We start from the raw sequence: 107,078 nt of genomic DNA, 5'->3' as shown, positions 1-107,078 counted from the left end.
CCCGCTCCCGCATGCGCGTCCTGCCCGACACCGAAAGCGAGGTGGTCGCCGACACCTTCATCGCACTCAGCGCATAAAGCGAAGGATCAGCCGTTACACCACTTCCAGGGACTTGACCCCCGACAGTCTCGACGACTACGTCGCGTACAGGGAACGCACCCTTGAGTTCGTGCGCGCTCGAAATCGGCGCATCTCGGCGTGGGTGGCGGACAACCGCAGAGGTTAGACCCGGGGAGCTCGATTCTCTGGGGGGTTGGCGACAAGTATGTCGCGAGGCAACGCTGGCACCGAACCCGGTCGCGTCAGTCGCACGCAAGCTGTGCTGTGGCCATGCTCGACCGGAATCTGAGGACTTAGTTGCGGTTCAGGCCGCCCTGTCCTCGTGTGCTCAGTGCACTCTTCCACCAGGACTCTCGTGCGTTCACGTAGTCGTCTTGGGTCTTCTCATCCATCACTTCGAGGATTGACCATTGGAAGTGCTCTTCGATGTGTGCGGCGTCGAGCTTCTTCAGCTCGACGTTGCCTCCATGCCTTGTCCTGGCGTAGTTGGCCCAGCGCGCCCAAAGCATCTGGCTACCATCCGCCTTTCCCACGTACGCTGCGCCATTCGACTTGTCAACAATGAGGTAAATCCCCTTCATGTTGCGAAGCGCAGTGTGCCAACTCTCGTAGCTGCGCGACACGATTTCGTGAAGTTTGTGCCAGCTGACGGTGACGTTCGCGTAGCCGGGGAAGCCGTCGTCCCCGAAGCCTGTCGCTCTGACCTCATCTACCTGGATCTGAGGGAGAATCTTGCTCGCGACTCGAACCTCATTCTGGGCCGAGGGCGGGTTGCTGTATCGAAGGATTACTCGGCCGAAAAGGCCGCGATACTCCCCAACATCAGCGCTCTCGTAAGCTTTGCGGCCGCCCGGTTGCTCGGTTATGCCTGTGATCTGCACGATGCGCGTGAGCAGCCACTGTGTGTCACGAATCTTCGTCATACCGATGACGCGCTGCCCAACCTTGAACGTTGACTGCGGCCTGTAGTACAGCAAGTGCCCGAGGGCATCCTCCGGGTCTCGGCGGTATCGCGCGATCGGATCCGACTGCTCGTCATTGCCCCACCTGAAGGTCAACCGCACTCGGTAGTGATGTCGGTCCAGGTCCTCGGCCGAGAGGTGAAGTACATCGTTGAGGAAGATCGGCGGGTCTTCAGGCATGCGGTGAGGCTACCTCAGTCAAAAGATCGGGTGAGCGCCCACGATTCGACGAAGGGCCGCATGGATTCGCCGGCGCTGCGTGGAGGCGTCCGTTGGCACGGCAGATCTGCTCGGGCGGCGGGATCGCTGCTGGCACGCTTCGTCTCCCACGCACGTTTCCACTTTCTGCGTGTTCGGAGGACACGCGGAACAGAGTCGCGGAGAGAAGCGAATTCGCCGCCTTCCTATACGACCAACTGACCAAAGTCGTGCGTACGACGTACAGTGCTCGGTATGGTCGCCAGAACGAGCCAACCCCGCCCACCGGCCGGGTGTTGTCTCGGAAGGAATCACCATGGAGCACGATCTGACGTGGCCGCTCTATCGTCGCTTGCCGAAGGAGTTCATCTTCTTCGACGTCGCGGAGGTCCTCGAGTTCTTGCGGGAGTGCCCGCCTGACGCACCGATCTGGTTGGTGAACTACCGCCAGATGCGCAACATCACTCAGCGCCCGATGGACGGCATGGGAGGTGGGCTCGGGCCGGACGGCGTCCACTTCTGGTAGCAGACCGTCACGCGCGGGGCGGCGATTCGCCGCCCCGCGTCTCCACTCGGGAGCACGCGGGCAACGCGTAGACACGCGAATGTGCTGTCGTACTAGGTCCGTGAGCCCCGACTGGGGGCTGCCGAGCACCCCTCGACTTCTCGTAGCGTCGAGCCATGACTCACGACAACGGTACCGCCGGAGGATCCGCTCGGCGCGAGTACGAGCGTCGTCGCGCCAAGGACGAGGCTGCGACCCGGGCATCCTGGGGCAATCTCGGCACCATCGCCGTAGCGCTGACGCCGGAGCGTCAGAGCACGCGAGCGTGGAGTTCGGGTGCGATCGGCGAGGAGCGCGTGGCGGCTGCGTTGGACGGGATCGTGGGGCAGAGCATCCGGGTGCTGCATGATCGCAAGATTCCGCGGTCGCGAGCCAACATCGATCACCTTGTCGTCACGCCGGGTGGGGTGTGGGTGATCGACTCGAAGCGGTATCAGGACAGGCGGCCGGAGCTGCGGGTCGAGGGCGGCATTCTGCGGCCGCGGGTGGAGAAGCTGCTCGTGCGGGGGAGCGACAAGACGGCGCTCGTCGAGGGTGTGCTCAAGCAAGTGGCGCACGTGCAGGAGGCGGTGGGAGACGTGCCAGTGCGCGGGGTGCTGTGCTTCGTCGACGCCGACTGGCCGCTCGTCGGCGGGTCGTTCACGGTGCGCGGGGTCGACGTGGTGTGGCCGAAGAAGCTGGTGAAGGAGTTGCGTGCGCCGCAGGACGCGGTGTGCGACGTGGCGGCGACGGTGGACGTGCTGGCGCGGCGGTTTCGGGCGGCGTGAGCGACGGTGCGGGGGCGCGCGCCCCGATAGCCGCCGCCAGGGCTCAGAGCGGGACTGCTTCAGCGAGGGCTGACTCAGCGATCGAAGGCTTGAGCAGCTGAACGGGGAAAATATCGATGTCGTTGCTGCCGAACAGCGCGCGCGTCTCTGCCATGAGTCCTGAAGCGCGCATGAGGATGCTCCCGACCTCCGGATCCATGTCGACGACGATGTCGATGTCGCTTTCCGACACGGCGTCGCCCCGGGCGACCGACCCGAACAGGCGCGGCTGTGTCGCACCATACTTCGCGAGAATACGCTCGAACTCGTTTCGGCGCGTAGCCAGTCGCTCCCGCAGAGCAAGTGTTGCCCGAGTGGGGGCCGTCGTTGACATGGCGCAAGGATACGGGGGAGTTCTCGCGAAACCAGGCGAGTGGACGGCAATGCGGCTGCTTCGCGCGTCCGTAAGTGAAAGTGGCGACCGCCGTTACTTGCACTTAGGCCGCTAAACGCAAATATGGATCACGCTACTAGGGGTTATATCGATTAAGATATACTGGTCTAGAGGAGGTGACGTGGACCTGATCGATGCACTGCGCCGTGCGCGAGTGAGCCGCGGTTGGGATCAGAGCGAGCTCGCCCAACGGCTCGGCACGAGCCAGTCTGCGATCTCCTTCATCGAGGGGAGGCGCCGGTCGCCGCGACTCGACACAGTCGAGAACTGGCTGTCGTCGACCAACCATCGGGTCGTCGTCTACCCAAGCGTCTTTGCCGACGCCACCGAGACCGCGCGCTCCATCGACGACGCGCTCACGGTGGGGGATCGGGATCGCGCCTGGCGTGCGCTGCTCGACTACTCCGACGGCCTTGCGGTGTGCCTGCCCGTGGAATGCGTGCTGCTTGCGGCGTCGGCACCCCCGGTGAGTGCCGAGCCCACGTGGGCGGCCGCCCTCGCGGCCGTGACCGACTGGCGCCTGCGCGACCGTGCACTGCCCGTGCCCGAGTGGGTGGACGAGCCGGAGCGCACCCTGACGAACGCGCAGCCGCTCGTCATCAGCGACTACGACCTGACGCCAGAGTTGGATGACGTGCCGGAGGAGTTCCAGCGGCGCAACCTGCTCGTCGAAGCCGGCGCGCTCCGGAGCGCCTGATGGCGGTGCGGTTGGATCGCGGTGACCTGATCGCCGGGCTCCGAGAGCTCGTCGCGCGGGTCGAGCGCGAGGGACTCACGGGGGTGAGCATCGAGATCATCGGAGGGGCTGCTCTGCGTCTCGCCTACATCGAGCGGGCGACCACGGTGGACATCGATGCGCGGCTGGCACCCAAAGAGCAGCTTGCGCCGATCATCCGGGGAATCGCCGCTGAACGGGCGTGGCCCGAGAACTGGCTGAACAGCGACGCGGAGCAGTTCATCCCGCGCTGGGGGCGCGACGTGCACTGGCGCATGCTGTGGTCAAGCGATGGGGTGACCATCAACGTGGCGAGCCCCGAGGCACTGCTCGCCATGAAGCTGCACGCCGTGCAGCATCGGGGCAACCGTGACATCGGCGACGTCGCGAAGCTCATGACGATCGTCGGCATCGACTCCGTCGACAGCGCCGAAGACCTCTACAGCGAGTTCTATCCAGGCGACGAATTCACCCCGAGAACCTACGAGCGAGTAGAGCGCGTGTTCGCTGTCGGGTTGCCCGAGCGGGAGTTGCCGCCGCCACCGCCGTTCGTGCGCGACGGCCAGCACTGAGCGCAACCGAATCCATCCGGAGCGAGGTCGGCCTGCGGCGTGCTCTGACCCGCGTGCCCGTACCCTGGTGCGGTGGGCAACATCAGCGACAACGGCAGCACGGCTCCCCGACCGAGGAAGAATCGGTCTCTCTTCCAGATCGCCGACGGAGTGCTGCGAGGGTCGACCGCTCCCACCCAGGTGATCTCGGTCGCCGGTGGCCACGATCAGTCGACTCAGCGCCACGTGCGCTTGGTGATTGACCTGTGCCTGCGCGTGGGTGAGGCGATGCTCGCGACGGGCGCCTCGGCGGCCGACGTCGTGGCGATGGTGCTGCGCATCAGCGAGGCGTACGGTGTGGGCGGCATGCACGTGGACATCACGTTCACGTCGATCACCGTCTCGGTGCATCGCGGCATGAACGAGGACCCGGTGTCGGTCATGCGCATCGTGAAGGTGCGCACGACCGACTACACGAGGCTGCAGAACGTGTACTGGCTGATCGATCAGATCACCGGCGACGGAATGCGGCCCACCGTTGAGGTTGCCCGGGAGCGGCTCACCGCGATTCTGTCGAGTCCGCACCCGTATCGACGCTGGGTGGTGACCGCGGGGAAGGCCATTCTGGCGGGCGGCGTCGTCGTACTGTTCGATGTGGGGCTCGTGCTCGTGCTGGTCGCCGCCGTCTCCGCCGTCATCTCGGACCTCATTACGCGCCAGTTGGGCAAGTGGTCGGTGCCCGGCTTCTTCGCCCAGATGGCCGCCGCGGTGGCGACGACGAGCATTGCGGTGTTGCTGTTCTGGTTGCGCTCGGTGGGCATCGAGCTGCCCGGGTCGGAAGCGCCGACAGTCATCGTCATTGCGGGCATCGTCATGCTGCTGTCAGGGCTCGGTCTTACGGCGGCGGCGCGCGACGCGATCGACGGGTACTACGTGACGGCGACGGCGCGCGGCATGGAAGTGTTCATGCTCACTCTGGGACTCGCGGTGGGCATTTCGGCCGTCCTGGGCATCGCCTTGCGGATGGGTATTCCGGTGGCGGTGTCGACGTCTCTCGGCGACAGCATCGGCCTGGTTGCCGGGGTGGTCGGGGCGGCGCTCATCGGCTGCGGTTTCGCGTTGACGTCGTACGTGCGTCTGCGCCTGGTGCCGCTCATGTCTGCGGCGACTGCTCTCGTGTTCGCCGTGTTCCTGCTGGTGTCGCCGTACGTTTCCCAGCCAGGGTTGGCGCCGGGCATCGCCGCGGTGGCGGCGGGCATCATCGGATACCTCACCTACCGCTGGATCAAGGTTCCCGAGGGAGCGACCACGACGGCGGCGATCATCGGCCTGATTCCCGGCCTCGCCGTGTACAGCGCGCTGTACGTCTTGGTGGATTCGACGACCGGGGTGATGGAGGCGCTGCCCGCGGCCGTGGACGCCATCGCGACGGGTATCGGGCTGGCTGCCGGAACGGCGATCGGAGGGTTCGCGGCCCGCCGCACGTTCGGCTTGGACCGTCAGGCGATGATCGCCGGGCGGCGGACGCTCGGGGTGCGGTAGCTGCGGCCCAGTGGCGGTCGAGTTCGTCGGCCGAGATCAGGCCCTTCTGCCCACCCGTGGGGTGAAGACGACCTCAAGGTCGAGCGAGTGTGCCAAGCGCAGCAGCGTGTCGGCGGTCGGATTTCCCGCGCCGGTCTCGATTCGGCTGATCTCTGCCTGCTGGAGTCCGCTGCGTTCAGCCAGGGCGGGCTGACTCAGGCCGTGCGCCGTGCGGGCGGCTTGCAGTTGCGCGCCTAGTGCTGCTCGCGCATCGAGCTCAGTGCCAAAAGTCTCAACGGCTGCGTCGTAGACGCTGCGTGTGTCAGCCGTCCACGACTGTTGAGCGCGGGACGAAAGATCGCGGAATGAGCGAGCCATGGGTGAACCTCCTCCGGAGAGTATGTGATAAAACACATAACGCGTCAAGACCGCTTAGTGATCACGCTTCCACGCAGTCAGGGCTTTGCGCGCCTTGGCGATCTCCTTGTGCTGACGTCGCTTCGACGGGTCTTTGCCCTTGTTGTAGCCGTGGAACAGAAGGACGATCCGATCTCCGTGAAACGTGCAGAAGACGCGAAGGCTCACTTGTCGACCCATCGTCTCGGATTGCGAAGGGGCGACCCCGGCCAACGAGAGAATCGCATCGAGCGAGCGCTGCACCCTGAATTCGTACAGCCCGCCGCCGAGTGGCTTGCCCCACCCGCCGTCAAACGCGTCGATGCCATGGGCCTCGAGTACATGGGTGATCGCCGCGGTGACCACAGCCTGCTCGTAGGCGGGGAGCCTCAGATAGAAGCGCTCGAAGTCGTCACTGAAGTACTCGACTCTCCAGCTCGACATCGCGGCAGAGTACCGGGCGCCCGCAGGGGGTGACGTCGCCTGTCCCCAGCGACGCTAGTCGTTCCCCGCGTCGCCCCACGGCTGCAGTTGCGCGGGTGCCGGCCACGGCAGGCTGCGCTCGAGCATCCCGGCACCGACCGCCGCGGCGGCGCCCCAGTCGTCCTCGACGACCGTGATGCCGGCGGGGCTCAGCTGGCTGATGCGCACGCGCTGCACGCGGCCGTCGTCGAGCACGAGGCCCCACGGCTCGGCGAGCCAGGCGAGGCCGTGCTGCTCGAGCGCCTCCTCGGCGTCAAGCCATTCGACGTCGGCGGCTACGGTGCGGCCGAGCACGTCGACGGCGGTGTAGAGGTCGCCGCTGGGGTGGATCCAGCCGACCAGTTCGCGGTCATCACGGCGGTGCTCGACCCAGTCGGCGGGCAACATTGCGCTGGGCGGGGGCGTGGCGGGCATGCCCCGAGGGTACCGAGCGGCGACCGCCGGTCGGATGCTCAGCGCGAGCTGTTCGCTGTGCGCCCCCGCACGATGCCGATGAACTCGTCGCACAGCGGGTGCGCGTCGCGCGTCGGCCACACGAGCGCGATGCCCGTGTCGGGGGCGCCGCTCAGCGGACGGGCGACGACGTCTTTGCGGGAGTGCGCACGGGCGACCGACTGGGGCAGGACGGCGACGCCGACGTTCGCAGCGACGAGCTCGATCGCCTCGGCGCCCGTGCCGCCCTGGAGGTCGACGGGCAGCACGGTGACGTCGTCGAGCCCGGCGAGGTCGTCGAGGCTGAGCTCGCCGACACCCGCGACGAGCGAGCCCTTGGGGGCGACGACGACGGCCGCCTCGCGGTAGAGCGGGATGGCGTGGTGATCGTCGTCGGGGAGGACGTCGCGCGCGAGCGCCATGTGCACGGTGCCGTCGTCGAGCGCCGCGAGAGCCTCCGCCTGAGTGTGCGGCCGCAGTTCGAGGCGCCCGCGGGGGCGGCGCTCCCGCCACGTGCGCTCCCACTTGCCGGGGGTGACGCCGGGCACGAAGGCGACGATGAGCGGGTCGGGCATGGGCTCAGGCTACCCGCGGTGACGGGGGACTCAGCCGCGAGCATCCCATCATCACTACGCTCGGGTGCATGACCGACGCACCGCGCGAAGACAACCGCCAGCAACCGAAGCCGAAGAAGGAGCAGATGCTGAGCCCCGCGACGGCCGCGAAGAAGCTCGGCGTGTTTCTGCCGGCGATGCCCGAAGACTTCCGCACGCAGCCGGTGTCGCGCTCGACCCTGCGCGAGATGAACGAGACCCCGCCCGAGTGGCTCACGACGCTGCGCCGCGAGGGGCCGCACCCGCGCGATGAGGTCGCCCGTCGCCTCGGCGTGTCGAATTCGGCGCTCGCCCGTGGGGGAGTGAGCGACTCGATGACGACGGAGGAGATTCGCGCGCTGCTCGACGAGCGGCCCGAATGGCTCGTCGTGGAGCGCGAGAAGCACGCTCCCGGCACGGGGCGACCGCCGGGCACCGCGATCGGGGAGCGGCCCGTCTCCGCCGCGCCGGTCGACGTGGACGACGACGAGGACGATCAGGTCTCGTGACGGTGTCCGCCGACGTCAGTCGGCGGTGTCAGTCGTCGGTGTCGGGCATGACGCGCAGCCCGTCGAGCGGGAGCCCGACCGGCGGCTCGCCCTCGACGTAGAACGCGCCAGCGAGGTCGGCCTCGGTGAGGTCGGCGCCCGTGAAGTCGGCGCTGGTGAGCTCGGTGTTGCGCAGGAGCGCCTCGCTCAGGTCGGCGTCGACGAAGATGCTGCCGGTGAGGTCGACGTTCGTCAGATCGGCTTCGCTCAGATTGGCGCCCGTGAGGTCGGCACGCTTGAGCTCACCGTCGAGAAGGTCGGCGTCGGAGAAGTCGGCGCCCGCGAGCGGTAGGCCGCTCAGCTGGGCGCCGCGCAGGTTGAGGCTCGAGAACGGCAGCACGGCGCTATCGGCCATGACCGCTTCGCGCACGAAGAGGGAGTTGCCGAGCGATTCGGCGTTCGATTCGCGCTCGGCGGTGGTCGCCTGGTCGAGGGCGAACACGACGAGGGAGACGACGAGGGCGAGCACGACGCCGCTGATCATTTCGAGCCAGAGGTCGTCGCGGTTGCGGGCGAGGAATCCACGGATACCCGGCCGCGAGTCGGCGGCCGAGGCGGGCGCGGGCGGGGCGGGTTCGGTCACGAGGCCTCCTCGGTGGCGGGGAGCACGCGCGCGAGACTGTCGAGCGCGCCGAGCGGGTCGGCGCCGACGGGGATGAGCACGTGGTCGGTCGTGCCGGCCGAGTCGAGCTCGTCGAGCCGGGCGCGCACCTGCTTCGCGTCGCCGGCGAGGGCGAGCCGCGCGACCCACGCGTCGGGCATGCGCGCGACGAAGTCGTGCCGGTCGGCGCTCGAGGCCCGCAGCGCACGGAGTTCGTCGGCGATGTCGAGCGGGTCGATGTGGGGTGCGACGTCCCTCTCGCCGACCCACTGCAGTGTGGGTCGCGCGGCGGCGAGGGCGGCAGCCGGGTCGTCGTCGACAACGGCGAGGTTGTAGGCGACGAGACGGTGCGGGCGCTGCGCGGCGATGCTCGCGAGTGCGGAGCGCGCGTACTCGGGCGTGGTCGGCTCGGCGAGCACGGTGCCGTCGGCGACCCGCCCGGAGACGGCGAGGGAGCGGGGCCCTCGCACGCCGAGCAGGATCGGCGGCACGGTCACCGGGAGCGCGCTGGGGTCGAGCGCGACCGGGTCGGCGCCGTCCTCGAGTGTCACGGCCTCACCGCGCAGCAGTGCGTTGAGCGACTGCACGTAGGCGTCGAGGAAGGTGAGCGGCTTGGTCGGCCAGATGCCGAGCGAGGCCATCCACGCGGGCACGCCGTGGCCGATGCCGACGTCGAGGCGGCCCGGGTGCAGAGCTTCGAGGGTGGCGATCTCCATGGCGGTGAAGGCGACGTTGCGTGCTGCCGCCGGCAGGATGCCGACCCCGATGCGGATGCTCGTGGTGCAGCCGAGCGCGACCGCGGCCTGCGCGATGCCGCCGCGGTACCCGAGATCTTCGACCACCCAGACCTCGTGGAATCCGAGCTGCTCGGCCCGCTGCACGAAGTCGATCACCTGGCCTGCGGGGGTGTCGCGGGGGAGCATGACGCCGATGCGGGCTGGAGAGGCCATGCCGTCGATGGTAGGTGCTGGTGCGCGCTCCAGGGAGTGCCGTGCCGCGCGGGTCAGATCTCCCGGCGTCGGAAGACGAGCACGGCAGCAGCGATCAGGCCCATGGTGAGCAGCATGCCCGTGCCGACCGGCCACCACAGCGTGGCGTCGAGCTGCTGGGTTCCCGTCGCCACCTCTGTCGTCACCCTGATGAGGCCCGCGGGGGTGTAGTCGGAGAAGTGTGGCACGATGCTGAGGAGCGCGAGCAGGAAGTACACGCCGATGCCCACTCCGGCGGCACCCGCGACGGCGTCGATCGCCGCGGAGGCGAGCAGCGACGCCGCGACGAGCACGGCGGCCAGCACGACCCACACGGCAGTCGCACCGAGGGTGGGGGCGAGGTCGACCGCGCCGAACGTCAGCGAGGTGGCGGCCCACGAAACGAGGGCACCGAGCAGACCGGCGAGGGCGATGAAGCCCAGCAGGGAGGCCGCGTGGGTGAGCACGTAGGTGGTGCGCGACACGGGCTTGACGAGCAGGATCGCGGCGACGCCCGATCGCACCTCGGCGTTGATGGCGCCTGCGGCCATGACGACGACGACGAAGACGACGAGCTGCGTGAGGTCGCTCGCCCATTGTGCTGAGGCGTCGCTCGCGGTCGGGTCGGGCCATGGAATCGCCGCGGCCTCCTCGGCGCCGAGGGCTGCGGCGAGGATCTCCCTCGTGAATCGCACGATCACGGGGCCCGTGGCGGCGAGGAACACGATAACGGTCGGCAGCACCCAGAGGCGCCACGTGCGGGCGATCTCTCGAGCGCGCAGACTGAGCAGTGCCGTGCTCGCGGTCATCGCTGCACTCCCACCATGCCGACGAAGACGTCTTCGAGGCTCGCATCGCGCTGCTCCACGCGGCGCAGCCTGAGACCCAGGGCAGCGACTTCGGCGGGCAGCCGGGTCTGTGCCTCGTCGAGGTCGGTGACGGTGAGGGCGAGCATGCCGGGCGCCGTCTCGTCGATGGTGACGATCCACGGCAGGCCCTCGAGTGCGTCGCGCAGTCGGGCCGGGTCGTCCACGTCGACGTCGATGCGCGCCTGCACACCCCCGAAAGCGGTGCGCACGTGCGCGAGAGACCCCGCGGTGAGCACTCGCCCGTGATCGATGATGGCGACGGTGTCGCACACGCGCTCGACGTCGGGCAGCAGGTGGGTGGAGAAGAGCACGGTCGTGCGGCCTCGCAGCTCGGCGAGGAGGTCGAGGACGACGCGTCGACCGAGCGGATCGAGTGCGGAGGTCGGCTCGTCGAGGACGAGCAGGGCCGGCGAGTTGATGAGCGCCTGGGCGATGCCGAGCCTCTGCCGCATGCCGCGCGAGTAGCCGCCGACGCGCGCGTCGACGCCGCGGAGGCCCGTGAGCTCGAGCAGTTCGTCGATCCGTCGACGCGTCGTACCCGTCGGCAGGCCGAAGAGACGGGCACTGCTCTCGAGCACCTCGCGAGCGGTCATCCAGGAGAAGAAGCCGGGCACGTCGGGGCAGTAGCCGATGCGGGGGCTCACGGAGGCGCTGCCGGGTTCTTGACCGAGCACGCGAACGCCCCCTGAGGTCTGCCGGGCGAGGCCGAGCAGAATGCGCAGGGCGGTGGTCTTGCCGGCCCCGTTCGCGCCGAGGAACCCGTGTACGGAGCCTTCCTCGACGCGCAGGTCGAGCCCGTCGAGCGCCCGATGCCGTCCGTAAGTCTTCACGAGCTGGGTGATCTCGACCGCGGCCGTCATGAGCGGTCGTCCTCGCCGTACAGGCTCTGCACGGTGCGTCGCACGCTGTCGCCCTCCGCGCGGTGGGCGGTGGCGGAGTCGTCGACCGCGGCGGGTCGCCGACCGGCGATGAGGAACACGATGGCGCCGACCATGTTGACGAGCAGGATGATGAGCACCCACGGCCACTTCCGGTCGAAGACGATGCGGTCGCGAGGGGTGCGATAGAGGCGGATGAGCGCGGTGATCTGCAGGGCGAGCTGCACGACGATCGCGACGACGAGGGCGACGAGCGCCGCAGTGGGGAGGCTCGTGAGGTCGGTGTTCACGGGTTCTCCGGGTGGCCGGTGGTGGTGTGGGGCGGGGTGGCGGATGCTCGACTCCACGCTCGGCGGAGCCCGGCGCGCACCGGCGCAACGATGACGGTGAGAGACGCGGCGACGGCGAGCGGGAGGGAGGCGGGCACGAGCAGCCCCCACCGTGCCCGGGGTGCGCGCGCCTGGGCGATGACGGCGGCCACGGTGCCGGCGGAGAGCACGGCGAGGGAGGTGGCGCTCGCGGCCCGCACCAGGGTGTCGTCGACGGTGGATGTCGGTCGTTGTGCCCACAGGGCGGGCAGGGCTCCGAGCGCCAGGACGGCGAGCAGGCTCGCGCGGGAGGTGCGGCTTCGGGTGCGGCCGCCGAGGTCGAATCCGGAGGGCACTCGCCCGGGCAGAGACCGCCAGGAGAGGGCGAGCGCGGTCGCCGCAGCTCCCGCGATGAGGAGCGGAGCACTGCGCGCCACCCGGACATGGCCTGAGGGTATGCGCTCGATCACGTCGTCACTGATGTCGTCGGGCCGCAGCAGGCCGAGGCGCACGGCGACGGCGCCGAGGTTGAGCGTCCACCCGGCCCCGAACAGTCGCGGTACGACCAGGCGCGGGTTCGTAGGGTCCCAGGTGCGGGCGCGAACGTCGGCGTCGATCGGTCCGCGCGTGTCGACGGGCACGCCGAGCACCCGCCACTGCGCGGCGTCGGTGGGGGCATCCCCCTCCAGGGCATCGTGGAGGTGTGCGGCGAAGTCGGCCGGCTCGCCGAGAGCGTCGCGGGGGTCGATGCCCGCGTCGGCGAGTTCGTCGAGCTGCGCGCTGAGCGCCTCCATCGCGCGGCGGCGATCGGCGGTGGGGAGTTCGCGGAGGTGCGTGCGCACGCTGCGCAGGTAGGTGGCGGTCATGGTGCGTCCGTTCCGAGAATCTCTGTCATGGCGCCGCGCAGCTCGACCCAGGCGGTGGCGCCGTCGGCAAGGGAGGTGCGGCCTGCCGCTGTCAGCCGGTAGTACTTGCGGGGCGGGCCACCGGGCGATTCAGCCCAGCGCGTGCCGACGAGATCGGCCTTGGTGAGGCGCGCGAGCAGGGGGTATACGGTGCCGGGAGTCGCGGCGAGGGCCGGATAGGCGCCGAGCCGGTCGATGATCTCGATCGCGTAGCACTCCTCGCGGTCGAGCACGGCCAGGATCGCGAGCTCGATGACGCCCTTGCGCAGCTGCACGGCGCGATCACTAGTGGGCACGACATGCATCCTTGCAGTGCAAGGTAGTTGACGTCAAGCTCGCTGTCTGCTCGGGGCAAGGTGGCCGACGACCGCGCAGGTCGCCGCTAGTCTCCCCTCATGAGCCGCATCATCGCCCCGGTCGCCGCCGTCGTCGTCGGCCTCGCAGTCGTCATCGGCGTCGGGGTGGGGCTTGCGATCCCCGCGGCGGAACGCGCGGTTGTCGCGGCGGTCGAGTGGGCGCTCGACGAGCCCGCTCAGCACGCCGACACCTCCGGGGTTCCGACCGAGCCGGATGAGGATTTCGGCGACGTGCAGGTCTACGACGTGCTCGCTGACGGCACGCTCGAGCCTGCGGTGAGCGGTGTGGCCGCCGAGGTGTGGGAACTGTTCGTGCGCATGGTGGGCACCGACGTGGCGGGCGAGTCGATCATCCAGTACCGCGCCGGAGACGCCCCCGACAGCGACACGCTCGCCTACGTCTACCAGGACGCCGACCCCCAGTACTGGACCCTCGCCGTCAACCTCGCCGTCGCCGACGACCCGCAGCTTCTCGTCGCGACGCTCATCCACGAGTACGCGCACGTGTTCAGCTTCGATGATGGCGAGTTCGTGACGGACGCGGCGTGCCCGACGCTCGCTCTTCTCGAAGGGTGCACGGCCGACGACAGCTACCTCACGGCGTTCTACGACACCTTCTGGGCGGGCTACCCCGACGCTGTCGACGTGGAGAACCTCGACCCCGACCTCGCGTGGCAGTTCTACGAGACCTACGAGGAGGACTTCGTGAGCGACTACGCGGCGACAAACCTGGGGGAGGACCTCGCCGAGTCGTTCATGACCTACGTCATCGAGGATGCCGCCGAGGGACCGACGGTTGCCGCGCAGAAGCTGCGCTTCTTCGACCAGTGCCCGGAGCTCGTGGCGCTGCGCGAGCACATCCGCACCGAGCTCTCGGTCGAGCTCGGGCTCCGCTGAACGCGCTGCGCTGAACGCGCTCCGCTCCCTACGCGAAGAGCTGCCGGTACTCGCCGTACCCTTCGGCCTCGAGCTCGTCGACGGGGATGAAGCGCAGCGCGGCCGAGTTCATGCAGTAGCGCAGGCCGCCGGCCTCGCGCGGTCCGTCGTCGAAGACGTGGCCGAGGTGGCTGTCGGCACCGCTCGAGCGCACCTCGGTGCGCGTCATCCACAGGGTGCGGTCGCTGCGCGTCGTGATAGCGCTCGCGTCGATGGGCTTCGTGAAGCTGGGCCATCCGGTGCCGCTGTCGAACTTGTCGAGCGAGGTGAACAGCGGCTGACCGGAGACGACGTCGACGTAGAGACCGGGCTGCTTGTTGTCGTGGTACTCGTTGCGGAAGGCCGGCTCGGTGCCGTCTTTCTGCGTGACCTTGAACTGGATCGGCGTGAGCCGGCTGACGGCGTCGGCGGTGGCGCGGTACTCCTGCGACATGGGGTCCTCCTGAGGATGCTCGTGCCGCGGGCCGCGGCACCACTCGAGTCAACCGCGCCGGGCTTTGCGTGGTTCCCGCTCCGGCGAAACTCTCAGACTGCGCGTTCCCTCCGAGCCAATGGAGGCAGCCCTGACATGATCGCCGGATGCGTCGACACTCCACCGCCGAGATGGCCCTCACCGCGAGCGGCCCCGCGCGCCTCGTGCTCTCGATCGCCGCGCAGGCGCCGACCGCGATGCTCGACGAGCACCTCGAGGTGACGCAGGACGGCCGACCGGTCGAGGTGACCGAGATCGCCGACCCGCACGGCACGCGCCTGCACCTGCTCGACGTCACGGAAGGCGATGTGCGCGTGAGCTACCGGGCGACCGTCGACGGCCGCGCCGACCCGCTCTCCGTGACGCCGCTCGACGAGGTCGTGTACTTGCGCCCGAGCCGCTACTGCGAGTCTGACTCGCTCGCCCCGACCGCGATTCGCGAGTTCTACGGCCTCAGCCGCACCGACCTGCTGTTCGGCGTCAGCTCATGGGTGGGGGAGCGGCTGCAGTACGTGCCCGGGTCGAGCCTGCCGACCGACGGCGCTGTGCAGACGCTGCTCGCCGGGGAGGGGGTCTGCCGCGACTACGCGCACCTCGTCGTCGCCCTGCTGCGCGCGCTCAACGTGCCCGCGCGCCTCGCCTCCGTCTACGCGCCTGGGCTCTCGCCCATGGACTTCCACGCCGTCGCCGAAGCCGCCATCGACGGGCGCTGGTGCGTCGTCGACGCGACGACCCTCGCGCCCCGATCGTCGCTCGTGCGCATCGCGACCGGGCGGGATGCCTCCGACACGGCGTTCCTCAGCATCCACGGTGCCGCCACCGAGCTCGACGACCTCACCGTCACCGCCGTGGTCGACGTCCTGCCGCGCGACGACGTGACCGAGCTCGTGTCGCTCGGGTAGAACAGCCCTGCACCTTCGTACCCTGGCGGTGTGCCGCACCCGAATTCACGCCAGGCGAAGGCCGCGCGACGCCGCAAGCGCCGCATGGCCGCGGTCGAGCACGACCTGAGCCCCGCGCAGTGGGCGAGCCTGCGCGAGCTGTGGGGCGGCTGCGCCTACTGCGGCGCGACCGACCGCCCTCTGCAGCGCGACTGCGTGCAGCCCATCGCGCGCGGCGGCCGCTACACGCTCGACAACATCGTGCCCGCGTGCGGCCCGTGCAATGCGAGCAAGAGCAACGACGAGGCGACGAGCTGGATGCGCCGCAAGAAGCTTGACGAGCGCGCCTTCCTTACCCGGCTCGTGCAGGTGCGCGCCGCGCTGCTCGAGATCGAGGCGCCAGCACCCTCAGGCGCGCTCGAGCCCTAGCTCGACGAGCCGCACCTCGCCCGCGTAGCGCGCGGCGGGCTCGCGCAGCAGCCCCGCCTTGACGGCGCCGAACGTGACCGTCACGTCGGCGGGCAGCACCGTCGGGTCGGGCACCGAGCCGTCGTCGGCGTGCACGCCGCTCGGCAGGTCGACGGCGACGATCGCCGGGCGGCCGGCACGGGCATCCCTGTTCAGGTTGACGATCGCGGGGTCATCGAGGTGCAGCAGCTCGCGGAGGCGCGCGACTGCTGTGCGCGCATCGCACCGCAGTGCGGGGGAGTCGCCGCCGATGCCGAGGATGCCGTCGAGGATGACGGCCGCATCGTGCGCCGCGTGGTCGAGGCCGTCGTCGAGCTGCACCCATCGCGCTCCGGCCGCGCGGGCCGCCGCGGCTGCCCCCTCATGAACGCGACTACCCGTCTCGATCACGCTCACGCGGGCGCCCTTACCGGCGAGCTCGGCCGCGGCGAACAGTGCGTCGCCGCCGTTGTCTCCAGACCCTGCGAGAACGAGGATGCCCGGCCCCTGCTCGACGGCCCTAGCGCGGTCGCGCAGCACGTCGCGCACGACCTCCGCGAGGGCCGCGGCCGCCCGCCGCATGAGAGGTTCGCCAGCCGCGAGCAGGGGAGCCTCGGCGGCCCGCACCTGCTCGGCGGTCCAGCCGGTGAGGTGCTCGGGGAACGGCTGCGCGCGCATGACGCCGAGGCTACCGGCGTGCGGGCTCACTCGCTTCGAAGTGGCTGATGCTCCCTTGACCCGGGTGCGGGGCAGGGCAAGAGTGGGGGCATGACTCCGACACCTGCGAACCCGCCCACGACCGTCGACCACCTCGCCGACAGCGTCTCCAAGCTCGGCATCGGCACCGCCTACGGCGAGCCGATCGACATCGGCGGCACGAAGGTCACGCCGGTCGCGCTCACCTGGTTCGGCTTCGGAGCGGGCTCCGAGAACGACGAGGGCGAGTCGTCCGCCGGGGGCGGCGGCGGTGGGGCGAGCATCCCGATCGGTGTCTACCAGCCGGGGCCTGACGGGCCTGCCTTCAAGCCGAACCTCATCGCGCTGCTCGCTGTGTCGATCCCCGTGCTCTGGGTCGGAGGGCGAGCGTTCACGAGCATCATCAAGGCGCTCAAGAAGTAGCCTCGCGCAGGGACCTGCCGCGATCAGTACGCTGGAGTGATCATGAGTGATCGTCCGAACACTGATGCCCTCGACACCCAACGCGCGTGGACGGTGGGCGGGGCGCTCGTCCTGCTCGTCGTCGTGCTCGACGCGGGAGCGGGCGGATTCCTGCCGGATGGCGGCCTCGTACGCGCCCTCCTGCTGGCGGCGGCGCTCGTGGTCTTCGCGGTGGGCGTGAGGGGCTCCGGCAGCGTCACGGCGCTCCGCCCCACGGGCACGATCGCGCTCTGCGCTCTCGCCGCGACGCTCGTCGTCGGCTGGGTCGTGAACGCGACCCTCGTGCCCATGGGCGGGCAGCTCGATGCCGTCGTGGTCGTCGGCCAGGTCATCCTGGTTCTGCAGTTCGCCCTCGCGCTCGTCGCCGTCGAGCGCATCGGCCGTCTCGCGGTCGTGCCTCGGCCCTGGAACTGGGCGCCCGCGATCGCGTTCGGCGTCATCGCGTTGCTTTACGCGGCAACAGCGATCGCCGCCGTCCTGTCGCGCCAGGTGCTCGAAGTCTTCGGGTACGTCGCTGTCGCGGTGAACGGCATCGCGTCAGTCGCGGCGCTCGTCGGGCTCGGCGTGCTCGCGATCGTGCTCGGCGATCGCGCAGGGCGCTCGTCGTCCCCGGATGCGCCAACCCCCGAGGTCGACGTCGAGAGGGACTGACCCCACTCATTAGCGGGTATTGCGCACGTGAGCGCTCAGCGCTAACGTACAACCATATGGTTACACGAACGCACGAGCTCAGCGACGCGGACGTCGATGCGATCTTCCACGCCCTCGCCGACCGCACTCGCCGCGACATCGTCGCGCGAGTGATCGAGCGCGAGCAGTCGGTGAGTGCGCTCGCCGAGCGCTACGCCATGAGCTTCGCCGCCGTGCAGAAGCACGTGGCGGTGCTGCAGAAGGCCGCGCTCGTGCGCAAGGAGCGCGACGGTCGGCAGCAAATCGTGCACGCCGAGCTCGAACGACTGCGGCGCGCTCAGCAGCTGCTCGACCGGTACGAGCAGCTGTGGCGCCACCGGGTGGACCGTATTGCGAGCATCCTCGACGAAGAAGGGCCCTGAATCATGACCATCGTGCGTACCGACAAGGACGCCTCTGCGCGCACCATGACGTTCGTCGCCGAATTCGACGCCCCCGTCAACCGGCTGTGGCAGGTCTGGGAGGACCGGCAGAAGCTCGAGCGCTGGTGGGGCCCGCCCGGGTACCCGGTGACGATCAGCGAGTTCGAGTTCGCGCCCGGCGGCCGCGTGCTCTACCGCATGGTCGGCGATGAGGACGGCGAGCGGCTGGACGGGCACCTCGTCTTCCACAGCATCGAGGAACCGCGCGAGATCGTATACACCGACGTGTTCGTGCCGAGCGAAGGCGGGGAGGGCGAGCCCGACAACCGCACGGTCGTGACGTTCGAGTCGACCGAGCACGGCAGCCGCATGACCCTCGTGTGCACGTTCGACAGCGACGAAGCGTTCGAGGGGGCGCGCGAGTTCGGCGCCTTCGAGGGCTTCATCGCCTGCATCTCCCAGATCGACGACCTGCTCTCACCCTCGAAAGGCAACTCATGACCGTCATCGATGTGCAGAAAGACACCACGGCACTCACCCTCACCTTCGTCGCGGAGTTCGACGCTCCCGTCGACCGCGTGTGGCAGCTGTGGGCCGACCCGCGCAAGCTCGAGCGCTGGTGGGGGCCGCCGGAGTGGCCGGCGACCTTCACGCGGCACGAGCTGCACGAGGGCGGCACTGTGAACTACCACATGACCGGCCCGGACGGCACGATCGCGGGCGGCTGGTGGACCGTGACAGCGGTGGATGCTCCGCGCATGCTCGCCTTCGACGACGGTTTCGCAGCCGACGACGGGCAGCCGCACCCGGACATGCCCGTGACGCACGCGGTCGTGACGCTCGAACCGGTGGACGAGCGGCGCACGTGCCAGACCCTCGTATCGACCTTCCCGAGCCTCGAGTCGCTCGAGGAGCTCGCGGCGATGGGCATGGAGGAGGGGATGCGTCAGGCGATGAGCCAGGCCGACGCGATCCTCGCCGAGGGCTGACCGCCGCGAGTTCTCGCCCGTTTCTCGGGTCGTGGTCGATACAGTCGGGGTATTGCTGACTCGGCCGGAGGCCCGCACTCGTGCTCGAAACGCTCGTGACGCTGCTCGTCGGCGTCGTCGTGATCCTCGTGATCATCGCCGCGAACGGCTACTTCGTCGCGCAGGAGTTCGCATACATGTCGGTTGACCGAGTGCGCCTCGCGGCGCGCGCGGCCGACGGTGACAAGGCTGCGGGGCGCGCGCTCGCGGTCACGAAGCGCAACTCCTTCATGCTCTCGGGTGCTCAGCTCGGCATCACGATCACCGGCCTGCTCGTCGGCTATGTCGCCGAGCCGCTCGTCGGCGAGTCCCTCGGGCGCCTGCTGGGCGGCGTCGGCGTGCCGGCCGCCGTGAGCATCACCGTCGGTACGGTGCTCGCCCTCGTCGTCGCGACCGTCGTGCAGATGATCTTCGGCGAGCTCTTCCCCAAGAACCTCGCGATCGCGAATGCCGAGCCCCTCGCACGCTGGCTGGCGCGCTCGACCACGATCTACCTCGCCGTCTTCGGCTGGCTCATCACCGTGTTCGACGCCTCGGCGAACCTGCTGCTCAAGGCGCTGCGCATCGAGCCCGTGCACGATGTCGACTCGAGCGCGACAGCCGTCGACCTGGAGCGCATCATCGGCGACTCCCGCACGAGCGGTGACCTGCCGGAAGAGCTCTCACTCATGCTCGACCGCATCCTCGACTTCCCGCAGCAGGACGTCGAGCACGCGATGATTCCGCGCTCGCAGGTCGACATCGCCCGCCCCGGTACGACGCTCACCGAGATTCGCGAGCTCATGGCGACGGCCCACACCCGCTACCCGGTGATCGGTGACGACGAGCAGCCGCTCGGCGTCATCCACCTCATCGACGTTCTCGAGACGGCCCTCGACGGCGAGACGCCCGTGTCGGAGCTCATGCGCCCCACGATCGTGCTGCCCACCCTCATGCGACTGCCCGACGCCCTCACGCAGCTCACGACGACACGCAATGAGCTCGCCTGCGTGATCGACGAGTACGGCGGCTTCGCGGGCGTCCTCACGCTCGAAGACCTCGCGGAGGAGGTCATCGGCGAGATCACGGACGAGCACGATCAGGATGTCAGCGAGCTCGTGGTGCCCGATGGCGACGACGTGTGGCTCATGGACGGCGACGTGCACGTCGACGAGGTCGAGCGCGCGGTGGGGCACGACCTGCCGCGCGGCGACTACGAGACCATCGCCGGCCTGCTCATCGCGGCGCGAGGCGAGCTTCCCGCGGCTGGCGACACCGTGACCGTCGAGCTGCCGATCGACGGCGCCGATCTCGTGGAAGACCACCCGCCGACTCGCCACCTCGAGGTCGACGTGCTCGAGGTCGACCGCCACGTGCCGAGCGAGGTGCGGGTGCGCCTCATCGAGACACCCGGCCGCCCCGACGACGCGGATGCTCCACCCGCGCCCGACGACGCGGATGACCCGCGCGAGACCGAGGGGGCAGACCGATGAACGGCTGGGTCGTCTTCGCCGCGACGGTCGCGCTCATCGCGCTGAGCGCGTTCTTCGTCGTCATCGAGTTCTCGCTGCTCGGCGCTCGACGCCATCGGCTGGAGGAGCAGGCGACGACGAGCCGGTCGGCTCGCGCGGCGCTCAAGGGCGTCAACGAGCTCACGATGATGCTCGCCGTCGCGCAGCTCGGCATCACGGCGTGCACCTTCGCGCTCGGAGCGGTCACGAAACCCGCCGTCGACGCGTGGCTGGGCCCGCTGTTCACCTCGTGGGGGCTCGTGGAATGGGCATCCGATGCCACCGCGTTCGCCCTCTCCCTGCTGCTCGTGACGTTCCTGCACCTCGTGGTAGGGGAGATGGCGCCGAAGTCATGGGCGATCGCGCACCCCGAGCTGTCGGCGCGCATCATCGGCGTACCCTCGCGATTCTTCGTCAACGTCTTCCGCCCGCTGCTGCGCTGGGTCAATGCGATCGCCAACCGGCTCGTCGCGGCGACGGGCGTCGAGCCTGCCGACCGCGCGGCGGTCGGCGGGCAGGATGCCGACACGATCCGGCATCTTGTGGAGCACTCGGCGAAGGCCGGTGTGCTGGAGCCGGAGTTCCGCCGGCAGATCAGCGGCATCATCGACCTGCAGTCGCTCATGGTCGAGTCGCTCGTCTCGTCGGACGCCCCGCCGACCTCGGTGCCGGCGAGTGCGACCGTCGCCGACGTGCAGGAGGTTGCGATGGCGTCGGGCCACCTGCGCATCCTCCTCGAGGCGGAGAGCGGTGCGCCCGAGGTCGTGCACGTGCGCGACACGCTGCTCGCGTCGGCGGAGTCCCCGGCGGCTGCGACCGCGCGGCCTGCGTACGTGATCGCTGCGGGAACCCCCGTGTACGAGGTGATGTCGGGCATGCGCGAGGCGAGCGTGCAGCTCGCGGTCGTCATGGATGGGCAGAGGATGCTCGGGGTCGTGACCCTCGCAGATGTCCTAAGGCGCGTTCTGCCGCAGTCGGTGTAGCCGCGCGCAGTAGGGCTAGTGCGAGCGCAGCAGCTCGATGAGCTCGTCCTTGCGCAGGTCGCTGTAGCCGCTCAGGTCGAGCTCGCGCGCGCGGTCGCGAAGCTCCCCCACCGTCCACTCCTCGTAGGGCGGCGAGTCGCCTCCGCGCGACCCCACCGTGCTCTCGCCGTCGCGCGCCGCGGCGTTGGAGATGCGAGCCGCCTTCTCCTTGGATGCGCCGTCGTCGCGCAGCTTCTCGTACAGCTCGGGGTTCTTGAGGCTCGGGTTGTCGTTGTTCGCGGGCATGGTCGTACCTCCCTCGGTCGTGCGGTCGGGAGCACCCTAGCGAGAGTCCCGGGTGGGGCACTCAGGTGCGACCATGGAGGCATGACGAAGGAACTGCACATCACCGGAGACACTGACGCCGACCGCCTGCTGTCCACCGAACCGCTCGCGCTCCTGGTCGGCATGCTGCTCGACCAGCAGGTCGCGATGGAGGTCGCCTTCGCGGGGCCCGCGAAGATCCGGGAACGACTCGGCGCGTTCGATGCCCGCGCCATCGCCGAGCACGATCCCGAGCAGTTCGCTGCGCTGTGCGCGCAGACGCCCGCCGTCCACCGGTTCCCGGGCTCGATGGCGGCGCGCATCCAGACGCTGTGCGCCCAGCTCGTAGGCGAGTGGGGCGGCGACGCCGCGGCGATCTGGACGCGCGGCGAGCCCGACGGTGGCGAGGTGCTGAAGCGCCTGAAGGCACTGCCGGGCTTCGGCGAGCAGAAGGCGCGCATCTTCCTCGCCCTGCTCGGCAAGCAGTACGGCCTCGAGGCGCCGGGGTGGCGCGAGGCCTCGGGCGACTACGGAGTCGAGGGCGCGCGCCGCTCGGTCGCCGACATCACGAGCCCGGAGACACTCGCCGAGGTGCGAGAGAACAAGCGCGCCGCGAAGGCTGCGAAGAAGGCCTCGGCGTAGGGCGTCACGGTTCCGGATGCACGAACGCCGGCCGCCCGAGGGCGACCGGCGTTCGTGAGGAGAGGCGTCCTACTCGGTGAGCGAGTCGACGTACTCCTGGTTGTCGGCGATCCACTGGTCCACGAGGGGGCCGTAGTCGTCGGTGTCGTTGTCCACGAAGAGGAGGTTCTCCAGGTCGTAGAGCTGCTCGAGCGACATCTCGAAGTTGCTGAGCCAGTCGGCGACCTGCGGGAAGTCGCTGTCGAAGCCCGTGCGGCTGAAGATGTGCAGACCCTCAGCATCACCCAGAGCACCCTCAGGGTCCTCGAGGTTCTTGATCGGGAACGCACCGTAGGCCCAGTGCGGCTCCCACAGCGTCACGACGACGTTCTCGCCGGCGTTCGTCGCAGCCTCGAGCTCGGTGAGCATCGCGGCGGTCGACGACGTGGTGAACTCCATGCTGTCGAGGCCGTAGTTCGGGATGACGGCGTCCTCCATGGCGGCCGTGAGGCCAGCGCCGGGCTCGATGCCGACGATCTGGTTGCCGAAGGCGTCGGCGTTCTCCGCGAGCTCCGTCAGGGAGTCGATGGGTGCATCTTCGTTCACGGCCACGGTCAGCGCGGCGTTCTCGTTCCACGAGCCGAGGTCGGTCATGTCCTCGCCGAACTCCTCGACGTACTCGGCGTGGGTGCCGGGCAGCCAGACGTCGGTCGTGAAGTCGTAGTCGCCCGTCGAGAGACCCGCGAAGAGCGGGGCGACATCGGCGTACTCGAGGGTCACGTCGTAGCCCTCATCCTCCAGAACGGCCTTCCACAGCTCGGAGGTCGCGATGCCCTCGTCCCAGCCGTTGAAGACGGCGAGGGTGATCGAGCCCTGCGACTCGGGCGAGCCCTCGTCGCCGTTGCTGCCGTTCTCACCGGTCTCGCCGGCGCAACCGGCGAGCACGAGAGCGGCGGCCGCCGAGGCGGCCAGGAGCGCGTTGCGGCGCTTCGTCATAGTGTCTCCTTTCGTGACCTGCGGGGATCTCCCGCGGTCGTTCACGTGGTCGCCCTCGGGTCACCGAGGGCGGCACGCACGCTCGCGCTGGTGCGCGAACGCGGGTCTCTGGGGGTCTCTGGGGTCAGTTACCGCCGGGGGAGCGGCGAGGGCCGGCAGCCATGGCGACCGAGGCCTCGTCGTCGGTCTCCGCGGGCGTCTCGTTGCGGGCACCCGTGCGCTGCCGAGCAGCGTTCGCGGCCCGGAGGCGCGCATACAGCCCCTGCTTGCGCCCGAAGGCGCCGGTGAGCCTGTCGAGCAGGATGGCGAGCACGACGACGGCAAGGCCCGCTTCGGCGCCGAGGGCCGTGTCGAGACGCCCGAGGCTCGCGACGATCTCGCCACCGAGTCCACCCGCGCCGACGAGGCCGGCGATGACGACCATCGACAGCGACAGCATGATGATCTGATTGACCCCGGCCATGATCGTCGGCAGTGCGAGCGGCAACTGGATCTGGCGCAGGATGCGACCGGGCGAGGAGCCGAACGCGCGCCCGGCCTCCACGACCTCCTTGTCGACGCCGCGAATACCGAGCTCGGTCAGTCGCACTCCGGGGGCGAGCGCGAAGATGATCGTCGCGACGATGCCGGGGGCGACGCCGACCCGGAAGAGCAGGAGCGCCGGGATCAGGTAGACGAAGGCGGGCATCGTCTGCAGGAAGTCCAGCACGGGGCGCATGATCGTCGAGAACGTCGTCGTGCGGGCCGCCGCGATGCCGAGCGGCACGCTGATCACCGTCGCGATGAAGGCCGCGACGAGGACGAGTGCGAGCGTGTCCATCGCGTTGACCCACTGGTCGACCGACACGATGAAGAGCAGACCGAGCGTCGACCCGAGAGCGAAGAGCCAGCCGCGCGCGAAGAGCGCGACCACGGCGACGGCGATGATGATGACCCAGAACGGCGGTGTGACGAGCACCCAGCCGATGGCGTCGTACATGCCGAGGAAGATGCTGCGCAGGACGCCGAAGAACGCGGCGAAGTTGTCGACGACGAAGTCGACGCCGCCCTCGATCCAGTCACCGAAGGGAATGCGGAAGAGATCGGTCATGAGCGCACCTCCTTCGCGGTGGTCTGCCCATCGGACGAGTCCTGCAGCGCCTTGTCGACCATCGCGACGGGAAGCGGCGGCTCGAGCACCGCGATCTCCTCCGTAGGAGCCTGGGCGCCGCCCAGGGCGATGAGGAGCGTGATGCGCGGCACGACGCCGAGAAGGCGCCCCTTCTCATCCGTGACGGCGAGCGGCAGGGGCGACTCCACCGAGGGGACGACGAGCTCGAGGAGCGCCGTCGAGGCTTCCACGGCCGAGTAGTCGTCGCTCACGGCGCTCGTCAGATCGGTGGCCCCCGAGCGGACGAGCTGCAGGGCATCCCGATCGGAGATCACACCGAGGAGGCGGCGGTCGCGACCGACGACGAACGCGGCAGAGATCTGCTCGTCCCGCATGGTGCGCAGCGCCGCGCGCGGCCCGGCGCTCGCGAGCGCCACGCCCTTCGCGGGCTCCATGACGCTCGACGCGGTGAGCACGCGGGCTCGGTCGACATCCTGGACGAACTGCTCGACGTAGTCGTTGGCGGGGTCGGTGAGGATGTCCTCCGGCGTGCCGACCTGCACGATGCGGCCGTCCCGCATGACGGCGATGCGGTCGCCGAGGAACATCGCCTCGTTGAGGTCGTGCGTGATGAAGACGATGGTCTTGCCGAGCGTCTCCTGGAGCTCGAGCAGCTGCTCCTGCATCTCGCGGCGGATGAGCGGGTCGAGCGCGCTGAACGCCTCGTCCATGAGCAGGACGTCGGTGTCGGCGACGAGAGCGCGGGCGATGCCGACGCGCTGGCGCATGCCGCCGGAGAGCTCGTCGGGCATCGACTCGGCCCAGTCGCCGAGGCCGACGAGCTCGATCGTCTTGCGTGCAGCCTCAAGGCGCGCCGCGCGCGAGTCGCCGCGGATCTCGAGCGGGTATGCCACGTTCTCGAGCACGGTGCGGTGGGGCAGGAGGGCGAAGTGCTGGAAGACCATCGAGACGCGCTTCTGACGCAGGGTGCGCAGGCGGCGCGCGGGGATGCCCGTGAGGGGCTCCCCGCCGATCTCCACCGCGCCGGCAGTCGGGGTGAGCAGCCCGTTGAGCATGCGGATGAGCGTGGACTTGCCGGAGCCGGAGAGGCCCATGACGACGAAGATCTCGCCGCGCTTGACTTCGAAGCCGGCGTCGATGACGGCGGCGGTCGTGTCGGAGTCCAGGTCGGCGCTCGCGCCGCCATCGCGCAAGTGTCGGAGGGCTTCGGTGCTGCGGCGCCCGAAGATCTTGTACAGACCTTCGGCCTTCAACGCGATCTCGTCAGTCACGGTCTCCTGTGCCTCGCCGCGATGAGCGTGAGGTCTTGGATCAGTAGTCCGAGCGTCGAGAGGCGCGGCGCGATACAGGGTGCACGCGCCGTGCAGGAAAGCCGTCGGTGGCTTCCGCTCTCAAACGCGTGACGTGCGGCTTCGTACTTCGGTGCCGCGCGTGGACGTGGGGGCGGATGGTCCCGAACCGGCCGTGTCGGACGCGACACCGTGGGACAGCGGGGACGCTAACAGGGTGCGAGGGCCTCGTGCGAACTGGCGACGAGGGCCTCGCGGAGGCCCGCATCCGCACCATGATGCGTATCGAGTGGCCGCGAGGGGCAAGAAAATCGCCTCTCGTTGTTATCTGATCGTGATGCTCGCAGGCCACGCACGCACTATCTCCCCCGGACGACGGATGCCCCGTGGCGCCCTTCCCGGCACTCTGGTCGCCATGCGCAACGTCCTGATCTTCCTCACCCTCGCCTTCGGGCTCAGTTGGCTCGTGGCCCTGCCGCTGAGGTTCGGCGACGGCCTCGCGAGTCCGTTCTTCGGGCTCATCGCCCTGCTCATGATGGCGACGCCGGCGATCGCCGCGCTCGTGGTCGTGTTCTTCGTCGAGAAGCCCGCACGGCGGGCCCACGCGCTCGGGTTGTGGCCGATCGGGCGCCCCGGCCGGTTCCTCGGCTATCTCGCTCTCGCGATCGTCGTGCCGGTCGCGCTCATCCTCGTGGCTCTGCCGATCGGCGCGCTCCTGGGCGTGTATCCGGCCGATTTCGTGGGCTTCAGCGGCTTCCAGGCGGTTACGGATGCCCAGCTTGAGGCCACGGGTGCGCCCGCGCTGCCCTTCCCGATCGGCGTGCTCGTCGCCCTGCAGTTCGTCAATGTGCTCATCGGCGCCTTCCTCAACCTCATCCCCGCGATGGGAGAGGAGCTCGGCTGGCGCGGGTGGCTGCTGCCGAAGCTCCTGCCGCTCGGGGTGCTGCCGGCGATTCTGCTCTCCGGCGTCATCTGGGGCCTGTGGCACGCGCCTCTCGTGCTGCTGGGCTACAACTACCCGCTCGCGCCGGGCTGGCTCGGAGTCGTGATGATGTGCGGCATGTGCATCCTCATCGGAGCGGTGTTCAGCTGGTTGCGTCTGCGCTCGGGAAGCGTGTGGGCGCCCGCCCTCGCGCACGGAGCGTTCAATGCCGCCGCCGGTTTCTCGATCGTGTTCGTCGCCGCGGGAGAGGTGATCGACACGACCCAGGCGACCGTTCTGGGCTGGAGCGGGTGGATCGTGCCGCTCGTGCTCGTCGTCGTGCTCGCGCTGACGGGCAAGTTCTCACCGCGCGAGGCGGCCGAGCGGGTCGAGCCCGGTGCTGCGGAGGCGGACGGGAGCCCGCTCACGCGCCGTTAGGGTGGAAGGCGTGTCTAAAGTTCTGACTTCCCTACCCGTCGGCGAACGCGTCGGCATCGCTTTCTCCGGAGGGCTCGATACCTCCGTCGCCGTCGCCTGGATGCGCGACAAGGGCGCGGTGCCCTGCACCTACACGGGCGACCTGGGGCAGTACGACGAGGACGACATCGAGTCGGTGCCGGGCCGCGCGACTGAGTACGGCGCTGAGATCAGCCGCCTCGTGGACTGCAAGGAGGCTCTCGTCGAAGAGGGCTTCGTCGCGATGGCCTGCGGCGCCTTCCACATCCGCTCCGGCGGCCGCGCGTACTTCAACACGACGCCCCTCGGCCGCGCCGTGACCGGCACCATGCTCGTGCAGGCCATGAAGGAGGACGGCGTCGACATCTGGGGCGACGGCAGCACCTACAAGGGCAACGACATCGAGCGCTTCTACCGCTACGGTCTGCTCGCCAACCCGCGCCTGCGCATCTACAAGCCCTGGCTCGACGCCGAGTTCGTCACCGAGCTGGGCGGTCGCACGGAGATGAGCGAGTGGCTCGTCGCGCACGGGTTGCCGTACCGCGACTCTGCCGAGAAGGCGTACTCGACTGACGCGAACATCTGGGGCGCGACGCACGAGGCGAAGACCCTCGAGCACTTGAACGTCTCACTCGAGACGGTCGAGCCGATCATGGGCGTCAAGTTCTGGGACGAGTCGGTCGAGATTCCGACTGAGGACGTCACGATCGAGTTCGCGGAGGGCCGCCCGGTCGCGATCAACGGCGTCGAGTACGGAGACCCCGTGCACCTCGTGATGGAGGCCAACACGATCGGTGGCCGGCACGGCCTGGGCATGAGCGACCAGATCGAGAACCGCATTATCGAGGCGAAGAGCCGCGGCATCTACGAGGCGCCCGCGATGGCGCTGCTGCACCTCGCCTACGAGCGCCTACTCAACGCGATCCACAACGAGGACACCATCGCGAACTACCACGCGGAGGGCCGTCGCCTGGGTCGTCTCATGTACGAGGGGCGCTGGCTCGACCCGCAGTCCCTCATGCTGCGCGAGTCCATCCAGAAGTGGGTCGGCTCGGGCGTCACCGGCACGGTCACGGTGCGCCTGCGTCGCGGTGAGGACTACACGATCCTCGACACCGACGGCCCCGCGCTCTCCTACGCCGGTGAGAAGCTCTCCATGGAGCGCGTCGGCGACGCGGCCTTCGGCCCGACGGATCGCATCGGTCAGCTCACTATGCGCAACCTCGACATCGCCGACTCCCGCGCGCGCCTCGAGCAGTATGCCGCTGCGCGCATGATCGGCGGCGCCACGGCCAAGCTTGTCGGCCGCATCACGGCAGGTCACGCTGACGAGGTCTTCGACCCCGCTGATCCGGATGCCCGCGACGCGTTGAGCGAGGCCTTCGACGCCGCCGGCGGGGGTGCGGCGTTCGACACCGGCACCGACTGAGTAGACGAGGAGTGGCGGCCGCGCCGTGAGCCCCCTCTCGACGCGGCCGCCGGATGCGTCAGCTGCGCAGACTCTCCTCGAAGGAGGCCTGGGCGTCGCTGATGGTCTCGAAAGACCCCAGTTCGGCTCCGCGGCAGCTGACGAGTCGATAGCGCTGACCGTTGTCGCGCTCGATGATCGCGGACGGCTCCTCGCCGCAGTATCCGATGAGGACGAGCGCCGGAGAGTGCGGCACAACCTTCCACTGGACGAGCGGCGTGCGCGCGGTCGTCGTCGACTCGCGCTTGTCGGTGATGGTTGTCATGGCGTTTCCCCCTGCTTCTGCGCGGCGCCCACCTGTCGCGCGGTGGGAACGATGTGCCCACACTGTAGTACCCCCCGAAAGGGGGTAGAAGGGACTTGACGGCGCGTGTGCGACAGAGTACGGCGCAGCCGCGTCGTGAGGCCGAATCGGGCATTCGGCTGTGCCTCAGACGGGGTGTCTTCCCGTAGGCGTCAGTCCGTGCGCGCGGGGCGCTTGGTGCGCGGCTTCCGGGGCCCGCGGTCGGGCTTGAGCTCGATGAGGCGGCCGCTGATGCGCGTCGCCTCGAGCTTCTTGAGCGTGGCGGGCGGCATCGACGCCGGCAGCTCGACGACGGAGAAGTCGAGCTTGATGTCGATCGCGCCGAAGTCTTCGCGGCTGAGGCCGCCCTCGTTGGCGAGCGCTCCGACGATCTGGCGCGGCTCCACCCGGTGGCGTCGGCCGACCTCGATGCGGTAGGGGGCGAGCGCGGGGCCGTTGCCGCGGCGCGGCGGTCGCTCGCCGCGCTCGGCGCGATCCGTGCGGGTGGCGCCCCGGGCATCCCGATCGTCACGCTCCATGCGGGGCGGGCGCATGTCGTCCTCTGTGAGCAGCAGGGAGGTGCCGCCCTGGGCGACGACCGCGAGCGCGGCGGCCACGTCGGCCTCCGGCACGTCGTGGTGCTCGACGTAGTGGCCGATGATGTCGCGGAAGACGCTCATGAGCTCGCCGTTCGTGAGCGCCTCGCTGATGGCCTCGTCGAAGCGGGCGAGGCGCGTGGCGTTGACGTCGTCGACGGTCGGCAGCTGCATCTGCGTGAGCGGCTGCCGCGTCGCACGCTCGATCGCGTCGAGCAGCCGGCGCTCGCGCGGGGTCACGAAGCTGATCGCGGCGCCGCTGCGGCCCGCGCGACCCGTGCGGCCGATGCGGTGCACGTACGACTCCGTGTCGGTGGGAATGTCGAAGTTGACGACATGGCTGATGCGCTCGACGTCGAGGCCGCGCGCCGCGACGTCGGTGGCGACGAGGATGTCGAGGGTGCCCGACTTGAGCTGCTCGACCGTGCGCTCACGCTGCACCTGCTGCACGTCGCCGTTGATCGCCTGGGCCGAGTAGCCGCGAGCGCGCAGCTTCTCGGCGAGCGTCTCGGTCTCGTTCTTGGTGCGGACGAAGATGATCATGCCCTCGAAGTTCTCGACCTCGAGGATGCGCGTGAGGGCGTCGACCTTCTGCTGGTAGGAGACCACGAGGTAGCGCTGGCTCGTGTTGGCCGAGGTCGTCGTCTTCGTCTTGACGGTGATCTCTTGCGGGTTGTTCAGGTGCTGCTGCGAGATGCGGCGGATCGCGGCGGGCATCGTCGCCGAGAAGAGCGCGACCTGCTTGTCGTCGGGCGTGTCGGCGAGGATCGTCTCGACGTCTTCCGCGAAGCCCATCTTGAGCATCTCGTCGGCCTCGTCGAGCACGAGGTACTTGAGGGCCGTGAGGTCGAGCGTGCCCTTGTCGAGGTGGTCCATGATGCGGCCGGGCGTGCCGACGACGATGTGCACGCCGCGGCGCAGGGCCGAGAGCTGCACGCCGTACCCCTGCCCGCCGTAGACGGGCAGCACGTGCACGCCGGGCAGGTGGGCTGCGTACTTCTCGAACGCCTCGCAGACCTGCAGCGCGAGCTCGCGCGTGGGGGCGAGCACGAGGGCCTGCGGCGTCTTCTGCGCCATGTCCAGGCGCGAGAGGATCGGCAGGGCGAAGGCGGCGGTCTTGCCGGTTCCGGTCTGGGCGAGGCCGACGACGTCGCGACCGGCGAGCAGCGGCGGAATGGTCGCCGCCTGAATGGCACTGGGATGCTCGTACCCCACGTCGCGCAGCGCGGCGAGCACGGCGTCGCTGAGGCCGAGCTCGGTGAAGGGAACGGTGGTCGGGGCGGAATCGGCCTCGGTCGTGGCGGAGTTCTCTGGAGGCGTCATACCCCTAACGGTACGCGGTGCCCACCCACGCCCGCGCGGAACGACTTATATTTAGGCCAATATCACTGCTAGACTTATGACATGGCCGAGACTCGCGTGGCGCTGCTCGTCGACATCGTCGACTCGCGTGCGCTCGCGGACCGCGCGCACGCGCAGTCCGCCATCCTCGACGCCTTTCAGGCCGCTGCCCGCGACATTCCCGTCGCGGTGCCGCTGTGGGCCACGGTCGGCGACGAGTTCCAGGCCGTCTTCGCGACGGCCGCCGACGCCGCGCGCGCGACCGCGCTCGTGCGGCTCGCGCTGCCGATCGAGGTCGACTGCCGGTTCGGCCTGGGGGAGGGCGACATGCGCGAGGTCGGCGAGGGTGATCGCGGGCCCATCTACGACGGCTCGGCCTGGTGGCGCGCACGGGAGGCCCTCGAGAAGGTGGAGCGCGACCAGGAGCGCGCGGCACCGTACGCCCGCAGCTGGCTCGTGGGCGACCCTGCCGACGCGGCGCAGGTCGGCGCTCTCAACGCGCACCTGCTGCTGCGCGACCACCTCATCGACACCATGTCTCCTCGCGCACGTCGCCTGGCGGCGGGCACGCTGAGCGGCGCGACGCAGAGCGAGCTCGCCGCGCGCGAGCGCATCAGCCAATCGGCCGTGTCGCAGAACCTCCGGCGCTCGGGCGCAGCCGCGCTCGTCGCCGCCGATCGCGCCCTCGCAGAGGTGCCCGCGTGATCGCCGCACTGCTGCTGCTCGGGGTCGGGGTCGGCGATATCGCGCGCCGCCGCGTTCCGGGCAGCGCGCACGCCGTGGTCGGTGCGCTCGTCGCGGTCGGCCTCATCGTCGCTCCCGGGCTCGCGCTCGGTCTGCCGGTCGCCCTCGTCGTCGCCGCGGCGCTCGTCGCGATCGTCTGGATGCTCGCCCTCCGCATCGACGACGACGCCCGTGCCCCGTGGTGGCCGGTCGCGGTGCTGCTCGCCGCCGTCGCTCTCGGTGCCTGGGCCGGCCCGTGGCCGAGCCTGCCGAACGGGCCGCTCGACGGCTGGGCGGCCTTCGACCTCGACTCCACCGTTGCGCTCGTGATTCTCGCCGTCGCCGTCTCGCTCGTGACGACCGCGAACCTCGTGACGCGCGCCATCCTCGCCGCCGCTCGCGGAGGAGGCGCCGGTGCGCCGGCCGCGGCCTCCGGCTGGCGGCTGCGCCTCGGCAGCCGCACGATCGGCAGCATCGAGCCGCGCACGGCGGCACCCGCCGAGTCGGCGCCGAGCCCCCTGCTCGGCGGCCGCATCATCGGCCCGCTCGAGCGGCTGCTCATCGTCCTCCTCGCGCTCGCGGGCGCCCCGACCCTCATCGCCGCCCTGCTCGCGGCCAAGGGCATCGTGCGGTTCCCCGAGATCTCGGCCGACCGCGGCACGGGCTCCAAAGCCGAGGAGTTCCTCATCGGCAGTCTCACGAGCTGGGGGCTCGCGGGGCTTGGCTTCCTGCTCATCGTCGCCGCGCAGAACGCCTGATATGTCTCGCATTATCAGGGCAGGACTTATTATGGAGTCCTCTAGGTCCTAGAGAGCAGCCAGGAGCGCATGCATCGGCCACGCGGTGGCGCCCCGTACCCTGAAGGCATGGCTTCTGCACGCGGTATCGGCAACAACGGCGCAGCGGTCGAGCGACCGCAGATTCGCCCGAAGGCGGAGGGCTGGCAGCAGAAGCTCGGCCCCGACGGCCGCCCGGCCCTGCAGTTCGCCGAGCCGAAGCGCGGCAAGCCGCCCGTGCACCTCGCCGACCTGAGCGTCGCCGAGCGCGAGAAAGCCGTTGTCGACCTCGGTCTGCCGAAGTTCCGCGCGAAGCAACTGTCGACCCACTACTTCACGCACCACACTTCCGACCCCGAGCGGATGACCGATCTGCCGGCCGCAGGCCGTGAGGAGCTCGTGGCGGGCATCCTGCCCCCGCTCCTGACGGAGGTGCGCCGCCTGCGCACCGACAACGGCGACACCATCAAGTTCCTGTGGAAGCTGCACGACGGCGCGCTCGTCGAGAGCGTGCTCATGCGCTACCCGGGCCGCATCACGCTGTGCGTGTCGAGCCAGGCCGGCTGCGGCATGAACTGCCCGTTCTGCGCGACCGGTCAGGCGGGGCTCACGCGCAACATGTCGGCGGCCGAGATCGTCGACCAGGTGGTGCGCGCCAACGCGGCGATCGCTTCGGGGGAGCTCGGCGGCAAGAAGCGCGGCGAGACGACGCCCGAGCGCGTCAGCAACATCGTCTTCATGGGCATGGGCGAGCCGCTCGCCAACTACAACCGCCTCATGAGCGCGGTGCGCACGATGGTCGCCCCGCAGCCCACAGGGCTCGGGATGTCCGCCCGCAACGTCACCATCAGCACCGTCGGTCTCGTGCCCGCCATTCGCAAGCTCGCCGACGAAGGCCTGCCCGTGACGTTCGCGCTCTCCCTGCACGCGCCCGACGACACGCTGCGCGACGAGCTGATCCCCGTCAACTCGCGCTGGAAGGTCGACGAGGCGCTCGACGCCGCGCGTGAGTACTTCGAGAAAACCGGTCGGCGGGTGTCGATCGAGTACGCGCTCATCAAAGACATGAACGACCACGCGTGGCGCGCCGACCTGCTCGCCGAGAAGCTCAATGAGCGCGGGCGCGGCTGGGTGCACGTCAACCCCATCCCGCTCAACCCGACGCCCGGCTCCATCTGGACGAGCTCGGAGCCCGCCGTCATGCGCGAGTTCGTGCGCCGCATCGACGACGCCGGCATCCCCACGACTCTGCGCGACACCCGCGGCAAGGAGATCGACGGGGCCTGCGGGCAGCTCGCCGCGACCGACGCCTGAACTGTTCACCTCGGGGGCCGCTGGTTCCGACATACTGTCGACTATGACCCTCGACTCCTTCAGCGGCGACATCACTCTCTGGGTGATCATCGGCGTGCTCGCTCTGCTCGTCCTCATCGTGATCGTCGTGATCCTCCGCTCCATCAAGGTGGCGAAGCCCGACGAGGCGATCATCGTCACCTCGCGCCAGCGCACCCCGAAGGAGCGCGAGCAGAACCACGAGAAGGAGAACGTCGGCCAGAAGGTCGTCTTCGGCTCGCGGGTCTTCGTCAAGCCGATCGTCGAGGCCTACTTCAAGCTCAGCCTGCGCTCGCGCCAGCTCAACGTGCAGGCGACCGCGCAGACGCGCGACGCCATTACCATTCGCGTCAACGCTGTCGCCGTCGTCAAGGTCGGCGGCTCCGAGCCCATGGTGCGCGCCGCCGCGCAGCGCTTCCTCAACCAGCAGGACCAGATCGAATCCTCCACCGAAGAGGTGCTGAGCGGCTCGGTGCGCTCGATCGTCGGCCAGCTCACCGTGACCGAGATCATCACCAACCGCTCGGCCCTGCAGGAGCAGGTGCTGGAGGCGGTGCGCGAGGCCCTCGACATCCAGGGGCTGCAGATCGACACGCTGCAGATCAAGGAGATCGACGACGACAACAACTACATCCGCGACCTCGGCCGCGCCGAGGCGGCGCGCGTCAAGCAGGTCGCCGAGATCGCCGAAGCGCAGGCCCAGCAGGCCTCTGAGGAGGCGCGCATCTCGGCCGCGCAGAAGATCGCCGAGAGCCAACGGGCCCTCGACCTGCGCAACGCCGAGATTCAGAAGGAGACCGACAAGGCGCGGGCCGAAGCCGCCGCAGCGGCACCGCTCGCCGAGGCGATCGCGCAGCAGGAGGTCGTGAGCCAGCAGGAGGTCACCGCCCAGAAGCGCGTTGGTCTGCGCAAGCAGGAGCTCGACGCCGAAGTGCGCGCCGTCGCCGACGCCGAGGCCTACGCCGTCGAGAAGCGCGCCGACGCGGCCGCCCTCGCCTCCGTCGCCAACGCGAACGCCGAGAGGGACGCCCGCAAAGCCTCCGCCGAAGCCATCGAGGCCGAGGGTCTCGCCGAGCGCAACCGCCGCCGCAGCGCCGCCGAGGCCGTCGAGGCGGAGGGCATCGCCGAGCGGGCGCGCCGCATCGCCGCCGCCGAAGCACTCGCCGCCGAGGGTGAGGCCGAGGCCTCGGCCATCCGCGTCAAGGGAACCGCCGAGGCCGACTCGACGCGCGCGCAGGCCGAGGCCCTCGCCGAGCGCGCCGAGGCGCTGCTCAAGCAGCGCGTCATCGACCAGCTGCCCGAGATCGTGCGCGCCGCCGCCGAGCCGCTGAGCGCCATCTCGCAGATGACGGTCATCTCCTCCGACGGCACGGGCACCAACCAGCTCGGAGACAACGTCGCCGGCCAGCTCGCGACCTCGACGAAGATCATTAAGGATCTCGTCGGCATCGACATCGGCGAGCTCATCAACGGCAAGGTCGTCGGCGAGGCGACGGGTGCTGCGGTCGCGAAGGGCGCGGCCTCCGGGGCGAAGCGCCCCGGAGCGAAGAGCTAGGGCGCAGGCTCGGCGGGTGGGTCGGCGTCAGCGGCTGGCGCGCCCGCGAGCTCCGCACGAGCGAGCGCGTCGCGCGCGAGCAGTGTCGCCCCGACGACCGCGGCGGGCATGACGACGATCGCACCGCCGGGCACGAGGTAGAGCAGCTGGGTCGCGACGCCGAAGCCGAGCGCGCGCGCCCGCGAGCCGCGGATGAGTCGAGCGCGCGCCGCACCGTCGATGCCGCGCGCCTCGAGCGGCCGCGTCGTGAGCTCGCGCTGGATGAGGTGGCCGCCCAGCAGCACGCCCGTCACGGGACCCGTGACCGCGCCCATGATCGGCAGGAGGCCGGCGAGGAACGTCAGGAGGCCGTAGCTGATCGCACGCAGCACGAGCAGGATGCCCCCGCCGAACGACCTCCAGAACGTCAGCGGCGTCGGCGCGAAGCCACCGAGGTCCTGCTCGGTGCGGCGCCACACGCGCTCGTAGAAGGGGTCGCCGATGAGCAGCGTGAGAGCGGTGAACGTGTAGACGGCGGCGATGATGACGCCCGCCACGAGCAGGATCGCCACGACTGCGCGCAAGGCGTCGCGCCACCCGGCGTCCCACTCCTCGGCGAAGCCCGTGAGCACCGCCGACAGATCCTGCGCATTCAGTCCCATCAGGACGAGCACGGTGGCGATGATCGCGGCCGCGATGACGGCAGGCAGCATGCCGAACAGCATGAGACCCGGCCGCCGCCGCCACGTCGCGAAGCCGCGGAAGACGAGGGAGGCGCCCGCGATGAACTCGCGCACGATGCTTCCGGCACGGGATGCTCCGCGCCCGCCGCCCGCCCGTCTCGCCATGCCCTCCAGAGTAGGGGCGCCGCACTGCGCCCGCTCGGGCGGCCCGCCGTCTACGCTTGGCTCGCGTGAGCCACACGCCCGCCGACCCCGCCGCGCTCGACGCTCTCGAGGTGCTCTCGCAGCTCATCGCGATCGACTCCGTCAACAGCGACCTCGTGCCCGGGGGCGCGGGGGAGTCGGCGATCGCCGACTGGTGCGCCGCGTGGCTCACCGACCACGGTCTCGAGGTGACGCGCCTCGAAGCCCGAGCCGGGCATCCCTCTCTCGTCGCGATCGCGCGCGGCACCGGAGGGGGCGCGACGCTCCTGCTCAACGGCCACCTCGATACCGTCGGTGTCGCCGGCTACGACGGCGACCCGTTCTCGGGCGCGCGCGAGACGGTCGACGGCGCGGAGCGGGTCGTGGGCCGCGGCGCCTTCGATACCAAGAGCGGCGTCGCCGCCGTCATGGTCGCCACCGCGCGCGCCCTCGCCGCTGGCGCTCTGCGCGGGGATGCCGTGCTCACGCTCGTCGCCGACGAGGAGTTCGGCAGCACCGGCACCGTCGAGACCCTCGCCCACCTCGCCGCGATCGGCGTGCGACCGGATGCCGCCATCGTCGTCGAGCCCTCCGCGCTCGAGCTCACCGTCGCGCACCGCGGCTTCGCGTGGTTCACGGTGGAGTTCGCCGGGGTCGCCGCCCACGGCTCGCTGCCCGAGCAGGGTGTCGACGCGATCGCCGCGGCAGGCGCGTTCCTGCGCGGGCTCGACCAGCTGCGGGCCGATCTCGAGAGCACCCCGCCGCATCCGCTGCTCGGGCACGGCACCGTGCGGGTCTCCACGATCTCCGGTGGCACCGATGAAGCCACGGTCGCCGACCGCTGCGTGCTCACCGTCGAGCGCCGCACCCTCCCCGGTGACGACCTCGACGCTGTCGAGCGGCAGCTGCACGACCTCGCCGCGAGCGCAGTCGCGCACGTGCCCGGCGCGGTCGGCGCGGCGCGCCGTCAGGTGGCGCGAGCGGCTTTTGCGGTCGAGCCCGACTCGGCGATCGTCGCCACGGTGGCGGAGCCGGTCGAGCGCGTGCTCGGCCGCCCGGCGCGGTTGCGGGGGGAGCCGTTCTGGACGGATGCGCGCCTCGTGCAGGAGGCAGGCATTCCGTGCGTCGTCATCGGCGCCGACGGCGGGGGAGCGCACGCCGACCTCGAGTGGGCCGACGCCGCCTCCGTGGTCGCCCTCACCGACGTCATCGAGGGGACCATCCGACGGGTCTGCCGCTGACGAGTGCTGCCGCCCAGCTCGGCGCTCAGCCCGGCACGCGGTCGACGACGAGCCCGTCGAAGAGCTTGTCGAACACCGCGAGCCGGTCGAACTGCAGCGCGTAGTCGCGGGCGCGGCGCGACCACTCCCGGCGCTCCTCCGCGGTGAGCTCGAGCACGGCGCGGTCGATCGCGGCCGCGATCGCATCCGGATCATCGACCGGCACGATCATCGCCGTGTCGCCGACCGCCTCGATGATGCCGCCCGTGTCGGCCGTGATGACGGGGCCCGACCCGGCGAGCATCGCCTCCGCGAGCGCGATGCCGAAGGTCTCGACGAACTCCGGGCGCGGCTTGCTCGGCAGCACGTAGGCGGCGCAGCCGGCCATGAGGTACGGCTTCTCGGCGTCGGAGACATCGTTCGCGAAGACGATGCGGTCGGCGACTCCCGAGCGAGCCGCGACCTCGCTCAGCGCCGCCTCCTCGGGCCCGCGGCCCGCGATGACCAGGGTCAGCCCCGCGTGGGCGCGGCTGCGCGCGAAGCCCGCGATGAGGTCGTCGACGCCCTTCGCCTTCGTCAGGCGCGAGAGGAACAGCACGTAGCCGTCGCGCGCGAGGCCGCGAGCGGCCAGCCGACGCTCGAGCTCGCCCTCGTCGAGGTCGAGGTATGCGCTCGTGTCGATCGCGGGGTACGAGATCGTGATGCGCTCGCGGCACTGCTCGGCGAAACTCGTGCCGTGGCGCTCGTCGATGAGAGCCGCCGAGTCGACGATGAGGTCGCGCGTGTACTCCGAGACGGCGACGCACCGATCGCTGCTGAGGTAGCTCGCGAGCACGTGCGCCGCCGCGCCGTACTGGCCAGACTGGACGCAGCTGCACACGACGTTCGTGACATCGCTGCCGACGGCTTCGGCGATCGTCGTCACGTCGACGGGCAGGCCCGTGCTCCAGGCGACGCGCACGGCGTCGGAGACGGCGAGGGTGTGCGGGCTCAGGTACAGCGACATGCACACGGTCGGCACGCCGTCGGTGAAGAGCTCGACGAGCCGCCCCGTGATGCCGGCCAGGTATCGCCCGTCGATGACTTTGTAGTCGCCAACGCCGTCCGGCCGCTCGACGACGATGCCGGGGCTGTAGGGCGTGATGCTCTCGGCCGGCTTGAGCGGCAGACCGCTGCGCTCAAGCTGCTCGAGCGGCCACGTGACGATGCGCACCTCCGTGAAGCCGCGCAGCAGGGCGGCCTCGGCGAGGTTGCGCGCTTCGACCGAGTGGCCGCAGATGACCGGGTCGGCCCGCACGACGATGACGAGGCGGCGCAGCGAATCGCTCATGGAGTGCTCCTTCGAGGGTGGTCGGCGGGCGTCGGTACGTGGGCGGGGTGCGGCAGAGACGGGGGCCGGATGCTCGTGCCCCAGTTGCTCGGAGCATCACCGAGCTCCACCACGAGCTGGCCGCCGCGGTGCAGCTCGTGACCCGTGAGCCAGGGCCGCTCGAGGGTCGCGCCGTCGAGCTGCACGCCCTGCACGTACTGCGGCGGAGCATCCCGATGCGGCTCGCGGAAGCCGCGCGTGACGATCTCGAAGCGAGCGTCACCCAGATCGAGCCGCGACTCCTCGAAGGAGGGGGTGCTGAGCAGCAGCAGGTTCTGGCCGGCGACGGGGAAGAGGCCGAGCGAGGCCCACACGTACCACGAGCTCAGGCCGCCCGAATCGTCGTTGCCGGGCAGGCCGCCGGGCCCGATGCCGAACTGCTGGTGCACCGCAGCGTGCACGATCTCGGCCGCGCGGTCGGGGCGGCCGGCGTAGTGGTACGCCCACGGCGCCTCCATATCGGGCTCGTTGTTGAGTCCCTCGAAGCGCCCGAGAGCGTACCCCGCCGCGAGCTCCGCGAGGCTGGGCGCGAGGCCCGGCTGAGCCGCTGGCGGTGCACCGACGCCGAAGAACCGGTCGAGGAGCGCGACGAAGGCGTCGTCGCCGCCGACGTCGGCGATGCGGGAGGCCATGTCGTGCAGGAGGCGGAACGAGTAGTTCCAGGTCGTGCCCTCGTAGAAGGTCGAGTCGCGCAGCAGCCCCGTGGCGGGGTCGAACGCGGTGCGCCAGCGCTCGGCGAGCGGGGCGAACTCCTCGACGAGCGCGGTGTCGCCGAGGCTCTGCGCGACGCGCGCCGTGCACCAGTAGCCGAACGCGAGGTCGAGCGTGTGGCTCACGGGGTCGACGATGCCGCGCTGCAGGAAGTCCTCCCCGTAGGTGCGGCGCAGGTCGTTGTGCATGTGCACGAGCGCCCAGTCCCAGTCGATGCCGGGCAGGCCCAGCTGGTTCAGGTCGGCGAGGAAGGTGTGCGCGAGCGCGCTCGCCTGCCGGGAGAACCGGTCGCTGCCCTTCGCCATGCGGTAGCCGATCGGGAAGTTGCCCTCCTCGGCGCAGATCGTGAGCATGGCGTTCGCGAGCTCGACGCTGCGCTCGGGGAAGAGGGTCGTGATGAGCGGCAGCTGCGTGCGGTAGATGTCCCACATCGTGCTGATGTCGAAGGCGAAGGGACCGTCGACGGGCCAGAACGGGCTCTCGTTCATCGCGAGGCTCGGCTTGATGAGCGAGTGGTAGAGCGCCGTCGAGAAGACGGTGCGGCGCTCGGCGCTCGGTGTGGCGACCTCGATGCGGCCGAGGTGCTCGCGCCAGGTCTGCTCGGTCGCCTCGTGCCGGTCGGCGAAGCGGGCGGGTCCGTCGCCGCAGTCGGCGCGCAGGTTGCGCTCGGCCTGCTCGACGCCGCGCATCGAGAAGCCGAAGCGCAGCTCGATCGTCTCTCCGTCGCTCACCGGCCCCGCCCACATGAGCCCGAAGGAGCGCAGGGTCGTGGGGCGAATGGAGTCGAAGTCGAGGCGCGTGCCCCCGTGCATGAGCCGCCGGTCGTACCAGAGCAGCTGTCGCCAGTGCCGCGCGTCGCACTCGATGTGCACGGCGAGCGGGGTGCCCTCCACGACGATCTCGCCCTGCGCGACGCCGGGGGCGATGGAGTGCAACTGGGCGCGCAGCGGGATCGTCTCGCCGTGCGGGATGGCGAGCCCTCCGAGCGAGAAGTCGATCACGAGCCGGGCATCCCGGTGCCGGGGAAAGGTGTAGCGGTGCACGGCGCTCTTGGGGCCGACCGTGAGCTCGGTGCGCACGCCCGAGCCGAGCGTGGCGGCGTAGCGACCGGGTGAGGCCTCCTCGTCGCTCAGCGACCACGAGCGGCCGAGCGCGTCGAGCGGCTCGAGCATGGGCGTGACGCGGAAGTAGTTGTAGTACTTGCGAATCGCGCCCGTGCCGCTCTGCTGGAAGTGCGTGAAGCCGCTCGCGAGGGGCTCGTCGTAGAGGCGGGGCGGCCGGCCCTCGGTGCTGAGGTCGTACTGCCCGTAGCCCGTGGGGTATGCGCCCGAGTACGCGCAGGCCGAGACCATGCCGAAGGGGTGCGTCGCCCCCGGGTGGGTGTTGCCGATCTGCGGCTTGGGCGACCACCAGGAGGCCGCGAGGCCTGTGCGCTCGGGCAACTGCGTCTGGGTCGTGCCGATGAACGGGTCGACCCACTCGATCACGATGCCCGCCCCGGTCTCGCCATGGCCTCACGCTACGAGCGCACTGTGTCACCCGGATTACGGGCTCGTGACGAATCGTGCGGCGACCGCGTTCAGGGGATGCTGAGCCAGACGGCTTCCGATGCGCGGCGCCCGCGCCATAGGCTGTTGTCCAGTCGTGCACCGCCGCCACCGTCGCGCCCCTCAGCGCGGCTCGAGGTGCACCGAGCGAACCCACGAGGAGCCTCATGAACAAGTACGCAGTCGTCAACCCCGCGACCGGGGAGACGCTCTCCACGTATCCGACCGCGAGCGACGCCGACATCGTCGCGGCCGTCGACGCCGCTGCCGCCGCCTACCGCGACTGGTCGCGCACGACGACGCCGGATGACCGTTCCGCCCTCATCACGAAGGTGGCCGAGCTGCACCGCGAACGCCGCCAGCACCTCGCCGAGATCATCGTGCGCGAGATGGGCAAGCCGATCGGCGACGCCCTCGGCGAGGTCGACTTCTCCGCTGACATCTACCAGTACTACGCCGACCATGGCCCCGAGCTGCTCGAGGACGAGCCGATCGACCTGGCGGAGGGCAGCGAGGGCTCCGCGGTCATCCGCAAGAGCCCCATGGGCGTGCTCATCGGCATCATGCCGTGGAACTTCCCGTACTACCAGGTCGCTCGCTTCGCGGGCCCGAACCTCATGCTCGGCAACACCATCCTGCTCAAGCACGCCGCGCAGTGCCCCGAGTCGGCTGCGGCGATCCACGAGATCTTCGCCGACGCGGGCTTCCCGGTCGGCGCGTACACGAACATCTATGCGACCAACGAGCAGGTGGCCGACATCATCGCCGACCCGCGCGTGCAGGGCGTCTCGCTCACGGGCTCGGAGCGCGCCGGCGCCGCGGTCGCCGAGCAGGCGGGGCGCCACCTCAAGAAGGTCGTGCTCGAGCTCGGCGGCAGCGACCCCTTCATCGTGCTGAGCACCGACGACCTCGACGCGACCGTGCAGATGGCGGTCGATGCGCGCCTCGACAACAGCGGGCAGTCCTGCAACGGCGCCAAGCGCTTCATCGTCGTCGACGACCTCTACGACGCGTTCCTGGAGAAGTTCACGGCCGCGATGGCGGAGGTCTCGCCGAGCGACCCCATGGGCGAGGGCAGCGGCCCGCTCGGCCCGCTCTCGTCGTCGACGGCCGCGGAGAACCTCGAGGACCAGGTCTCGCGCGCGGTCGTCGGCGGCGCGACGATCGCCACGGGAGGCACCCGCGAGGGCACGTTCTTCTCGCCCACCGTGCTCACGGGCGTCGCTCCCGGCAACGACGCGTACTACGAGGAGTTCTTCGGGCCGGTCGCGCAGGTGTTCCGCGTCGCCGACGAGGACGCCGCGGTCGAGCTCGCGAACGACACGCCCTTCGGCCTCGGCTCGTACCTGTTCACGACCGACGAGCAGCAGGCGGCGCGGGTCGCCGACCGCATCGAGGCGGGCATGGTCTACGTCAACTGCGTGCTCGCCGACAGCGCCGAGCTTCCCTTCGGCGGCATCAAGCGCTCCGGCTCGGGCCGTGAGCTGGGCACGCTCGGCATCGATGAGTTCGTCAACAAGAAGATGATCCGCATCGCCTGATCGTCCACCGCATGCCGCCCGGCTCCGTAGGCTGGGCGGCATGCTGCGTTTCGAGGAGCTCGCCTACGAGTCGACGCCCATGGGCGAACTCACGCTGCGCCGCCGCCACATCGCGGCCGCCGGCACGGACGTGTTCGAGGTCAAGCTCGGCGAGGAGTACCTCATGTCGAGCCTCTTCACGGTCGCCGAGGAGGAGCTCGCCCGGCTGGGCCTCGCCGCCGTCGCCGCACCGGGCCCGCTCGACGTCGTCGTAGGAGGCCTGGGCCTCGGCTACACGGCGGTCACGGCGCTGGCCGACGAGCGCGTGGGCACCCTGACCGTCGTGGATGCTCTGCCGGAGGTCATCCGCTGGCACGAGCAGCGCCTGCTGCCGGTGAGCGAGTCGCTCGTCGGCGACACGCGCACGCGCCTCGTCCACGCCGACTTCTTCGCCGTCATGCGCGGGGAGCCCGGCGCCGAGCCGGCCGTGCCGGCCACGCTCGACGCCATCCTGCTCGATGTCGACCACACGCCGACCTTCACGCTCGACGCGAGCCACCTCGATCTCTACACGGTCGACGGGGTGCACCGGCTCGCCCGCCACCTGCGGCCCGGCGGCGTCTTCGCCCTGTGGTCGGACGACCCGCCCGAGGAGTCGTTCCTCGCCGTGCTGCGCGAGGTCTTCGAGGCGGTCGAGGGGCACACGGTCGAGTTCGCCAACCCGCTCACCGAGGGCACCTCGCGCAACGGCGTGTACGTCGCCCGCCGCGCCTGAGTCGCCCGACACGCCTGAGCCGCCCGACGGTCAGAACACCTTTCCGGGGTTCATGATGCCGAGCGGGTCGAAGACCTCCTTGATGCGGCGCTGCAGGTCGAGCTGCGGGGTGCCGAGCTCCTCTTCGAGCCAGCGCCGCTTGAGCGTGCCGACGCCGTGCTCGCCCGTGAGGGTGCCGCCGAGGGCGAGCGCGGCTCGGAACAGCTCACCGGCGGCCTCCCAGATCTCGGCCGGCACGGTGTCGCCCGTGTAGATGAGGTTGGGGTGCAGGTTGCCGTCGCCCGCGTGCGCGACGGTGGGAATCTCGAGCCCGAAGCGCTCCTCGATCGCGCGGATCTGAGCGACCATCGCCGGGAGCGCCGAGCGCGGCACGGCAAGATCTTCGATGAGCACCGAGCCGCGGGCCGCCATGGCCGGGTGGAACGCGCGGCGCACGGCGAGCATCCGTTCGCCCTCCTCCGCGTCGACCGTCATGGCGACCTGCGCACCGAGCTCGCGCAGGATCGCGAGCGCGACGCCCGCGTCGGCCCCGGCCGAGGCGCCGTCGAATTGCACGAGCAGCTGCACCGACTCTGCTGCGGGCGTCGGCAGGTCGAGGTGCTCATGGATGGCGCTGAGCGCACGAGCGTCGATGAGCTCCATCGCCGCCGGCCGCAGGCGGGCCGCCGTGATCGCGGTGGAGGCGGCTGCTGCCGCGACGACGTCGACGAAGGTCGCGCTGAGGGTGGCGGGGTCACCCGTCGGCAGGGGCAGCAGGCGTACCGTGGCCTCGACGACGATGCCGAGCGTGCCCTCGCTGCCGATCATGAGCGCGGTGAGGTCGAGCCCCGTGACCCCCTTGACGGTGCGGTGCCCGAGCTCGAGCAACGACCCGTCGGCGAGCACGACCGTGAGGCCGAGCACGGCCTCGCGCGTGACGCCGTACTTGGCGCACAGTAGCCCGCCCGCGTTCGTGGCGATGTTGCCGCCGATCGTCGAGATCTCGCGGCTCGCCGGGTCGGGGGCGAAGAACAGTCCGTGCGGCTCGACCGCGCGCCCCAGGTCGGCGTTGAGCACGCCCGCCTGCACGACGGCGAGCTGGTCGGCGGCGTTGATCTCCACGATGCTCGAGAGCCGGCTCGTGCTGACCACGAGCTGCGCGGCCGAGGCCATCGCGCCGCCCGTGAGCCCCGCGCCCGCACCTCGCGGCACGACGGGCAGCCGGTGCGCGTGCGCGAAGCGCAGTGCGGTCTGCACGTCGGCGACCGTGCGCGCCTCGACGATCGCGAGCGGTGCGGAGTCGCTGCGCTGCCCCGAGTAGTCGCTGCGCGCCGCTTCCAGCGCTGCCGGGTCGGTGACGACGACGTCGCCGAGCTCGGCGCGCAGGAGTGCGGGCAGATCGGCCATGCCGCCGATGGTACGGGAGTCTCGCTGGCATACTGGGCCGGTGCGGCATCGAGGCCGCCCGGTGAGGAGGCAGGCAGTGGCGCGGGCAGCGGAGCCGGAGCACTCTCACCGGCAGCGGTGGGCGATCATCGGCGCCGGCCCGTCGGGGCTCGCGGCGACGCGCACCCTCACCGCACGAGGCCTCGAAGTGGACGTCTACGAGTCGGCGAGCGACGTCGGCGGGCTCTGGAACATCGACAACCCGCGCTCCACCGTCTACGAGTCGGCGCACCTCATCTCCTCGCGCACGACGACCCAGTTCGCCGAGTTCCCCATGCCGCCCGGCACGCCCGACTATCCCGGCCACCACGCGCTGCGTCGCTACTTCGGCGACTACGCCGATCGCTTCGGGCTGCGGGAGCGCATCCGGTTCGACACGACGGTCACGCGCCTCGAGCCGCTGCACACCGCGAGCGAGGATGCTGCACCGCGGTGGCGCGTCGACTTCAGACCGACCGACTCTGACGATGCCAGTGCCCGCCACTCCGAGTTGTACGACGGGGTGATCCTCGCCAACGGCACTCTCGCCGAGCCCTCCGTTCCCGAGCTGCCGGGCAGCTTCGACGGCCGCGTTCTGCATACGCGCGACTACCGGAAGGCGAGCGCCCTCACGGGGGAGCGCGTGCTCATCGTCGGCGCCGGCAACAGCGGCTGCGACATCGCGGTCGACGCGGTGCACACGGCCGCGAGTGTCGACATGAGTGTGCGCCGCGGCTACTACTTCGTGCCGAAGTACCTGTTCGGCAAGCCCGCCGACACCCTCAACGAGGGGCGGCCGCTGCCCCGACCCCTCAAGCAGTTCCTCGATGCGCGCCTGCTGCGGCTCTTCACGGGCGACCCCGTGCGTTTCGGCTTCCCCGCCGCGGACTACAAGATCTACGAGTCGCACCCGATCGTCAACACTCTCGTGCTGCACCACGCCGGTCAGGGTGACGTGCGCATCCGCCCCGGCCTGCGCAGCGTCGATGGCGACACCGTCACGTTCACCGACGGCTCGACGGGTCAGTACGACGTCATCCTGCTCGCGACGGGCTACCGCCTCGACTACCCGTTCATCGACCGCGAGCACCTCAACTGGCAGGGCATGGCGCCGCGGCTGTACCTCAACATCTTCGAGCCGTCGTTCCGCGGTGTGTACGTCATGGGCATGATCGAGGCGAGCGGCATCGGTTGGCAGGGGCGCTTCGAGCAGGCCGAGCTGCTCGCCGACTACCTCGCCGCACCGCCCGAGGCGCAAGCTGCCTTCCGCGCCCGCGTGCAGAACCGGCCGTGGTCCGACCTCACCGCGGGCTACCGCTACCTCGCGCTCGAGCGCATGTCGTACTACGTCAACAAGCACGCGTACCGCCGCGAGGTGCGGCGCCAGCGAGACCGCCTGGCGCGGGATGCTCGGCGCGCGCTCCCCGTCATGACCCACCTGCCCGCCGCCGACCGCACGCAGCCGCACGAGACCGGAGCCCGCGCATGAACATCGACGAGGTCACCCTCAACTTCACTCCCACGAGCCTCCTGCTGCTCGACATCGTGCTCGCGTTCATCATGTTCGGCATCGCCATGGGGGTGAGCTACCGAGACTTCGCCGTCGTGCTGCGCAGCCCGCGGGCGATGGCCGTCGCGATCGCCGCGCAGTTCCTGCTGCTGCCCGCCCTCACCTTCCTGCTCACTCTCGCCCTGCAGGTGCAGGCCTCGATCGCGCTCGGGCTCATCCTCGTGGCGTGCTGCCCGCCCGGCAACATCTCGCAGGTGCTCACGCATCAGGCCCGCGGCAACGTGGCCCTCTCGGTCTCGATGACCGCCGTCGGCAATGCGCTCGCGATCGTCCTCCTGCCCCTCAACTTCGCGCTGTGGGGCGGCCTGCACCCCACCGGGAGCGAGATCCTGCGCTCGGTGCAGCTCGACCCCGTCGAGATGCTCCTCAAGATCCTCCTCATCATCGCGATCCCGTTCGCGCTCGGCCTCCTCATCGGCAACCGCTGGCCGAAGCCGGTGGCGCGCGTGCAGCCGTGGGTGCGGGGCATCAGCCTGGTGGCACTCCTCGCGTTCATCGTCATCGCCCTCGCCGGCAACTGGCAGTTCTTCATCGCCTTCATCGGCGTGATCCTGCTCGCCGTCTTCCTGCACGAGGCGATCGCGCTCTCGCTCGGCTGGGGTCTCGCCCGGGTGAGCGGTCTCGCCTCGCCCGAGCGGCGCGCCATGGCGTTCGAGGTGGGAATCCGCAACGCGGGGCTGGGTCTGGGGCTCACCTTCGCGTTCTTCGACGGACTCGGCGGCATGGCGATCGTAGCCGGCTGGTGGGGCATCTGGGACATCGTCGCGGGCCTCATTCTCGCGACGCTGTGGGCACGGCACTCGCGTCGGCGTGCCGCCCGGGCCTCCGGGAGCGACGCCGGGGGAGGGACCGCGCCGAGCAGTGCTCCCGCGGAGTCGTCGTGACCCCCGCGCTCCGGCGCGTCTACGTCACGGGAGGCTCCGGCTTCCTCGGTTCCGCGGTCGTCGCGCGCCTCGCGCGCTGCCCCCAGGTCGAGCACCTCGTGAGCGGCGATGTCGCTGCACCGCGCGCACCCCTCGACGGAGTAGTTCACGAGCTCGCCGACGTCACGCAGGGGGAGGCGCTGCGCGAGGCCCTCGCACGCCACCGCATCGACACCGTCGTGCACCTCGCCTCGATCGTGAACCCGGGCCGCGACCTGAGCCGCGAGGACGAATGGCGCATCGACGTCGGGGGCACCCGCGCCGTGCTCGACGCTTGCCTTGCCGCGGGAGTGCGGCGCCTCGTCGTGTCGTCCTCGGGCGCGGCGTACGGCTATCACCCGGACAACCCGGCGTGGCTCACCGAGGATGACCCGGTGCGCGGCAACCCAGAGTTCTCGTACTCCGATCACAAGCGGCAGGTGGAAGAGCTTCTCGCCGACGCCCGAGCGGAGCATCCCGAACTGGAGCAGGTCGTGTTCCGCATCGGAACGGTCCTCGGCGCCTCGGTGCGCAACCAGATCACGGCGCTGTTCGAGCGCCGCCGCCTGCTCGTCGTGCGCGGCAGCGCGAGCCCCTTCGTGTTCATCTGGGACGAGGACGTCGCGGCGGCGATGGAGCACGCCGTGACGGGGGAGCGCACCGGCGTCGTCAACCTCGCAGGGGAGGGTGCCGTGACCGTGCCCGAGTTGGCCCGGCTCATGGGCAAGCGCACCGTGACCGTGCCCGCGAGCGTTCTGGCCCTCGCGCTGCGCCTCGGTCACGCCCTGCATCTCACGCCGCACGGCCCCGAGCGCGTCGGGTTTCTGCGCTACCGGCCCGTGCTCGATGCGCGGCGGCTGCGCGAGGAGTTCGGCTTCACGCCGAGCAAGACCTCACGGGAGGCGTTTCTGGCGTGGTGGGCGACACGCGCGGGCTGACCGCACAATCGCCCTACCGTTTCGTGGGAGAGGCCTGAGAGAACCGGCCCCGCGGTTGACCCTGGCGGCAAGTCTCGGAAGCGTGGCTCGCTGTCCGTCGACCGCACCGCCGAAAGGATCCTTCATGCTGACTCTCACCCCGACCGCCAGTACCGTCATCGAGAACCTCGTCTCGCGCGAGGCCGACCCGCAGACCGCCGGTCTGCGCATCGACAGCGGCGGCCCCCAGTCGACCGAGTTCGCCGTCGCCGTCGCCCCCGAGCCGCAGCCCGGCGACCAGGTCGTCGAGGCCGGCGCCGCGCGCGTCTTCCTCGAGTCCAACGCCTCCGTCGCACTCGACGAGAAGGTGCTCGACGCACAGGTCAGCGAAGAGGGCGCCGTGCGCTTCGCCATCGGCGACCAGGCTCCCGCCGAGTAGCCGAACCCGCTCCACCGCGAGCAGCGCTCGCACCCGCACGGCCCCGCGCGCCGAGTGGCTAGGGTGGTCGCATCATGACTGCGACTGAGAACTCCCGCCTGGCCATCATCGGTGCCGGGGCCGTCGGATCGTCGCTCGCCTACGCCTCCCTCATCCGCGGCTCCGCTCGCGAGGTCGTGCTCTACGACATCGATGCGTCCCGCGCTGAGGCCGAGGTTCTCGATCTCGCCCACGGCACGCCCTTCGTGGGCTCGTCCACGATCGAGGGCGGCGGCGACCTCGACGCGGTCTCGGGAGCCAACGTCGTCGTCATCACGGCCGGTGCCAAGCAGCACCCCGGGCAGAGCCGTCTCGACCTTGCCGCGACCAACGTCGGCATTCTGCGCGACCTCATGCCGCGCCTCCTCGATCGCGCTCCCGACGCCATCTACGTGCTCGTGACGAACCCGTGCGATGTGCTCGCCGTCGCCGCGCAGCGAGTGAGCGGCCTCGATGCGGCCAGAGTGTTCTCCTCCGGCACCGTGCTCGACTCCTCGCGCCTGCGATGGCGCCTTGCGGAGCGACTGGGTGTCGCCGCCTCGAGCGTGCACGCGATGATCGTCGGCGAGCACGGCGACAGCGAGTTCGCACTCTGGTCGCAGGCCCGCATCGGCCCCGTGCCCATCCGTGAGTGGGCCGACGACGCGGGATCGCGCCTGAGTGTCGGGGAGCTCGACACGCTCGCCGAGGAGGTCAAGAACGCCGCATACGCGGTCATCGCCGGCAAGGGTGCCACCAACTACGCCATCGGCCTCTCGGGGGCGCGCATCGTCGAGGCGATCGTGGGCGACGAGGGGGCGATTCTGCCCGTGAGCTCCGTGCTCACCGACTACCACGGCGTGAGCGGCGTCGCGCTCTCGGTACCGAGCGTCGTCAACGCGCAGGGTGTCGCGCAGGTCATCGACGTGCCGTTCTCGGCCGAGGAGGAGCGGGCCTTCCACCACTCTGCCGAGACCATCCAGGGCTCGCTCGAGGCGCTCGACCTCGAGTAGCCGACTGCGGTCACGGCGCCGTGCTCAGTAGTCCGTCTCCGGGGCGCGGTCGCGCCCGCGCAAGCGCTCGGTGAGTCGACGATCGCGCTTCGTCGGGCGCCCCGCCCCGCGCTCTCGCACGATCGCAGCGGGCCGCTCCGCCTTGGGCGGCGGGGGCGGCGTGCGGTCGACGTAGTTCTTCACGGCGAGCGGCGCGCTCGTGCGCTTTGTGATGATGCCCGCCACCTCGACGATGCGCTCGCCCCCCGGGGTGAGGGCGCGCACGGTGTCGCCGGGGCGCACGACCTGCGCCGGTTTGGCGGAGGCCCCGTTCACCTTGACGTGGCCGGCCTTGCACGCCGCGGTCGCTGCCGATCGGGTGGAGTACAGGCGGATGGCCCACACCCACGCGTCCACGCGGGCCCCGTTGCTCGAGGCGCTGCCGCTCATGCGGGGCCGCTCACGCGGAGACCGCTTCCTGCCTCGCGAACGCGATCGAGTCGGCTGCTCGCACGAGGGAGAGGTGCGAGAGCGCCTGAGGCGTGTTGCCCATGTGGCACTCGTTCACGGTGTCGTACTCCTCCGAGAGCAGCCCGACGTCGTTCGTGAGCCCGACGAGCCTGTCCATGAGCACGACGGCGTCGTCGAGGCGACCGGAGCGCGCGTACTGCTCGACGAGCCAGAACGCGCAGGTGAGGAACGGATGCTCGTTACCCTCGAGGCCGTCGACCCCGCTCTCCGTGCGATACCGCAGCGGCAGCCCGTCGCGCAGGAGGGTGCGCTCGATCTCGGCGACCGTGCCGAGCATGCGCGGATCGTCGTAGGCGACATAGCCGATCTGGGCGAGCTGCAGCAGTGAGGCGTCGACCTCCGTGGTGCCGTAGTGCTGCACGTAGTGCCCGCGCTCCGAGTCGAAGCCGAGGCGCTCGATCTCGTCGCCGAGCTGCGCCCGCACGAGCTCCCAGCGCTCCACCGGGCCGCGAAGACCGTGAGTGTGCACCGCCGTGATGCCGCGGTCGAAGGCCGCCCAGATCATCGCGCGGGAGTGCGTGAACCGCTGGTGCGGGCCGCGAATCTCCCAGATGCCGTTGTCCTCCCGATCGAGGTTCTGCGAGATGTGCTCGAGTAGCGCCACCTGCAGCGACCATGAGAAGCCGTCCTCCGCCACCCCCAGGTCACGGGCATCCTCGAGCGCGATCATGACCTCGCCGAAGATGTCGCCCTGGAACTGCGTATACGCCCCGTTGCCGATGCGCACAGGGGCCGAGCCGCGGTAGCCGGGCAGGCTCGGAACCTCGCGCTCATGCAGGTTGCGTTCGCCCGAGAGGCCGTACATGATCTGCACGTCCTCGGGGTCGCCGGCGATCGCGCGCAGCAGCCAGTCGCGCCACTCGTGCGCCTCCCGCTCGTAGCCGTGCAGCATGAGCGCCTCGAGCGTGAGAGCGGCATCCCGCAGCCACACGTAGCGGTAGTCCCAGTTGCGACTGCCGCCCATGTCCTCCGGCAGGCTCGTCGTCGGGGCGGCGACGATGCCGCCCGTCGTCTCGTGCGTGAGTGCGCGTAGCACGAGGAGAGAGCGGCGCACTTCGGCGTCGTAGGCTCCCGGCTCGCGGCACGCTCGCGCCCAACGCTGCCACCAGGCGCGCGTGTCGGCGAGCTGCTGGTCGAGGTCGAGAGGCGGGTAGGGCGTCTTGTGGCTCGGGAACCACGTGAGCACCGTGTCGACCGTCTCGCCCTCGCGCACCGTGAACTCGGCGCGGTGGGCGTGGTCGATCGACTGGAAGTGGGGCCCGCGCACAATCACGGCGTCCGGCCCGGCGATCGCGACGAGCTCCGGCTCCTCCTCGGTGCCGGTCTGCCGCACCCACGGCATCGCGTCCGCGTAGTCGAAGCGGATGCGCAGCACCTCCTCCATGACGACCTCGCCGCTGATGCCGACCACGCGACGGGCCACGTCGGCGGCGCCATCGCCGTGCGGCATCGAGTCGATGACCTCGACCTCACCCGACTCGGTCACCCACCGCGTGATGAGGATGAAGGTGTCCTCCTCGTACTGCCGACTGGTGCACTCGCCCGCTCCGACCGGGTTGAGCGACCAGTGCCCGTGCGTCTCGTCGCCCAGGATGCGGGCGAACAGCGAGGCGGAGTCGAACCGGGGCATGCACAACCAGTCGATCGACCCGGTGCGGCCGACGAGCGCTGCCGACCGGCAGTCTCCGATGAGGGCGTAGTTCTCGAGGGGCTCAGGCATGCGCTCCATCCAATCAGACGCACCTTGCAGGTCGCCTCGCTAGTGTGGAGGGATGACCGGACGCACCCTCATCATCCTCGGCGCCGGCGGCGACCTCACTCGACGGCTCCTGCTGCCGGGACTCGACGGCGTTCTCGCGCAGGGGGAGGCAGATGACCTGGTCGAGCCTCTCGAGCTCGTGGGCGTCGGCCACCACACCATGCCCCAGGAGGACTGGCGCGAGCAGGTGCGCACGGCCCTCGGCAGCGGCCCGCTGCGTGACGCGGTCGTGGAGGGGACGCGGTTCGAGGAGGCTGACGCGACCGATCCGGATGCCCTGCTCCGCCTCCTCGAGACCGCCGAGCATCCCCCCATCCTGTACTTCGCTCTCCCGCCCGCGGTGACCGAGCACGCCATCGAGGCCCTGCGCGGCGTCGACCTGCCGCCCGGCACGCGGCTCGCGCTCGAGAAGCCCTTCGGGGTCGACGGCGCCTCGGCCGCCCGGCTCAACGCCGCCCTCGCGCAGCTGCTGCCCGAGTCCCGCACCTTCCGCATCGACCACTTCCTCGGGCTGGCCACCGTCATCAACCTGCTCGGCCTGCGGTTCGCCAATCGAGCACTCGAGGCGCTGTGGAGCGCCGAGCACGTCGAGCGGGTCGACATCGTCTTCGATGAGACTCTCGCGCTCGAGGGGCGCGCGGGGTACTACGACGGTGCGGGAGCGCTCGTCGACATGATCCAGAGCCACCTCCTCCTCGTGCACGCGCTCGTGGCCATGGACGCACCGGCGAGCGTCGGGGCCGACGACCTGCACGACGCGATGGTCGAGGCGCTCGCGCGCACGCGCGTCGCGGGCGACAGCGCCACGGCGAGCCGCCGCGCGCGGTACACGGCGGGCGACATCGAGGGTCGCAGCATTCCCGACTACGCGAGCGAGGAGGGCGTCGAGCCGGATCGCGGCACGGAGACCCTCGCCGAGATCGACCTCGAGGTCGACGCGCCGCGGTGGCGCGGAGTGCCCTTCACGGTGCGCAGCGGCAAGGCGCTCGGGTCTCCGCTCACCGAGCTGCGCCTCACGCTGCGGCCGGTGGACGATCGCCCCCGCGGGCTGCGGGGAGAGCAGCCGCCCGCGGTCGTGCGCATCGCACTCATGCCCGAGCGGCTCTCTCTCGACCTCGACATCAACGGCGCGGGCGACCCGTTCGACCTCGATCGGGTTCGGCTCGAGACCGAGTTCGGTGCGGGCCAGTTGACCGCCTACGGGGAGGTGCTCTCGGGCATCCTCACCGGCGACGACACGCTCTCGGTGCGCGGCGACCTCGCCGAGGAGTGCTGGCGCATCGTCGAGCCCGTGCTCGAGGCGTGGCGACGCGACGAGGTGGCCCTCGAGGAGTACGCGGCCGGCAGCGCGGGGCCGGAGCACTGGAGCAGTCGCTAGCGTGGGCTCATGACGACCGCACTCATCACGGGGGCCACCGCCGGCATCGGCGCCGAGTTCGCCCGGCAGTTCGCCGCGCAGGGCCACGACCTCGTGCTCGTCGCGCGCGACGCCTCCCGCCTCGCCGAGGCCGCGGCGGCCCTGCAGCATGAGTTCGGGGTTCGGGTCGAGGCGCTGCCCGCCGACCTGCTCGACCCCGAGGGCCTCGACTCCGTCGCGGCGCGTCTCCTCGAACGCCGCCGCCCCATCGACCTGCTCGTCAACAACGCCGGGTACGGAATCCGAGGAGAGCTGCACGAGAACACGGTCGAGCAGGAGAAGCGCCACCTCGACATCCACGTGAGCGTGCCGCTGCGGCTGACCCAGGCGGCGCTCGGCGGGATGCTCGACCGAGGCTCGGGGCGCATCGTGCTCATCTCCTCCGTGGCCGCCTTCACCCCGCGCGGCACCTACGCAGCGGCGAAGGCGTGGGGCGTGACCTTCGCGCGCGGGGCGAACCTCGCCTACCGCGACCGCGGTGTGAGCGTCACAGCCGTGTGCCCGGGGTTCGTGCGCACCGAGTTCCACGAGCGCATGGAGGTCTCGACCGCGGGCATTCCGGTGTTCCTCTGGCTCGATGCGCCGCGGGTCGTGAGGCTGGCGATACGTGGTATCGAGCGCGGCCGCTCGGTCGTCATTCCCACTCTGCGCTACCGCGTGATCGCGGGCCTTGCGAGAGTTCTGCCGGATCGTGTCGCCGCCGCCGGCGGATTCCGCTCGCGCGGAGGGGACTGACCCGAGGAAAGATCGTCGCTAGAGCGACGCGAGCTCGGGGGAGGCCTCGCCGTTCGCGGCGAGGTTCTCCGCTGCCAGGCGCGCCTTCCAGCCGACGAGACCGCGCACGACGGCGCTCGGGTCCTCCGCGAGGTCGGTCATGGCGTCGGCCGGCACGAAGAAATTGAGCGCCACGAACCCGCGCACACGCTCGTCCGGGTCATGAGCGAGGCGGCGCAGGATGTCGCAGGGAACCTGCTCGTTCTTCGCGATGCACGCCCTCACCTCGGCGTCCTCGTCGCGCGAGAGCGCCTCGTAGACCTCCTCGGGCGCGTGGTACGACGCGGCAGCGCTCGCCCGGATCTTCGGATTGCGGTCGGCGGCGAGACGGCGGATGCGCGCGACCTTCGACGCGGTCACGGCGGGGGAGAGGAAGCGCGCGACGGGCTCATCGACGCGATCATCGGCGCGCTCGGCCTGCATCGAAGGCGCGTTCGCCGCGAGCTGGCGCCGCTGGGCGGGAGTGTTGAAGCGAATGCACGACATGGAGGCGAGGGTAGTCAGGAGGCAGGCACATCGGCGGTAGCGCCACGACGGTCTCGGGGAATCCACGGGATGAGCATGGAGGTCGCCCGCTGGTACTCGGCGTACTCGGGGTAGCGCCCGCGCGTGATCGACTCCGTGAAGACCGTCGACCCGATGAAGAGCGCCGTGAGCAGCACCGGGCCCACGAGCGTCCAGTGCAGCGCCGCACCGAGGGCGACCGCCCCCATCGCGTAGAGCACCCACCACTGCGCCTGCTCGAAGAAGAAGTTCGGGTGCCGGCTCACGCGCCACAGCCCCGAGGTCACGAAGCGCTCCTGAGGCTCCCCGCCCGCCGCGATCGTCGCGGCCTTGGCCTGCTGGAACGACCACTGCTGCTGGTCGGCGACGAACTCGCCCATCAGCAGTGCGAGGAAGAGCGCGGCGAGGCCGAGATCGAGCGCGCCGACGGGCGTGCCGCGATTCTCGAAGGCGACGTGCGCGGGCAGCGCGATGAGCAGCAGGAGCGCGTTCTGGAAGAGCACGATGAAGACGATGTTGAACACGTGGAACTGGCCGCTCGTCATGCGCTCGCGCAGGATCGGCCAGCGGTAGTCCTCCACGCCGCGGTAGCCGCCCTTGCGCGCGAAGTTGAACGTCAGCCGCGCTCCCCACAGCGCGACGAGCGCCGTCATGATCGTGAGTCGGGCATCCGTGAAGCCGCTCGCGGCCCAGAAGACAGCGACGTACACGACGGGGACGATCGACCAGATGCGGTCGACCCACGAGTGGTCTCCCGTCACGAGAGAGGCGATCCAGGTGAAGAGGCTGACCCCGGCGGCGATGCCGAGGGCCACGAGAAGGGGGTCCATGCTCGCATGCTAGCGACTCCCGTGCGGCAGCGGATAGTGCACCGAGCGCGGGAGGCGAGCATCACTAGACTGACGGCGTGGCCCAGCAGGAGGAGGAGACGAGCGGGACGAGCGCGGTCGTGAGCGATCGCATCGTCACGATCCCCAATGCCCTGAGCACCGTGCGCCTGCTGCTCGTGCCGGTGTTCCTCGCCCTCGTCCTCACGGGGCAAGACCTCGCGGCACTCGTCGTCATCATCGTCTCGAGCGCGACCGACTACCTCGACGGCATCATCGCCCGGCGATTCGGTCAGATCACCAAGCTCGGCCAACTGCTCGACCCTGCAGCCGACCGCCTCTTCATCTTCGCCGCCGTCATCGCGCTCGCCGTGCGCGAGGTCGTGCCCTGGTGGGTCGTCATCGTCATCGTGGGCCGCGACGTGCTGCTCGCCGTGCTCGGCGTCGTGCTCGCCCAGCACGACTACGGCCCCCTGCCGGTGCATCATCTCGGCAAGCTCGCGACCTTCGCGCTCTTCTACGCCCTCCCGATCCTCGTGCTCGGCCAGGCCTTTCCGCAGGTCGCTGCCGTGAGCGACCCCATCGGCTGGGCGTTCATCCTCTGGGGTGGTTTCCTCTACTGGTGGGCGGGCGCCCTCTACCTCCGTCAGACGCTCGCGCTGCTGGCCGAATCGGCGCAACCGGCACCCGGAGCATCGGATACGCTGGGTCGTGAGGAGGTGCGTTGATGGCTGAGGCCCCGCAGAACGGTCGTACCGGTGACGAGTCGACCGAGTACCGCCCGCACGAGACGACGGTGCACTACGGGCCCGAATTCGCAGCGCAGCTCGCGGCGATGGAGGCGGGCATCTCGCCGGAGGAGCTCGAGGTCATCGCGGCCCTGCCGGCATCCTCGGGCCTTCTCATCGTGCGCCGCGGGCCGAACACCGGCGCGCGGTTCCTGCTCGACTCCGACGTCACGGTCGCCGGCCGCCACCCCGACGCCGACATCTTCCTCGACGACGTGACCGTCTCCCGCAAGCACGCCTCGTTCCTGCGCCACGGCTCCCAGTTCTCCGTGCGCGACCTCGGTTCCCTCAACGGCACCTTCATGGCCGGCGAGCGCATCGAGGAGACGGTGCCCCTCGTCGACGGCTCCGAAGTGCAGGTCGGCAAGTTCCACCTCACGTTCTACGCGTCCCGGCACGACCTGCCCTCGAGCGCCTGATGCCCGCACGGCCCGCCGCCACCCCGGCTCGCGAGCCCGGCAAGGGCGCCCTGCTCAGCATCGGTCAGGTGCTCGCGAAGCTCAGCCCGGAGTTCCCCGATCTGACGCCGTCGAAACTGCGCTTCCTCGAAGAGCAGCAACTCGTCGCCCCCGACCGCACCGAGTCGGGCTACCGCAAGTTCTCGCCGCGCGACGTCGACCGCCTGCGCTTCGTCCTGACCCTCCAGCGCGACCACTACCTGCCGCTCAAGGTCATCCGCAGTCATCTCGCCGAGCTCGAGGCGGGGCGCATGCCCGCCTTGCCGCTCGGCTCGGTTCCCCTGCCCTCGATGCTCGCGACCGAGCGCCTCTGGAGCCGCGAGGAGCTGATGCACGAGAGCGGTGCGAGCGCGGGGCTGCTGAACGACGCCGTGAGCGCGTCGCTCGTCCCGGCCGCCGAGACCTTCGGTGAGGATGCTCTCGCCGTCGTGCGCGCACTCGTCGAGCTGCAGCGCTCGGGCATCGAGCCGCGCCACCTGAGAGGCTTCCGGGCAGCCGCCGAGCGTGAGCTCGGGCTCATCGAGTCGGCACTCGTTCCCGTGTCACGGCGCAACGATCCGTCGAGTCGCGCGAAGGCGGCCGAACTCGCGCGCGAGATCGCGGGTCAGCTCGAAATCGTGCGATCGAGTCTCATCAGATCGGCTCTCGGCAGGCTACAGTCGTAGCAAGGGCCCCGACACGCCGACGTGTCCGAGCGAATGTCTCCGGTCGACGCGGGACGGGTAGCTACTGTGAACGACGGGACAGCAACTGTCACGTTCAACATGAAGGTTAGGTGGGGCAATGGGCGACGTCAGCGGCCGTGCAGAGCGGTACGACCTCGGGCTGCTGTTCACCGAAGGTCTGCCCGAGCTCGATGACCAGGCCGGCTATCGCGGGGCGGTGGCGGCTCGTGCCGCCGGCATCTCCTACCGCCAGCTCGACTACTGGGCGCGCACCGAGCTCGTCGAGCCCACCGTGCGTGGCGCCTCCGGGTCGGGCACGCAGCGCCTCTACGGCTTCCGCGACATCCTCGTGCTCAAGCTCGTCAAGAGACTTCTCGATACCGGCATCTCCCTCCAGCAGATCCGCACGGCCGTCAACCAGTTGCGCGAGGCCGGCGTCAACGACCTCGCGCAGACGACGCTCATGAGCGATGGTGCGAGCGTCTACCTGTGCACGAGCGACGACGAGGTCATCGACCTCGTCAGCCGCGGCCAGGGCGTGTTCGGCATCGCCGTCGGCAAGGTGCTGCGCGAGGTGGAGTCGAGCCTCGTCGACCTCGACTCGACGCCCGCGGCCGACCCGCAGGACGAGCTCGCCGCGCGGCGGTCCACCCGCGCGAGCTGAACCGCGAGCATCCCGCTCGAGCCTCGCGCTCGGCGGTGCGCGCGCTAGCCTGCCGCGTACTCGCCCAGTCGACCCGTGCGCATGACCCGGTCGAGCAACTGGTCGAAGTTGCGCGCCATCTCGAGCGCGCTGTCGCCCGGCCACATGTGCAGGGGCTTCGCCGCGCCCTGAGCCTGCTGCAGCGAGGTGCGCTCGGGCAGTTGAGGGGCGAGCACGAGCGGGCCGAACATGTCGCGCAGCTCCTTGATGCGGAACTGGTGCTCGAGCGACTGCACGCGCGCGCGATTGACGATGATGCCGAGAGGCTGCAGGCGGGGGGAGAGCCCGCGGCGAATCTCCTCGATCGCCCGCAGAGCACGGTCGGCGGCCGCGACCGAGAACAGGCCGGGCTCCGTGACGACGACCACCCGGTCGCTCGCCGCCCACGCCGTGCGCGTGAGCGCGTTGAGCGAGGGGGCGCAGTCGACGAGCACGAGGTCGTAGTCGGCCTCGACGTGGGCGAGGGCCTCCTCGAGCTTCCAGATCTCGCGGATGCTCGGGTGCGGGCCGTCGAAGTTGATCGCGCTCGGGCTGCCGATGAGCACGTCGACCGTGCCGGGGCGACCGCGCGTCCAGCCGCTCGGGGCGATCGCCTGCCGCACCGTGCGCTCCTTGGGCGCGCCGAGCACGTCGGCGATCGTGAGGTGCCCCGCGACCTGGATGTCCATGCCCGTCGAGGCATCGGACTGCGGGTCGAGGTCGACGACGAGGGTGCGCAGGCCCCGAGCGAACGCCGCCGACGCGAGGCCGAGGGTGACGGTGGTCTTGCCCACGCCTCCCTTCAGGGAGCTGATGCTGAGTACGTGCACGAACACCGACCCTACCTTTACTAGTCTGGAGTCGCGTGCATTCGCGCCGACGCCATCCGCCCCCACCGTCAGGCGGCTTCCAGGGTTCGCCCCGGGCCGCCCGCGAAAGGACAAGATGTTCCGCAAGATCCTGGTAGCCAACCGCGGCGAGATCGCGATCCGCGCCTTCCGCGCCGCGTACGAGCTGGGCGCGAAGACGGTCGCCGTCTTCCCCTTCGAGGATCGCAACTCGATGCACCGGCTCAAGGCCGACGAGGCGTACCAGATCGGCGAGGAAGGGCACCCCGTACGGGCCTACCTCGACGTGAGCGAGATCATCCGCGTAGCCCAGGAGTCCGGCGCCGACGCGATCTACCCGGGCTACGGCTTCCTCAGTGAGAACCCCGACCTCGCGCAGGCGGCCGCCGACGCGGGCATCGCCTTCATCGGCCCGCCCCGCTCGGTGCTCGAGATGGCGGGCAACAAGGTCACGGCGAAGGAGAAGGCGATCGCCGCGGGCGTGCCCGTGCTCAAGTCGTCCCCGGCGACGACCGACATGCAGGTGCTCCTCGACGCGGCCGACGACATCGGCTTCCCCATCTTCGCGAAGGCTGTCGCGGGCGGCGGCGGGCGAGGGATGCGCCGAGTCGAGAAGCGCGAGGACCTCAAGGAGGCGCTCGAGGCCGCCATGCGCGAGGCCGACAGCGCCTTCGGCGACGCCACGATGTTCGTCGAGCAGGCGGTTGTGCGCCCCCGCCACATCGAGGTGCAGATTCTCGCCGACTCGAGCGGTGAGACGGTGCACCTCTTCGAGCGCGACTGCTCGGTGCAGCGCCGGCACCAGAAGGTCGTCGAGATCGCCCCGGCGCCGAACCTCGACGAGGATGTGCGTCAGGCCATGTACCGGGACGCGATCGCGTTCGCGAAGTCGATCGGCTACGTCAACGCCGGCACGGTCGAGTTCCTGCTCGACACCGCGGGGGAGCGCAAGGGCGAGCACGTCTTCATCGAGATGAACCCGCGCATCCAGGTCGAGCACACCGTGACCGAGGAAGTGACCGACGTCGACCTCGTGCAGTCGCAGATGCGCATCGCCTACGGTCAGTCCCTCGCCGAGCTCGGACTGCAGCAGGAGCAGATCCACCTGCGCGGCGCCGCCCTGCAGTGCCGCATCACGACCGAGGACCCGGCGAGCGGGTTCCGCCCCGACACGGGCAAGATCACGACCTACCGCTCTCCCGGTGGTGCGGGCGTGCGACTCGACGGCGGCACGATCGCTTCCGGCGCCCAGATCTCCCCGCACTTCGACTCGATGCTCGCCAAGATGACGTGCCGCGGTCGCGACTTCGCCGCCGCCGTCTCGCGCGCCCGACGAGGGCTCGCGGAGTTCCGCATCCGCGGCGTCACCACGAACATCCCGTTCCTCCAGGCCGTCCTCGATGACCCGGAGTTCATCGCGGGCGACCTGAGCACGTCCTTCATCGATGAGCGCCCCGAGCTCGTGACCGCCAACCCCTCGAAGGACCGCGGCACGAAGGTGCTCACGTGGCTCGCGGACGTCACGGTGAACCAGCCGAACGGCCCCGGTGAGGGCATCCTCGACCCGGCCGTCAAGCTCCCGACCATCGACCTGGAAGCGGAGGCGCCGAGCGGCTCGCGCCAGCGCCTGCTCGAACTCGGCCCCGCCGGGTTCGCGGCCGACCTCCGCGCGCAGACCGCTCTCGCCGTGACCGACACGACATTCCGGGATGCTCACCAATCGCTGCTCGCGACGCGCGTGCGCACGACCGACCTCACGACCGTCATGCCGCACGTCGCCCGCATGACCCCCCAGTTGCTGAGCGTCGAGGCCTGGGGCGGAGCGACCTACGACGTCGCCCTGCGATTCCTCGGCGAGGACCCGTGGCAGCGCCTGGCCGCGATGCGCGCAGCGCTGCCCAATGTGGCCATCCAGATGCTGCTGCGCGGACGCAACACGGTCGGCTACACGCCGTACCCGACCGAGGTCACCGACGCGTTCGTGGCCGAGGCTGCGGAGACCGGCATCGACATCTTCCGCATCTTCGACGCGCTCAACGATGTCGACCAGATGCGCCCCGCGATCGACGCCGTGCTCGGCACGGGCTCCACGATCGCCGAGGTCGCGATGTGCTACTCGGGCGACCTCCTCGACCCGGCCGAAGACCTGTACACGCTCGACTACTACCTGCGCCTCGCCGAGCAGATCGTCGACTCCGGCGCGCACATCCTCGCCATCAAGGACATGGCGGGGCTGCTGCGCGCGAGTGCGGCCGAGAAGCTCGTCGGCGCTCTCCGCGAGCGCTTCGACCTGCCCGTGCACGTGCACACGCACGACACCGCCGGCGGTCAGCTCGCGACGCTGCTGGCGGCCTCGCGCGCGGGTGCCGACGCCGTGGATGCCGCGAGCGCGCCCATGGCGGGAACCACCTCCCAGCCGCCGCTCTCCGCCCTCGTCGCGGCACTCGCGCACACCGAGCGCGACACGGGCATCCCGCTGCAGGCGGTGAGCGATCTCGAACCGTACTGGGAGGCCGTACGCACCGCCTACAAGCCTTTCGAGTCGGGCCTCGCTGGCCCCACCGGGCGCGTCTACAAGCACGAGATCCCCGGTGGTCAGCTCTCGAACCTGCGCCAGCAGGCGACCGCGCTCGGCCTCGCCGACCGATTCGAGCTCATCGAGGACTGGTACGCCGAGGCCAACCGCATCCTCGGCCGCCCCACGAAGGTCACGCCCTCGAGCAAGGTCGTGGGCGATCTCGCCCTGCAGATGGCCGCCGCGGGAGCCGACCCGGCCGACTTCGAGGAGAACCCCGGCAAGTACGACATCCCCGACTCCGTCATCGGGTTCATGGCGGGAGAGCTCGGCGACCTGCCTGGCGGGTGGCCGGAGCCCTTCCGCAGCAAAGTGCTCAAGGGCCGCACGCCGAAGATCGGCGTGACCGAGCTCATTGACGAGCAGCGCGCCAAGCTCGCCGGGGAGACCGACGATCGACGGCTCATGCTCAACCAGCTGCTCTTCGCCCAGCCCACCCAGCAGTTCCTGCAGGTGCGCGAGCAGTACGGAGACCTCTCGGTGCTGCGCACGCCCGACTACCTCTACGGGCTCCAGCCCGGCGTCGAGCACACCATCGAGATCGAGACGGGGGTGAGCCTCTTCGTCGCCCTCGAAGCCATCAGCGAGCCGGACGAGAAGGGCATGCGCACCGTCATGGCGACGCTCAACGGTCAATTGCGCCCGGTGCTCGTGCGCGATCGCTCGATCGAGGTCGAGAGCACGAAGACGGAGAAGGCGGACCCCGCGCAGCCCGGCCATGTCGCCGCGCCGTTCAGCGGCGTCGTGACCCTGCAGGTCGGGGAGGGCGACACGGTCGAAGCAGGGCAGAGCGTCGCCACGATCGAGGCCATGAAGATGGAGGCCGCCATCACGTCGCCGGTGGCCGGCACCGTCTCGCGGCTCGCCGTGCCGACCACGCAGCAGGTGGAGGCGGGCGACCTGCTCGTCGTCGTCGGCGACGCATGAGCGGTACTCGAGAGGCCCTCCGTTCCGCGAGTGCGGAGGGCGGTAGACTGTGGTGTTCTGTCACGGTCACCGACCGAGCACGTTCACTGACCGAGGGGGAGTACGTGGCTGCAGCCAAGCGCTCGACTTCGTCGCGCAGCTCCCGCGTCGACGAGGAGTACACCGTCGACGACGGGCGCGAGCCGACCGCCGACGGCGACCTCGCGGCCGCGCTGCCGCCGAGCATGTCGATCGATGTCGAGCTGCCCGCCCCCGTGCACGAGGCGCCCGAGGATGAGCAGGCTGTCGCCCTCACCGAGCACGAGATCGACCCGGCCGTCGTGCAGGTTCTCACGTCCGGCGTGACGACTATCTCGCTCTCGGACGAGGCCCTCGCCGCCATGACGCCCGCGGAGCCCATCACGGGCGCCCTCGATCTGCCGTCGGCGACGACGCGTCGTGACCGCCTCGACGGCACGAGCGAGGGGCCTGAGACGGCCGCCATGCTCACCGCCGATCGCCTGCTCGACCACCCGCGCGGCCGCCGCCCCGCGCCGGAGGGCTTCTGGCCGCGGCTCGCCTACACACTCAGCTTCCACCTCCTCAACCTGGGCGACTCGGCCCGCGTGCGCGCGCGCAAGGAGCTCGACGCGCGCATCGCTACCCCCTTCGTCGGCGGGGCCCGCTTCGTGCCCGTCCTCACTCGCAAGGGCGGGGTCGGCAAGACGACCGTGACGACCCTCCTCGGCATGGCCCTCGCCGACGTGCGCGACGACCGCGTCGTCGCGATCGACGCCAACCCCGACCGCGGCACCCTCTCCGAGCGCGTCGCCCGTCAGACGCGCGCGACCGTGCGCGACCTCGTGAACCGCGGGCCGAGCATCGCGGGCTTCACCGACTTCTCGACGTTCGTCTCCCGCGACGAGACGCGTCTCGACATCCTCGCCTCCGACACCGACCCGATGCTCTCCGAGGCCTTCGACGAGAACGACTACAACGTCGTCGCCGACCTCACGGCGCGCTACTACTCGATCGTGCTCACCGACTGCGGCACCGGCATCGTGCACTCCGTCATGCGCGCGACCCTCCGCCGCGCCGACTCGATCGTGATCGTCTCCGGCGGCAGCGTCGATGAAGCTCGGCTCGCCTCCGAGACCCTCACGTGGCTCGAGGCGAACGGCTACGGCGAGCTCGTGCGCTCCGCCGTCGTCGCGATCAACACGGGAACCCAGGGCACCAACCTCGTCAAGCTCGAGGAGATCGAGGCTCACTTCGCCTCGCGCGTGCGCGCGATCGTGCGCATGCCCTACGACGAGCACCTCGCGGCCGGCTCGGTCATCAACTGGGCCTCGCTGCGGCCGCTCACGCGGTCGGCCGCACGCGAGCTTGCCGCGCTCGTCGCCGAGGGCATGCCCGAGCGTCGCGGAGTCTGAGCGCTGCCGTGACCGTCCGCCCCATCCGCCTCTTCGGCGACCCCGTGCTGCGCAGCCCCGCCGACCCGATCACGACGGTCGACGACAGGGTCAGGATGCTCGTCACCGACCTCCTCGACACCGTTCAGGTTCCCGGCCGCGCCGGAGTAGCTGCACCGCAGATCGGTGTCGGGCTGCAGGCCTTCAGCTACAACATCGACGGCGTCGTCGGGTACGTGCTCAACCCCGAGCTCGTCGAGGTGCGCGGCGACGCCGAACCCGTCGACGAGGGCTGCCTCTCCGTGCCGGGCCTCGGCTTTCCGCGGCTCCGCCACCCGTGGGCGCGTGTGACCGGCACCGACCTCGACGGGCGCACCGTCGACCTGAGCGGCGAGGGCCTGCTCGCGCAAGCGCTACAGCACGAGACCGACCACTTGCGCGGAAAGCTCTACATCGAAGGGCTCGAGCCCGAGGTCAAGCGCGAGGCGATGCGCGCCGTGCGTAGCGCCGAGTGGTTCAGTCTCTAGTCAAACCCTCACCCCTCGGCGCCGCGCACCGTCCGCGCAGTATCGAGACCCCCTGGGTCAGTGCTGTATCGAGACCCCCTGGGTCTGCGGCGAGCCGGTGTACATGCCCTCGATCACGTCGGCGAAGTCGGCCGTGATGACGTGGCGCTTGATGCTCATCTTCGGCGTGAGATGACCGCTCGCCTCCGAGAACTCGGTGGCGAGAATCGTGAACTTGCGCACCGACTCGGCCCTCGACACTCGACTGTTGGCGGCGTCGACCGCGCGCTGCACCTCGGCGATGACCTTCGGGTGCTGGGCCGCATCCGCGAGAGACATCGAGGAGTCCTCGTTGTTGTTGCTGAGCCAGGTCGGCAGCATCTCGCTGTCGAGGGTGACGAGCGCGGAGATGAAGGGCTTCTGGTCTCCCACGACGACGACCTGGCCCACGATCGGGTTGGCGCGAATCGGGTCCTCGAGCGCGGCGGGGGCGACGTTCTTGCCTCCCGCCGTCACGAGAATCTCCTTCTTGCGTCCCGTGATCGTGACGTAGCCGTCGTCGTCGAGCGTGCCGATGTCTCCCGTGCGGAACCACTCACCATCCATGACCTCAGCGGTGGCTTGGGGGTTCTTCCAGTAGCCCCCGAACACGTTGACGCCCTTCACGAGAATCTCGCCGTCGTCCTCGATCTTGACCCCGACGCCCGGCAGCGCGGGCCCGGTGGTGCCGATCTTGAACCTGTCGACGAGGTTGACCGTCGCGGGGGCGGTCGTCTCGGTGAGGCCGTAGCCCTCGAGAATCTTGATGCCGAGGCTGCGGAAGAAGTGGGCGAGTCGCAGACCGAGGGGAGCGGAGCCGCTCACGGCGTAGACGACGTTGCCCCCCATCGCGGCACGCAGCTTGCTGTAGACGAGCCTGTCGAAGAGGGCGAACTGGAGCTTCAGGCCGAGCGGCACCGAGCCGGCGTCGAGCGCCTGCGAGTGCGCGACGGCCACGTCGGCCGCCTTGCGGAAGATCTTGCCCTTGCCGCCGGCCTCCGCCTTCTGCTCCGCGGAGTTGTAGACCTTCTCGAAGACGCGGGGGACCGCGAGGAGGAAGGTCGGCTTGAAGGAGCCGAGTGCGGGAAGGAGCTGCTTCGTGTCGGCCTGGTGGCCGACGCGAGCGCCGCCGTGCACGGCGAGGATCGAGATGAAGCGCGCGAAGATGTGCGCCGTCGTGATGAAGAGCAGCGTCGAGGCGCCCGGAGCGAGCACCTCCTTCATGGCGACCGCGGCATTGCGGCTGAGCTCGACGAAGTTCGAGTGCGTGAGCAAGACGCCCTTCGGGGTGCCCGTGGAGCCCGAGGTGTAGATGAGGGTCGCGACGTCCGAGCCCTTCGCGGTCGTCCGCCGCGCCTCGAGATCGTCATCGCTCACTCCCGAGCCGGAGCCCGCGAGCTTCTCGAGGTCGCCCACGTGCATCTGCCAGACGTGACCGATGCCGTCGATGTCGCCCGCGATCTCGTCGTAGCGCGCGAAGTGCTCCGCGGTCTCGACGATGATGTGGTGCGCCTCGGAGTTCTCAAGGATGTACTGGATCTGGCTCGGCGAGCTCGTCTCGTAGATCGGCACGAGCACCGCACCGGCGAACCACGCGGCGAAGTCGACGAGAGTCCACTCGTAGCGCACCTTGCACATGAAGCCGATCTTGTCGCCGGGCTCGACCCCTGCGGCCACGAATCCCTTCGCGAGGGCGACGACCTGCTCGTGGAACTCGCGCGCCGTGACATCCGACCATCCGCCATCGGCGGTGGGCAGGGAGAAAAGCGCTCCCTCGGGAGTGAGAGCGACGCGATCGACCAGCAGGTCGGACGCGTTGGCGTCGGGGTCGGCGGTCACCACTGCGGGGACGACGAATTCTTTCACGGCAACTCCTTTGGCACCGGTCGGTGGTTGATGCCCCCACTGTACCCGCGAAGACCGAGCGCGACCTGCGCTCGGTAGACTCGTCGCTCGTGCACTCCATCGGAATCGATATCGGCGGGACGAAGATCGCCGGAGCCCTCGTGAGCGACGACGGTCGCATCCTCGACGAGGTGCGTCAGCCGACTCCCGCGGAGGATCCCGCGGCCATCATGGACCTCGTCGTGGCGATGATCGAGAGGCTGCGATCGGGCAACGAGGTCATCGCGGCGGGCGTCGCGGCGGCGGGCTTCATCGACGCCGACCAGTCCACGGTGTACTACGCGCCCAACATCAACTGGCGTCACGAGCCCTTCCGCGATCAACTCCGCGAGCGCGTCGACCTCGACGTCACGATCGACAATGACGCGAACGCGGCGGGGTGGGCAGAGTTCCGCTTCGGTGTCGCCCGCGAGGCCCATCACATGACCATGCTCACGATCGGCACGGGCGTCGGCGGAGCCGTCGTCACCGGGGACCGCCTGCTGCGCGGCGGGTTCGGCACCGCCGGCGAGCTCGGGCACCTGCGCATCGTGCCCGAGGGGCTGCCGTGCGGCTGCGGAGCGCGCGGCTGCATCGAGCAGTACGGCTCCGGCCGTGCGCTGCTGAGGATGGCGAACGAGATCGCCGACGCCGGTGGCATCGGGCTCGGCCTCGCCGCAGCGCGCGAACGAGCGGGCGCTCTCACGGGCGGCGTGCTCGCCGAGCTGATCACCGAGCATGACCCGGGCGCTCTGCACGCCCTGCGACAGCTCGGCGGCTGGTTGGGCCAGGCGTGCGCGAGCCTGAGTGCGGTACTCGACCCGGAGCTCTTCGTGTTCGGCGGGGGTGTCGCCATCGCTGGCGACCTCCTCCTCGACCCCGTGCGCGAGTCCTACCTCGCCCACCTGCCAGCACGCGGGTACCACCCCGAGCCGCGCTTCGCCGTGGCGAAGCTCAACAACCACGCGGGCGTCGTGGGGGCCGCCGACCTCGCCCGCATCCACGCCGCCACGAGCTGACCGGCGGGCGGGCTAGGCTTCACAAGGGCGAAAGGAGGATGCGGCGATGTTCTACTGGCTCATGAAGAACCTCGTGGTGGGGCCGATCATCATGACCGCGTTCCGCCCGTGGGTGCGCGGCATCGAGAACGTGCCGAAGGACGGCGCCGTCATCCTGGCGAGCAACCACCTCTCCTTTGTCGACTCCGTCTTCCTGCCCCTCGTGCTCGACCGTCGCGTGGTCTTCCTCGCCAAGAGCGACTACTTCACCGGCAAGGGACTGCGCGGCTGGCTCACCAAGCTCTTCTTCGTCGGCACGGGTCAGCTGCCGATCGACCGTTCGGGCGGCAAAGCCTCCGAGGCGTCGCTCAACACCGGCCTGCGCGTGCTCGCCGACGGTCTCGCCCTCGGCATCTACCCGGAAGGCACGAGAAGCCCGGACGGCATCATGTACCGGGGCCGAACGGGGGTCGCGCGCATGATCCTCGAGTCGGGTGCGCCCGTCGTGCCGGTGGCCATGATCGACACCGAGAAGGTCATGCCGATCGGCACGAAGCTGCCCAAGGTCATGCGCCCAGGAGTCGTCTTCGGCGAACCGCTCGACTTCACGCGCTTCACCGGCCTCGAATCCGACCGCTTCGTGCTGCGCTCGGTCACCGACGAGATCATGTACGAGCTCGGGCGCCTGAGCGGCCAGGAGTACCGCGACGTGTACGCGACGAGCGTGAAGGACAAGCGCCCGGCGAAGGACCGGTAGGCTGGATAGTCGCGGCCTCTTGCGCCGTGCGTCCCGCCCGCGCATCGAAAAGGACTCTCCCGGTGGTCGACCCAGACGAAACCGTCGTGCACGCTGACCCTGACGTGATTCGCGGTCTCGACCACTGGCGCACCCTGCCGATCAAGCAGCAGCCGCAGTGGCCCGACGCCACCGCGGCGGCGGCGGCCTCCGCCGAGCTCGCGACGCTCCCGCCGCTCGTCTTCGCCGGCGAGGTCGACATGCTGCGCGACCGCCTCGCGCGCGCCGCGCGCGGCGACGCGTTCCTGCTGCAGGGCGGCGACTGCGCCGAGACCTTCGCGGGCGCGACGGCCGACCAGATCCGCAACCGCGTCAAGACGATCCTGCAGATGGCGATCGTGCTCACCTACGGCGCCTCGATGCCCGTCATCAAGATGGGCCGCATGGCCGGGCAGTTCGCGAAGCCGCGGTCGAGCGACTCCGAGACGCGCGGCGACGTCACACTGCCGGCCTACCGCGGCGACATCGTCAACGGCTACGACTTCACGCCCGAGTCGCGCGAGGCCGACCCCCGCCGCATCGTGCAGGGCTACCACACGGCGGCGTCGACCCTCAATCTCATCCGCGCCTTCACGCAGGGTGGATTCGCCGACCTGCGCATGGTGCACAGCTGGAACAAGGGCTTCGCCGCGAACCCCGCCAACGCGCGGTACGAGGGCCTTGCCCGAGAGATCGATCGTGCCGTGCGCTTCATGGAGGCGGCGGGAGCAGACTTCGACGAGCTCAAGCGCGTCGAGTTCTACTCGAGCCACGAGGGCCTCCTCATGGACTACGAGCGCCCCATGACGCGCATCGACTCCCGCACCGGCACGCCGTACAACACGAGCGCGCACTTCCTGTGGATCGGCGAGCGCACGCGCGAGCTCGACGGCGCGCACGTCGACTTCTTCCGCCGCATCCGCAACCCCATTGGCGTCAAGCTCGGCCCGTCGACGAGAGCCGACGACATGGAGCGTCTCATCGACGTTCTCGATCCCGACCGGGAACCGGGCCGACTGACCTTCATCACGCGCATGGGCGCCGGCAAGATTCGGGATGCCCTTCCGCCGCTCCTCGAAGCGATCTCGGGCATGGACGCCCAACCGCTGTGGGTCACCGACCCCATGCACGGTAACGGGCTCACGACGCCGACCGGCTACAAGACGCGACGGTTCGACGACGTCGTCGACGAGGTCAAGGGCTTCTTCGAGGCGCACCGAGCGGTCGGCACGCACCCCGGAGGCATCCACGTGGAGCTCACGGGCGACGACGTGACGGAGTGCCTGGGCGGCTCGGAGCACATCGACGAGGCGACGCTCGCGACCCGCTACGAGTCGCTGTGCGATCCGCGCCTCAACCACATGCAGTCGCTCGAGCTCGCCTTCCTCGTGGCGGAGGAGCTCGGCGCCGACTCCTAGAGTTCGCCCACGCAGTTCTGCGCGGTCACTCAGTGCTCCGTGGCCACTCAGTACTGCGCGGTCACCGTGATCGGCGGCCGCGGGCTGCGGAACACCTGGGTGCCGCCCGCGGGGTCCGTCGACTGCACGGGAGCGAGAGCGGAGCCCCGCAGCCCGGGCGGCACGTTGGTGTCGAGGTTGACCTCGAAGCCTTCCTCGCGCAGCCGATCGACCGCGTCGTTGATGCTGAGGCCGACAACATCGGGCACGGTCACGAGGTCGGGGCCGCGCGAGATGATGAGCGTGACGGCGTCGCCGGGGCGAACCGGTCCCTCGCCGATCGCTTCCACGCGCAGCACGTCACCCTCCGCGACCTCGTTGTCGAACTCCGGGTCGCCTCCCACGATTCCCTCGAGCCCGCGTGCCGAGAGCGCGTCCTCTGCCGCATCGACCGAGAGTCCGCGCACATCGGGGATCGCGCCCACCGACACGACGAGCTGCACGACCGTGCCGACGAAGGACTCGGCTCCGGCTGCGAGCGACTCGCCCTCGTCGTCGAGCAGGGCGACGACCGAGCCGTCGGCGACCTCGCCGTCGAACTGCTCAAGGCTCTCGCCGGACTCGAAGCCGGCGTCCGCGAGCGCGAGCCGGGCATCCGCCTCGGGCTGTCCCAGAATGTCGGGGACCGTTGTCGGCTCGCGGCCCTTCGAGATGACGAGGGAGACGACGGCGTCGCGGTCCACGACCGACCCCTCGTCGGGGTCGGTTCCCGCGACGAGCCCGGCCTCGACCTCGGGGTCGAAGGCCTCCTCGACCGTGTCGGCAACGACGAGGCCCTGCCCGGTGAGCACCTCGCGCGCGGCCTCCTCCCCGAGCCCCCGCACGCTCTCGATCGTGACGGTCGAGCCCGGGCCGGCGCCGAACCACCAGCCGACACCGCCCGCGAGGCCCGCGAGAGCGAGTACGACGGCGAAGAGCAGCCACCCGCGGCGCCGCCCCTTCGAGCCGCGCTCGGCGAGAGCGGCGGCGCTCGTGATGGGGCGGGTCGCCGGGGAGGGAACGCCGCCGATGACCTGCGTCTCGCTGTCGTCTCCCGTCGGGGCGGCGGGGGCGGTGGGAATCGGCGAGGTCAGCAGCATGGTCTTCTGGGCGCCCGTGGCGGAGAGAGCGGTCTGCAGCTCGCGCCCGGTCTCGGTGACCTGCTCGAGGAGGGCGCGGGCGTCGGTGGGGCGATCGTCGGGATTGCGGGCCGTGGCCCACAGCACGAGCTCGTCCCACTCCGCCGGCACGTCAGGGTTGAGCGTGCTCGGGGCCGGTACCGAGTCGTTCGCGTGCTGGTAGGCGATCTGCATGGGCTGCTCGCCCTTGAACGGCTGCTCTCCCGTGAGCATCTCGAACATCATGATGCCGACCGCGTAGATGTCGCTGCGCGTATCGGCGATGCCGCGCATGACGAGCTCGGGGGAGAGGTAGGCGATCGTGCCCAGTAGTGCTTGCCCCGTCGCCGTGTTCGCGGTGGCGGCGCGCGCGAGACCGAAATCGCCGATCTTGATGCGGCCGTCATCGGCGAGAAGCACGTTCTCGGGCTTGAGATCCCGGTGGACGATGCCCGCCTTGTGCGCCGCGGCGAGACCGCCGAGCACCGACTCCGTGATGTCCATCGTCTGGGCCGGCGTCAGCGCGCCGTACTCCTTGAGGAGGTCGCGCAGCGTGATGCCGGGCAGGTACTCCATGACGAGGTAGGCCGACTCGGTGTCCTGACCCTGATCGAAGACGTTGACGACGTTGGCGTGCGCGAGCCGAGCGGCCGAGCGCGCCTCCTGGATGAAGCGCTCCTTGAACTGACTGTCGTCGGCGAGGTGGCCGTGCATGATCTTGACGGCCACGAGGCGCTCGAGCCGTTCATCCGTCGCGAGATAGACGGTCGCCATGCCCCCGCGGGCGATGTGCGAGCGCACGCGGTACCGACCGTCGATCAGACGCCCGATGAGGGGGTCGGTCGAGGAGGCAGTCACCGCGCCAGTGTAGGTCGGTCAGGCGGTCGAGCAGGGGAGGCGCACGGCGCTTCGGCGGCGCGGGCTCACGTGAGTTCGTAGAGCCACGCCCACGCGCTCGCCTCCCACTTGGCGTAGTGGATCGGGTATGCGGAGATCTGCACGGCCTGAGCGGCCTGCGTGAGCGTCATGCCCTGCCAGCCGGGGATGTCGAGCAAGCCGCGCGTGTACCCGCTGCGCCCCACGTAGAAGAGGCGAGCGGCGTGGCTCGGAATCTGCAGGTCGGCCGCGGTTCCCCACCCCGAGCTCGGCCGCTGCTGGAAGAGGCCGACCGAGTCGCGGTCGCCCCACGAGAGGTTGCGCAGGGTCGACTCCTGCATCGCGGTGGCGAGAGCGATGACGATGCCGTAGTCGGGCACACCGAGCTGACGCCCGACCTGGATGATCGTCAGTGCGTGGCCACGCATCTCGCTCGTGAGCGGGGTGATGCTGCCGCCGCCGCTCGGGGGGCCGCTCGGCGCGGTCCCTCCGGGGGTCGGCGCGGCGGGGCGCGGCGGGGCCGCGGGCAGAACGGGACGCTCGGCGATCTCGAGCGTCGAGACGTCGGGAGCGGCGGCGAGAGTGGCGACGCTCTCGGCGGCCGTGCTCGACTCCACCGAGGCGAGAGTGAGCTCCGGAACAGCCTCGCCCTCCTCCTGGGCGAGGGCGAGCTGCGGCTCGGCGTCCCGCGGGCTGTGGCCGGGGATGACGATCTTCTGGCCGGGATAGATGATGCTCGCGGGGTTCAGTCCGTTGCGCTCGAGGATCGAGCGCACCGAGATGCCGAAGCGCTGCGCGACGCTCGACAGCGTGTCGCCGCGCGCGATGGCGTACAGCCCGTCGTCGGCGAGCACCGCCGGGCGGCCGGCGCGCTTGACGCCGTCGGCGCCGAGCGAGAGCACCTGGCCCGGGAAGATCGTGGACTTCCAGCTCAACCCGTTGCGGGCGAGCACCACCGCGGTCGGCAGTCCGAAGCGCGCTGCGACATCGCTCACCGTGTCTCCCGGCTGCACGAGATAGCTCGCGGGAGCCGCCGAGTTGGCCACCGCATCGAGGCTCTGGGCGCCGGGCGTGATGGCGGCCCCCCACTGGGAGAGCATCGCCCGCAGGCCTCCGGGGGCGGGACTCTGGCCAGGCTGCGGCGGAGAGGGCTTGCGAGCCGGGGCCGCGTCGACGGGGCCCGCGACGCCGAGCCCCAGAGCGATGGCTCCGGTGAGGACGAGGGGCACCGTGCTCGAGAGGGCGGTCCGGGTGCGAAGGCCGGTGGGCCGCGACGCGCTCGTCGCCGCGGCGGGGTGACGGGGTGCGAGGCCGGCGAAGACGATGTGCGCGCGATCGGCAGGAGCGCCGTGGGCGTCTGCGTCGCGCCGCCCACCAGCAGCGAGGTGCGTGTCGGTCATGTGGCACTGGCCTCTCTCACCCGTGTCGCCCCCGAGGGGGCACGGAGGATCCCCCGATCCGTCCGCAGCCCAGGCTACTACCCGCAGTGGCCAATGTGAAGGATGTGACGAATGTGATCGGGGATTCCGGGTCGTGCGGGGGCGCGATCCGCTCGAGCGCGTGGCACTCTAGTAACCGTGGATGCAGACTCTTCGACCTGGTTGACGATCCCCGATCTCGTCGAGATGCTCGGGCTGAGCCCCGGCAAGGTTCACCGCCTCATCGAGGATCGACAGCTTCTCGCGGTGCGCCGCGACGGAGTGCTCGTCGTCCCGGCGTCGTTCCTCCTCGACGGCGAGCCCCTGCGCGAGCTGCGCGGCACGCTCGTGCTGCTGGCTGACAGCGGCTTCAGCGACGACGAGGCGATGCGCTGGATGCTCGAGCCGGAGGATGCCCTCGGTGCAGCGCCGATCGACGCGCTGCGCGCCGGCCGCAAGGCCGAGGTGAGGCGCGTGGCGCAGGCACTCGCCTTCTGAGCTCCATGCCCCGCTGACGCGCGGCGTGCCTAGTGCGAGCGGCGCGTCACGAGATCGGAGAGACCGATGAGCTCGGCGTGGGCTGAGCGACTGATGGTCGCCGACTCGAGCGCCGCGAGCGCCTCGGTGACCGACCGCGCGATGATCGACTCGACCGTCTCGACGGCGCCGCTATCCCGAATCGTCGCCTGCAGCGTGCGGATCTGGTGCTCGGTGAGCTCCGGGTCGCCGAGCAGCTCGTCGATGAGCCGTACCGCGCTGCCGGGCAGCGCGTCGCGCGCCAGGGCGATGAGAACCGTGCGCTTGCCCTCGCGCAGGTCGTCGCCGGCGGGCTTGCCCGTGACCTCGGGGTCGCCGAACACTCCGAGTAGGTCGTCGCGCAACTGGAACGCGACGCCGAGCGGCAGCCCGAAGGCGCGCAGGGCCGTCACCTGGTCGAGAGTCCCGCCCGCCATGAGTGCCCCGAGTGCGAGGGGAGCCTCGATGGAGTACTTGGCCGACTTGTAGACGAGCACGCGATGCGCGCGCGGGAGCATGTCGGCATCCTCCGCGTCCCGCCACGCCACCTCCTCGAGGATGTCGAGGTACTGGCCGACCGTGACTTCGGTGCGCATCGTCTGGAATTCGGCCCGCGCTGCCCGCGCCGCGTCCTGGTCGTCGAGTCGCGCGAGCCCCGAGTCGAGCAGTTCGTCGCTCCACCCCAGCAAGAGGTCGCCGAGCAGGAGTGCCGACGACGTGCCGTACCCGCTCGCGCTGCCCACCCAGTGGCGGCGAGCATGCTCGGCCTCGAATCGACGGTGTGCGGAGGGCATTCCCCGGCGGGTGTCGGAGCTGTCCATGATGTCGTCGTGCACGAGCGCGGCGGCGTGGAACAGCTCCAGTCCCGCAGCCGCGTCGACGACGCTCGAGAGGTCGGGATGCTCGTCGAGCTCGGCGAGCAGGTCGTCCGGCCGCACGGTGCCCGCGACGGCGTGCCAGCCCCAGTAGCAGAACAGCGCCCGGAAGCGTTTGCCTCCGCTCAGCAGATCTCGACTCGCGTCGGTGAAGCGCTCGAGGTCCTCCGCGATGGTGCCGAGGTGCGTCGCGCGCTCGTCGAGGAACTGCTCGAGCCGGTCGCGGACGACGTCGACTAACCGCAATCTCTCAGGCACCTGCCTAGCCTATCCAGGAGCGCGACCGTAGAATGTGCGCGGACGGGGATCTCCGTACCGACGAGTCGCCACTAAGGGGTCATCATGCCGCTGTCAGAACAGGAACAGCGCCTTCTCGATGAGATGGAGCGCAACCTCTATCAGAACGACGCTGATTTCGTCGCGACCGTCGCGGGTCGACGCGGCAAGCCCAACTACACGCTCGTCGTGGTCGGCGCACTCTTGGCCATCGCGGGCGTCGCTGCGCTCGTCGCCGGGGTCATCACGCAGCTGGCCGTGATCGGCGTCGTCGGGTTCGGCCTCATGCTCGCGGGCGTTCTCATCGTGCTCTCACCGGGGCGTCGTGACGCCGCCGAGGTGCCGACCAGCCCCGCTGCGGGCGGAGCAGCGCGCCCGAGCGCTGCCCGTTCCTCGTGGACCGAGCGCATGAACGAGCGCTGGGATCGTCGTCAGGAAGGCCGCGAGGGCTAGGGCCCCCGCCTCCCCACTTTCCTCCCCGCCATCCACCACCGCTGACACCGGGCGACACCCGCCCGCTCGAGACCGGCCTTCGGGCCGGTCTTTTTTTGTGCCCAGACCGGCTTTCGAGCCGGGCTCTCGTGTGCAGACCGGCCTTCGGGCCGGTCTTTTTTGTGCGTTCGGACTCCAGGATGCCCGCATGGCACGTCTGCGACCCCACGTTCCTCCACCGGCCCCCACCTCGTGAAGGCCTGGCGATTACTGGTGACAGCGAGACGGAGATCGTCTATTCTGGGCCAGTTCCTTTACTTGGTGGGGGAAAGTGGAGTAAAGTGGAGTAAACCTGATCTCGGGCCGGAGATGAGAGGGGGACCAGGCGATGTTTCTCGGCACGCACACCCCCAAACTCGACGACAAGGGGCGGGTCATACTCCCGGCGAAGTTCCGTGAAGATCTCGCCGACGGCGTGGTGCTGACGCGCGGTCAGGAACGTTGCCTCTACGTCTTCAGCCGGGCCACCTTCGGTGATGTCCTCGAGAAGCTGCGCACCGCATCCCTCACGAGCAAGACGGCGCGCGAGTACCAGCGCTTCTTCCTCTCCGGCGTGAGCGAGGAGGAGCCGGACAAGCAGGGCCGGGTGACCGTGCCCGCGGTGCTGCGCCAGTACGCGGGCCTTGACCGCGAGCTCACGGTCATCGGCTCCGGCGACCGGGCCGAGATCTGGTCGACCCCCGCCTGGAACAGCTACTACGCCGAGAAGGAAGACGCCTTCGCCAACACCGACGAGGAGGTGATCCCCGGACTCTTCTGATCGCGTGGCTCGGACTCCCAGCCGTGAGACGCCCTGGCGCACCTTCCCCGGTGCCAGGTCACACGGATGGGGATCCGGGCCCCGCGCCGGACCGGCAGCACCATGACCGCATCCTCCTCGCACACTCCCGTTCTGCTCGAACGCAGCCTCGCCCTCCTCGAGCCGGCCCTCGCCCTCGAGGGCGCGGTTCTGGTCGACGCGACGCTCGGCCTCGGCGGGCACGCCGAGGCCGCCTTGGAGCGGAACCCCGCACTCACCCTCGTCGGGCTCGACCGAGACACTGCCGCGCTCGACGCGTCCGCCCAGCGGCTCGAGCGCTTCGGCGACCGCGTGCACCTGGTGCACACCGTCTACTCGGGGCTTCGCTCGGCCCTCGACACTCTCGGCATCCAGCGCGTGACCGGCGTGCTCTTCGACCTGGGGGTCAGTTCCATGCAGCTCGACGAGGCCGACCGCGGCTTCGCGTACTCGCAGGATGCCCCGCTCGACATGCGCATGGATCGCACGACCGGCATCACTGCGGAAGCCGTGCTCGCCGAGTACACGGAGGCGGAGCTGCGGCGCATCTTCTACGCATACGGCGAGGAGAAGCTCGCACCGCGGTACGCCCGTCGCATCGTGGAATCCCGAGCCGAGCAGCCGCTCACGCGCTCCTCGGAGCTCGTCCGGCTCATCATCGACGCGACTCCGCGGGCCGTGCAGCGCTCCGGTCATCCCGCGAAGCGCGTCTTCCAGGCACTCCGCATCGAGGTCAATGGCGAGCTCGCCGCGCTCGAGGCCGCTCTGCCCGCGGCGCTCGACTCGCTCGCGGTCGGCGGCCGCATCGTGGTTCTGGCGTACCAGTCGCTCGAAGACCGCATCGTCAAGCGCGAGCTGGCTGCGCGCACGCGCTCGACGGCGCCGGAGGGACTGCCCGTCGAGCTGCCCGAGCACCGACCCGAGTTCCGGCTGCTCGTCCGCGGAGCCGAGCTCGCCGACGAAGCTGAGCGCGCGAGCAACTCCCGCTCGATCCCCGTGCGGCTGCGCGCGGCCGAGCGCGTGAGGGAGGCGGCATGAGCGCGGCACCGGCCTTCGCCCCGTCGACCGGTGGGCGGGTCGCACGGAGCGCTCCCAGCCGCACCTCGCCGACGCTCGCCCCCGTCATCGCGCCGCGCGAGGGGCGGCGGCGTCGCCCTCGCGTCGTCTACGCGGTGGTGGCGGTGATCGGGGTCTTCGCGATCCTCGTGACCCAGTTGCTCTTGAGCATCACGCTCTCCGAAGGCGCCTACCGCATCTCGGCGCTCCAGACGCAGGCCGCAGAACTCGATCGGGACGCTCAGGTGCTCGTCGAGTCGCTCGACGCACTGCGCTCGCCCCAGTACCTGGCGGCCAATGCAGAGTCGCTCGGCATGGTCTCCAATGCGAGCCCCGCGTACCTGCGGCTCGCCGACGCGACAGTTCTGGGCGCGCCCGTCGCCGCCGGCGCGGGTGCGGGAGTTCTCGACGGCCGCGACACCCTGATCGGCAACGTGCTGCTGGCCGAGATGGAGCTTGCGACCCCGGTAGCGGACGGGGGTGCGTCGGGCGTGGCGCCGACGCCGCCGGTGCCGGGGTCGTTAGCCTCCGAATCAGCGCAACCGGGTCTCGCAGGGTCGCTGCCCTCGCCGGTCACGCGCTGATGCGGACCGCGCGACGGGGGAGGAAGCGCACATGAGAGAGCAGCGCAGAACGCGGCGGCGATTGGCGGCGACCATCCTGGTCGTCGTCGCCATCGTCGCGGCCTTCGGCGTCCGCCTCGTCGACATCCAGGTCGTCCGCGCCGAGCAGCTAGCCCAGGAGTCCGAGGCCCGCCGCTCGATTCCGGTGGCCCTCCACGGGGTTCGCGGCGACATCGTCGATCGTCGGGGCACCGTGCTCGCCGACTCAGTGTTCCGCTACGACATCACGGTCTCTCCGCGCTTCGTGAAGGACTACGACACGCTCGACGAGGAGACCGGGGAGCTCACGACGCGCACGGTCTGGGAGGCGCTCACGGGCATCGCAGCGATCACGGGTGAGGACCCCGCCGCCATGCTCGCTCTCATCGAGGGCGAGCTCGCCGAGGACCCCGACGATGATCACGCCTACCTCGTGCGCGGTGTCGAGACGGACGTCTTTCAGGCTGTGCGCGATCTCGGCGTGCCCTGGGTCTACTCCGAACGGGTTCCGAGCCGCACCTACCCGAACGGCCAGGTCGCGGGCAATCTGGTCGGCTTCATGGGCACGGATGGCCCGCTCGCCGGCTTGGAGCTCGGCCTCGATGAGTGCCTCGCGTCGAGCCCCGGCTCGTCGACGTACGAGCGCGGAGCCGATGGCGTTCAGCTGCCCGGCACGACGATCGTGCAGGAGGAGGCCGTCAACGGGGGCACGCTTCGCCTCACGATCGACGCCGACGTGCAGTGGTTCGCGCAGCAGGCGATCGCCGAGGAGGGTGCGAGGATCGGTGCGGACTGGGCGACGGCGATGGTCGTGAGCGTCGACGACGGCCACATCATCGCTGCCGCCGAGTGGCCCTCGGTCGACCCCAACGATGTCGACGGCAGCGAGTCAGACGACCGCGGGTCGCGCATCTTCGCAGCCCCCTACGAACCGGGCTCCACGATCAAGACGCTGAGCTTCGCCGCGATGTTCGACGCGGGAGTGACCACGCCGTCCGACCAGGTCATCGCCCCGCGCTCCTACCCGACGATCGGTTCCTATCGCATCGGCGATGCCTGGGACCACGGCGATCTGCGCCTCACCTCCGCTGGTGTGCTCATGAACTCCTCGAACACCGGAACGGCGGTGCTGAGTGAGCGGCTCTCGCTGCAGCAGCGCTACGACTACCTGACGCGGTTCGGTCTGGGTGAGAGCACCGGGGTGGGCTTCCTCGGGGAGGCCGGCGGAAGCGTGCGGGACCCGGACAGCATCGACGGACACAGTGCCGTGACCCAGATGTTCGGTCAGGGCATGACCGCCACGAGCGCTCAGGTCGCGAGTGCCTATCAGGCCATCGCGAATGGCGGCGTGCACACGCCGCTCACGCTCGTCACGGGCTGCGATCGCGCCGACGGCTCGACGACCCACGTCGCCGCCTCCGAGCCGACGAGGGTGGTCTCCGAGAGTGCGGCGCGGGCGACGGTCGGCATTCTCGAGGAGGTCGTGACGGAGGGCTGGTTGCGCCCGATTCTGGAGATTCCCGGGTACCGCGTCGCGGCCAAGACGGGCACGGCTGAGGTGGCGGACGCCAGTGGCTACGGAGACGAGCGCATCGTCTCGGTCGCCGGCATGGCGCCCGCCGATGACCCGCAGTTCGTCGTCGTCGTCACCTACGTGCGCCCCGATACGATGAAGACGTCCGCAGCGGCGGCACCGACGTTCCGCACGATTATGACGCAGGTGCTCAAGACCTATCGGGTGCCGCCGTCGACGCAGCAGGCGACCGCCTATCCTCTGACCTGGTAGCCGCCACTCACGAAACGAGGTTCCGTTGTCCGGTCGTACGCCACCCGTTCTGCGGCCGGAGCACCCTCCCGTGCGCGAGCTCGCCGAGCTCGCCGCACACTTCGGGCTCGAGAGTCGTGGTGATCTCACCGGGGTCACGCTCACGGGCATCACTCTGAGCACGACCGATCTGCTCCCCGGCGACGTCTATGTCGGTGTGCGGGGCGTCCACGCCCACGGGGCGTCCTACGCCGCAGATGCGCGCGCCGGTGGCGCGGTCGCACTCGTGACCGATGCCGCGGGAGTCGAGCTCGCCGCGGATTCCGGCCTCCCCATTCTCATCGTCGACAGCCCCCGAGGAAGCCTCGGCGCCCTCGCCTCGTGGGTGTACCGCACTTCTGAGTTCGAGGGTCAGCTGTTCGGCGTGACCGGCACGAACGGCAAGACCTCGTCGGTCTACCTGCTCGAGGCAGTGCTGCGCCAGCTCGACGTCGTCACGGGCCTGAGCTCGACCGCCGAGAGACACATCGCCGGTCTCACGGTCGTCAGTCGACTGACCACGCCCGAGGCGACCGAGTTCCACGCCCTCCTCGCACGCATGCGCGAGGCGGGGGTGGGCGCCGTGGCCGTCGAGGTCAGCGCGCAGGCGCTCAGCCGCCACCGCGTAGACGGCGTGCTCTTCGACGTCGTGGGTTTCACGAACCTCAGCCACGATCATCTCGACGACTACGCCGACATGGAGGAGTACTTCGCGGCGAAGCTCCCGCTCTTCACGGCCGAGCGGGGTCGTCGTGGGGTCGTCTCACTCGACTCCGACTACGGCACCCGCGTGGTCGAGGCCGCCGACATCCCGACCACGACGATCACGTCACGCTCCGAGATCGATGCCGACTGGCACGTCGACGTGACTGAGGAGAACGCCGCGTACACCAGCTTCCGCCTTCGGCACGCTGACGGCCGGGCCCTCGAGACGCGCATCCCCCTCATCGGCGGTCACATGGCCGCCAATGCCGGCCTCGTTCTCGTCATGCTCGTCGAAGCCGGCTACGGGTTCGACGACATCCAGAGAGCCGTCGCCGACCGGGGGATCGACGCCTACCTGCCGGGGCGCACCGAGCGCGTCTCCGGCGATCGCGGCCCGAGCGTCTACGTCGACTTCGGGCACAGCGCCGATGCTTTCGAGAACACCCTCGCGGCGGTGCGTCGGTTCACGACGGGGCGCACGATCATGGTGTTCGGCGCGGATGGCGATCGTGACGCGACGAAGCGTCACGAGATGGCACGGGTGGCGGCCGAGGGGTGCGATGTCCTCGTCATCACCGACCACCACCCGCGGTTCGAGGACCCGGAGTCGATCCGCCGCACGCTGCTCAAGGGCGCGAAAACCGCGAGCAACCGTCCCGAGATCCACGAGGTCAGCCCGCCCGAGCGGGCCATTCGTCACGCGGTGGGCCTCGCGCAGGAGGGCGACTCCATCCTGTGGGCCGGTCCCGGGCACCAGGACTACCGGGAGATTCGCGGGGTGCGCACCGAGTACTCGGCGCGCGATGAGGCGCGAGCCGCTCTGCGCGAGGCGGGCTGGTAGGCGGTGGACACGGTCATCATTGTCGACGACGTGCTGCACCGCCGCGGGGGCGCGGTCATCCAGGTGAGGAGTGCGCACGAGCGCGCGGAGCTCCCGATCGACGCCATCGGGGATGCTGCCGTTGAGGTGGCACTCGCGCGCCTTCGAGGCGAGCTGGAGGCGGGGGAGCCCTGGTCGACGGCCCTCGCTCGCGCCGCGGAGCAGGGCGAGGTGCCCGGCCGATGCGAGCGGCGCAGCACGTCGAGCGGCGCCCTGCTCCTCGACGACACGGGCGCATCGACCCCGCTCGAGGTGCGTCGCTCTCTCTCCGTCCTCGCCGAGCTGACCCGAGACTCCGGGCGCTCGATCGCCGTCATGGGAGAGCTGGACTCGACGGAGCGAGAGTGGTTCGACGACCATGACGCACTCGGCCGCATCATCGTGCGCCTCGACATCAGTCAGCTCATCGTCGTCGGCCACGGGGCCCGTCACGTGCACAATGCAGCGGGGCTGGAAGGTTCGTGGAACGGAGAGTCGATGCTCGTCGACTCCGCCGACGAGGCATACGATGTGCTGCGTACTCGGGTCGACCAAGAGGATGTGATGCTCGTGACGGGAGCCTCCCGTACCCCGCTCGCATCCCTCGTGGACCGTCTGATGGGCGGCGCCGCATGATCGCCCTGCTTCTGGCCGGAGCCTTCTCGCTCGGGTTCACGCTCTTCATGACGCCCCTGTTCATCCGCTTGTTCAACAGGCTCGAATGGGGCCAGTTCATCCGCGACGACGGCCCGCAGTCCCACCACACGAAGCGCGGTACCCCGACGATGGGGGGCATCGTCGTGATCCTGGGCGCCGTGCTGGGCTATTTCGTCGGGCATCTGCTCAGTGGCGAGAGAGTGACGCTCAGCGCGCTTCTCGTGCTGTTCCTCATGGTCGGGCTCGGGCTCGTCGGCTTCCTCGACGACTTCACCAAGACGCGCAAGCAGCGCAGTCTCGGTCTCGGCGGGTGGGCGAAGATCGCCGGGCAGGTCGTCGTCGCGAGCATCTTCGCTGTGCTCGCCCTCTCCTTCCCGAACGCCGACGGTCAGACGCCGGCGTCGACCATGATCTCCGCAGTGCGCGACATCGAGTGGCTCGACTTCGCGATCTTCGGGTCGGTCGCGGCGGTCATCCTGTTCGCGATCTGGGTCAACCTCATCGTCGTGAGCACGTCCAACGCCGTCAACGTCGCGGACGGACTCGACGGGCTCGCCACGGGGGCGTCGATACTCTCGATCGCGGCCTACATCTTCATCGCCTTCTGGCAGTTCAACCAGTCGTGCTTCAACGGCCCCGACCCCTCTGTCGCCGCGCGCTGCTACGAGGTGCGCGACTCGCTCGACCTCGCGATCGTGGCCGCCTCCATCGCCGCGAGCCTCATCGGGTTCCTGTGGTGGAACACCTCGCCCGCGCACATCTTCATGGGCGACACGGGCTCGCTCGCGCTCGGCGGCGCCATCGCGGCTCTCGCGATCCTCACGCGCACTGAGCTGCTCCTCATCCTCATCGGCGGCCTCTTCCTCATCGTCACCGGCTCTGTCATCGTGCAGCGCGTCTACTTCAAGCTCACGGGCGGCAAGCGCATCTTCCTCATGAGCCCCCTCCACCATCACTTCGAACTCAAAGGCTGGGCCGAGGTCACCGTCGTCGTGCGTTTCTGGCTCATCGGCGGGCTGTTCGTGGCGGTCGGAGTGGGGCTCTTCTACCTCGAGTGGGTCAGCCAGTAGTGGGCGCCCGGGTCTCCGCGCTCACCAGCTGGCACGACGACTGGAGCGGAGTGCGCGTCGTGGTGCTCGGTCTGGGGGTGTCGGGCTTCGCCGCCGCCGACACGCTCGCCGAACTGGGTTGCGCCGTCACCGTCCTCTCGCGCGACGCTGACGAGGAGCGGGCGCGCATTCTGCCCGTCATCGGGGTCGAGCTCGTCGTGGAGGCCGATGAGCGAGCCGCGCGCGAGGCGCTGCTCGCTCGTGAGCCCGAGCTCGTGATCGTCTCGCCGGGCTTCGCCCCCGAGCATCCCCTCCTTCTTGCCGCCCAGGAGAGCGGAGCGGAGCTGTGGGGCGATGTCGGGCTCGCCTGGCGCGTGCGCGACAAGGTGCGCGCTGCCGAGTGGATCACCATCACCGGCACCAACGGCAAGACCACCACCACGCAGCTCACCGCGACGATGCTGCTCGCCGCCGGCACGCGCGTCGCGCCGTGCGGCAACATCGGCACTCCCGTTCTGGACGCGGTGCGCGACCCCGCCGGTTTCGACGTCCTCGTCGTCGAGCTCTCGAGCTTCCAGCTGCACGCGCTGCCGACGACGGGGCCCGGCGCCCTGCGGCCGCTCGCGAGTGCGTGCCTCAACCTCGCCGACGACCACCTGGACTGGCACGGCGGCCCCGCCGCGTACGCGGCCGCGAAGGCGAAGGTCTATGCGAACACGCGCGTCGCATGCGTCTACAACCTCGCGGACGCCGCCACACGGCGCATGGTCGAGGAGGCCGACGTCGTCGAGGGGTGCCGGGCGATCGGCTTCGGTGCCGATACTCCGGGGCCGAGCGATGTCGGCGTCGTCGACGACGTGCTCGTCGACCGGGCGTTCCTCGAGGAGCGCGCGACGACCGCGCTCGAGCTCGCCACGCTCGCCGACCTGCGAGAAGCAGGGCTCGCGACGCCGCACGGGCTCGCGAACGCTCTCGCCGCCGCCGCGCTCGCGCGTGCGGCAGGCGCACCTCCCGCCGCCGTGCGCGACGGGCTGCGCGCCTTCCGCGTCGACGCGCACCGCACCGAGCGTGTGACGGAGGCCGACGAGGTGCTGTGGATCGACGACTCGAAAGCGACCAACGCCCACGCTGCCTCCGCCTCGCTCAGCGCCTACCGTTCCGTGGTCTGGATCGTGGGCGGTCTGCTCAAGGGCGTCGACCTCACCCCGCTCGTGCTGCAGCATCGCGAACGACTGCGGGCGGTCATCCTCATCGGAATCGAACGGGATGCGCTGCGCGAGGCGTTTGCGCGACACGCGCCCGCACTGCCGCTGTTCGAGGTCGAAGAGCACGACACTGAGCGGGTGATGCCCGCAGCGGTCAGGCTCGCGGCGTCGGTGGCTCAGGCCGGCGACACCGTGCTCCTCGCACCCGCCGCGGCGTCCATGGACCAGTTCGACGACTACGCCGATCGCGGCCGGCGCTTCGCCACCGCCGTGACGGCCCTCGGCTCCTGAGCGAGCCGACCGCAGTACTGCAGGAGGGGGTGGGCGCGTGACGACAGTGCGACCACCGGGCTCGGGGCGCGACACTGAGCCCGAGGCCCACCGCAGCCCCGCGCGGGCGATCGTCTCGGTGCGCACCCTGTTCGGCTCCGACAGCTCCGACTACATGATCGTGCTCGGCACGACCGTCTTCCTCGTGCTGTTCGGCCTCGTGATGGTGCTCTCCTCCTCGTCGATCGTGTCCTCGCAGAGCAACGACGGCGACTTCTTCGCGATCTTCCTGCGGCAGGGCCTCTACGCCCTCGTGGCGATACCGATCATGCTCTCGATCGCTCGACTGCCCGCGCGATTCTGGCGTCGCTGGGCGCGCGTCGCCGTCATGCTCGGCCTCGGCCTGCAGCTGCTCGTCTTCATAGGACTCGGGTACGAATACGGCGGCAACCAGAACTGGATCTCGATCGGCGGATTCACGGCGCAGCCCTCCGAGTTCCTCAAGCTCGCTCTCATCGTCTGGCTCGGAACCGTGCTCGCCGACCGCGCGGATGCCTTCACCGATTGGACGAGCCTCGTCGTGCCGGCCGTGCCCGTCTCGCTCGTAGCGATCGGCATGGTGCTGCTCGGCCAAGACCTCGGTACGGCATCCATCATGATCGCGATCGTGCTGGGCGCCCTGTTCTATGCGGGAGCTCCACTGCGCCGGCTCGCGGCGATGGCGGGAGTCGTCGCCGTCGGCGGCGTGCTCTTCGCGCTGTCAAGCTCGTCGCGGTCGAGCCGCATCGACGTGTGGCTCAACGGCTGCCGCCCGGAGGATTACGAAGGCTCGTGCTGGCAGGTCGTGCACGGCACCTGGGCGCTCGGCTCAGGAGGGGTGTTCGGCGTGGGGCTCGGCAACTCGGCGGCGAAGTGGTCGTGGTTGCCGCACGCGGAGACCGACTTCATCTTCGCTGTCATCGGCGAGGAGCTCGGCATGGTCGGCGCCTCGGTCGTGCTCCTGCTCTTCGTCGTGCTCACAATCGGGCTCGTGCGGCTTATCCGTTCTCACCGAGACCCGTTCTCGCGCATCGTCACCGGCGGGGTGCTCATCTGGATCGTCGGACAGGCCTTCGTGAACGTCGCGGTCGTTCTCGGCCTCATCCCCGTGCTCGGTGTGCCCCTCCCCCTGATCTCGGTGGGCGGGTCCGCGCTCATCGCCTCGTTGCTGGCGATCGGCGTCGTGCTGTCGCTCGCGCGCTCGGCGGAGGCCCGCGAGGCGAGGACGGAATGACGACGGCCCTTCTCGCCGGCGGTGGCACCGCCGGTCATGTGAACCCCCTGCTCGCTCTCGCCGACCACTGGCGGCAGGAGGAGCCCGATGCCGAGCTGCTCGTGCTCGGAACGGCCGAGGGCCTCGAGGCACGACTCGTGCCCGCGCGCGGGTACGAGCTCATCGCCATTCCGCGCGTGCCGCTGCCTCGCCGGCTCGGAAGGGCCGCTCTGCGGTTTCCTGCACGGTTTCGGGAGGCCGTGCGCATCACCCGAGCAGCACTGCGTGAGCGGCACGTCGACGTCGTCGTGGGTTTCGGAGGATACGCCGCCGCTCCCGCGTACTGGGCAGCGCGTCGTGAGCGCCTGCCGTTCGTCGTGCACGAGGCGAACAGTCGACCGGGCTTCGCCAACCGCCTGGGCCGCCTTCTCGGCGGCGCCGTCGGCGTGACCTTCGCCGGCACGCCACTGCGCGGCTCGCGGGTCGTGGGCATGCCCCTGCGGCGCGAGGTCGTCGAGCTCGATCGTCGCGCGGCGCGGGCGCAGGCGGCCGCCCACTTCGGGCTCCGACCCGATCGCCCGACGCTGCTCGTGACGGGGGGATCGACGGGCGCGCGTCGACTCAACGAGACGATGGCCGCGTCGACGCCGCGCGTCCTCGGCGCGGGCTGGCAGATGCTGCACATCACGGGGGAGGGCCGGGGTGACGGGGCTGAGGCGCTTCCGGGGCTCGTCGTCCAGACCTACTGCGATCGGATGGATCTCGCGTTTGCGGTCGCGGATCTCGCGGTGTGCCGCGCCGGTGCTGCGACGGTCTCGGAGCTCGCCGCGGTCGGATTGCCGTCCGTGCTCGTGCCGTACCCGGTCGGCAATGGCGAGCAAGAGCTCAACGCGCGCGAGCTCGTGGGCGCTTCGGGTGCCCGCCTGGTCAAGGACGCCGACTTCACGCCGGAGTGGGTCGCTCGCGAGCTCGTGCCGCTCCTGGAGCGGCGGGAGGTCATCGCCAACATGGCCGCGGCCGCGAGCGGCGTCGGCCGCCGCGATGGTGCCGGTGAGCTGCTGCGCCTCGTGCGCGAGACCCTGTCGACTCACCCGGCGTAGGGTGATGACCGATGATCAAGCCTGACCTCTCCCAGCCGTTGCCCGAGACTCTCGGCCGCCTTCACTTCGTGGGCATCGGGGGCTCCGGCATGAGTGGTATCGCCCGCATGTTCCACGACCGCGGGCACGCGGTCTCGGGGTCCGACCGCGCGGAGTCCGCTGCGGTCGACTCCCTCCGGGGGCGCGGCATCCCGGTCGCGATCGGCCACGACGCACGACACGTCGGCGACGCGGAGGCCCTCGTGGTGACGGGAGCCCTGTGGCTCGACAACCCCGAGTATCAGGAGGCCCTGCGGAGGGGCATCCCGGTTTTGCATCGCGCCCAGGCCCTCGCCTGGCTCGCGCGGGGTCAGCGTCTCATCTCGATCGCGGGAGCGCACGGCAAGTCCACGTCGACCGCGATGCTCGTGACCGCTCTGCGTCGTCTCGGCGCCGACCCGAGCTTCGTCAACGGCGCCGTCATCCACGACGCGGGCACGAGCGCGGCGTGGGGGCAGGGAGAGCTCTTCGTGGTCGAGGTCGACGAGTCCGACGGGTCGTTCCTGCTCTTCGAGACGGCCATCGGTCTCATCACCAACATCGACACCGACCATCTCGACCACTACGGCAGCGAGGCCGCGATCGAGGACGCGTTCGTGAGCTTCGCGCGCGCGTGCTCCGAGAGCGTCGTGCTCTCGGCCGACGACGACGGCACCCGACGTGTGGCCGCATCGCTTCCGACGGACGCGATCACGACGTTCGGCGAGAGCGATGCCGCGCGCGTGCGACTCGTGTCGATCAGCGAGGAGGGGCCCGTGAGCTTCGTCCTCAGCATCGACGGGGTCGAGCTCGAGGGTTCGCTCGCGGTCCCGGGCCGCCACAATGCGCTCAACGCCGCGGGAGTCGTGGCCGTGCTCGTCGGCCTCGGTCATGAGGCCCGGGCCGCGGTGGCCGCGCTCGAGGGATTCGCCGGAACGCAGCGGCGGTTCGAGTCCCACGGCGACGCCGCTGGCGTGCGCTTGTACGACGACTACGCCCACCACCCGACCGAGGTGGTCGCCGCCCTGCAGACCGCGCGCTCGGTCGTCGGGGAAGGGCGCGTGATCGCCGTGCACCAGCCTCACCTCTACAGCCGCACCCAGGCGATGGCGGGTGAGTTCGCGGCCGTGTACGAGTCGGGTGCCGACCACACGGTCGTGCTCGACGTCTTCGGCGCGCGGGAGGACCCGATCCCCGGAGTCACGGGCGCTCTCGTGGCGGACGCCTTCGACGATGCCGCGCACGTCGACTTCCGGCCGGACTGGGATGACGCGGCCCGGAGGGTCGCGCAGCTCGCCCGACCCGGCGACATCGTCATGACTCTCAGCTGCGGCGACGTCTACCGCATCATTCCCCAGTTGCGCGCGGCCATCGAGCGCGCGGGGGAGGGCTCGGCGACCTCGAGTGGTGCGGCGGGATGAAGCGCCCGGAGGGCTTTCGCGGTACTCCGCCGGACCCACCGTCGCCGCCGCCGAAGGAACGTCGCAGCCGGGATGCTCGGCGCACGCCGCGCGACACCGCAGCGCATCCGACTGCCGGTGCGTCTCGTGCGCGTCCTGCGCGCGGGCCCCGCGCCCCGCGCGAGCGCTCCTCGCGCGACCGCGCGGCATCGGCGGCGCTGCGCACGGCGGACGCTGGTAGCTCCTCGGCGTCGGCGCGGCGCCTCGAGCGGCGGGCTGCGCGCGAGCGTCGGCGCGCCGAGCGCGCCGAGGTCAGGCGGTTCACACGGCAGTCGCGTCGTCGCCGGCTCACGGCGACGATCGCGCTGGGCACTCTCGTGACGCTCGTCGGCGGAGCGGCCGCCATCTCGGTGTCTCCGCTGCTCTCGCTCACGAGCATCCGCATCGTCGGCACGGAGCGACTCGACGCGGACGAGGTCGCGGCGGCGCTCGAGGATCGTCGAGGAACCCCCCTCGCGTTCGTGAGCGACGAGCAGATTCGCACCGACCTGGAGGGGTTCGCGCTCATCCGCTCCTTCTCGACCGAGATCGTGCCTCCGAGCACCCTCATCGTGCGCGTCGTGGAGAGGGCGCCGATCGGCGCCCTCCGGACCGCGGGCGGGTTCGAGGTCGTCGACGCCGCGGGCGTCGTGGTGGAGACGACCGAGACGGTGCCGCCGGGCATCCCTCTCCTCAGCGTCGAGAGTGCGAGCGCGGATGACCCTGCCTTCCGGGGCCTCGCGGATGTGCTCCTCGCGCTCCCTCGCGAACTTCGCAGCTCCGTGGTCACGATCAGCGCGACGACGCGCGACGATGTGCGCTTCACGCTGGGAGGAGCGGAGCACTCCGTGGTCTGGGGGAGCGCGGAGAGGTCGGCGTTCAAGGCCCGCGTGCTCGCGGCGGCCCTCTCGTCGACGGACCAGTCGGTCAGGTGGGAGTACGACGTCTCAGCCCCCGACAGCCTCGTCGTGCGTCGCGCGAGCTGACCGGCGCCCGAGTGCGCGCCGGGGGATTCGCGACACGCGGACGACCTCATGCCGCGGAGCCCCCGTCAGGCCTACCGTTCGAGTCAGCAGTACATACTGAGCATAACTTTAGCCTTCAAGTAGAAGGTGAAGGTTGACCGCGGAAGGCCACGACGTGACCACGAACCAGAACTACCTCGCCGTCATCAAGGTCGTCGGCATCGGCGGAGGCGGCGTCAACGCCGTCAACCGAATGATCGAGCTGGGGCTGAGGGGCGTCGAGTTCATCGCCATCAACACCGACGCGCAGGCGCTCCTCATGAGCGACGCCGACGTCAAGCTCGACGTCGGACGGGAGCTCACGCGCGGCCTCGGAGCGGGAGCCGACCCCGAGGTGGGTCGCCGCGCGACGGAGGATCACGCCGAGGAGATCGAGGAGGCGCTCGCGGGCGCCGACATGGTGTTCGTCACGGCCGGCGAAGGCGGCGGCACCGGCACGGGAGGGGCACCCGTCGTCGCGCGCATCGCCAAATCGATCGGTGCGCTCACCATCGGTGTCGTCACCAAGCCCTTCGCTTTCGAGGGCAAGCGTCGGCAGGCGCAGGCGGAGGACGGCGTCCTCTCGCTCAAGAACGAGGTAGACACGCTCATCGTCGTGCCGAACGATCGGCTGCTCGAGATCTCCGATCGCGGCATCTCGATGCTCGAGGCGTTCGCGACCGCCGACCAGGTGCTGCTCGCCGGCGTGCAGGGCATCACCGACCTCATCACCACGCCCGGCCTCATCAACCTCGACTTCGCCGACGTCAAGAGCGTCATGCAGGGCGCCGGCTCGGCGCTCATGGGTATCGGCTCGAGCCGTGGCGCCGATCGCGCCATCAAGGCCGCAGAGCTCGCCGTCGCGTCGCCGCTGCTCGAGGCGAGCATCGATGGGGCGCACGGTGTGCTCTTGTCGATCCAGGGTGGCTCGAACCTGGGCATCTTCGAGATCAACGACGCCGCCAAGCTCGTCCAGGAGGCCGTGCACCCGGAGGCCAACATCATCTTCGGTGCGGTCATCGACGACACTCTCGGCGACGAGGTGCGCGTGACCGTGATCGCGGCGGGATTCGACGGGGGAGAGCCCAGCGCCCTCACCCGCGACCGCCGCAGCAGCTTCGTCGCGGCGAGCGAGGGAGGCTCGCTGCCCCCGGCCGCGGAGTCGGGCGAGCCGGCTCTCGAGGGCCGCGCCTGGGCCGACGACTCCGAGCTGGGAGCGACGGCGCCGATCGGTCCGCTCGAGAGCGACGACGACGGCGATCTCGACGTTCCCGACTTCCTGCGCTGAGCCGTGGAGGTCGATGCGGAGCTGCGCGCGCGATACGAGGGCGTCGTGTCGTCGATCGACGCTGCGGCGCAGAATGCCGGTCGCTCGCGCGAGGACCTCACGCTCATCGTCGTCACCAAGTTCCACCCCGCGTCCCTCGTGCGTGAGCTGCACTCCCTCGGCGTGCAGCACATCGGCGAGAACCGCCACCAGGATGCCGAGCCCAAGGCTGGGGAGCTCGTCGACCTGCCTCTCACCTGGCACTTCGTCGGGCAGCTGCAGTCGAACAAGGCTCGCGCTGTGACGGAGTACTGCCGCGTGATCCACTCGCTGGATCGCTCGTCGCTCCTGCGTGCGCTCGACCGGGCGGAGGCCCCGGTGGAGGTCTTCCTCGAGGTCAATCTCACCGACGACCCGGGGCGAGGCGGCGCGGAGCCGGCGCAGCTTCCTGACCTCGCCGAGCGCGTGCTGGCCTCCGACCACCTCACGCTGCGCGGGGTCATGGCCGTGGCGCCGCGGGACGAGGAGCCGCGGCGTGCCTTCGCGCGTCTTCGCGAGCACTCGGAGGTCGTGCGCCGGATCGCCCCCGAGGCCGTTGAGATCTCAGCCGGCATGTCGGGAGACTTCGCGGACGCCATCGCCGAGGGCGCGACACACCTGCGCATCGGCACCGCAATCACCGGAAACCGACCCTCCGACCGTTAATCTCGGAGGCGTCACGACGTAAGGACGACTGATGAGCAACCCGCTGCGCAAGACCATGGTCTACTTGGGCCTCGCCGACGAAGAGGTCGAGTACGAGCAGAGTGCCGCCGCGCACGCACCGGCCGCGCCCGCCGCCCCCTCGAGCTCAGGGCAGCGCGCACCGGTCACGCCGCTGCGGCGGCCGTCGTCGACGCGCGGCTCGGCGCCGTCCCACGACATGAACGAGATACTCACCGTGCACCCGCGCCGCTTCAACGACGCAAAGGCGATCGCCGAGAGCTTTCGCGAGGGCATCCCGGTCATCATGAACCTCACGCAGATGAACGAGCCGGATGCCCGGCGCCTCATCGACTTCGCGAGCGGTCTCTCGATCGGCCTGTACGGTCGCATCGAGCGCGTGACGAGCAAGGTGTTCCTCCTCTCACCCGCCCACGTGGCCGTGAGCGGCGATGCGGCCGACGTCGAGCCCGACGTGGACGCCTCGTTCCTCGCACACGACTGATCCGCGGTCGGAAGCGGTCGGGTCGGCCCGAACGCTCAGCGTGACCTGAAAGACTGATGACCGTGCCGATTGTCTTCTCCGTGATTCTGAACATCATCTACGTCGCGCTCCTCATCGTCTTCATCGCGATGTGGGGGAGGTTCGTGCTCGACTGGATTCAGGCGCTCAACCGCGGCTGGCGGCCGCAGGGCGCGGTCGTGATCCTCGCCGAGGTCGTCTACACGATCACGGACCCGCCCATCCGGCTCGTGCGCCGCGTGATTCCCCCGCTCCAGATCGGCAGCATCCGGCTCGATTTCGCCTGGACGATCGTGCTCATCGTCCTGCTCATCCTGATGTCGCTCGTGAGTGCTCGCTGAGTACGCACTGACAGACCTCCCGCGCGGCTGTACTCTGGTGGCGCGGATGTGACGCATGTGACGAGATGTTGCTAGCGTTACTCCATCGTTATCCACTCGCTCCAGAAAGTACCGAGGTGACGCACATGGCACTCACGCCCGAGGACGTCGTCAACAAGCGCTTCCAGTCCACCAAGTTCCGCGAGGGCTATGACCAGGACGAGGTCGACGACTTTCTCGACGAGATCGTGGTCGAGCTTCGCCGTCTGACGCAGGAGAACGACGAGCTGCGCCAGCGTCTCGTCGCCGCCGACGCCCGCATCGCGGAGCTGCACCGCGGAGGCGGCTCGCAGGCGGCGATGGAGGCACCCGCCTCGGCCCCCGTGCCCGCACCGACGCCCGCCCCGGCACCCGCACCGGCACCTCTCGCGAGTGCGCCCGCGGCCGACGAGTCGGAGAACACGAACAACCTGCTGCAGCTCGCCCGGCGCCTGCACGAGGAGCACGTGCGCGACGGCATGAAGAAGCGCGACGAGATCATCGCCGAGGGTCAGGCCGAGGCCTCCCGCATCGTGAACGAGGCGCAGAGCGCTCAGGCAGGTCAGCTTCAGGCCCTCGAGCAGGAGCGCGTGGCCCTCGAGCAGCGCGTCGAGGAGCTCCGGGTCTTCGAGCGCGAGTACCGCGCCCAGCTGCGCACGTACATCCAGTCCCAGCTGCAGGAGCTCGAAGGCTCGAGCCAGCAGCAGGCCGCTGCATCGCAGCCGTCCGCTCCGCAGGCCTCTGCTCCCCAGCCCGCGATGGCCTCGTCGGCCGCGGTCGGCTCCGCCCCGGGCTTCGGCGACTCCGGCCCTCAGCCCTCCTACGGGCAGTACCCGGGCTCGGCGCCGTCCCAGCCCGCCCCGCAGTCGCCGCCTCCCGGGCAGTTCCCGGGCTACGGCTCCTGAGCAGCAGGAGTCGTTCGACGACCATCAGCACGAGAAGAGGAGCGCGACGGTGACCGAGTCGCGCTCCTTTCCCGTTCCCGAAGGTCGAGCGGGGGAGCGCATCGACGTAGCCCTCGCCACACTGCTCGGCTTCTCGCGCTCTCAGGCCGTCGAGATCATCGAGGTCGGGGGTGCCCTCGTCGACGGCCGCGTCGCGGCCAAGTCCGACCGGCTGACGGCCGGCGCGTGGCTCGAGGTCACGTGGGAGCCTCGACGCGCGCCCGTCGTCGAGCCGCGCGAGGTCGCCGATCTGCGCATCGTCCACGATGACGACGACCTCGTCGTCATCGATAAGCCCGTCGGCGTCGCCGCGCACCCGTCGGTGGGCTGGACGGGCCCGACGGTGCTCGGTGCCCTCGCCGCGGGTGGCTACACGCTCGCGTCCTCCGGCCCCGCGGAGAGGGCGGGAATCGTGCACCGACTCGATGCTGGCACGAGTGGACTCATGGTCGTGGCCAAGTCGGAGCGCGCCTACCGAGGGCTCAAGCGGGCGTTCCACGATCGCCAGGTCGACAAGGTCTACCATGCGGTCGTCCAGGGCCATCCTGACCCCTCGTCCGGCACGATCGATGCGCCGATCGGGCGCCACCCGAGCTCCGCGTGGAAGTTCGCTGTCGTCGCGGGCGGCAAATCCTCCATCACCCACTACGACACGCTCGAGGCGTTTCGCGCGGCCTCGCTCCTCGAGGTGCACCTCGAGACCGGGCGCACCCATCAGATTCGCGTCCACATGGCCGCGCAGCGCCACCCGTGCGTGGGCGACGCGATGTACGGCTCAGACCCGGTGCTGAGCGAGCGACTCGGCCTGAGCCGTCAGTGGCTGCACGCCATGCTGCTCGGGTTCGAGCATCCTGGTGGCGGTGAGGCCGTCTCGTTCCGCTCGCAGTACCCCGATGATCTGCAGAGGGCCCTCGACGTTCTGCGGGAGTCGTGACGCGCCCCACGATGCGACCGCCGTCCGGCGGCGTCGATCTAGACTGAGGGTCCGCCGACCCGCCTCGACCCGAAAGACGCCGTGACCCCTCGAGCCGATTCGTTCGTCCACCTTCACGTGCACAGCGAGTACTCGATGCTGGACGGCGCGGCGCGCGTCGCCCCGCTCGTGGCCGAGGCCGCGCAGCAGGGCATGCCCGCTCTCGCGGTCACCGACCACGGCAACATGTTCGGCGCGTTCGACTTCTGGCGCACCGCGACCGAGGCGGGCGTGAAGCCGATCATCGGCACGGAGGCGTATCTCACGCCGGGCACGCACCGCACCGACAAGACACGGGTGCGCTGGGGCAACGGAGGCGAGGACGACGTCTCAGGGGCCGGTGCCTACACGCACATCACCCTCCTCGCCGAGACCACGCAGGGCATGCACAACCTCTTCCGCATGTCGTCGCTCGCCTCGATCGAGGGCTACTACTTCAAGCCGCGCATGGATCGCGACCTCCTCAGCCGCTACAGCGCGGGGGTCATCGCCACGACGGGGTGCCCGAGCAGCGAGGTGCAGACCCGCCTCCGCCTCGGCCAGTACGAGAGGGCCGTCGAGGCCGCGGCGGAGTTCCGCGACATCTTCGGGCGGGACAACTACTTCGTCGAGATCATGGATCACGGGCTCGGCATCGAGCGTCGCGTCATGGGCGACCTGATTCGCCTCGCGAAGGATCTCGGGCTGCCGCTCGTGGCCACGAACGATCTGCACTACACGCACGCGGGCGACGCGAGCTCGCACGCGGCCCTGCTGTGCGTGCAGTCGGGAAGCACCCTCGACGACCCCAATCGGTTCAAATTCGACGCCGACGAGTTCTACCTCAAGACCCCGGCGCAGATGCGCGAGCTCTTCCGCGACCATCCCGAGGCCTGCGACAGCACGCTCCTCATCGCCGAGCGCGTCGACACGCGCTTCGACACGGGCGCGAACTACATGCCGCGGTTCCCTGTTCCGGAGGGCGAGTCCGAGGACTCCTGGTTCGTCAAGGAGGTCGACGCGGGGCTCGCGCAGCGGTATCCCGCGGGCATCCCCGAGGAAGTCCGGGCGCGTGCCGACTACGAGATCGGCATCATCGCGCAGATGGGCTTCGCCGGGTACTTCCTCGTCGTCGCCGACTTCATCACCTGGTCGAAGGAGAACGGCATCCGGGTGGGGCCGGGCCGCGGCTCCGGTGCGGGGTCGATGGCCGCGTACGCTCTGCGCATCACCGACCTCGACCCCATCCAGCACGGGCTCCTGTTCGAGCGCTTCCTCAACCCCGACCGCGTCTCGATGCCCGACTTCGATGTCGACTTCGACGACCGCCGACGCGGCGAGGTCATCCGCTACGTGACCCAGAAGTACGGTGATGAGCGCGTCGCCCAGATCGTCACCTACGGCACCATCAAGGCCAAGCAGGCTCTCAAGGACTCCTCGCGCGTGCTCGGCTTCCCCTTCGGCATGGGCGAGAAGCTCACCAAGGCGATGCCACCGAGCGTCATGGGCAAGGACATGCCGCTCTCCGGAGTCTTCGACAAGAGCGACGAGCGATACAAGGAGGCGAACGACTTCCGCGCGGTCATCGAGACCGATGCCGAGGCGCGGCGCGTCTTCGACACGGCGCTCGGGCTCGAGAACCTCAAGCGGCAGTGGGGCGTTCATGCGGCCGGCGTGATCATGTCGAGCGAGCCGCTCATCGACATCATCCCGATCATGAAGCGCGAGCAGGACGGCCAGATCGTCACGCAGTTCGACTATCCGGCGTGCGAGTCCCTCGGGCTCATCAAGATGGACTTCCTGGGGCTGCGCAACCTCACGATCATCGACGACGCGCTCGACAACATCGAGAGCAACCGGGGCGAGCGCCTCGTGCTGGAGGATCTCGCGCTCGACGATACGAGCGCGTACGAGCTGCTCGCCCGGGGCGACACCCTCGGTGTCTTCCAGCTGGACGGCGGGCCGATGCGCTCGCTCCTGCGCCAGATGAAGCCCGACAACTTCGAAGACATCTCCGCTGTCCTGGCGCTCTACCGACCCGGCCCGATGGGCGCCGATTCCCACACGAACTACGCCCTGCGCAAGAACGGCCGGCAGCCGATCACCCCGATCCACCCCGAGCTCGCCGAGCCCCTCAAGGAGGTGCTCGGCACGACCTACGGCCTCATCGTCTACCAGGAGCAGGTCATGGCGATCGCGCAGAAGCTCGCGGGCTACACGCTCGCGCAAGCCGATCTGCTGCGTCGCGCCATGGGCAAGAAGAAGAAGTCGGAGCTCGACAAGCAGTACGAGGGCTTCGAGGCGGGCATGGCCGCCAACGGGTACTCGGCGGAGGCGACGAAGACCCTGTGGGAGATCCTGGTCCCGTTCTCCGACTACGCCTTCAACAAGGCCCACTCCGCCGCCTACGGTGTCGTCTCGTACTGGACGGCGTACCTCAAGGCGCACTACCCGGCCGAGTACATGGCGGCCCTGCTGACGAGCGTCGGCGACTCGCGCGACAAGCTCGCGATCTACCTCAACGAGTGCCGCCGCATGGGCATCACGGTGCTGCCGCCCGACGTCAACGAGTCGATCGGCTTCTTCGCGGCCGTCGACGATGACATCCGCTTCGGGCTCGGCGCCGTGCGCAACGTCGGCCACAACGTCGTGGACGGCATTCGCCGGGCCCGGGAGGAGAAGGGGCGCTTTACGGGCTTCTACGACTTCCTCAAGAAGGTTCCGGGCCCGGTCGCCAACAAGCGCGCGATCGAGTCGCTCATCAAGGCCGGGGCGTTCGACTCGTTGGGCTCTACCCGCCGTGCTCTCGTGGAGATCCATGAGAGCGCCGTCGAGGCCGCCGTGAAGGAGAAGCGCGCGGAGGAGGCCGGCGACATCGGCTTCGACTTCGACTCGCTCTTCGAGGAGGCCGACCAGTCGTCTGAGCACGTTCCCGATCGACCGGAGTGGGCGAAGAAGGACAAGCTGGCCTTCGAGCGCGAGATGCTCGGCCTCTACGTCTCCGATCATCCCCTCGCGGGGCTCGAGCAGCAGCTCGCGCGCCTCGCGGGCACGAGCATCGCCGAGCTGCACGAGAGCCCGCCCGCGGACGGCGAGCAGGTGACGATCGCCGGGCTCATCACGAGCGTGCAGCACAAGGTGGCGCGGCAGTCGGGCAACCCGTACGCGACCGTCGTCGTCGAGGACTTCGGCGGTGACGTCTCCGTCATGTTCCTCGGCAAGACGCACCAGGAGTTCGGCGCTCGGCTCGCCTCGGACACTATCGTCGTCATCCGCGGCCGCGTGAACCATCGTGACGATGGCGTCTCCCTGCACGCGAACTCCCTGCAGCTGCCCGATCTGGGCCTGCCGACCGACACGGGCCCGCTCGTGCTCACGCTGCGAGAGGCCCGGGCGACGGTGGACGTGCTGAGCGAGCTGGACTCGGTGCTCGGCCGTCACCGCGGCGGCACGGAGGTGCGGCTGCGGCTGCTGCGCGAGGACACCGCGCGAGTGTTCGAGCTGCCGCATCGCGTCGACCCGAGCGCGGGGTTCTTCGGCGAGGTCAAGAGCCTGCTCGGCCCTCGCGCACTCGCCTGACCGCGGGCGACTAGGCGGGCTGGCCCGGCGTGCGGTACTCGCGCTCGTGGTAGAGCAGGGCCTCGTCGGGCTCGCCGAGTGCTCCCTCGAGGATCTGCACCGCGATCATGGCGTTCGCCTCGACGGGCACACGCGCGACGATGCGGCCGAGCATCCAGCCGGTCACGTCGTGCAGGAGGGGGAGGCCCAGGGGGCCGGGCGCCCAGTGGTCGCCGACGAAGCGCTCGTCGTGGTCCGCGGCGAGCTTCTGGGCGAGACCCTTGTTGCGGGCACCGAGCATGTGGATGATGACGTGGTCGGTCTGCTCGATGGCCGGCCATGAGCTCGCGACGCGCGCCATGTTGAAGGTCGCGAGCGGGGGAGCGGCCGCGAGGGAGGCGAGCGAGGTCGCCGTGAACCCGACCGGGCGTCCGCTCGCATCGAGCGCGGTGATCGCGGCGACACCGGCGGCGTGGCGCCGGAATGCCTGCGCGAAGGCGTCGAAGCCCGTGCTGTCGGCGGTGTCGGTCGTCTCAGTCATCACACCCCACTCAACCACGCCGGCTCGGAGGTATTCCCGGTTCGGCGCCGGATAGCATGATGGCGCCATGATGACGACTCTTGATCTGCGCGGCCGGGAGCTCTCGACCGCCGAGCTGCTGGCCCTCGTGCCGCGCTCGACGAGTGACGTCGGCTCCGCCGTCGACGCTGTCGCGGCGATCATCGCGGAGGTGCGCGAGAGGGGTGAGGATGCTCTGCTCGCGCAGGCGGAGCGCTTCGACGGCGTGCGACCGACCTCGGTGCGCGTGCCCGCCGCAGCGCTCGCGAGCGCCCTCGAGTCGCTCGACCCTGGCGTGCGGAAGGCGCTCGAGGTCGCGATCGAGCGGGTGCGCGCCGCGTCGGCGGCGCAGGTGCCCGAGCAGCGCATCACCGAGGTCGCCCCGGGTGCTCGCATCGTGCAGCGCTGGCAGCCCGTCGATCGCGTGGGACTCTACGTGCCCGGCGGCAAGGCCGTCTACCCCTCGAGCGTCGTGATGAACGTCGTGGCCGCGCAGGTCGCGGGCGTGCCCTCGATCGCGCTCGCCTCGCCGCCGCAGTCCACCTTCGGCGGTTCCGTGCACCCGACGATCCTCGCCGCCGCCGCTCTGCTGGGTGTGGACGAGGTCTACGCGATGGGCGGCGCTGGCGCGATCGCAGCGCTCGCCTACGGGGTCACCGAGATCGGCCTCGAGCCGGTGCAGGTCATCACGGGCCCCGGAAACCTCTACGTGGCGACGGCCAAGCGAGCCGTGCAGGGCGTCGTCGGCATCGACTCCGAGGCGGGCCCGACCGAGATCCTCATCATCGCGGACGGGAGCGCATCGCCGACGCTCGTCGTCGCCGACCTCGTCAGCCAGGCCGAGCACGACGAGCTCGCCGGCAGCGTTCTCGTGACCGACGACGAGTGGCTGGCGGAGGCCGTTCGGAGCGCGCTCCCGGCAGCTGTCTCCGCCACGCATCACCACGACCGGGTCGCGACGGCTCTCGACGGCCCCCAGTCGGCGATCGTGCTCGTCGACGACCTGGCGCAGGCGGCCGCGTTCAGCAACGCCTACGCGCCCGAGCACCTCGAGGTGCACGTGCGCGATGCCGGGGGCATCCTGCCGCTGCTCACGAACGCTGGAGCCATCTTCGTCGGCGACCACACGCCGGTCAGTCTCGGCGACTACGTCGCGGGCTCCAACCACGTCCTGCCGACAGGCGGGCACGCGCGGTTCTCCGCGGGGCTCAGCGCGTCGACGTTCCTGCGTCCGCAGCAGATCGTCGAGTACACCCGTGACGCCCTCGCCGAGGTCGCCGAGCACGTGCTCCAGCTGAGCGCCGCCGAGCAGCTGCCCGCCCACGGGGATGCTGTGCGGGCGCGATTCCCTGAGCGCGGCTGATGTCCCGAGCAGCCGTGCGTCCCCGAGCAGCGCTGCGGGCTCCACTAGGCTGAGGCCACCATGCACTGCCCTTTCTGCCGGCACTCCGACACCCGTGTCATCGACTCGCGCACGAGCGACGACGGCTTGGCGATCCGGCGACGCCGGCAGTGCCCGGAGTGCGGCAAGCGCTTCAGCACGACCGAGACGGCGAGCCTCACGGTCACGAAGCGCAGCGGCATCGCCGAGCCCTTCTCTCGCGAGAAGATCGTGACCGGAGTCCGCAAGGCGTGCCAAGGTCGGCCCGTCACCGACGCCGACCTCGCCCTGCTCGCGCAGCGCGTGGAGGAGACCCTGCGCGCCACGGGCGCCTCCCAGCTCGACGCCAACGACATCGGTCTCGCGATCCTGCCCTCGCTGCGCGAGCTCGACGAGGTCGCCTACCTGCGGTTCGCGAGCGTCTACCAGGCCTTCGAGAACCTCGACGACTTCGAGGAGGCCATCGCGCGGCTGCGGCGCGAGGATGCGGCCCGCGCGGCGGAGGCCTGAACGCGTGACGCTCTACGACCTCCTGTTCCGCGGGGTGCTCGCACGACTCGACCCCGAGCGCGCTCACGGCCTCGCGGTGGCTGCGATCCGCGCCATCCCTCAGCTCGGTCTCACGCGACTCTTGCGCAGAGCCACGCGCCCCGACCCGTCTCTCGCGGTGGACGCGCTCGGGCTGCGCTTCGACTCCCCGTTCGGCATGGCTGCCGGATTCGATAAGGATGCGCGGAGCATCCGGGGCCTGTACGCACTCGGTTTCGACCACATCGAGATCGGCACCGTCACCGCGGTACCGCAGGAGGGCAATCCGCGCCCGCGGCTGTTCCGGCTGCTCGCCGATCGTGCCGTCATCAACCGCATGGGCTTCAACAATCGGGGTGCCGCGCAGGCGGCGGAGCGGTTGCGGCGGGAGCGATCGCGCGCTCGGCGACCCGTGATCGGCGCCAACCTCGGCAAGAGCCGCGTGGTGGAGGTCGAGAATGCGCTCGAGGACTACCGCACCTCCGCGCGCCTCCTGGCCCCCGTCGCCGACTACCTCGCCGTGAACGTGAGCTCGCCCAACACGCCGGGTCTGCGCGGGCTGCAAGCCCGCGAGCGACTCGAGCCCCTCCTGCGGTGCGTGCTCGAGGAGGCCGGGTCGACACCCGTCCTCGTGAAGATCGCCCCCGACCTCGACGACGCGACGATCGACGAGCTCGCGCATATCGCGGTGCAGGTGGGGCTCGCGGGCATCATCGCGACCAACTCGACCATCGAGCGCACCGGCCTGCAGTCGAGCCCCGAGCTGGTTGCCGAGGCGGGTCAGGGGGGGCTCAGCGGTGCGCCCCTCGCCGCTCGCTCGCTCGCCGTGCTACGGCGCGTGCGGGCCGCCGTTCCGGCCGATTTCTGCGTCATCTCGGTCGGCGGCGTCGACACGGCGGAGGATGTCGCGGCGCGCCTCGAAGCGGGCGCCACGCTCGTGCAGGGCTACACGGCCTTCCTCTACCGCGGGCCGCTGTGGGCCCGCGGCATCACGCGCGGCCTCGCACGGCTGCGCCGACCGGTCGCGGCCGAGCGGAACTCGCCGGCCTAGACGACGGGGAACTCGCCGCGCTTGACCTGGGGCTTCGGCAGGCGCAGCACGCGCAACTGCAGTGCGCGCATGCCGGCGTAGAACCCCACGCCCTTCTCGGCGGAGCCGAACTTCTTCGTCAGCTTCCGCTTGACGAGCCACGAGAGCGCGACGGAATCGATGATGGCGACGAGGAAGAAGCCCCACAGCACGAGGATCGAGATGGTCTGCGCCTCGAGGGAGGGGATGAAGGTCGCGATGATCACGAGGAACATGACGGGGATGAGGAACTCGCCGAGGCTCGTTCGGGCGTCCACGTAGTCGCGCACGAACTTGCGCTGCGGCCCCTTGTCGCGCTGGGGCAGGTAGCGCTCCTCACCGGCAGCCATGCCGATGCGGGCGCGCTCGCGCGAGGCGTTCATCTTCGCCCGAGCCTCCTTGCGGGCCTGGCGGCGGTCATCGGGCACGAGGGGTCGCTTGCGGGCGGCTTCGCGCTCCTTGCGCGTCGGTGTGGGGCGGCCCTTGCTCGTGGATGCTGGGCCAGGGTTCTGCTCGACGGCGTCGGCGCTCGCCTGCTCGGAGCCGGTGGGTTCGGCGTTCGTCTTGTCTCGGGCGGCCACGGGGGCACATCCTTCCGTTGTGGGGCAGGGTCTTAAGATTACCGGCATGACCTCCGACGCTCGTCCTGCCCGCCCGTCGACCCCGACCGAGATCCGCGAGCGGCTCACGGATGCCGTGCGCGACGGACTCCCCGCGGCGATCGCCGACCTCTCGAGGCTCGTGCGCATCCCCTCGGTGTCGTGGGACGGCTTCGATCCCCGCCACGTCCAGGAGTCGGCGGAGACGGTCGCCGCGCTCCTGACCGATCTCGGCGTGTTCGACACGGTCACGATCGAGCGCGCTCCGCTGCCAGGCTCGGGTGAGTTGGGTCAGCCCGCGGTTCTCGCCCGCCGGGAGCCCCGAGGGGGTCGCCCGACCGTCATGCTCTACGCGCACCACGACGTGCAGCCCCCGGGGGAGGAGGGGGACTGGCAGTCGCCCCCCTTCGAGCCTACCCTGCGCGGTGACCGGCTCTACGCGCGCGGGGCCGCCGATGACAAGGCGGGCGTGCTCGCACACGTCGCCGCGATCCGCGCGCTCCTGGAGGTGCAGGGCTCTGACCCCGACCTCGGTCTCGTCGTCTTCATCGAGGGCGAGGAGGAATTCGGGTCACGATCGTTCGAGGCGATGCTCGCCGCGCATCGAGAGCTCCTCGCGGCGGACGTCATCGTGGTCGCCGACTCCGACAACTGGACGACGACGACGCCTTCGCTCACCATCGGCCTGCGCGGCAACACGGCCTTCCAGCTTAACGTCTCCACCCTCGGCCATGCATCCCACTCGGGCATGCTCGGTGGCGCCGCGCCCGATGCGATGCTCGCCCTGGTGCGCGTGCTCGCGAGCCTTCACGACGATGATGGCGCCGTAGCGGTCGAGGGCCTCACCTCGCACACCCAGGAGGTGCCGCCCTTCACGGAGGTGCGTCTCCGTGAGGATGCGGCTCTTCTCGAGGGAGTCTCGTCGATCGGCCGCGGCGAGATCCTGCACCGGCTCTGGGCGCAACCCGCCATCACGGTGACGGGTATCGATGCGCCGAGTGTGCAGAACGCGTCCAACACCCTGCTGCCCTCGGTGACCGTCAAGGTCAGCTGCCGCGTCGCGCCGGGCCAATCCGCGCGGGAAGCCTTCATGGCGATCGAGCGCCACATCCGAGCACGCACGCCGTTCGGGGCGCACGTGACGTTCTCGGCGGTCGATCTCGGCGACCCCTTCCTCGTCGACACCTCGGGCTGGGCCGTCGACGACGTGCTCACGGCCATGGAGGAGGCGTGGGGCGAGACGCCGCAGCTCACGGGCGTCGGCGGCTCGATCCCCTTCATCGCGCAGCTCGCGCAGACCTTCCCCGAGGCTCAGGTGCTCGTGACGGGCGTGGAGGATCCGGAGACGCGGGCGCACAGTCCCAACGAGTCGCTCCACCTCGGTGTGTTCCACCGGGCGATCCTCACTGAGGCTCTCCTGCTGGCGCGCCTGGACGGAGCCGTGAGTCTGCCGTAGCGCGCGGGGGAGAGGCGTACACTGAGGGTCAGCTTTCCCGATACCTAGGAGGTCTCATGACCGACACGATGACCAGCACGCACGGCGTCTCGCTCACCGACGCGGCCGCCGCGAAGGTCCGCTCGCTGCTCGAGCAGGAGGGTCGCGACGACCTCCGTCTGCGCCTCGCCGTGCAGCCCGGCGGCTGCTCGGGGCTCATCTACCAGCTGTACTTCGACGAGCGCATGCTCGACGGCGACAGCCGTCGTGACTTCGATGGTGTCGAGGTCGTCGTCGACAAGATGAGCGTCCCTTACCTCGAAGGCGCCTCGATCGACTTTGAAGACACGATCCAGAAGCAGGGCTTCACGATCGACAACCCGAACGCGGGCGGCAGCTGCGCGTGCGGAGACAGCTTCCACTGAGGCTCTCCCGCCAGACCCGAGAGCAGGGCATCCTCATCTGATGAGGGTGCCCTTCTGTCGTTCGTGCACCGGTTTGGCAGTCATCTCGGAGCGTCGCAGGGCGGTTCCGCAGGGCGCGGTGACATAGACTGAAACGGTTCCCCGCTCCCCAGCTCGAGAGGTCACCGGTGCGCTCCAACCGACGTCTTCGATTGACGGCCATACCGCTCGCGATCGTCACTACGGTCGCCCTCGCGGGCTGCACGACGCAGCAGACCCTCGGCTGGCTGCCGACCGAACCCGGCACGACCAACCAGGTCGACCGTGTCATCGGTCTCTGGGTCACGTCCTGGATCGTCCTCCTGGCCGTGGGCGCCATCACCTGGGGCCTCATCATCTGGGCGGCGATCGTCTATCGCCGCCGCAAGGGCCAGACCGGCCTGCCGGTGCAGCTGCGCTACAACATGCCGATCGAGATCTTCTACACGGTCGTGCCCCTCATCCTCGTCCTCGGCTTCTTCGCCTTCACCGCGCGCGACCAGGCCGAGATCGAAGCACCGCTCGCCGACCCCGACGTGACGATCGAGGTCTACGGCAAGCGCTGGGCATGGGACTTCAACTACATCACCGACGACGTCTTCTACCAGGGCATCCAGGCTCAGGAGACGGGCCCGAACAACGAGATCGACGTCGACGCGCTACCGACCCTGTACCTTCCCGTGGACAAGAAGGTCGAAATCAAGATCGAGTCGCGCGACGTCATCCACTCGTTCTGGATCATCGATTTCCTGTACAAGAAGGACATGATTCCCGCCAAGACCAATTACTGGTACTTCATCCCTCAGAAGGAGGGCACGTACGCGGGCAAATGCGCTGAGCTGTGCGGCGAGTACCACTCGCTCATGCTGTTCAACGTCGAGGTCGTCTCCCAGGAGGAGTACGACGCCCAGATGGACGTCCTGCGGGCTCAGGGCAACGTCGGCAGCGTCGGCGAAGAGTTCAACACCAACGCGAACCTGCCGGGCACGACCGGCATCACGGAAGAGGAGTAGGCGGGCATGACTACGACCGCACCCAGGCCGACCGTCTCGACGAGCGAGCCCGGTCACGTATCTCCCACCGTCGGGCGCAAGGGCAACGTCTTCGTCGGGTGGATCACCTCCACCGATCACAAGACCATCGGATATATGTACCTGATCACGTCGTTCGTGTACTTCCTCATCGGCGGCGTGCTGGCGCTTGTCATTCGCGTTCAGCTCTTCGCGCCGGGCCTCGAGGTCGTCGCCACCAAGGAGCAGTACAACCAACTGTTCACGATGCACGGCACGATCATGCTCCTCATGTTCGCGACGCCGCTCTTCGCGGGCTTCGCGAACGTGCTCATGCCCCTCCAGATCGGCGCTCCTGATGTCGCCTTCCCGCGCCTGAACGCTTTCGCGTACTGGCTGTACTCCTTCGGCTCGCTCATCGCCGTTGCGGGATTCCTGACGCCGCAGGGTGCGGCCTCGTTCGGATGGTTCGCGTACGCACCGTTGTCTTCCCAGACCTTCACCCCGGGACTCGGCGGCAACATGTGGGTTTTTGGGCTCATCCTCAGCGGGTTCGGCACCATCCTCGGCGCTGTGAACTTCATCACGACCATCATTACGATGCGCGCTCCGGGCATGACGATGTGGCGCATGCCGATCTTCACGTGGAACACCCTCGTGACCTCGTTGCTCGTCCTCATGGCGTTTCCGGTGCTCGCCGCGGCTCTCTTCGCCCTCGGCTCCGACCGGATGTTCGGCTCGCACGTATTCGATGCGGCGACGGGAGGAGCGATCCTCTGGCAGCACCTATTCTGGTTCTTCGGGCACCCAGAGGTATACATCATCGCTCTACCCTTCTTCGGCATCGTCTCCGAGATCTTCCCCGTATTCAGCCGCAAGCCGATCTTCGGGTACAAGACGCTCGTCTACGCGACGATCGCGATCGCGGCGCTCTCGATCACGGTGTGGGCCCACCACATGTACGTGACCGGCTCGGTGCTGCTGCCGTTCTTCTCGCTCATGACGATGCTCATCGCCGTGCCGACGGGTGTGAAGATCTTCAACTGGATCGGCACGATGTGGCGCGGCTCGGTGACCTTCGAGACACCGATCGTGTGGGCGCTCGGGTTTCTCGTAACCTTCGTATTCGGCGGGCTCACGGGCGTCATCCTCGCCTCGCCACCGCTCGACTTCGCTGTCTCCGACTCCTACTTCGTGGTCGCCCACTTCCACTACGTGGTGTTCGGCACCGTCGTGTTCGCGATGTTCGCCGGCTTCTACTTCTGGTGGCCCAAGTGGACGGGCAAGATGCTCAACGAGCGTCTCGGCCACATCCACTTCTGGACCCTGTTCATCGGCTTCCACGCGACGTTCCTGGTGCAGCACTGGCTCGGAGTCGTGGGCATGCCCCGCCGCTACGCGACCTATCTCGTCGAAGACGGGTTCACCTGGATGAACCAGCTGTCGACTTTCGGCTCATTCCTGCTCGCGGCGTCGATGATCCCGTTCCTCCTCAACGTGTACATCACCGCGCGTCGCGCCCCGAAGGTGACGGTCAACGACCCGTGGGGCTACGGCCGCTCGCTCGAGTGGGCGACGAGCTGCCCGCCGCCGCGGCACAACTTCTCGTCGATCCCGCGCATCCGATCGGAGTCGCCGGCGTTCGACCTCAACCACCCGGAGGCGGGAATGCCCATGGGCATCGGTCCGGCAAAGGACGCCCCGGATGCGGACACGTACGACATCAGCGAAGACAAGGTGAAGTGAGCGGCCCGACATGAAGACGAACATCAACCTGTTCTGGATCCTTCTGGTCTTCTTCGTCGCCCTGACCGCGATCTACGTCGGCTGGTCGATTCTCGACACCGGCCAGGTCGAGTGGGTCGGCGCCGTGGCCCTGGGCCTGTGCGCCGTGCTTTCGGTGTTCATCGCCTTCTACTTGAGACTCGTCTACCGCAATCAGGGTGGCGAGCTGCCGGAGGACCGTGGTGACGCCGACATCGATGACGGCGATGCCGAGCAGGGCTTCTTCCCGCCGTGGAGTTGGTGGCCCGTCGTCCTCGCCGGCGGTGCCGCACTGGTCTTCCTGGGTCTGGCGATCGATTTCTGGATCGTGGGCTACGCGGTCGTCATCCCTCTCATCGCCCTCGTGGGCTGGGTGTACGAGTACTACCGCGGCAACTTCGGGCGCTGACATGATCGTGCGTTCTGCGGCCTCCGCTGATGCGGACGCGGTGTTCGCCCTCGTACGGCAGCTCGGCGCGGCTTTCGTGCCCGTTCGAGCGGCCTTCGACGAGAGCTTCGCGGCACTCGTGGATGGGGCGGACGATTCCGGCGCCTTCCTCTATGTGGCGGAGGACGACGAGGGGGCGGTGAGCGGCTACGCGCTCACGACGGTCGCCCGCCTTCTGTCGACCAACGGACTCTCGGCCCAGTTGCAGGAGATCGCCGTGGATGAAGCGGTGCGGGGGCAGGATCTGGGTACGCAGCTCGTGCATGCCGTCGAGACCGAGTGCGTGCGCCGTGGTGTACGCCAGCTCACCGTCGCCGCTCGGAGAGCCGGCGGCTTCTACGACCGACTCGGCTACACGCAGAACGCCGAATACATGCGACGGGTCTTCTAGGCGGCTCCCGCCACTGCTCCACCGCCTCAGTCGTCACCAAGGCTCATCCTCGTAGAGTCGTCCCTTTGTACGCACGTGAAGGGACGACGGCATGACCAGACGAACGACCACCGTGTGGGCGGCAGGAGCCGCTCTTTGCCTTCTCGGCATCGCGGGATGCACGATGGCGTCGACGGACGAGGACACGTCTTCGGCGGATGACTCGTCGAGTGAGCAGCAGGAGAGTGGGGCACCCGACCTGGCGAGCATTCCCGAGGTCGTCGCCGAGATCGACGGCGAGGCGATCTCGAGGGAGGACTTCCTTCAGGCGTACTCGTCTCAGCCCTGATCCACCGTCCGGCTTCAGGTCGGCTGCGGTAGCGGAGCGGGCGGGGTCGCGGATGTGAGGGCGCGGTCGGCCTGCCAGCCTGTGCTGGCCTTTCCACGAGAGTCTCCG

110 protein-coding genes are annotated in these 107,078 nt (G+C 69.9%); 74 read left to right on the top strand and 36 right to left on the bottom strand.

The window, feature by feature from the left end; genetic code table 11:
* Positions 1–353 precede the first annotated feature (353 nt).
* Positions 354–1,202, bottom strand: a complete 849-nt coding sequence (locus FK219_RS07580) for a GIY-YIG nuclease family protein (protein ID WP_152583588.1) — start codon at positions 1,200–1,202, stop codon at positions 354–356.
* A gap of 334 nt (positions 1,203–1,536) precedes the next feature.
* On the opposite strand from FK219_RS07580, the gene FK219_RS07575 reads away from it, so the two are divergent.
* Positions 1,537–1,746 (top strand): hypothetical protein, encoded by a 210-nt coding sequence (locus FK219_RS07575; RefSeq protein ID WP_152583587.1) that lies wholly within the window; start codon positions 1,537–1,539, stop codon positions 1,744–1,746.
* Positions 1,747–1,901: 155 nt separating this feature from the next.
* On the top strand, positions 1,902–2,552 hold the full coding sequence (locus FK219_RS07570; RefSeq protein WP_152583586.1) for a nuclease-related domain-containing protein: 651 nt from the start codon (positions 1,902–1,904) through the stop codon (positions 2,550–2,552).
* A 43-nt stretch (positions 2,553–2,595) separates the two neighbouring features.
* On the opposite strand, the gene FK219_RS07565 is transcribed toward FK219_RS07570, so the two are convergent.
* Positions 2,596–2,925 (bottom strand): nucleotidyltransferase family protein, encoded by a 330-nt coding sequence (locus FK219_RS07565; protein ID WP_152583585.1) that lies wholly within the window; start codon positions 2,923–2,925, stop codon positions 2,596–2,598.
* 181 nt (positions 2,926–3,106) lie between these two features.
* Between FK219_RS07565 and FK219_RS07560 the strand changes: the two genes are divergently transcribed.
* The 3 genes from FK219_RS07560 (at position 3,107) to FK219_RS07550 (ending at position 5,793) form a co-directional block, all read left to right on the top strand.
* On the top strand, positions 3,107–3,682 hold the full coding sequence (locus tag FK219_RS07560; RefSeq protein WP_165638076.1) for a helix-turn-helix domain-containing protein: 576 nt from the start codon (positions 3,107–3,109) through the stop codon (positions 3,680–3,682).
* Positions 3,682–4,272: a DUF6036 family nucleotidyltransferase gene (locus tag FK219_RS07555; RefSeq protein ID WP_152583583.1), complete on the top strand. Its 591-nt coding sequence runs from the start codon at positions 3,682–3,684 to the stop codon at positions 4,270–4,272. The genes FK219_RS07560 and FK219_RS07555 overlap by 1 nt, the downstream gene beginning before the upstream one ends.
* Positions 4,273–4,344: 72 nt before the next feature.
* Positions 4,345–5,793, top strand: coding sequence for a threonine/serine exporter family protein (locus tag FK219_RS07550; RefSeq protein ID WP_328821645.1), 1,449 nt, complete (start codon positions 4,345–4,347; stop codon positions 5,791–5,793).
* Between the two features lie 36 nt (positions 5,794–5,829).
* Here FK219_RS07550 and FK219_RS07545 read toward each other — a convergent pair whose 3' ends face one another.
* The 4 genes from FK219_RS07545 to FK219_RS07530 are packed head-to-tail and all read right to left on the bottom strand — an operon-like array spanning position 5,830 to position 7,658.
* Entirely contained in the window at positions 5,830–6,150 is a 321-nt protein-coding gene (locus FK219_RS07545) for a helix-turn-helix transcriptional regulator (RefSeq protein WP_152583582.1), read from the bottom strand.
* Positions 6,151–6,204: 54 nt separating this feature from the next.
* Positions 6,205–6,612, bottom strand: a complete 408-nt coding sequence (locus FK219_RS07540; RefSeq protein WP_152583581.1) for a hypothetical protein — start codon at positions 6,610–6,612, stop codon at positions 6,205–6,207.
* Positions 6,613–6,666: 54 nt separating this feature from the next.
* Positions 6,667–7,065 carry a hypothetical protein gene (locus FK219_RS07535; RefSeq protein ID WP_235923821.1) on the bottom strand — a complete coding sequence of 133 codons (399 nt, stop codon included), beginning with the start codon at positions 7,063–7,065 and terminating at the stop codon, positions 6,667–6,669.
* 38 nt (positions 7,066–7,103) lie between these two features.
* A complete protein-coding gene (locus FK219_RS07530; protein ID WP_152583580.1) occupies positions 7,104–7,658 on the bottom strand; it encodes a LysR substrate-binding domain-containing protein in 555 nt (184 codons plus the stop codon).
* A gap of 68 nt (positions 7,659–7,726) precedes the next feature.
* On the opposite strand from FK219_RS07530, the gene FK219_RS07525 reads away from it, so the two are divergent.
* Complete coding sequence (locus FK219_RS07525) at positions 7,727–8,185, top strand: DUF5997 family protein (RefSeq protein WP_210416793.1); 459 nt, start codon at positions 7,727–7,729, stop codon at positions 8,183–8,185.
* 28 nt (positions 8,186–8,213) lie between these two features.
* Here FK219_RS07525 and FK219_RS14100 read toward each other — a convergent pair whose 3' ends face one another.
* Genes FK219_RS14100 through FK219_RS07490 form a run of 7 tightly spaced genes read right to left on the bottom strand, consistent with a single transcriptional unit; the run spans position 8,214 to position 13,049 of the window.
* Complete coding sequence (locus FK219_RS14100; RefSeq protein WP_152583579.1) at positions 8,214–8,807, bottom strand: pentapeptide repeat-containing protein; 594 nt, start codon at positions 8,805–8,807, stop codon at positions 8,214–8,216.
* Positions 8,804–9,775, bottom strand: coding sequence for an LLM class flavin-dependent oxidoreductase (locus FK219_RS07515; RefSeq protein WP_152583578.1), 972 nt, complete (start codon positions 9,773–9,775; stop codon positions 8,804–8,806). Before FK219_RS07515 ends, FK219_RS14100 begins: the two co-directional genes overlap by 4 nt.
* Before the next feature lie 53 nt (positions 9,776–9,828).
* Positions 9,829–10,602, bottom strand: coding sequence for an ABC transporter permease subunit (locus tag FK219_RS07510; RefSeq protein WP_152583577.1), 774 nt, complete (start codon positions 10,600–10,602; stop codon positions 9,829–9,831).
* Complete coding sequence (locus FK219_RS07505) at positions 10,599–11,522, bottom strand: ABC transporter ATP-binding protein (protein ID WP_152583576.1); 924 nt, start codon at positions 11,520–11,522, stop codon at positions 10,599–10,601. The genes FK219_RS07510 and FK219_RS07505 overlap by 4 nt, the downstream gene beginning before the upstream one ends.
* The gene (locus FK219_RS07500) at positions 11,519–11,830 is read right to left on the bottom strand and encodes a PLD nuclease N-terminal domain-containing protein (RefSeq protein ID WP_210416792.1); all 312 of its coding nucleotides are present in this window, start codon (positions 11,828–11,830) and stop codon (positions 11,519–11,521) included. Before FK219_RS07500 ends, FK219_RS07505 begins: the two co-directional genes overlap by 4 nt.
* On the bottom strand, positions 11,827–12,714 hold the full coding sequence (locus FK219_RS07495) for a DUF5808 domain-containing protein (protein WP_152583575.1): 888 nt from the start codon (positions 12,712–12,714) through the stop codon (positions 11,827–11,829). Before FK219_RS07495 ends, FK219_RS07500 begins: the two co-directional genes overlap by 4 nt.
* Positions 12,711–13,049 carry a PadR family transcriptional regulator gene (locus tag FK219_RS07490; protein ID WP_152583574.1) on the bottom strand — a complete coding sequence of 113 codons (339 nt, stop codon included), beginning with the start codon at positions 13,047–13,049 and terminating at the stop codon, positions 12,711–12,713. Before FK219_RS07490 ends, FK219_RS07495 begins: the two co-directional genes overlap by 4 nt.
* Before the next feature lie 99 nt (positions 13,050–13,148).
* On the opposite strand from FK219_RS07490, the gene FK219_RS07485 reads away from it, so the two are divergent.
* Positions 13,149–14,006, top strand: coding sequence for an NADH:ubiquinone oxidoreductase subunit 4 (chain M) (locus FK219_RS07485; protein ID WP_152583573.1), 858 nt, complete (start codon positions 13,149–13,151; stop codon positions 14,004–14,006).
* 28 nt (positions 14,007–14,034) lie between these two features.
* Here FK219_RS07485 and msrB read toward each other — a convergent pair whose 3' ends face one another.
* Positions 14,035–14,478, bottom strand: coding sequence for a peptide-methionine (R)-S-oxide reductase MsrB (gene msrB, locus FK219_RS07480; protein ID WP_152583572.1), 444 nt, complete (start codon positions 14,476–14,478; stop codon positions 14,035–14,037).
* A gap of 146 nt (positions 14,479–14,624) precedes the next feature.
* Between msrB and FK219_RS07475 the strand changes: the two genes are divergently transcribed.
* Both FK219_RS07475 and FK219_RS07470 read left to right on the top strand, forming a co-directional pair.
* Positions 14,625–15,419 carry a transglutaminase-like domain-containing protein gene (locus tag FK219_RS07475; RefSeq protein ID WP_152583571.1) on the top strand — a complete coding sequence of 265 codons (795 nt, stop codon included), beginning with the start codon at positions 14,625–14,627 and terminating at the stop codon, positions 15,417–15,419.
* Between the two features lie 30 nt (positions 15,420–15,449).
* Positions 15,450–15,827 carry an HNH endonuclease gene (locus FK219_RS07470; RefSeq protein ID WP_328821644.1) on the top strand — a complete coding sequence of 126 codons (378 nt, stop codon included), beginning with the start codon at positions 15,450–15,452 and terminating at the stop codon, positions 15,825–15,827.
* Here the strand turns inward: FK219_RS07470 and FK219_RS07465 are convergent.
* Complete coding sequence (locus FK219_RS07465; protein WP_152583570.1) at positions 15,807–16,523, bottom strand: NAD(P)H-hydrate epimerase; 717 nt, start codon at positions 16,521–16,523, stop codon at positions 15,807–15,809. The genes FK219_RS07470 and FK219_RS07465 overlap by 21 nt on opposite strands.
* A 90-nt stretch (positions 16,524–16,613) precedes the next feature.
* Here FK219_RS07465 and FK219_RS07460 point away from each other — a divergent pair, with 90 nt between their 5' ends.
* From FK219_RS07460 to FK219_RS07430, 7 genes are all read left to right on the top strand, one after another.
* Complete coding sequence (locus FK219_RS07460) at positions 16,614–16,964, top strand: hypothetical protein (protein ID WP_152583569.1); 351 nt, start codon at positions 16,614–16,616, stop codon at positions 16,962–16,964.
* A 42-nt stretch (positions 16,965–17,006) separates the two neighbouring features.
* Positions 17,007–17,654 carry a hypothetical protein gene (locus FK219_RS07455; RefSeq protein WP_152583568.1) on the top strand — a complete coding sequence of 216 codons (648 nt, stop codon included), beginning with the start codon at positions 17,007–17,009 and terminating at the stop codon, positions 17,652–17,654.
* 56 nt (positions 17,655–17,710) lie between these two features.
* A complete protein-coding gene (locus FK219_RS07450) occupies positions 17,711–18,055 on the top strand; it encodes an ArsR/SmtB family transcription factor (RefSeq protein ID WP_152583567.1) in 345 nt (114 codons plus the stop codon).
* Between the two features lie 3 nt (positions 18,056–18,058).
* Positions 18,059–18,556 carry an SRPBCC family protein gene (locus FK219_RS07445; RefSeq protein WP_152583566.1) on the top strand — a complete coding sequence of 166 codons (498 nt, stop codon included), beginning with the start codon at positions 18,059–18,061 and terminating at the stop codon, positions 18,554–18,556.
* The gene (locus FK219_RS07440; protein WP_152583565.1) at positions 18,553–19,044 is read left to right on the top strand and encodes an SRPBCC family protein; all 492 of its coding nucleotides are present in this window, start codon (positions 18,553–18,555) and stop codon (positions 19,042–19,044) included. Before FK219_RS07445 ends, FK219_RS07440 begins: the two co-directional genes overlap by 4 nt.
* An 80-nt stretch (positions 19,045–19,124) precedes the next feature.
* Positions 19,125–20,555, top strand: coding sequence for a hemolysin family protein (locus tag FK219_RS07435; RefSeq protein WP_152583564.1), 1,431 nt, complete (start codon positions 19,125–19,127; stop codon positions 20,553–20,555).
* Positions 20,552–21,556, top strand: a complete 1,005-nt coding sequence (locus FK219_RS07430) for a CNNM domain-containing protein (RefSeq protein WP_152583563.1) — start codon at positions 20,552–20,554, stop codon at positions 21,554–21,556. The genes FK219_RS07435 and FK219_RS07430 overlap by 4 nt, the downstream gene beginning before the upstream one ends.
* A 15-nt stretch (positions 21,557–21,571) precedes the next feature.
* Here FK219_RS07430 and FK219_RS07425 read toward each other — a convergent pair whose 3' ends face one another.
* On the bottom strand, positions 21,572–21,841 hold the full coding sequence (locus FK219_RS07425) for a DUF7218 family protein (RefSeq protein ID WP_152583562.1): 270 nt from the start codon (positions 21,839–21,841) through the stop codon (positions 21,572–21,574).
* A gap of 81 nt (positions 21,842–21,922) precedes the next feature.
* Here FK219_RS07425 and FK219_RS07420 point away from each other — a divergent pair, with 81 nt between their 5' ends.
* The gene (locus FK219_RS07420; RefSeq protein WP_152583561.1) at positions 21,923–22,501 is read left to right on the top strand and encodes an HhH-GPD-type base excision DNA repair protein; all 579 of its coding nucleotides are present in this window, start codon (positions 21,923–21,925) and stop codon (positions 22,499–22,501) included.
* Positions 22,502–22,570: 69 nt separating this feature from the next.
* Here the strand turns inward: FK219_RS07420 and FK219_RS07415 are convergent, their stop codons facing one another.
* From FK219_RS07415 to FK219_RS07405, 3 genes are all read right to left on the bottom strand, one after another.
* On the bottom strand, positions 22,571–23,476 hold the full coding sequence (locus FK219_RS07415) for a glycine betaine ABC transporter substrate-binding protein (RefSeq protein ID WP_152583560.1): 906 nt from the start codon (positions 23,474–23,476) through the stop codon (positions 22,571–22,573).
* Positions 23,477–23,600: 124 nt separating this feature from the next.
* Complete coding sequence (locus tag FK219_RS07410) at positions 23,601–24,566, bottom strand: ABC transporter permease (RefSeq protein WP_152583559.1); 966 nt, start codon at positions 24,564–24,566, stop codon at positions 23,601–23,603.
* On the bottom strand, positions 24,563–25,858 hold the full coding sequence (locus FK219_RS07405) for a quaternary amine ABC transporter ATP-binding protein (RefSeq protein ID WP_152583558.1): 1,296 nt from the start codon (positions 25,856–25,858) through the stop codon (positions 24,563–24,565). Before FK219_RS07405 ends, FK219_RS07410 begins: the two co-directional genes overlap by 4 nt.
* A gap of 433 nt (positions 25,859–26,291) precedes the next feature.
* Between FK219_RS07405 and FK219_RS07400 the strand changes: the two genes are divergently transcribed.
* Both FK219_RS07400 and argG read left to right on the top strand, forming a co-directional pair.
* Entirely contained in the window at positions 26,292–27,236 is a 945-nt protein-coding gene (locus FK219_RS07400) for a CPBP family intramembrane glutamic endopeptidase (protein ID WP_152583557.1), read from the top strand.
* A 10-nt stretch (positions 27,237–27,246) separates the two neighbouring features.
* Positions 27,247–28,683, top strand: a complete 1,437-nt coding sequence (argG, locus tag FK219_RS07395) for an argininosuccinate synthase (RefSeq protein ID WP_152583556.1) — start codon at positions 27,247–27,249, stop codon at positions 28,681–28,683.
* 58 nt (positions 28,684–28,741) lie between these two features.
* Here argG and FK219_RS07390 read toward each other — a convergent pair whose 3' ends face one another.
* Complete coding sequence (locus tag FK219_RS07390) at positions 28,742–28,987, bottom strand: hypothetical protein (protein ID WP_152583555.1); 246 nt, start codon at positions 28,985–28,987, stop codon at positions 28,742–28,744.
* A gap of 191 nt (positions 28,988–29,178) precedes the next feature.
* Positions 29,179–30,924, bottom strand: coding sequence for a DEAD/DEAH box helicase (locus tag FK219_RS07385; protein ID WP_152583554.1), 1,746 nt, complete (start codon positions 30,922–30,924; stop codon positions 29,179–29,181).
* A gap of 81 nt (positions 30,925–31,005) precedes the next feature.
* On the opposite strand from FK219_RS07385, the gene FK219_RS07380 reads away from it, so the two are divergent.
* The 4 genes from FK219_RS07380 to FK219_RS07365 all read left to right on the top strand — a co-directional run bounded on the left by FK219_RS07380 (position 31,006) and on the right by FK219_RS07365 (position 35,328).
* A complete protein-coding gene (locus FK219_RS07380) occupies positions 31,006–31,647 on the top strand; it encodes a SatD family protein (protein ID WP_152583553.1) in 642 nt (213 codons plus the stop codon).
* Positions 31,644–32,423: a hypothetical protein gene (locus tag FK219_RS07375; protein WP_328821643.1), complete on the top strand. Its 780-nt coding sequence runs from the start codon at positions 31,644–31,646 to the stop codon at positions 32,421–32,423. Before FK219_RS07380 ends, FK219_RS07375 begins: the two co-directional genes overlap by 4 nt.
* A 108-nt stretch (positions 32,424–32,531) precedes the next feature.
* A complete protein-coding gene (rlmN, locus tag FK219_RS07370) occupies positions 32,532–33,755 on the top strand; it encodes a 23S rRNA (adenine(2503)-C(2))-methyltransferase RlmN (RefSeq protein ID WP_152583552.1) in 1,224 nt (407 codons plus the stop codon).
* Positions 33,756–33,798: 43 nt separating this feature from the next.
* Positions 33,799–35,328: an SPFH domain-containing protein gene (locus tag FK219_RS07365; protein WP_152583551.1), complete on the top strand. Its 1,530-nt coding sequence runs from the start codon at positions 33,799–33,801 to the stop codon at positions 35,326–35,328.
* Here FK219_RS07365 and FK219_RS07360 read toward each other — a convergent pair.
* Positions 35,325–36,155, bottom strand: coding sequence for an EI24 domain-containing protein (locus FK219_RS07360; protein ID WP_152583550.1), 831 nt, complete (start codon positions 36,153–36,155; stop codon positions 35,325–35,327). The genes FK219_RS07365 and FK219_RS07360 overlap by 4 nt on opposite strands.
* Before the next feature lie 65 nt (positions 36,156–36,220).
* Between FK219_RS07360 and FK219_RS07355 the strand changes: the two genes are divergently transcribed.
* Complete coding sequence (locus FK219_RS07355) at positions 36,221–37,414, top strand: M20/M25/M40 family metallo-hydrolase (RefSeq protein WP_152583549.1); 1,194 nt, start codon at positions 36,221–36,223, stop codon at positions 37,412–37,414.
* A gap of 25 nt (positions 37,415–37,439) precedes the next feature.
* Here the strand turns inward: FK219_RS07355 and FK219_RS07350 are convergent, their stop codons facing one another.
* The gene (locus tag FK219_RS07350) at positions 37,440–38,723 is read right to left on the bottom strand and encodes a glycosyltransferase family 4 protein (RefSeq protein ID WP_152583548.1); all 1,284 of its coding nucleotides are present in this window, start codon (positions 38,721–38,723) and stop codon (positions 37,440–37,442) included.
* Positions 38,720–40,960 (bottom strand): glycoside hydrolase domain-containing protein, encoded by a 2,241-nt coding sequence (locus FK219_RS14095; RefSeq protein WP_152583547.1) that lies wholly within the window; start codon positions 40,958–40,960, stop codon positions 38,720–38,722. The genes FK219_RS07350 and FK219_RS14095 overlap by 4 nt, the downstream gene beginning before the upstream one ends.
* Positions 40,961–41,187: 227 nt before the next feature.
* On the opposite strand from FK219_RS14095, the gene FK219_RS07340 reads away from it, so the two are divergent.
* A complete protein-coding gene (locus FK219_RS07340; protein ID WP_152583546.1) occupies positions 41,188–42,561 on the top strand; it encodes an NAD-dependent succinate-semialdehyde dehydrogenase in 1,374 nt (457 codons plus the stop codon).
* Positions 42,562–42,601: 40 nt separating this feature from the next.
* On the top strand, positions 42,602–43,315 hold the full coding sequence (locus tag FK219_RS07335; RefSeq protein ID WP_152583545.1) for a polyamine aminopropyltransferase: 714 nt from the start codon (positions 42,602–42,604) through the stop codon (positions 43,313–43,315).
* A gap of 30 nt (positions 43,316–43,345) precedes the next feature.
* On the opposite strand, the gene FK219_RS07330 is transcribed toward FK219_RS07335, so the two are convergent.
* Positions 43,346–44,701 (bottom strand): FAD-binding oxidoreductase, encoded by a 1,356-nt coding sequence (locus tag FK219_RS07330; protein ID WP_152583544.1) that lies wholly within the window; start codon positions 44,699–44,701, stop codon positions 43,346–43,348.
* 76 nt (positions 44,702–44,777) lie between these two features.
* Here FK219_RS07330 and FK219_RS07325 point away from each other — a divergent pair, with 76 nt between their 5' ends.
* The 5 genes from FK219_RS07325 (at position 44,778) to FK219_RS07305 (ending at position 49,578) form a co-directional block, all read left to right on the top strand.
* Positions 44,778–46,208, top strand: a complete 1,431-nt coding sequence (locus FK219_RS07325; protein ID WP_328821642.1) for a flavin-containing monooxygenase — start codon at positions 44,778–44,780, stop codon at positions 46,206–46,208.
* Positions 46,205–47,173 (top strand): bile acid:sodium symporter family protein, encoded by a 969-nt coding sequence (locus FK219_RS07320; RefSeq protein ID WP_152583543.1) that lies wholly within the window; start codon positions 46,205–46,207, stop codon positions 47,171–47,173. Before FK219_RS07325 ends, FK219_RS07320 begins: the two co-directional genes overlap by 4 nt.
* Positions 47,170–48,129, top strand: a complete 960-nt coding sequence (locus FK219_RS07315) for an SDR family oxidoreductase (protein ID WP_152583542.1) — start codon at positions 47,170–47,172, stop codon at positions 48,127–48,129. The genes FK219_RS07320 and FK219_RS07315 overlap by 4 nt, the downstream gene beginning before the upstream one ends.
* Before the next feature lie 124 nt (positions 48,130–48,253).
* Complete coding sequence (locus FK219_RS07310) at positions 48,254–48,547, top strand: Fe-S cluster assembly protein HesB (RefSeq protein ID WP_152583541.1); 294 nt, start codon at positions 48,254–48,256, stop codon at positions 48,545–48,547.
* A gap of 74 nt (positions 48,548–48,621) precedes the next feature.
* Positions 48,622–49,578, top strand: coding sequence for an L-lactate dehydrogenase (locus tag FK219_RS07305; protein WP_152583540.1), 957 nt, complete (start codon positions 48,622–48,624; stop codon positions 49,576–49,578).
* Between the two features lie 24 nt (positions 49,579–49,602).
* Here FK219_RS07305 and FK219_RS07300 read toward each other — a convergent pair whose 3' ends face one another.
* Both FK219_RS07300 and FK219_RS07295 read right to left on the bottom strand, forming a co-directional pair.
* Positions 49,603–50,007: an RNA-binding S4 domain-containing protein gene (locus tag FK219_RS07300; protein WP_152583539.1), complete on the bottom strand. Its 405-nt coding sequence runs from the start codon at positions 50,005–50,007 to the stop codon at positions 49,603–49,605.
* Positions 50,008–50,017: 10 nt separating this feature from the next.
* Positions 50,018–51,808, bottom strand: coding sequence for a glycoside hydrolase family 15 protein (locus FK219_RS07295; RefSeq protein WP_152583538.1), 1,791 nt, complete (start codon positions 51,806–51,808; stop codon positions 50,018–50,020).
* Between the two features lie 52 nt (positions 51,809–51,860).
* Between FK219_RS07295 and FK219_RS07290 the strand changes: the two genes are divergently transcribed.
* Complete coding sequence (locus FK219_RS07290; protein ID WP_152583537.1) at positions 51,861–53,225, top strand: glucose-6-phosphate dehydrogenase; 1,365 nt, start codon at positions 51,861–51,863, stop codon at positions 53,223–53,225.
* A gap of 9 nt (positions 53,226–53,234) precedes the next feature.
* Positions 53,235–53,999, top strand: coding sequence for an SDR family NAD(P)-dependent oxidoreductase (locus FK219_RS07285; protein ID WP_152583536.1), 765 nt, complete (start codon positions 53,235–53,237; stop codon positions 53,997–53,999).
* A gap of 18 nt (positions 54,000–54,017) precedes the next feature.
* On the opposite strand, the gene FK219_RS07280 is transcribed toward FK219_RS07285, so the two are convergent.
* Both FK219_RS07280 and FK219_RS07275 read right to left on the bottom strand, forming a co-directional pair.
* A complete protein-coding gene (locus FK219_RS07280; RefSeq protein WP_152583535.1) occupies positions 54,018–54,524 on the bottom strand; it encodes a hypothetical protein in 507 nt (168 codons plus the stop codon).
* Positions 54,525–54,538: 14 nt separating this feature from the next.
* Positions 54,539–55,372, bottom strand: coding sequence for a DUF1295 domain-containing protein (locus tag FK219_RS07275; RefSeq protein WP_152583534.1), 834 nt, complete (start codon positions 55,370–55,372; stop codon positions 54,539–54,541).
* A gap of 77 nt (positions 55,373–55,449) precedes the next feature.
* On the opposite strand from FK219_RS07275, the gene FK219_RS07270 reads away from it, so the two are divergent.
* From FK219_RS07270 to FK219_RS07255, 4 genes are all read left to right on the top strand, one after another.
* The gene (locus FK219_RS07270) at positions 55,450–56,097 is read left to right on the top strand and encodes a CDP-alcohol phosphatidyltransferase family protein (RefSeq protein WP_328821641.1); all 648 of its coding nucleotides are present in this window, start codon (positions 55,450–55,452) and stop codon (positions 56,095–56,097) included.
* Entirely contained in the window at positions 56,097–56,576 is a 480-nt protein-coding gene (locus tag FK219_RS07265) for an FHA domain-containing protein (protein WP_152583533.1), read from the top strand. Before FK219_RS07270 ends, FK219_RS07265 begins: the two co-directional genes overlap by 1 nt.
* On the top strand, positions 56,576–57,280 hold the full coding sequence (ftsR, locus tag FK219_RS07260) for a transcriptional regulator FtsR (protein WP_152583532.1): 705 nt from the start codon (positions 56,576–56,578) through the stop codon (positions 57,278–57,280). Before FK219_RS07265 ends, ftsR begins: the two co-directional genes overlap by 1 nt.
* 118 nt (positions 57,281–57,398) lie before the next feature.
* On the top strand, positions 57,399–57,944 hold the full coding sequence (locus FK219_RS07255; protein WP_152583531.1) for a MerR family transcriptional regulator: 546 nt from the start codon (positions 57,399–57,401) through the stop codon (positions 57,942–57,944).
* Positions 57,945–57,988: 44 nt separating this feature from the next.
* Here FK219_RS07255 and FK219_RS07250 read toward each other — a convergent pair whose 3' ends face one another.
* Positions 57,989–58,792 (bottom strand): ParA family protein, encoded by an 804-nt coding sequence (locus FK219_RS07250; protein WP_152583530.1) that lies wholly within the window; start codon positions 58,790–58,792, stop codon positions 57,989–57,991.
* 115 nt (positions 58,793–58,907) lie between these two features.
* On the opposite strand from FK219_RS07250, the gene FK219_RS07245 reads away from it, so the two are divergent.
* The 3 genes from FK219_RS07245 to FK219_RS07235 all read left to right on the top strand — a co-directional run bounded on the left by FK219_RS07245 (position 58,908) and on the right by FK219_RS07235 (position 64,230).
* Entirely contained in the window at positions 58,908–62,312 is a 3,405-nt protein-coding gene (locus tag FK219_RS07245; protein WP_152583529.1) for a pyruvate carboxylase, read from the top strand.
* Between the two features lie 104 nt (positions 62,313–62,416).
* A complete protein-coding gene (locus tag FK219_RS07240) occupies positions 62,417–63,724 on the top strand; it encodes a MinD/ParA family ATP-binding protein (protein WP_328821640.1) in 1,308 nt (435 codons plus the stop codon).
* Between the two features lie 8 nt (positions 63,725–63,732).
* Entirely contained in the window at positions 63,733–64,230 is a 498-nt protein-coding gene (locus FK219_RS07235) for a peptide deformylase (protein ID WP_152583527.1), read from the top strand.
* Positions 64,231–64,287: 57 nt separating this feature from the next.
* On the opposite strand, the gene FK219_RS07230 is transcribed toward FK219_RS07235, so the two are convergent.
* Positions 64,288–66,114 (bottom strand): AMP-dependent synthetase/ligase, encoded by a 1,827-nt coding sequence (locus FK219_RS07230; protein ID WP_152583526.1) that lies wholly within the window; start codon positions 66,112–66,114, stop codon positions 64,288–64,290.
* Between the two features lie 89 nt (positions 66,115–66,203).
* Here FK219_RS07230 and FK219_RS07225 point away from each other — a divergent pair, with 89 nt between their 5' ends.
* From FK219_RS07225 to FK219_RS07215, 3 genes are all read left to right on the top strand, one after another.
* On the top strand, positions 66,204–67,151 hold the full coding sequence (locus FK219_RS07225) for an ROK family protein (protein WP_152583525.1): 948 nt from the start codon (positions 66,204–66,206) through the stop codon (positions 67,149–67,151).
* Between the two features lie 46 nt (positions 67,152–67,197).
* Positions 67,198–67,887 (top strand): lysophospholipid acyltransferase family protein, encoded by a 690-nt coding sequence (locus FK219_RS07220; protein ID WP_152583524.1) that lies wholly within the window; start codon positions 67,198–67,200, stop codon positions 67,885–67,887.
* A gap of 62 nt (positions 67,888–67,949) precedes the next feature.
* The gene (locus FK219_RS07215; RefSeq protein WP_407941891.1) at positions 67,950–69,323 is read left to right on the top strand and encodes a class II 3-deoxy-7-phosphoheptulonate synthase; all 1,374 of its coding nucleotides are present in this window, start codon (positions 67,950–67,952) and stop codon (positions 69,321–69,323) included.
* Between the two features lie 47 nt (positions 69,324–69,370).
* Here the strand turns inward: FK219_RS07215 and pknB are convergent, their stop codons facing one another.
* Both pknB and FK219_RS07205 read right to left on the bottom strand, forming a co-directional pair.
* Positions 69,371–71,317 (bottom strand): Stk1 family PASTA domain-containing Ser/Thr kinase, encoded by a 1,947-nt coding sequence (gene pknB, locus FK219_RS07210; RefSeq protein ID WP_152583523.1) that lies wholly within the window; start codon positions 71,315–71,317, stop codon positions 69,371–69,373.
* Between the two features lie 65 nt (positions 71,318–71,382).
* A complete protein-coding gene (locus FK219_RS07205) occupies positions 71,383–72,735 on the bottom strand; it encodes a lytic transglycosylase (RefSeq protein WP_152583522.1) in 1,353 nt (450 codons plus the stop codon).
* Between the two features lie 177 nt (positions 72,736–72,912).
* Between FK219_RS07205 and FK219_RS07200 the strand changes: the two genes are divergently transcribed.
* A complete protein-coding gene (locus tag FK219_RS07200; protein WP_328821639.1) occupies positions 72,913–73,251 on the top strand; it encodes an Rv2175c family DNA-binding protein in 339 nt (112 codons plus the stop codon).
* Positions 73,252–73,280: 29 nt separating this feature from the next.
* On the opposite strand, the gene FK219_RS07195 is transcribed toward FK219_RS07200, so the two are convergent.
* Positions 73,281–74,402: a polyprenyl synthetase family protein gene (locus FK219_RS07195; RefSeq protein ID WP_152583521.1), complete on the bottom strand. Its 1,122-nt coding sequence runs from the start codon at positions 74,400–74,402 to the stop codon at positions 73,281–73,283.
* Between the two features lie 84 nt (positions 74,403–74,486).
* On the opposite strand from FK219_RS07195, the gene FK219_RS07190 reads away from it, so the two are divergent.
* The 20 genes from FK219_RS07190 (at position 74,487) to dnaE (ending at position 97,036) form a co-directional block, all read left to right on the top strand.
* Positions 74,487–74,873, top strand: a complete 387-nt coding sequence (locus FK219_RS07190) for a DUF3040 domain-containing protein (RefSeq protein ID WP_152583520.1) — start codon at positions 74,487–74,489, stop codon at positions 74,871–74,873.
* Between the two features lie 367 nt (positions 74,874–75,240).
* Positions 75,241–75,672 (top strand): division/cell wall cluster transcriptional repressor MraZ, encoded by a 432-nt coding sequence (gene mraZ / locus FK219_RS07185; RefSeq protein ID WP_152583519.1) that lies wholly within the window; start codon positions 75,241–75,243, stop codon positions 75,670–75,672.
* Between the two features lie 102 nt (positions 75,673–75,774).
* Complete coding sequence (rsmH, locus tag FK219_RS07180) at positions 75,775–76,728, top strand: 16S rRNA (cytosine(1402)-N(4))-methyltransferase RsmH (protein ID WP_152583518.1); 954 nt, start codon at positions 75,775–75,777, stop codon at positions 76,726–76,728.
* Positions 76,725–77,330 carry a hypothetical protein gene (locus FK219_RS07175; protein WP_152583517.1) on the top strand — a complete coding sequence of 202 codons (606 nt, stop codon included), beginning with the start codon at positions 76,725–76,727 and terminating at the stop codon, positions 77,328–77,330. The genes rsmH and FK219_RS07175 overlap by 4 nt, the downstream gene beginning before the upstream one ends.
* A 31-nt stretch (positions 77,331–77,361) precedes the next feature.
* Entirely contained in the window at positions 77,362–79,134 is a 1,773-nt protein-coding gene (locus tag FK219_RS07170) for a peptidoglycan D,D-transpeptidase FtsI family protein (RefSeq protein ID WP_152583516.1), read from the top strand.
* Between the two features lie 25 nt (positions 79,135–79,159).
* Positions 79,160–80,698, top strand: coding sequence for a Mur ligase family protein (locus FK219_RS07165; RefSeq protein ID WP_152583515.1), 1,539 nt, complete (start codon positions 79,160–79,162; stop codon positions 80,696–80,698).
* 3 nt (positions 80,699–80,701) lie between these two features.
* On the top strand, positions 80,702–81,352 hold the full coding sequence (locus FK219_RS13675; RefSeq protein ID WP_152583514.1) for a glutamate ligase domain-containing protein: 651 nt from the start codon (positions 80,702–80,704) through the stop codon (positions 81,350–81,352).
* The gene (mraY, locus tag FK219_RS07155; protein ID WP_152583513.1) at positions 81,349–82,443 is read left to right on the top strand and encodes a phospho-N-acetylmuramoyl-pentapeptide-transferase; all 1,095 of its coding nucleotides are present in this window, start codon (positions 81,349–81,351) and stop codon (positions 82,441–82,443) included. The genes FK219_RS13675 and mraY overlap by 4 nt, the downstream gene beginning before the upstream one ends.
* Complete coding sequence (murD, locus tag FK219_RS07150) at positions 82,428–83,918, top strand: UDP-N-acetylmuramoyl-L-alanine--D-glutamate ligase (protein ID WP_328821637.1); 1,491 nt, start codon at positions 82,428–82,430, stop codon at positions 83,916–83,918. Before mraY ends, murD begins: the two co-directional genes overlap by 16 nt.
* Before the next feature lie 37 nt (positions 83,919–83,955).
* Positions 83,956–85,170 (top strand): putative lipid II flippase FtsW, encoded by a 1,215-nt coding sequence (ftsW, locus tag FK219_RS07145; RefSeq protein ID WP_328821636.1) that lies wholly within the window; start codon positions 83,956–83,958, stop codon positions 85,168–85,170.
* Positions 85,167–86,249 carry a UDP-N-acetylglucosamine--N-acetylmuramyl-(pentapeptide) pyrophosphoryl-undecaprenol N-acetylglucosamine transferase gene (locus FK219_RS07140; protein ID WP_152583512.1) on the top strand — a complete coding sequence of 361 codons (1,083 nt, stop codon included), beginning with the start codon at positions 85,167–85,169 and terminating at the stop codon, positions 86,247–86,249. Before ftsW ends, FK219_RS07140 begins: the two co-directional genes overlap by 4 nt.
* A gap of 11 nt (positions 86,250–86,260) precedes the next feature.
* On the top strand, positions 86,261–87,688 hold the full coding sequence (gene murC, locus FK219_RS07135) for a UDP-N-acetylmuramate--L-alanine ligase (protein ID WP_152583511.1): 1,428 nt from the start codon (positions 86,261–86,263) through the stop codon (positions 87,686–87,688).
* Positions 87,685–88,692, top strand: a complete 1,008-nt coding sequence (locus tag FK219_RS07130) for an FtsQ-type POTRA domain-containing protein (protein WP_152583510.1) — start codon at positions 87,685–87,687, stop codon at positions 88,690–88,692. The genes murC and FK219_RS07130 overlap by 4 nt, the downstream gene beginning before the upstream one ends.
* Before the next feature lie 154 nt (positions 88,693–88,846).
* On the top strand, positions 88,847–89,998 hold the full coding sequence (gene ftsZ, locus FK219_RS07125) for a cell division protein FtsZ (RefSeq protein WP_152583509.1): 1,152 nt from the start codon (positions 88,847–88,849) through the stop codon (positions 89,996–89,998).
* A gap of 3 nt (positions 89,999–90,001) precedes the next feature.
* Positions 90,002–90,682 (top strand): YggS family pyridoxal phosphate-dependent enzyme, encoded by a 681-nt coding sequence (locus FK219_RS07120; protein WP_152583508.1) that lies wholly within the window; start codon positions 90,002–90,004, stop codon positions 90,680–90,682.
* Between the two features lie 31 nt (positions 90,683–90,713).
* A complete protein-coding gene (locus FK219_RS07115) occupies positions 90,714–91,184 on the top strand; it encodes a cell division protein SepF (protein ID WP_152583507.1) in 471 nt (156 codons plus the stop codon).
* A 56-nt stretch (positions 91,185–91,240) separates the two neighbouring features.
* Positions 91,241–91,543: a YggT family protein gene (locus tag FK219_RS07110; protein WP_152583506.1), complete on the top strand. Its 303-nt coding sequence runs from the start codon at positions 91,241–91,243 to the stop codon at positions 91,541–91,543.
* Between the two features lie 125 nt (positions 91,544–91,668).
* Positions 91,669–92,466 (top strand): DivIVA domain-containing protein, encoded by a 798-nt coding sequence (locus FK219_RS07105; RefSeq protein ID WP_152583505.1) that lies wholly within the window; start codon positions 91,669–91,671, stop codon positions 92,464–92,466.
* A 49-nt stretch (positions 92,467–92,515) separates the two neighbouring features.
* Positions 92,516–93,439 carry an RluA family pseudouridine synthase gene (locus tag FK219_RS07100; RefSeq protein WP_152583504.1) on the top strand — a complete coding sequence of 308 codons (924 nt, stop codon included), beginning with the start codon at positions 92,516–92,518 and terminating at the stop codon, positions 93,437–93,439.
* A gap of 81 nt (positions 93,440–93,520) precedes the next feature.
* A complete protein-coding gene (dnaE, locus tag FK219_RS07095) occupies positions 93,521–97,036 on the top strand; it encodes a DNA polymerase III subunit alpha (protein ID WP_328821635.1) in 3,516 nt (1,171 codons plus the stop codon).
* Between the two features lie 10 nt (positions 97,037–97,046).
* On the opposite strand, the gene FK219_RS07090 is transcribed toward dnaE, so the two are convergent.
* Entirely contained in the window at positions 97,047–97,556 is a 510-nt protein-coding gene (locus FK219_RS07090) for a flavin reductase family protein (protein ID WP_152583503.1), read from the bottom strand.
* Between the two features lie 67 nt (positions 97,557–97,623).
* Here FK219_RS07090 and hisD point away from each other — a divergent pair, with 67 nt between their 5' ends.
* From hisD to FK219_RS07075, 3 genes are read left to right on the top strand one after another with little or no spacing between them, the layout of a single operon-like run.
* Positions 97,624–98,937, top strand: coding sequence for a histidinol dehydrogenase (gene hisD, locus FK219_RS07085; protein WP_210416791.1), 1,314 nt, complete (start codon positions 97,624–97,626; stop codon positions 98,935–98,937).
* A gap of 60 nt (positions 98,938–98,997) precedes the next feature.
* On the top strand, positions 98,998–99,465 hold the full coding sequence (gene nrdR / locus FK219_RS07080) for a transcriptional regulator NrdR (protein ID WP_152583502.1): 468 nt from the start codon (positions 98,998–99,000) through the stop codon (positions 99,463–99,465).
* The gene (locus FK219_RS07075; protein ID WP_152583501.1) at positions 99,440–100,534 is read left to right on the top strand and encodes a quinone-dependent dihydroorotate dehydrogenase; all 1,095 of its coding nucleotides are present in this window, start codon (positions 99,440–99,442) and stop codon (positions 100,532–100,534) included. Before nrdR ends, FK219_RS07075 begins: the two co-directional genes overlap by 26 nt.
* Here FK219_RS07075 and FK219_RS07070 read toward each other — a convergent pair.
* A complete protein-coding gene (locus FK219_RS07070) occupies positions 100,531–101,133 on the bottom strand; it encodes a DUF3043 domain-containing protein (RefSeq protein WP_246299179.1) in 603 nt (200 codons plus the stop codon). The two genes, FK219_RS07075 and FK219_RS07070, sit on opposite strands and share 4 nt — an antisense overlap.
* Before the next feature lie 46 nt (positions 101,134–101,179).
* On the opposite strand from FK219_RS07070, the gene FK219_RS07065 reads away from it, so the two are divergent.
* The 7 genes from FK219_RS07065 (at position 101,180) to FK219_RS07035 (ending at position 106,970) form a co-directional block, all read left to right on the top strand.
* Positions 101,180–102,607 (top strand): dipeptidase, encoded by a 1,428-nt coding sequence (locus FK219_RS07065; RefSeq protein ID WP_152583499.1) that lies wholly within the window; start codon positions 101,180–101,182, stop codon positions 102,605–102,607.
* A 56-nt stretch (positions 102,608–102,663) separates the two neighbouring features.
* Positions 102,664–103,011, top strand: a complete 348-nt coding sequence (locus tag FK219_RS07060) for a HesB/IscA family protein (RefSeq protein WP_152583498.1) — start codon at positions 102,664–102,666, stop codon at positions 103,009–103,011.
* Positions 103,012–103,178: 167 nt separating this feature from the next.
* Positions 103,179–104,042 carry an aa3-type cytochrome oxidase subunit II gene (ctaC, locus tag FK219_RS07055; RefSeq protein ID WP_152583497.1) on the top strand — a complete coding sequence of 288 codons (864 nt, stop codon included), beginning with the start codon at positions 103,179–103,181 and terminating at the stop codon, positions 104,040–104,042.
* Between the two features lie 6 nt (positions 104,043–104,048).
* On the top strand, positions 104,049–105,785 hold the full coding sequence (gene ctaD / locus FK219_RS07050) for an aa3-type cytochrome oxidase subunit I (RefSeq protein ID WP_152583496.1): 1,737 nt from the start codon (positions 104,049–104,051) through the stop codon (positions 105,783–105,785).
* A gap of 10 nt (positions 105,786–105,795) precedes the next feature.
* Positions 105,796–106,212: an aa3-type cytochrome oxidase subunit IV gene (ctaF, locus tag FK219_RS07045; RefSeq protein WP_152583495.1), complete on the top strand. Its 417-nt coding sequence runs from the start codon at positions 105,796–105,798 to the stop codon at positions 106,210–106,212.
* Position 106,213: 1 nt separating this feature from the next.
* Positions 106,214–106,642, top strand: a complete 429-nt coding sequence (locus FK219_RS07040) for a GNAT family N-acetyltransferase (protein ID WP_152583494.1) — start codon at positions 106,214–106,216, stop codon at positions 106,640–106,642.
* 91 nt (positions 106,643–106,733) lie between these two features.
* Entirely contained in the window at positions 106,734–106,970 is a 237-nt protein-coding gene (locus FK219_RS07035; RefSeq protein WP_152583493.1) for a hypothetical protein, read from the top strand.
* Positions 106,971–107,078 lie beyond the last annotated feature (108 nt).

Origin of the sequence: Microcella pacifica (assembly GCF_009371975.2) — a bacterium.
GTDB classification, from domain to species: domain Bacteria; phylum Actinomycetota; class Actinomycetes; order Actinomycetales; family Microbacteriaceae; genus Microcella; species Microcella pacifica.
Note: the sequence above shows the minus strand (reverse complement) of the source record. Positions and strands in the feature narration are given on the sequence as shown.

Coding starts and splice junctions, on each gene's coding strand:
- FK219_RS07580 (WP_152583588.1), bottom strand. CDS start 1,202: ATGCCTGAAGACCCGCCGATCTTCCTCAACGATGTACTTCACCTCTCG.
- FK219_RS07575 (WP_152583587.1), top strand. CDS start 1,537: ATGGAGCACGATCTGACGTGGCCGCTCTATCGTCGCTTGCCGAAGGAG.
- FK219_RS07570 (WP_152583586.1), top strand. CDS start 1,902: ATGACTCACGACAACGGTACCGCCGGAGGATCCGCTCGGCGCGAGTAC.
- FK219_RS07565 (WP_152583585.1), bottom strand. CDS start 2,925: ATGTCAACGACGGCCCCCACTCGGGCAACACTTGCTCTGCGGGAGCGA.
- FK219_RS07555 (WP_152583583.1), top strand. CDS start 3,682: ATGGCGGTGCGGTTGGATCGCGGTGACCTGATCGCCGGGCTCCGAGAG.
- FK219_RS07545 (WP_152583582.1), bottom strand. CDS start 6,150: ATGGCTCGCTCATTCCGCGATCTTTCGTCCCGCGCTCAACAGTCGTGG.
- FK219_RS07540 (WP_152583581.1), bottom strand. CDS start 6,612: ATGTCGAGCTGGAGAGTCGAGTACTTCAGTGACGACTTCGAGCGCTTC.
- FK219_RS07535 (WP_235923821.1), bottom strand. CDS start 7,065: ATGCCCGCCACGCCCCCGCCCAGCGCAATGTTGCCCGCCGACTGGGTC.
- FK219_RS07530 (WP_152583580.1), bottom strand. CDS start 7,658: ATGCCCGACCCGCTCATCGTCGCCTTCGTGCCCGGCGTCACCCCCGGC.
- FK219_RS07525 (WP_210416793.1), top strand. CDS start 7,727: ATGACCGACGCACCGCGCGAAGACAACCGCCAGCAACCGAAGCCGAAG.
- FK219_RS07515 (WP_152583578.1), bottom strand. CDS start 9,775: ATGGCCTCTCCAGCCCGCATCGGCGTCATGCTCCCCCGCGACACCCCC.
- FK219_RS07510 (WP_152583577.1), bottom strand. CDS start 10,602: ATGACCGCGAGCACGGCACTGCTCAGTCTGCGCGCTCGAGAGATCGCC.
- FK219_RS07505 (WP_152583576.1), bottom strand. CDS start 11,522: ATGACGGCCGCGGTCGAGATCACCCAGCTCGTGAAGACTTACGGACGG.
- FK219_RS07495 (WP_152583575.1), bottom strand. CDS start 12,714: ATGACCGCCACCTACCTGCGCAGCGTGCGCACGCACCTCCGCGAACTC.
- FK219_RS07485 (WP_152583573.1), top strand. CDS start 13,149: ATGAGCCGCATCATCGCCCCGGTCGCCGCCGTCGTCGTCGGCCTCGCA.
- msrB (WP_152583572.1), bottom strand. CDS start 14,478: ATGTCGCAGGAGTACCGCGCCACCGCCGACGCCGTCAGCCGGCTCACG.
- FK219_RS07475 (WP_152583571.1), top strand. CDS start 14,625: ATGCGTCGACACTCCACCGCCGAGATGGCCCTCACCGCGAGCGGCCCC.
- FK219_RS07465 (WP_152583570.1), bottom strand. CDS start 16,523: ATGCGCGCGCAGCCGTTCCCCGAGCACCTCACCGGCTGGACCGCCGAG.
- FK219_RS07460 (WP_152583569.1), top strand. CDS start 16,614: ATGACTCCGACACCTGCGAACCCGCCCACGACCGTCGACCACCTCGCC.
- FK219_RS07455 (WP_152583568.1), top strand. CDS start 17,007: ATGAGTGATCGTCCGAACACTGATGCCCTCGACACCCAACGCGCGTGG.
- FK219_RS07450 (WP_152583567.1), top strand. CDS start 17,711: ATGGTTACACGAACGCACGAGCTCAGCGACGCGGACGTCGATGCGATC.
- FK219_RS07445 (WP_152583566.1), top strand. CDS start 18,059: ATGACCATCGTGCGTACCGACAAGGACGCCTCTGCGCGCACCATGACG.
- FK219_RS07440 (WP_152583565.1), top strand. CDS start 18,553: ATGACCGTCATCGATGTGCAGAAAGACACCACGGCACTCACCCTCACC.
- FK219_RS07430 (WP_152583563.1), top strand. CDS start 20,552: ATGAACGGCTGGGTCGTCTTCGCCGCGACGGTCGCGCTCATCGCGCTG.
- FK219_RS07425 (WP_152583562.1), bottom strand. CDS start 21,841: ATGCCCGCGAACAACGACAACCCGAGCCTCAAGAACCCCGAGCTGTAC.
- FK219_RS07420 (WP_152583561.1), top strand. CDS start 21,923: ATGACGAAGGAACTGCACATCACCGGAGACACTGACGCCGACCGCCTG.
- FK219_RS07415 (WP_152583560.1), bottom strand. CDS start 23,476: ATGACGAAGCGCCGCAACGCGCTCCTGGCCGCCTCGGCGGCCGCCGCT.
- FK219_RS07410 (WP_152583559.1), bottom strand. CDS start 24,566: ATGACCGATCTCTTCCGCATTCCCTTCGGTGACTGGATCGAGGGCGGC.
- FK219_RS07400 (WP_152583557.1), top strand. CDS start 26,292: ATGCGCAACGTCCTGATCTTCCTCACCCTCGCCTTCGGGCTCAGTTGG.
- FK219_RS07390 (WP_152583555.1), bottom strand. CDS start 28,987: ATGACAACCATCACCGACAAGCGCGAGTCGACGACGACCGCGCGCACG.
- FK219_RS07385 (WP_152583554.1), bottom strand. CDS start 30,924: ATGACGCCTCCAGAGAACTCCGCCACGACCGAGGCCGATTCCGCCCCG.
- FK219_RS07380 (WP_152583553.1), top strand. CDS start 31,006: ATGGCCGAGACTCGCGTGGCGCTGCTCGTCGACATCGTCGACTCGCGT.
- rlmN (WP_152583552.1), top strand. CDS start 32,532: ATGGCTTCTGCACGCGGTATCGGCAACAACGGCGCAGCGGTCGAGCGA.
- FK219_RS07365 (WP_152583551.1), top strand. CDS start 33,799: ATGACCCTCGACTCCTTCAGCGGCGACATCACTCTCTGGGTGATCATC.
- FK219_RS07360 (WP_152583550.1), bottom strand. CDS start 36,155: ATGGCGAGACGGGCGGGCGGCGGGCGCGGAGCATCCCGTGCCGGAAGC.
- FK219_RS07350 (WP_152583548.1), bottom strand. CDS start 38,723: ATGAGCGATTCGCTGCGCCGCCTCGTCATCGTCGTGCGGGCCGACCCG.
- FK219_RS07340 (WP_152583546.1), top strand. CDS start 41,188: ATGAACAAGTACGCAGTCGTCAACCCCGCGACCGGGGAGACGCTCTCC.
- FK219_RS07335 (WP_152583545.1), top strand. CDS start 42,602: ATGCTGCGTTTCGAGGAGCTCGCCTACGAGTCGACGCCCATGGGCGAA.
- FK219_RS07330 (WP_152583544.1), bottom strand. CDS start 44,701: ATGGCCGATCTGCCCGCACTCCTGCGCGCCGAGCTCGGCGACGTCGTC.
- FK219_RS07320 (WP_152583543.1), top strand. CDS start 46,205: ATGAACATCGACGAGGTCACCCTCAACTTCACTCCCACGAGCCTCCTG.
- FK219_RS07310 (WP_152583541.1), top strand. CDS start 48,254: ATGCTGACTCTCACCCCGACCGCCAGTACCGTCATCGAGAACCTCGTC.
- FK219_RS07305 (WP_152583540.1), top strand. CDS start 48,622: ATGACTGCGACTGAGAACTCCCGCCTGGCCATCATCGGTGCCGGGGCC.
- FK219_RS07300 (WP_152583539.1), bottom strand. CDS start 50,007: ATGAGCGGCAGCGCCTCGAGCAACGGGGCCCGCGTGGACGCGTGGGTG.
- FK219_RS07295 (WP_152583538.1), bottom strand. CDS start 51,808: ATGCCTGAGCCCCTCGAGAACTACGCCCTCATCGGAGACTGCCGGTCG.
- FK219_RS07290 (WP_152583537.1), top strand. CDS start 51,861: ATGACCGGACGCACCCTCATCATCCTCGGCGCCGGCGGCGACCTCACT.
- FK219_RS07285 (WP_152583536.1), top strand. CDS start 53,235: ATGACGACCGCACTCATCACGGGGGCCACCGCCGGCATCGGCGCCGAG.
- FK219_RS07280 (WP_152583535.1), bottom strand. CDS start 54,524: ATGTCGTGCATTCGCTTCAACACTCCCGCCCAGCGGCGCCAGCTCGCG.
- FK219_RS07275 (WP_152583534.1), bottom strand. CDS start 55,372: ATGGACCCCCTTCTCGTGGCCCTCGGCATCGCCGCCGGGGTCAGCCTC.
- FK219_RS07265 (WP_152583533.1), top strand. CDS start 56,097: ATGGCTGAGGCCCCGCAGAACGGTCGTACCGGTGACGAGTCGACCGAG.
- ftsR (WP_152583532.1), top strand. CDS start 56,576: ATGCCCGCACGGCCCGCCGCCACCCCGGCTCGCGAGCCCGGCAAGGGC.
- FK219_RS07255 (WP_152583531.1), top strand. CDS start 57,399: ATGGGCGACGTCAGCGGCCGTGCAGAGCGGTACGACCTCGGGCTGCTG.
- FK219_RS07245 (WP_152583529.1), top strand. CDS start 58,908: ATGTTCCGCAAGATCCTGGTAGCCAACCGCGGCGAGATCGCGATCCGC.
- FK219_RS07220 (WP_152583524.1), top strand. CDS start 67,198: ATGTTCTACTGGCTCATGAAGAACCTCGTGGTGGGGCCGATCATCATG.
- FK219_RS07205 (WP_152583522.1), bottom strand. CDS start 72,735: ATGACCGACACGCACCTCGCTGCTGGTGGGCGGCGCGACGCAGACGCC.
- FK219_RS07190 (WP_152583520.1), top strand. CDS start 74,487: ATGCCGCTGTCAGAACAGGAACAGCGCCTTCTCGATGAGATGGAGCGC.
- mraZ (WP_152583519.1), top strand. CDS start 75,241: ATGTTTCTCGGCACGCACACCCCCAAACTCGACGACAAGGGGCGGGTC.
- rsmH (WP_152583518.1), top strand. CDS start 75,775: ATGACCGCATCCTCCTCGCACACTCCCGTTCTGCTCGAACGCAGCCTC.
- FK219_RS07175 (WP_152583517.1), top strand. CDS start 76,725: ATGAGCGCGGCACCGGCCTTCGCCCCGTCGACCGGTGGGCGGGTCGCA.
- FK219_RS07170 (WP_152583516.1), top strand. CDS start 77,362: ATGAGAGAGCAGCGCAGAACGCGGCGGCGATTGGCGGCGACCATCCTG.
- mraY (WP_152583513.1), top strand. CDS start 81,349: ATGATCGCCCTGCTTCTGGCCGGAGCCTTCTCGCTCGGGTTCACGCTC.
- FK219_RS07140 (WP_152583512.1), top strand. CDS start 85,167: ATGACGACGGCCCTTCTCGCCGGCGGTGGCACCGCCGGTCATGTGAAC.
- murC (WP_152583511.1), top strand. CDS start 86,261: ATGATCAAGCCTGACCTCTCCCAGCCGTTGCCCGAGACTCTCGGCCGC.
- FK219_RS07130 (WP_152583510.1), top strand. CDS start 87,685: ATGAAGCGCCCGGAGGGCTTTCGCGGTACTCCGCCGGACCCACCGTCG.
- FK219_RS07115 (WP_152583507.1), top strand. CDS start 90,714: ATGAGCAACCCGCTGCGCAAGACCATGGTCTACTTGGGCCTCGCCGAC.
- FK219_RS07110 (WP_152583506.1), top strand. CDS start 91,241: ATGACCGTGCCGATTGTCTTCTCCGTGATTCTGAACATCATCTACGTC.
- FK219_RS07105 (WP_152583505.1), top strand. CDS start 91,669: ATGGCACTCACGCCCGAGGACGTCGTCAACAAGCGCTTCCAGTCCACC.
- FK219_RS07090 (WP_152583503.1), bottom strand. CDS start 97,556: ATGACTGAGACGACCGACACCGCCGACAGCACGGGCTTCGACGCCTTC.
- hisD (WP_210416791.1), top strand. CDS start 97,624: ATGATGACGACTCTTGATCTGCGCGGCCGGGAGCTCTCGACCGCCGAG.
- nrdR (WP_152583502.1), top strand. CDS start 98,998: ATGCACTGCCCTTTCTGCCGGCACTCCGACACCCGTGTCATCGACTCG.
- FK219_RS07075 (WP_152583501.1), top strand. CDS start 99,440: ATGCGGCCCGCGCGGCGGAGGCCTGAACGCGTGACGCTCTACGACCTC.
- FK219_RS07065 (WP_152583499.1), top strand. CDS start 101,180: ATGACCTCCGACGCTCGTCCTGCCCGCCCGTCGACCCCGACCGAGATC.
- FK219_RS07060 (WP_152583498.1), top strand. CDS start 102,664: ATGACCGACACGATGACCAGCACGCACGGCGTCTCGCTCACCGACGCG.
- ctaD (WP_152583496.1), top strand. CDS start 104,049: ATGACTACGACCGCACCCAGGCCGACCGTCTCGACGAGCGAGCCCGGT.
- ctaF (WP_152583495.1), top strand. CDS start 105,796: ATGAAGACGAACATCAACCTGTTCTGGATCCTTCTGGTCTTCTTCGTC.
- FK219_RS07040 (WP_152583494.1), top strand. CDS start 106,214: ATGATCGTGCGTTCTGCGGCCTCCGCTGATGCGGACGCGGTGTTCGCC.
- FK219_RS07035 (WP_152583493.1), top strand. CDS start 106,734: ATGACCAGACGAACGACCACCGTGTGGGCGGCAGGAGCCGCTCTTTGC.